Origin of the sequence: Pseudomonas sp. Leaf48, assembly GCF_001421885.1 — a bacterium.
Classification (GTDB): Bacteria; Pseudomonadota; Gammaproteobacteria; order Pseudomonadales; family Pseudomonadaceae; genus Aquipseudomonas.
The window spans coordinates 287,229-402,571 of the sequence record NZ_LMLH01000001.1 but is presented as its reverse complement, the minus strand read 5'-3'; the positions used below and the strand labels follow the sequence as shown (position 1 = coordinate 402,571).

The following is a 115,343-nucleotide window of genomic DNA, read 5'->3' as shown; positions in this document are numbered from 1 at the left end:
GCGCAGGAGATTAATCCTACAACGGTAACTACATTGGCATCACGGGTAAAGCAGTACAGAGAAGCGGTTCTGCTGCGGAGATTGGAAGCATTCGACCACTACTCATCAAGCAGAAGCTCCATGGGCGAACTCCACGGGGGACTCCGGCGACGGATTTAGCTCATGGTCCATATCCACCAACGCCATCGCGAGCAGACTCGCTCCCCGCAAGCCAGCCACATAGACACGACGATGAAGACTCGGTGATATCCAAGAGATCTCTTTGTAGCTATTGCTTCGAATGCGCCACCACTGGAAGCTGGTCACCTAAAGAAACTGGAACCCACCATGAAATTCGACCTCGCCTACTGCCTCAGCCTCGACGAAAAACTGTCGATCTATGACGTACGCGATCTCAATTTCGACGAAACCATGGCGTTCGATTCCGCAAAGGAACATTTCCAGTGCCCCAACGATGCCTGCCGCCTGGTCTTCGACGTCGCGAACGAGCTGGGAACCTTCAACGCCAAGAACGTGAATTACGTGCGCACTCCGCACTTCAAGAACCTGCCGAGCACGCGGCATGTCGAGGGCTGTCCTTATGTCAGTCTGAGGGCACCAGCATCGGGCAAAGAGGCGGACGATGCGGAAACGGCTGACAGTCGCGAGGAACATTTTCCGTCGGAGTTGTTACTGACTCGGCGTGCCTATGTGCGTAAGCCGTCACAACCGGCGGCGGCAGCAGATATGCAAAGGGATGAGCCTGCAATACCTTCAGCGAACAGCGACACTGGGCATCCCGCCCACCCTTCGGCGCCGGACAAAACCAGCATCTTCGCCCACCCGGTGGAGTGCTTCGTCTCCAACTTCGAAGACAAAGACCTGCTCAAGCGCATGCCGCTGAAGGTCGGTGAGCACACGGCGCCCTACGCTTCCTTCTTCAAAAAGATCGAATACCTGCAAGACAACAAGGGCCTGATTTACTGGGGCAAGATCAAGCAGATCAAGGACTACACCCAAAGCTTTCGCATCGATTTCGAGAAGAAGGTCTGGTTCGAGAAGAAGCCTTACTCGGTCAATGTTTACCTGAACAAGAAGCTGATCGACACCTACCGCAAGCGCAAGGCGTTCCTGGAGGAGATCAAGCACGCCGTCGACAGTGGGCGGGAGTTGTATTGTTTCTTTTATGGGGTGACGCCGGAGTTGAAGCAGGTGCCGAGCAAGAAAAACCCCGAGCAGACGTTCGGGGTGTTCAGTGCCAACATCGAGAACCTGGATCACTTTATTGTGCGCGAGGCTCCAGGGCTTACGGGCTGACGACCGCTACGATTCATGCGTTTGTCGTAGCTGGTCTTCAAGCGCCCGGATTTCCCTTTTCACTTCCTTGCGTCGCTCAAGAGCGGCTTGAACACGGGACTCATCAAGGCCTGCGTATCGACCCAGCCAATGATCGACCAAACGCATCACCGAATTTAGGAAGTAACGGATACTGGAGTTTCGAAACCTTGCCACCCATGAAGCTGTTTCGAGACGATCAGCAACCGGTTCCCCACGCCGTCCGTGGACGCAACGCATCGACCCTGCTCATTCCAAAACGCGCTCTGCCCAGCAGCAGCCCACCCACCGGTCGGGCCACCATGATTCGCCATGAGCACGGCCATTCCATGACGCTTTGAGCAGTTCTGCAATAGCGAGCTATCGCGTGAATAACCAGTTTCACCGATGAGCACACTAGCGGCATACAACTGCGCGCCTTGTTTTGCAGCGTGTGATGAATGTTCCGGGTGACTGAAATCAGCACACACCGATAGGGCTATGGGTAAGTCGGCGATAAGCATCAAATCGCCCCCATTACCCGCACTAAAGAATTGCTCTTCGCCAGGGTGTAAATGCTGCTTGGTATAGACACCAATCGAGCCATCTTGGTGGAGTATGAAAGCTGCAATTAGCGGTTTGTCATAACCGGGTAGACGCAACGGTAAACCCACTACCGTGGTCATGGAGGCTTCCCGCGCAAGGTGTCGCAAGGGGGAGAGAAGTGGGCTATCTATATCCTGCGCCAAGGCTTCAGCCAAGGTAGGTTCATATCCTGTGAGCGATAACTCGGGAAAGAGTAATAGCCCCACCCCCTGCTCGCGGGCGTGCTGCATGAAATCCATGTGCAGCGTCAGGTTGGCACTGATATCGCCAGCACGAACGGCGCATTGGGCTGCAGCAAAAATTGGTGCCGACATGAGCGTCTCCAAAAAGAGCACAATCCTAACGTGGCCCCGATTTCCACGCCACAGCGCGCTCCCTGGGGTAAAGCGCATGGTCGCGTTTGTAGAAGACATATTACGATCTCGTCGACCCACTCAAGCTCATAAGGTTGGCGAACGGCTTCCGAGATGTAATCCCGCGCTTCTTCACTGAGAACGGATAGCTCCGCCTCGGAGAGCAAGTCATGCTTAACCATCAAGCTCAAGCCTCTGAGCGCACTGGAACGGGATTGGCTGTTCGCGTCGAAGGCGCGGTACATGTCCTTGTTACGGTCCTGAATCAAACCGTAGAGCATGCCATATCGAGCATGAGCTGAAAGCGCCCCATGCTGGGCGATTGCCTTGGCATCGGCGAGAACCCCCTGACAAAAGCGATCGAGGGCAATCTGGCGAAGCGCCTTGAATTTTCTCCAGTCACTTTCAGCAATCGACATGACGTCCTCCTTCAAAGATTTGGACATCGGCACGCTGATTGTTGCGAAAAAAACATGATGAACCAACCCTCATTTTCACTTCGGGTCCGCATGCTCCATGTCGCCATCAGGGCGACATGACCGCTCGTCAGGAGCAAAGACGCGAAACCGTAGAAAACAAAAATCCATTTGATTCCGCCTCAAAACAACTGTACAAAAACACAGTATATTTTGAATCAGCACTCTCGAGCCCGGAGAACACCATGGCCTCTCAAGCGATGAAAATCACCCTGGAACGTATCGCCCTCTTCCAATTCACCCCTGCCCACTGCGCCCAGGCCCGAGCGATGCTGGGCTGGAGTGTGGAGGAGTTGTCCCGTGAATCCGGGGTTTCGGTGGAGGCCATTGAGCGCTTTGAGGCGCGCAAGGAGGTGCTGGATGTCACGCGGTTGGCGTTGGCGTATCGGTTCGAGTCTGAAGGGCTGGCGTTCTTCCCGGGATTTGCGCCGGGGCGTGGGATGAATGTGAGAGGGACCACTCCGAACCCGGTGGGGCGAGCGGATTTTGCGATGGTTGAGTGAGGCCAAGATGATGGAGTGCCTGTTACTCCTCGGGCGCGATGTGCAAATCGTTGTCAAATCGGCCCCCCGCACTCGCAAAGAGGGTCGTATTGAAGTGGTGTTTGCCTAATGCATGATCAGGGTTTGAAAGCCGGTGCTTGTCGTGCGTGTGAGGCTTGTTCGTAACCGTAGGCCATCGCCAATAGCTTGGCTTCGCTCCAGCGGGTGCCGTAGAAAAACACTGAGGTTGGCAGGCCATCGGCGTCGATGCCCGACGGCATCATGATGCCGGGGTAGCCTGCAAGCGGTATGACGTTCAAGCCGGGGGAGCCTACGTCCAGCACCAAGGCGTCCAGTTGATGGGTTTTCAATAAAGCATCGATGACCGTCGCGTTTTCGTTCTGGATTTTCTGCCACAGGTCGTTGTAGGTGTTCTCGTCAAAATCAACGGCGCTGGCCGCGATCAGGGTGGTTTGTCCGTAGTTCATGGTGCCAGGCGTGTCCTCGTTGAACTGCACGATAGCTTCCAGCGTGGGTGCAGCCAGTGCGGTGCGTGTCGCCAGATACCGAGGCAGATCACGCTTGATGCCCATCCACATCGCCTCTTCGACCCGCTCTGATATTGGATCAACGAGTTCTACAGGAATCAATTTGGCGCCGGCAGCCTGTATGACTTCCAGCGCCTGGGAAAACTGCGGATCACTTTCGAGCCCTTCGGGGCTATTGTCGAACTTCATCGGGAAACCGATACGGCGCCCCACCAAAGCATCAGCGCGTAGCAGAGCCGTATAGTCCGTTGTATCGACGCCTGGAGGTCTTCTGATCGGGTCAGCCGGGTCGATGCCAGTCATGGCGTTCAGAAGCAATGCGGCATCGCGAACCGTGCGGGTTATAGGGCCTGGTGTATCGAGTTTATGCGTCACTGGAACGATGCCACTACGGCTCAGTAAACCCACGGTAGGCTTGAGACCTACCACACCGTTGAGCGACGCAGGGCAGATGATCGAGCCGGCCGTTTCTGTGCCGACCGTCAATGGCGCAAAACCGGCCGCGACAGCTGCGGCGGAGCCGGAACTTGAGCCGCACGGCGTCTCACTCAGCAGGTGCGGATTTTTGGTTTGCCCGCCTCGCCCGCTCCAGCCATCGGGGATGGCGGGGTCGCGAAAGTTGGCCCACTCGCTGAGGTTGGTTTTCCCCAGGATTATTGCCCCGGCAGCTCTCAGTCGCTGCACGATGAAGGCATCCTGTGCGGCGGGTTGCCCAACCAGTGCCAACGAACCTGCGCTGGTCTGCATTTCGTCAGAGGTGTCGATGTTGTCCTTGAGCAGCACCGGGATGCCATGCAGTGGACTGCGTACATGCCCGGCTTTTCGCTCCTTGTCCAGGGACTCGGCGATGGCCAGTGCATCGGGGTTGAGTTCGATGATCGAGTTGATCGCCGGCCCGCTTTTATCCAGCGCCTCGATGCGCTGTTGCAGATGGCGTACAAGCGCCACAGCTGTGAGCTGACCTTGCTCCATGTTGGAGCCGAGTTCATCGACCGTTAAATATTCCAGCCCTGATGTTTGAGCGTGGGTTACGCTCGCGATCGACAGCAAAACAACCTGAGCCAGCCGCGTCATGCAGCCTTTAATTGTTACTTCCATGTAGTAGAGATCCCTGTAGACGACCGTTAGTGAATGAATGAGCTCATTCGCTTTCCAGCCTACAGAAGCGTCTGGAAATGTCCGTCATCACTCGGCTTCGGATCTCGTCGGAATACTCGTCCGGCTCTGTAATTGTTTTACCCGATGCTCTCTTTAATCCTCATAAACCTGCTGCTCAACTTCCGTCCCTCAGGCACCTGCCCTCAGTGGCTGAGATCGAACGTGCAGCTGTGGATTGGCAACAGCCAGCTCGCACGACGGTTATAGTTAAGCCCAGCCCCAGCACGATCAGAGAACGCCATGACCAGCAAGCCTACTGACACCGCAACTGCAGCGCCGGTGGATCACCTGCGCTTCCACCGCCACCACGCCCATCTGGCGCCGACCTTTGGCAATGACAAGTTTGCGCTGCGCGCCGAGGCCTTTGCGCGGTTCTTCGGCACACCAACCTTTCTCGGTGCGCAAACGCTGATTGTGCTGGTCTGGATTTGCCTCAATCTGACTGGCGTGACGCACTTCGATGTCTATCCGTTCATCCTGCTGAACCTGGCGTTCAGCCTGCAAGCGGCCTACGCCGCGCCCTTGATTCTGTTGGCCCAGACCCGTCAGGCGGCGCGGGACAAAGCCCTGTCTGAAGCCGATGCGCAACACCGCGAAGCGCTGGCGGTCGCCAACAGTGAGCGTCAGGCACAGGCGGCACAGAACACCGCGCAACTACTGGAGCTGCTTGAGCAAAACACTCGTCTCACGGAAATGACCAAGGTCCTGACCGAGCGCATCGAGAGCCTGACGTCGGAAATGCATCAACACTTCGTGCGCAAGGACGCGCCGAAAACCTGATCGTTTTTACGCCGGTTTCAACGCCCGCCCCAACTCGTCAAAGGCCGAGGCGGCTGCGCGGATGCTGGAGCGGTAAGGGTTTAGCCTGTAGACGATGTGGTGTGCTTGAGGCCGCCATCGCGAGCAGGCTCGCTCCCACAGGTTCAGTGGCGTCCACGGCTTTTGTGTTCGACACGGACATTGTGGGAGCGAGCCTGCTCGCGATGGGGCCAGCCCCGTCAGCACAACAGCATCAACCCCGCACCACCCTGCGCACCGCCGCTATCTCCGGCACTTCCCGCCGATTCATGTACACCCGCAACGGCTCGGTGATGTTGATCCGCTCGTCGATGTTCTGGTCCAGCAACAGCTGGATCAACTCGCGCTTGAGGGTCATGGTCTGTTCGGGGCCGGGGGCCCAGACGAATTCACTGGCAGGAATGATGCCGTCGTCCGCCACGTCCATGCCGAACGAGTCTTCGCTGAAGCGCACGATGTAATGGCCAGTCTTGCGGTTGAGGCCGACGAAGCCATTGAGTTGATCGGCGGCCTGACAGATGAGCTGGGAAGTGATGCGCATGGTAAACCCCAAAAAAGTCATAAAGGTTTACACGCGAGGCAGGCAGACAGGATTTCCCTCTGCGGGGAAATGGCCTGGCCAAGAGTACTGCAAATAACCGCACAAAAGCGCTGAAAAATTCTGCTTTGCACAGGTTTGTGTCGGTCCTGCGATAGCGCCCTTTGCGCTCAGTTGTTAAAAGAGACCTTCTTGAAAAGCCACTGCGAAAGGAACTCGAACATGCCCCTTACCTTCAACAAAAGTGCCCTGCTGCTGGGTCTGCTGCTCGCCCTCGGCCAGGCACAGGCGGCCAGCGAGCCAAGCCCCAAGGCCCTGGCCAGCCACCTGGGTATCCCGCACCCGGCGGTGATCGCTCACCGGGGCGCGTCGTTCGATGCCCCGGAATCCACTGCCGCCGCTTACAAAGCCGCCCGCGACCTGGGCGCCGACTATCTGGAACTGGACCTGCAACGCAGCAAGGATGGCGTGCTGTTCGCCCTGCACGACAACAACCTGCAACGCACCACTGACGTCGCCAGCAAATTCCCCGAGCGCAAGGACAGCCCGGCCAACGCGTTCACCATGGCCGAACTGAAAACCCTCGACGCCGGCAGCTGGTTCAATACTGCTTACCCGGAGCGCGCACGCCCGGCCTTCGCCGGCCTGAAAATCCTGACCTTGGACGAAATCATCGATATCGCCCAGGGCAGCCCGCGGCACAAACCGGGGCTGTACATCGAGACCAAGGAGCCCAAGCAGTTCCCCGGCATCGAGCGTGATCTCAAGGACAAACTCCAGGACCGTGGCTGGCTGAGCCCGAACGGTTCGACCCTGGGCAAAAGTGCCCTGGCGGTCGGCCAGGGCAAAGGCAAGGTGGTGCTGCAAACTTTCGAAAAAAGCAGCCTGGAACTGCTGCAACAGGAAATGCCGAACGTGCCGAAAATCCTGCTGCTGTGGGTTGGCGAAGGCAGTATCGAGCCCAAGTCGAAGGTGACCTTTGCCGAGTCCGGCGATAAGGACAAAGCGGCTTACTACGCGAAGCAGGAACCGAAAGACAAAGCCGAATTCCAGCGCTGGGTCGACTACGCCAAGGCCCAGGGCGCGATCGGTACCGGTCCGTCCGCCGCGCTGACCCAGGGTGGCGATCAGAGTTATTCGGATTTGGTGCAGCCGTGGATGAATGAGTACACCCACAACCAAGGTCTGCTGGTGCACGTCTACACCGTCGATGATGTGGTGGATTATCAGAAGGTCATGGAAGCCGGGGTGGATGGCATCTTTACCAATCGGGCCGGTGAGTTGTTGAAGTTCTATAAACGCCCGGCAGTAGTCGGTGTGGAGCAGGTGCTGCTCAATAATGGGTATTGATGCTGGACCGAGGTGAGCCCATCGCGAGCAGGCTCACTCCCACAGGTTTTGCGTTGCCCGGGGATTGATTCAGGACATGCCGGGCATTTTAAGGGTGGATTAAGTTACACAGGCTAACCTGATCTCACTTAAACAGTTCAACCAAGGAAAGAATCCCATGAAGACCCTGACTGCTTTGTTCACTGCCGCCGCCCTGACCCTCACCGCCGGCCTGGCCCAAGCCGATGTTCCTGTCGATCAGATTCCTCAGTTGGTCAAGGACGGGAAGATCAAGCCGCTGGAAGAACTGAACCAGATCGTGATGAAGCTGCACCCGGGTGCGACGATCACCGACAGCGATCTGGACAACCACTTCAACAGCTACGAGTACGAAGTTGAATTGCGTGACGCCAAAGGCGTTGAGTGGGACGTGGACGTGAATGCCGCCACTGGCGAAGTCCTGAAAAACAAGCAAGACAACTGATTCAGCCACACCCCGAAAGCCGCGCGATCTCATGATCGTGCGGCTTTTTTTTGGTCACTGGTTTGCGGGTCAGCATTTTCGACTCGTATGCGCGTTCCTGCGAGAGCTGCGGTGCGGTGATCCGACTTGCCGGCGAACGCGTGCAAACCGGAAATACGCGGCGTGATTGAGTCCATCGCCAGCAAGCCGGCTACTGCAGGTTTTGTGCTATCTGTATTGGGTGGAGAGCCTTTTTGACGGTGTCAGCCGTTTCCCGATTCCCAGAAGATACGACCGTTTGCAATTATTTTCTGTCACAAAACAGTCATCCGCCGTTGTCATGATGCCGCTCAAGTGAACCTGTAACACCCGCGACAGGCGCCTCTCTTGCGAGCCTTCATGAACCACAGCATCGATCAAAGCCATCGCGACCCGGATCTGTTCGGCCTGCTGTACGGATTCATTTTTAGCCCTGGCGAACGCGGTCGGGAGATCGACTCGGCGCAGGCGCTGCGCTGCCTGCAACAACCGCCGGACGACGAGCAGTTTCTGTGGCTGCACCTGAACCTCGCCCACGCCGCGTGCGAGCGCTGGATGAAGAGCCATCTGCAATTGCCCCAGGAGTTTTTCGAGGCCCTGCACGAAGGCTCGCAGTCGACGCGTATCGAGCATGTCGATTCGACGTTGCTGGCTGTGGTCAACGATGTGGTGTTCAACCTCAGCAGCATGGCGTCTTCGGATGTTTCGACGCTGTGGGTCTGCGCCCGCAGTCGGCTGATCATCAGCGCCCGTCTGCAACCGCTGCACTCGGTGGACAAGTTGCGCTCGTCGGTGAAGGCCGGCGAGTGTTTCCGTTCACCTCTGGAGTTGCTGGTGCATTTGCTGCGCGATCAGGGCGAAGTGCTGACTCAGATTGTGCGCAGGACCAGCCTGAGCGTCGACCAGATCGAAGACGAGTTGCTGTCCTCGCGCCTGTCGACCAACCGAGCCGAACTGGGCGCCAACCGCCGGGTGCTGGTGCGCCTGCAACGGCTGCTGGCGCTGGAGCCCGGCTCGTTGCTGCGCCTGCTCAATCGACCGCCGCAATGGCTGCAAAAGGAAGACGTCAAGGAGCTGCGCAAATCCACCGAAGAGTTCGCGCTGATCATCAACGACCTCACCGCGCTGGGCGAGCGGATCAAGCTGCTGCAGGAAGAAATCGCCGCCAACCTCACCGAACAGAGCAACCGCACGCTGTTCACCTTGACCGTGGTGACAGTACTGGCGCTGCCGATCAACATCATCGCTGGTTTCTTTGGCATGAACGTTGGCGGCGTGCCGCTTTCCCAGGATCCGCAAGGGTTCTGGATCCTGGTGGCGCTGGTGGCGACCTTTACCGTGATCGCCGGGCGCTGGGCGTTTCGCAAGCGCCAGGATTATTAAGAGCAAGAGCAAAAGATCGCAGCCTGCGGCAGTTCCTACAGGGGGTTACGCCGGGTTTGATCAATCCCGGCCTTTGCGAGCCGGGATTTTTTCTCTCGCGAAGGCATTTCGTCGCAAATTCAGGGGATTAGCCCTTAATTAATCCGCCACCCGCCAGATTGCCCTTCAGTTTGCTAACGTGTTGCCGATTCTTTAGAGACTCGATGTATTCAGGAGAGGAATCGTGAATCTGTACATCAATCAGCTGCAACACAAAGCTGACTTCAAAGAAGCCATTTATGCCGGTGATATTTTCCTGAACACGCAGTTGCGCGCCGCCAAAGAGCTGTGTGCGTTCGCTCAGGACAGCATTACCGCCGCCTTCGACGGCGAGACCAACCACCAGGCCCTGCACACGCTGATGCCGGTGGAAGAGTTCGTGGTTCTGGTCACCCGCCTCAAGGGCCAGTTCACCAATAGCCAACGGGCCAAGGACTTGATCCTGTCGTTCATCGACGAAATCGGTGTCGACCCTCGTGAATACATTTTCGACGTGCCACGCATCCGCGTAGTACCCAACTATGAATACCTGCACGCCGGTGTCAGCTACGCCTACAAGCCACACCGCGACACCTGGTACGGCAGCGTCGATTGCCAGATCAACACCTGGATGCCGGTGCACACCATCAGCCCCGACCAGACCATGATGATCAACGCCGGTTACTTCGACGTACCGGTGAAGAACACCTCCAGCGAATGGAGCCTCAACGACTGGATCAACAACCAGCGGCACAAAGCCAAGGAAAACCTCAAAGAGGAAGTCCGTGTGCACCCGGTGCCGCTGGAAGCGATCAACACTGCATCGGAAATGCGCATTGCCGGCAACACCGGCGAGATGCTGATCTTTTCCGGATCGCACCTGCACGGCACGGTTGCCAACCACACCAATCAGACCCGCTTCAGCGTGGACTTCCGCCTGATGCACCTGGACGACCTCAAGCACAACCGCGGCGCCATCAACGTCGATAGCGCGTGCCCGGACGTCGGCGCAGGCTTCAAAGACTATTTCCACGCACACGACTTTTCGAATTTCCAAGGAATCGAGCAATGACCAAGCGTCGCATCACGCCCGCCGAGGCCCAGTACAACGAAACCCGCGCCAACGTCCTCAAGCGTGTTGACGCCGAGTACGTGGCCGACGCGCCTTTCGTCTTTGCCAACCGCATCGGCGTCACCGCTGCACTGTCGCGCATGGAGTTGTTCAAGAAAGTCGCCGAAGTACCGGGCGCGATCATCGAGTGCGGCGTGTACAAGGGCAACTCGCTGATGCTGTACATGCACTTGTCGATGATCCTGGAACCGTATGCGATCAACCGTTCGATCGTCGGCTTCGACACCTTCGAAGGTTTCCAGAGCATCGACAAGAAAGAAGACCCGGCCGACGTCAACGAAACCATGTTCTCCGACACCGACCAGTCGCTGATCCAGGACATGATCGACGCCAACGACCTGCTGCGCCCGGTCAACCGCATCCCGCGTTGCGAGCTGGTCAAGGGTGACATCGTCAAGACCGTGCCGGAGTGGGTCAAGACCCGTCCTGACCTGGTGGTGGCGATGCTGATTCTCGACACCGACCTGTACGAGTCGACCAAAGTCGCGCTGGAAACCTTCCTGCCGTACATGCCAAAAGGCGCCATCGTGGTGCTGGACGAAGTGGCCTACCGCAACTTCCCGGGCGAAACCAAGGCCCTGCGCGAAGTGCTGGACCTTAACAAGATCGAACTCAAGCGCTTGCCGTTTGACTCATGCGTGGGCTATTTCCACGTCTGACGCGACCCTGCTCTTGCCCAAGGCAGGAGCAGATCCCGAAGAAAAAAACATCCCCTGTGGGAGCGGGCTTGCTCGCGAAGGTGTGTCAGTCGACGCATGTTTTGACTGATACACCGCCTTCGCGAGCAAGCCCGCTCCCACAAGGGTTACCTGCTCGGTTGCCAAAGGTTACTGGCATACTTCCCGCCCCATCACCACCCGCTCCCGCACCACGTCATACACCCAGTGATAAACATAGGTGTACGGCAGGAAGAACAGCAGCACCCCGATATCCAGCAAAAACGCCTGCCACAGACTGACATTCAGCCACCAGGCAATCAGCGGAACACCCAGGGCAACCAGCCCCCCTTCGAACAGCAGCGCATGCACCACCCGCACCCAGGCGTTGTGGGCGATGGAAAGGCGTTTAAGTGCACGATCGAACAGACCGTTGAATACCACGTTCCAGGCCAGTGCCAGGGCGGCGATGATGACGGTGACCACGCCCATCTCCAGCATCGGCTTGGCCATGATCCAGGCCAGTAACGGGGTACAGATCAGGATCGCCAGCAGTTCGAAACCGATGGCCTGGAGAATACGTTCTGTAATGGATTTGCTGGCGCTCATGGCCGAACTCCTTGAGTGACGATGGTTGCCATGATCTGCCACCACACCGATACTTCATAACCAATAACCATCGATCAAGGCGATAGTTCATGGCTTCCCACGAAGTGTTGCTGGCGTTTGTCCAGGCGGCGACCCAAGGCTCCTTTTCCGCAGCAGCGCGCAAGCTGGGCCGCAGCCAGTCGACCATCAGTGCGGCGGTGGCCAGCCTGGAAATCGACTTGAACCTGACCCTGTTTGACCGCAGCAGCCGCAAACCCGGCCTCACCGCCGCCGGGCACGTCATGCTGCGCCGGGCAGAGGAAATCCTGGACGCCACCAGCCGTCTGGAAATGACCGCCAGCCAATTGTCCCAAGGGGTGGAAGCGAAGCTGACCGTGGCGCTGTCCGATACCTACCAGTCCAACCGTTTCGAAGCGGCGTTGAGTGCGTTCGAACAACGTTACCCGGACCTGGAACTCGAATGCCTGATTGCCGAATGCGATGACCTGATTAGCCTGGTGCAAAGCGGCCGGGCGCATGTGGCCTTCGCCGAAATGCAGGACAGTTATCCGCTGGATCTGGTCAGTTCGACGGTGGACGAACGCACGGAAATCGCCCTGTTCGTTTCCCCCCAACACCCGTTGGCGGCACTGGAAAGCGTCGACCAGGACCTGCTGCGCCAGCACCGCGAGTTGCGTCTGGCAACCATCGTCAATCCCTATGTAAACCGCGCCAAGGGACGCGTGTGGTCAGCGCCCAGTTACTTGATGCTGCTGGAAATGGCCCAGGGCGGATTCGGCTGGGCGCCGTTGCCACGTTGGCTGGTGGAGCGGTTCGGCCCGGGGACATTGCAGGAACTGGTCGTGCGCGGCTGGCCGAAAACGGTGTCGGTGGATGCCTTATGGTCACGGCTGCAGCCGCCGGGGCCGGCGGGGAGTTGGCTATTGAGCCAGATGCTGGAGTGAAGGTCCTGCGGCCCTTATCGCGGGCCACGCTCCCACAGGGGGTGGTCGCAACCTCAAAACTTGTGTATCCCCCCCGCCACCGCCAGCGCCGGCGGGGAGCTAAAGGGAGGGGTAGCCGATCTTCAGGTTTTCGAAACCTGAGTTCAACTCGCAATCTCAGGTCGATGTATAGCTTAAGACACCTCGGTCGGTCCCCTCGCCCCCTGGGAGAGGGCTAGGGTGAGGGCCGCCGATCCAAACCCCGCAACCGCTCCTCGATAAACCGCCGCTCCGGCTCCAACCGCGTCAACTCCAACGCCCGCTCCCACGCCACACGCGCCTCGTCCACCCTGCCCAACTGCCGACAAAACTCCGCCCGCGCCGAATGCGCCAGGTGGTAATCCCCAAGCTCACCACGATCCAGAATTCCCTCGACCAGCCTGAGCCCCGCCAACGGCCCATCCCGCTGGGAGATCGCCGCCGCTCGATTCAACTCGATCACCGGTGAAGGCACCGCCCGCAACAACACGTCATACAAACCGACTATCTGCGGCCAGTCGGTGTCAGCGGCCGTCGCCGCCTCGGCATGCACCGCCGCAATCGCCGCCTGCAGGCAATAAGGTCCAAAGCGCCCCATCGTCAGTGCGCGCTCAATCAACCCGCAACCTTCGGCAATCAGCCCGGCGTCCCACAGCGAGCGGTCTTGCTCATCCAGCACAATCAACTCACCGCCCGCGGAGGTCCTGGCCGGCCGCCGCGACTCATGCAACAACATTAACGCCAGCAAGCCCATCACCTCGGGCTCGGGCAGTAACTCCATCAGCAAACGCCCCAGTCGAATCGCCTCTCGGGTCATATCCTCGCGGGTCAGTTGCGCCCCGAGGGACGCCGAATACCCCTCGTTGAACACCAGGTAAATCACCCGCAACACACTGTCCAGACGCTCGGGCAGTTCCGCCAGGGTCGGCACTTGATAGGGGATTTTCGCGTCACGGATTTTCGCCTTGGCGCGCACGATACGCTGGGCGATGGTGGCCGGCGCCGAGAGGAACGCCCGGGCGATTTCTTCAGTGGTCAGGTCGCAGACTTCGCGCAGGGTCAGCGGCACTTGCGCGTCCGCCGAAAGGGCCGGGTGGCAGCAGGTGAAGATCAGCCGCAGGCGATCGTCTTCCACGTCTTCATCATTCCAGTCGGTCTGCTCCAGCGCCTCCAGTTGCGCGATCAACATCGGCTGCGAAGCGGCAAAACGAGCGCGCCGACGCAAGGCATCAATGGCCTTGAAACGCCCGGTGGACACCAGCCAGGCGCGCGGATTGTCCGGCACACCGTCACGCTGCCAGCTCTCGACCGCGATAAAAAACGCCTCATGCAAGGCTTCTTCGGCGAGGTCGAAGTCCCCCAGCAAGCGGATCAGGGTCGCCAGAATCCGCCGCGAGTCCTCGCGGTAAACCTGCTCGACCCGAGCCGCTACCGACACGCCCGGCATCAGTCGGGCGTGCCTGCGATCATCAACGCCATCGGTCGTTTAAAGCTCATGCAAAGGCTCCTGTTGGTCACTGCTTTTCAGGGATTGAGTTGGCGAACCGGCCGCACCTCGACACTGCCGACACGGGCGGCCGGAATCTTGCCGGCCACCTGTATCGCTTCATTGAGGTCCTTGGCATCGATCAGGTAGAAGCCGGCCAGTTGCTCCTTGGTTTCGGCGAACGGGCCGTCGGTGATCGATAGCTTGCCGCCACGCATGCGTACCGTGGTGGCAGTCTGCACCGACTCCAGCGCCTCGGCGGCGATCATCCGGCCGCTGCCCTGGATCGCCTCGGCATAGGCCAGGCACTCTTCGTCTTTCGGGCTTTGCGGCTGCGAATGCAGCAGGTGCTCATCGCTGTAAACCAGGCATAGGTACTTCATGGACGTCTCCGCAATCGAAGGATCAACTATGGTCGCTGCTGGGCACTTTGGCGAAAAAAGCGACGATCAGGGCTTGAGGTCGAACAGGGCCGCGCCGCTCTGCATATCGAACGGCGCCGACCAGTGCTCGTGGACGATGTACCACTGCCCTGCTTGCTGGCGATAGCAGGCGGTACCGCGCATCCAGCAGGCCTGTGTTTCGCCCTTGTCGTTGGTGCCACCGCAATGGGTCAGCCAGTGGGCAAAAGCGACTTCCTGGCCCGACTCGATCCTGATGTCGTGGAATTCGAAAATATGCGGGCCCTGGCACATCTTCATGCAGTCCAGCCAATGCGCGCGATAGGCTTCTTTACCCTTGAATTGCAGGGCCTTGACCGCGTCGAAGGAGACGATGTCGTCGGCGTAAAACGCCATGATTTTATCCACATCCTTGGACTCGACAGCCTGGCGGTAGGTTTCAATCAGTTGCTGGATCTGGGCTTGAGCGCTCATGGTGATTCTCCGTGTTTTTTGTTTGAAGACACCCTTAGTCGTCTGCCGTAACCACAAATCGACAGCGCAAATAAAAATAACCCACCCAGGCAAACTCGCTAGAATCCGAGACACAATTTGTGTTGAAAAAGGATGCACCCGTGGCCGCCCGACTCGTGCCCTATGAAAGCCTGAATGCGCTGCAGCGCCAGCAGGTCGAGGCCATCGAAGTGCATAAGGAACAGGTCAGGTTCAGCGGCGATATCCATGGTGCATTGCACACCCTGCTGTCCCGGCCCGGCCCTGGCGTCAAGGGTTTCGCCCTGCTCGCCGAAGACATACCCGTCGCCTTTCTGCTGCTCAAGCGCCCGCCGGTGCTGCCGGCCTGGGCAGACGAACATAGCGCCACCCTGCATGCCCTGCAGGTCGACCAAAGCGCCCAAGGCAAGGGTTATGGCAAGGCATGCCTGCAAGCGCTGCCCGAAGTGGCGCGCCAGGCCTGGCCGGAAATCAGGGGGCTGGAATTGTCGGTGGATGCCGAAAACGAGGCGGCGATTGCCCTGTATGCCAGGTTCGGGTTCGTCGACAGCGGTGAGGCGTACCGGGGGCGGATTGGCTATGAGCGGCGGATGGGATTGGTGTTTTGAACGAGTAATGCCCTCAACAAATATTACTGACCCAACACAGCACCACTGTGGGAGCAAGCCCCCTCCCACAAGAAATCGGCGTCAGGTTTAGAGGCTCAGCACCATCTCATGCCACGCCATGCCGCCATGGTCTGAGGCCGAAGGTTTGATGTAGGCAAAGCCGAACCCGGCATACAACGGAATATGCCGTTCCTTGCACATCAGGTTGATGCTGACCTTGCCCAGCGCACGCATGCGCTCGATGAATTCGCCCATCAGGCGCTTGGCCAGCCCTTGGCCCTGGTAATCCGGGTGTACCACCACCGACATGATCACCACGTGCGGTCCGTCCGGGTCGTGACCGACCATTTCCTTGAACTCTTCATCCGACATTTCCACCTGAAACGCCGCGCCCGAATTGATGAATCCGGCAACCACCCCGTCCACTTCAGCCACGATAAACCCCTCGGGCCAGGTGGCGATGCGAGTGGCTATTTTCTCCCGGGTCGCCGCTTCGTCGCCTTCGTAGGCAACGGTTTCGATGGCAAAGCAGCGGTCCAGATCGGCGGGCGTGACGTTGTGGATGACGGTGTGCATGGCAGCTCGGATTCAGCGGGGACAAGGCCTGCGATGATAAATCAGCAGCACCCCGACATCGAGAGACGAATCGCCACCCCGTCTCTCGATGCGGGTTCAGCCCTTGATCGGCAGCCAGATCTCCAGCTTGCCGGTGTTGAGCCTGGGGTTGAAGTCTTCGCTGTAGCGTTCGAACTCCGGGGCGTCCACCGTCTGATGCCCCGACTGCGGCAGCCAGGTGTCGAAGATGTAGCGAAAGGTCAGCGGCAAGGTACTCAAAGGCCCCTTGTGTTCGAACACCGCGTAATACTGGGGCTGAACCTCTACCCAGCGGTACTGTTCGGGCAAATCGTCGAGCTTGCTGATCTCGACCCCGGCGACATAGTCAAAGCCACCCTTGCCGTCGAAATTGCAACAGACGCCGTAGGTCACTTCACCTGACTGACCAGGGACCTGACCGATGTGCGGAATGAATTTTTCCCAGAGCGCGGGAATGCCTGCGGTGGTCTGCTGGGTAAACCGTTCGCCCAGCCCTGCGATCAACAGGAAGTGACCATGTTCGAAGCGTGGTTCAGACACTTCGACGCTTTTTTGCTCATCCATGATTCGACTCCTGGCGTTTAAAAGTGGGTTCGGCTGGGAGTATAGAAGCCCAAGCCGATTCGCCCAGTTACAGGGCGTGCAGCTGCTCGACGGCGCCGGCACCGACGAACTCGTTATAGCCAGAAAGGATCACGTAGACCGCGAAATAACAGAAGATCGCCGCCGATGCCATGTAGGAGTAACGCAGCAGCTTATCGCCCAGCAGCTTGCCGCCGTGGCTGGCGGCGAAGCAAAGTCCCGCCGACCACAACAACCCGGCGCACAGGAAACCACCGAGAAACAGCGCAGAACTCAGGGCACCACCACCGCCGGAACGGGCGATCAACGTACCGCCCACCGCCGCAAACCAGAGAATCGCGCTCGGCGATGACATGGCAAGGAAAATCCCGCGCAGGAACTCCTTGCGATGGGAGTTGTGCCCCACCTGCGCCGATTGCGCCAGCACCGCCTCGTGATGAATGGCCGAATAAATCATCTTCGCCGCGAAGTACACCAGCAACGCCGAGCCACCGATCCACAACACCCAGCGTACGGATTCGTATTGCAGCAACACCGTCATGCCGGCCAGCGCCAGCACCGCGTAGATCAAGTCGCCGACGCAGGTCCCCAGCCCCAGGGCAAAGCCTTGAAAATAGCCGCGCTGCATCGCCAAAGTGATCATCGCGATGTTGGCCACACCGATGTCCAGGCACAGCGAAAGGCTCAGCAAGAAGCCGCTGGTAAATTCCATCGAACCCTATCCTTCGGAAAAATTTGTTTACGTGGAGGCTGGACAGTCTGCCACAGCTGACCGTACATTCCGCCACAGGTCACCACAGTGACCAGCGTCGCTCGGACGGTTCCGGGCGCTTACGTTATCCGAGGCAACAATGGCCGAACAAGGTTCGCCGCGCCGCTTTGCGCGCATAGATCGACTCCCCCCCTACGTTTTCAACATCACTGCCGAGCTGAAGATGGCCGCCCGTCGTCGTGGCGAAGACATCATCGACTTGAGCATGGGCAACCCCGACGGCGCCACGCCGCCGCACATCGTTGAAAAACTGGTAACCGTCGCCCAGCGCGAAGACACCCACGGCTACTCCACGTCCAAGGGCATTCCGCGCCTGCGCCGGGCAATTTCCAATTGGTACAAGCAACGCTACGAGGTCGACATCGACCCGGAAACCGAAGCCATTGTCACCATCGGTTCCAAGGAAGGCCTGGCGCACCTGATGCTGGCGACCCTGGACCAAGGCGACACCGTGCTGGTGCCCAACCCGAGCTACCCGATTCACATCTACGGTGCCGTGATTGCCGGCGCCCAGGTGCGTTCGGTGCCGCTGGTGCCCGGGGTGGACTTCTTCGCTGAACTGGAACGGGCGATTCGCGGCTCGATTCCGAAGCCGAAAATGATGATCCTCGGCTTCCCGTCCAACCCTACCGCGCAATGTGTGGAACTGGACTTCTTCGAACGCGTGATCGCCCTCGCCAAGCAGTACGACGTTCTGGTGGTGCACGACCTGGCCTACGCCGACATCGTCTACGACGGCTGGAAGGCCCCGTCGATCATGCAGGTACCGGGCGCGAAGGACATCGCCGTGGAGTTTTTCACCCTGTCCAAGAGCTACAACATGGCCGGCTGGCGCATCGGTTTCATGGTCGGCAACCCGGAGCTGGTCAACGCCCTGGCACGGATCAAGAGCTACCACGACTACGGCACCTTCACCCCCTTGCAAGTGGCGGCGATTGCCGCGCTGGAAGGCGATCAACAATGCGTGCGCGACATCGCCGAGCAGTACCGGCAACGGCGCAACGTGCTGGTCAAGGGCCTGCATGAACTGGGCTGGATGGTCGAGAACCCGAAGGCGTCGATGTACGTCTGGGCCAAGATTCCCGAGGCTTACGCGCACCTGGGTTCGCTGGAATTTGCCAAGAAACTGCTGGCCGAGGCCAAGGTCTGCGTCTCGCCGGGTGTCGGTTTCGGTGAGTATGGCGATGATCACGTGCGCTTCGCGCTGATCGAAAACCAGGACCGCATTCGCCAGGCCGTACGCGGGATTCGCGGCATGTTCCGGGCTGATGGGCTAGTCGCCAAATCCAACGCCTGACACATAACAACTGTGGGAGCGGGCTTGCTCGCGAATGCGGTATGTCAAACAACATCTATGCTGACTGATACACCGCATTCGCGAGCAAGCCCGCTCCCACATTGGTTTTATGTTCAGCCTTGACATGAATTGCCCACAAAAAAACCGCATCGCTGCGGTTTTTTTGTGTCTGCCAATCGGCTTAAACGAACAACGACAACAGCAGGATAAAGCCCAGGCCAACCACCGACAGGATGGTTTCCATCGCCGTCCAGGTCTTGAAGGTTTCTGCCACGGTCATGTTGAAATACTGCTTCACCAGCCAGAATCCGGCATCGTTCACATGGGACAGGATCAACGAACCCGCACCGGTCGCCAGTACCAGCAGTTCACGGTTCACGCCAGGAATCATCCCGACCACAGGCACCACGATACCGGCACCGGTAATGGTCGCCACGGTCGCTGAACCTGTAGCAATACGAATCACCGCCGCCACCAGCCAGGCCAGCAGGATCGGCGAAATCTGTGCGTTCACTGCCATGTGGCCGATCACGTCACCCACGCCGCTGGTGACCAGCATCTGCTTGAAGCCACCACCGGCACCGATGATCAGGATGATCGCGGCGGTCGGCGCGAGGCTCGCATCCAGCCATTTCATCATCTGCGTCGAACCGATGCCCTGCTTGTAGCCGAAGGTGTACAGCGACAGCAGCAATGCCAGCAGCAACGCCGAAATCGGGTGACCGATCAGGTCCATGAAAGCGCGGAAGATGTTGCCATCGGGCAGCACCACGTCGGCAAAGGTCTTGAGCAGCATCAGGAACACCGGCAGCAGCACGGTCACCAGAGTGATGCCGAAGCTCGGCAGATCGGCCGAATCCGACTCGCGCGCCAGTTGATCCACCAGTTCCTGATTAGGATGACCTGGGATGTGCTTGGCAATGAACGTACCGAAGATCGGGCCGGCGATGATGGCGGTTGGCAGCGCAACGATCAGACCATAAAGAATGGTTTTACCGATGTCGGCACCGAACACGCCGATGGCCAGCAGTGGGCCCGGGTGCGGTGGCACCAGGCCGTGTACGGCGGACAGACCGGCCAGCAGCGGGATACCGATCTTGATGATCGACACACCGGTGCGGCGAGCAACGATGAACACCAGCGGAATCAGCAGTACAAAGCCGATTTCGAAGAACAGCGGAATGCCGACCAGGAAGGCGGCGAACATCATCGCCCACTGCACCTTGTCTTTACCGAAGGCGCGGATCAACGTCTGCGCAATCTGATCCGCACCACCGGATTCGGCCATCATTTTGCCGAGCATCGTGCCCAGCGCCAGGATGATACCGACGAAACCAAGCACGCCACCGAAGCCGTCCTGGAACGCCTTGATGATGGTGCCGATCGGCATGCCGGAGGTCAGCCCGAGGAAGGCTGCGGCAATGATCAGTGCGAGGAATGGGTGCAACTTGAACTTGGTGATCAGGACGATAAGCCCGATGACCGTGACCACTGCATCTAGCAGCAGGAACGTCTCGTGGGACATGCCAAACATTAGGGGTGTCTCCTGGTTGTTGTTGTTATTAAAGCGGGTTAATCAGAAGTCGTGAGGACAGCGCTGTCTTTGCAAGCACAGTCATACTGCCTGCTTCAGGCCGTTTGCCAGCCACCAGCGGTGCGCTTGCAGGGCCAGTTCGTCGACGCTGCAGGTCGAGGCATCCAGCGCCAGGGTCATCGGCTCGCCAATGGGCGACTCCAGCGTGGCGAACTGACTGTCGATCAGGGTCGACGGCATGAAATGGCCGGGGCGGTGTGAAACACGGTCGGCGGCGACTTCAGGAGTGAGTTCGAGGAACACGAAGCCCAGACCCGGCAGGGCACTGCGCAGGCGCTCACGATAAATGAGTTTGAGCGCCGAACAGGTCAGCACCGGGCGTTCGCCCTTGGCGTCGATACGACGCAGCTCATCGCACAGGCTGTCGAGCCAGCCGGCACGGTCTTCATCGTTCAGGGGGGTCCCCGCGCTCATCTTTTCGATGTTGGCGGCAGGGTGGAAAGTGTCGCCTTCAATGGCAGTGGCGCCGCTCAAGTGGCACAAGGCCTCGCTGACGCACGTCTTGCCGCAACCGGCAACGCCCATGATGACCAGGGCGGTGATGGGATGATTCATGTAACACCTCAGCGCGCAGACAGCGCTACCTTTGCCAGTTATGACACTAGTTCAAAAGCAGAAGTTGCCGACGCCTTCTTGTCATTTTTTATGGGTTGCAGCAGGTTCGTTTCCCAACACCAAAAAGCGAGAATCAGGCAACCCTCGCCCACGCATTGCAGCTGCATCGAGACAGCGCTACCTTAGTGCCTTGAATATTGTTTGGCAAGCCGTCGATGACTCCAACTAAAAACGATAAAAATACCCGCACCACTGGCCGCCCTACCCTCAACGAGGTCGCGCGCCTGGCTGGCGTCAGCCCGATTACCGCTTCGCGCGCCTTGCGCGGCGTCAGCACGGTAGCCCCTGAGCTGGTGGAAAAAGTGCAGAAAGCGGCACTGCAACTCAACTACGTGGTCAACCCCGCCGCCCGCGCCCTGGCCTCGGCCCAGAGCCATTCGGTGGTGGTATTGGTGCCGTCGCTGTCCAACCTGCTGTTCATCGACACCCTGGAAGCCATTCATCAGGTATTGCGCCCCAAGGGCTTTGAAGTGCTGATCGGCAACTTCCATTACTCGCGCGACGAAGAAGAAAACCTGCTGCGCAATTACATGGCCTACCAGCCGCGCGGTTTGCTGCTGACCGGGTTCGACCGCACCGAAAGTTCGCGACGGATGATCGAAGCCAGCAACATTCCCTGCGTGTACATGATGGAACTCGACAGTGCGGCGGGCCTCAATTGCGTCGGCTTCTCGCAACTCGCAGCCGGCGAAACGGCGGCCGAGCATCTGCTGTCTCGCGGGCGCAAGCGCCTGGCCTACATCGGCGCGCAACTGGATCAACGTACCCTGCTGCGCGGCGAAGGCTTCCGCCGCGCCCTGCAAAAGGCCGGGCGCTACGACCCGGATCTGGAAGTACTGACACCGCGCCCCTCGTCCGTGGGCCTGGGCGGTGAATTGTTCCTGCAGATGATCAACAGCCGCCCCGACGTGGATGCGATTTTCTTCGGCAACGACGACCTGGCCCAGGGCGCCTTGCTCGAAGCCATGCGCTGCGGGATCAAGATTCCCGAACAAGTGGCGATCCTGGGCTTCAACGACTTGCCCATGTCCGAACATATGGTCCCGCGTCTGAGCAGCATCAGCACCCCGCGCGAAGCCATCGGCCGGCGCGCGGCGGAGCAGATGCTGACATTGATGGCCGGCAATACGGTGGCCAGGCCGGTGCAGGACATGGGGTTTGAGCTGAAGGTACGCGAGAGCACCTGAGTGGTTTTCCCGTGGTGGTCCGCAACGGCGCAAGCAGGCTTGATGTCGTCCGTTTGCAGGCACACTATTAAGCTCCTGAAGCCCTGATTCGCTAACGGAGTAGCTCCATGGAACCTGTACTGAAAATCCTGGGTAAAGCCTCGTCGATCAACGTCAGAAAAGTCCTGTGGACTTGCGAGGAACTAGGCCTTTGCTACGAACGTGAGGACTGGGGCAGCGGTTTTGCCTCGACCCACAGTCCCGAGTTTCTCAGACTCAACCCCAACGCACAGGTGCCGGTGATCATCGACGAAGCCGGCGTGCTGTGGGAATCCAACACCATCTGCCGATACCTGACCGGTAAGCACCATCACCATCACGGCGATCTGTTGCCGACCGAACCAGTGGCGCGCGCGCGGGTGGAGCAGTGGATGGACTGGCAGGCCACCGAGCTCAACCCGTCGTGGAGTTATGCGTTCATGTCCCTGGTGCGCAAGGACCCGGAGTTTCAGGACGCGCATCGCCTTGAAGTGGGCATCCGTGGCTGGAATCAGAAGATGGGCATCCTCGAACACCAGCTCGCGACCACCAAGGCCTATGTCGCCGGGGCACGGTTTACCCTGGCCGACATTGTGATCGGATTGTCGGTCAACCGTTGGCTGATGACACCGATAGAGCGTCCCGACTACCCGGCGGTCGATGAGTATTTCCAGCGTCTGGCGCAGCGTCCGGGCTTTCTCAAACATGGCTGCAACGGCCTGCCTTGATCAGCCGCAAAATACCACGCTATTTACTGTAGGAGCGAGCCCGCTCGCGATGGTCGTTAACGATAACGCGGGAAGCCTGATTCCCCGCGGTGATATTGAGTCCATCGCGAGCATGCTCGCTCCTACAGTAGTCGACCGCATTCCCCTGTAGGAGCGAGCMCGCTCGCGATGGTCGTTAACGATAACGCGGGGCGTCTGGTGCCCCCGCGGTGTATCTGAGTCAATCGCGAGCGTGCTCGCTCCTACAGTGGTTACCGGGCTAGTTCAGTTGCAACGTCGAGTTGAACTGGCTGATTGCATCGACCACATGTCGCGAGCCCTGCTGGATTTCCAGGATCACTTCCCCCGCCTCGTTCGCCAGTTCAACACCAAGCCCGGTTCGACTCAGGCTCGATTGCATGCTCGACACCGCGCTCATCGACAGGTCATGGTTCTTGCGCACCACATCGACAATCTCCAGGGTCGCCTGACTGGTGCGCGCCGCTAGGCTGCGGACTTCATCGGCCACTACCGCGAACCCCCGCCCATGCTCGCCCGCGCGGGCTGCTTCGATGGCGGCGTTGAGCGCCAGCAGGTTGGTCTGGTCGGCAATGCCGCGGATGGTCTGCACGATGGTGCCGATGATGTCGGACTGTTTGCTCACGGCATCGATGCTCACCGCCGCTTCGTTAAGATCCTTGGAAATATCCTGGATGATCTGCACTGTTTGCTGAACCACCTGGGAGCCCTTCTGCGCGCAGGCGTCATTTTGCACCGAGGTGCTGTGGGCCGAATCGGCGGCGTTTTGCAGGGTGGTCATCTGGTTGGTGATGTCGCTGGCAAACTTGACCACTTTGTACAGCCGACCCTTGGCGTCGAACAGTGGGTTGTAGGACGCTTCGAGGAAGACGGTCTGACCCTGCTTGTTTTTTCGCTCGAAACGATGGGAGTGGTATTCGCCACGATTGAGCGAAGCCCAGAAATTCCTGTAGGACTGGGACTCGGCTTCGGCACGATGACAGAACAGACTGTGGTGTTGGCCCATGACTTCGCTGAGCGAGTAATGCATGGTGTTGAGGAAGTTTTCGTTGGCGGTGATGACTTTGCCTTCCGGGGTAAATTCAATCACGGCCATGGATCGCCCGAGCGCCGAGAGCGTGCTTTCGTTTTCGTGTTCCGTGTTGACCCTGGTGGTGATGTCGGTGGCGACCTTGATCACGCTCCTGACCTGGCGATCGGCACCGAACACCGGCATGTAACTGGCTTCCAGCCAGATTTCCTTGCCGCTCTTGTTCAAGCGCAGAAAGGTCCCGCTGACCGGTTCGCCACGCGCCAGGTCACGCCACAACTTGGCGTAGTCCTCGCTGCGGTAGAACGTTTCTTCGCAAAAAACACGGTGATGCTTGCCGCGTACTTCTTCAGCGCCGTAACCCATCACACTGCAAAAATTTTCATTGGCATCGATGACGATGCCCTCCGGGGTGAACTCGACCATCGCCATTGAACGGCTGATTGCGGCCAACTTGGCATTGGCCTCGCTCAGTGCACCGCTGAAGCGTTCGATTTCCAGCAGGTCAGCCTTGTGATGTAGGTTGAACATTGTCGTATCACCTTAAGCGCGATCTTTTGATTAATGAAAGTTGCTGGTCTTTCACATCCACCACTACGTTCCACGGAACAGGTACACGCGTCCCTTCAAAAAGAAGGATTGGTCAGGTGATAAATGATGATCAATCGGAGGGTGCCTGGAACGGCACTCTGATCAAGACATCCTTCTCTTGATAGCCCGCACGCGGGCCAGCCCTAACATATCTACAAAAAAATCCATCTAACGCACGACTCCTTGGCATCAAATGACGGTGCCTTCAATTGCGCACTCTGTCGGCATGGTTTACGACCAACACACCCGCGCGCAGAAACGGCCGACATAGTTAGTTACAGTGATCATAGACAGTAAAGTCAGGCTTGCAAGGCCACTAATCGGCCATCACAAGGACAAAATCGATTCAGCGGAGTTTTTTATATCTATGGGAAGGCGCTGCCGGCGATGGCTACAGAGTTGTAGCCTGGGAGGTATAACGAAGGCGCTGTTTCAGCTCACAGGGATGTTGAATGCGTGCGATGGCCTTGGCAAATCCTGCAGATATTTTTCAGGAGAATCGCTCCCACAAACGATGGGAGCGATCAGTCAGTGCGCAATCAGTGCCCGAACACGCCCACTTTCTTGGCTTTCTTGTCCGCGCGCTTTTCAATGGCGGTTTTCACCGGTTTTTTCTTCGCCGACTTCTTTGAATCCAGGCCTTTGGACATGATGCGTACTCCACTCATAGGGATGTGAGATCAGGTATACACCTATCCTCGGGCCTGCGTTCTTTTATAATCACCCGCTTTATGTACCGACTGTCCAAGACCATGCCCAATACCCAGTACACCCGGCTCGATGAGCCTTTATGGCCGTTGATGAACAAGTTTTATCGCGCCCACCAATCGTCGATGAAAGCGGTCCGCGATGCTCAACTGTGGGTGGCGCGCCGGGATGAAATCGTTGCCGCGCTGTGTTTGCGACCGGTGGCGGGCGGGCATTGGTTGACCGGGTTGTTCGTCGACCCGGCCTGTCGTGAACAGGGCGTTGCCGCTGCGTTGATTACCGCGGCGGTGAAGGATGTTGAACAGCCGGTATGGCTGTTCTGTCATCCGGATTTGCGTGGGTTCTATGAGCGTCGTGGCTTCAGTTTCGATCCGCAGATGCCCTACGCGATGGTTGAGCGGTTGAGCCGCTATGCGCGCAGCAAGCCGATGATTGCGATGGGGCTGGAGCCCTGCGCCACTGTGGGAGCAGGCTCGCTCGCGAATGGGGTGGCGCAGTCAATATGAATGGTGACTGGCACACCGTCATTCGCGAGCAAGCCCGCTCCCACAGGTTTTTGTGTCGGGCTTGGGAACTGTGTCAGTCGTCGGCGTTGGGATCCATATCCGGAAACATTACTTCGGTAAAGCCGAACTTGCTGAAATCTGTGATGCGCGACGGGTACAGGCGGCCGATCAGGTGATCGCATTCATGCTGCACCACCCGCGCATGAAATCCGCTGGCAACGCGCACCACAGGCTCGCCCTTGGGGTCGAAACCTTCATAACGGATGTGCTGATAACGATCCACCGCGCCACGCAGCCCGGGCACTGACAGGCAGCCTTCGAAGCCCTCTTCCAGCATCGGGTTCAGCGGTGTGATCAACGGATTGATCAGGATCGTCTGCGGCACTGCTTCGGCGTCCGGGTAACGCTCGCTGTGCTCGAAACCGAAGATCACCAATTGCAGGTCGACGCCGATTTGCGGCGCGGCAAGTCCTACCCCGCCAACGCTTTCCATGGTCTGGAACATGTCATCGATCAGTTGCCACAGTTGCGGGCTGTCGAACATTTCGGCCGGTACCGGCGGGGCGATGCGCAGAAGGCGCTCATCACCCATTTTCAGGATTTCACGAATCATGCTCAGGCTTCGTCTGTGGTGGTCGGCTTGAGCGAGTGATCGCGGCCCAATCCCGACACGTGGTGTTTAGGCTCATGGCCCGGACCGTGTTCGCCGGGGACTTTCTCCCCTGGCTCCTTGCCTTCGTTGGACATGTGCTCGATCACTGCATTCATCTCGGCGCCGAGCAGCAGTACGGCGGCGGAAATGTAGAAGTACAGCAATAGCACAATGATCGCCCCGATACTGCCATACATGGCGTTGTAGTTGGCGAACTCCTTAACGTACAGCCCGAAGCCCAGGGAGGCGATGATCCACACCACCACCGCCAGTACAGAGCCTGGAGTGATGAAACGAAATTCCTGCTTCACATCGGGCATGACGTAATAGATCAATGCCACCGCGACCATGAGCAAGATCACGATCACCGGCCAACGGGCGATGGTCCACAGGGTTACGATGAAATCCTCGAGGCCGACTTGCGAGGCGATCCAGCCCATTACCTGTGGCCCCAGCACCATCAGCGCAGCGGCGATCAGCAGCATGCCGGCAATGCCCACGGTGTAGATGATCGACAACGGAAAGCGCTTCCATATCGGGCGGCCTTCGACCACGTCGTAGGCGGCGTTCATCGCGCTCATCATCAGCCGCACGCCGGCCGAGGCCGTCCACAGGGCAATCACGATACCCACCGAAAGCAGGCCGCCCTTGGACTGCTGCAACTGGTCGATCACCGGGTTGACCTGTTCCAGCGCTTGGGGTGGCAGCACCAGCTCCGATTGCAGGCGCAGCCAGGAAAAGAAGTCCGGCAGGTGCAGAAAACCGATCAGGGCGATCAGGAACAGAATGAACGGAAACAGCGAAAACAGCATTTGATAGGCCAGCGCCGAGGCATAGGTCGACATTTCGTCGTCAACGAACTCGGTGACCGTGCGCAGCATCACACGATGCAAGGGCAGGTTTTTCATGTCCGGAAAAATCATTAGCGTCTCCTTTCGCCGCAATCGGGTGGAAGTCGTGGCGACTCAAGGGCCGTTTTCTACATCAAAGTAGCCCAATTGGCGACTTTGAAACAATTTCCGGTCGCAAGTTCAGGCTGACACAAAAACGGCCATCCGCAGATGGCCGTTTCTGACTGCTCAAAGGCTGGATCAAGCCTCGTCGACACCCTTCTTCAGAGCATCCTTGGCTTTACCGACCGCTTGCTGGGCTTCGCCTTTCTTTTCCTGTACGACGCCTTCGGCGCGCAGCTTGTCATTACCGGTGGCCTTGCCGACGCCTTGCTTGACGTTACCGGCTGCTTCGTTGGCCATGCCTTTTACCTTATCGCCTGTGCTGCTCATGGTATTTCTCCTGCAAACATTCAATGGAGGAAAAGTGGTTACACAGGGTTGACCGAAGGCGATTGCGGGGAGTTTCATTTATTTTCACTGCGACATTTCATCGATCCGCTCAGGTTGGGCTTTATGTTTTTCGGCCAACCCCTGAGAATGCGCAACGTATTCAGGCCATGGCGCTGAAGATCCAATCCCGTAGGAATGTTATGAAACTCGATAAAAAGCAGGCCATTGCCCGCAGAAACCAGGAACTTGGCGGTGCTGTGCTTGGCGTCAACAACTGCCACTTCACCGAATTGAACCGCAACCGCAACATCTGGTGGTTCGATATCCCGGTCGCGCGCCTGGCCATTGGTCAGTACGAGTGGATTCACCTGCTGATGCACACGCCCGACACCGACGAGCTGCTGCACCTGAAAGTGCCGACGGTGTTCTTGCGCGAGAAGCTCGAGGGCCTGGTGGTGCGTAACGAGGGCAAGCGCAAGGCTGCTTTGAGCCTGGAGTTGAGTGCGGACAAGGACTCTTATCTGCAGGACATGCGTCCGGCGGGGACCAATGTGAATTTCGCGCCGTTCAAGCAGTGATGACGAGTTGAGGGTTGCCCTGGCACAGTATTTCAACTTTAGATCCAGCCCTCACCCTAGCCCTCTCCCAGAGGTAGAGGGGACCGACCGGGTTGTTTGCGCAAGTTGCTTCGACCTGAAAGTCCGAGTCGAACGCTAGTGATGAAGTGCATTGCTTGGCAGAGATGCTTCAGCCTGAAATCTCGAGTCCAACTCAAGTGTTGAAGTGCATGGGGATCGGCTCCCTTTCCCCCTTGGGGCGCCCGACGTTTCGGGAGGGTTGGGGTGAGCCGAGCACCAACAAAAAAGCCCCGCTTCTGCGGTAATGCTGTTCACTTAAGCTGGGGCAATACACCTTGTGGCGAGGGGGCTTGCCCCCGTTGGGCCGCGAAGCGCCCCCAAAACCTGCCACCGAGGCGTACCAGATACACCGTGTGCAATGGTTTTACGACTGCTTCGCAGCCGAACGGGGGCAAGCCCCCTCGCCACATGCGTGTGCCCCAGCTTAAGTGAACAGCATTACGCTTCTGCGGGGCTTTTTGTTTTACGCGGTGGCTTTCTTCGCGTTGATCTTCTTCAACTCTTCATCGCGCAACTCACGACGCAGAATCTTGCCAACGTTGGTCGTCGGCAACGCATCGCGGAACTCCACGGCGCGCGGGACCTTGTAGCCGGTGACGTTGGCGCGCATGTGCTCCATCACTTGCTCCTTGGTCAGGGTCACACCCGGTTTGGCGACGATGAAAATCTTGATCGCCTCACCCGACTTCTCATCCGGTATGCCGACGGCCGCGCATTGCAGCACGCCAGGCAGGGTTGCCAGCACGTCTTCCAGCTCGTTCGGGTAAACGTTGAAACCGGAGACCAGGATCATGTCTTTCTTGCGATCGACAATGCGCAAATAACCATCGGCCTGGATCAACGCGATGTCACCGGTCTTCAGCCAGCCTTCGCTGTCGAGCATTTCATCGGTGGCGTCCTGGCGCTGCCAGTAGCCCTTCATCACCTGCGGACCTTTCACGCACAGTTCACCGATTTCACCCATCGGCTGTTCGACGCCGGAATCGTCGATGATTTTGCACAGGGTCGATGGAACCGGGATACCGATGGTGCCGATCTGGATGTTCTGGATTGGATTCACTGTCGCCACCGGGCTGGTTTCGGTCATGCCGTAACCTTCACAGATGGCGCAACCGGTGACCGCTTTCCAGCGCTCGGCCGCCGCCAGTTGCAGGGCCATGCCGCCGGACAGGGTGACTTTCAGTGCCGAGAAATCCAGCTTGCGGAAGCCTTCGTTGTTGCACAGGGCCACGAACAAGGTGTTCAGACCGACAAAGCCGCTGAACTTCCACTTCGACAGTTCCTTGACCATCGCCGGCAGGTCGCGCGGGTTGCTGATCAGGATGTTGTGGTTGCCGATCAGCATCATTGCCATGCAATGAAAGGTGAACGCATAGATGTGATACAGCGGCAGTGGCGTGATCAGGATCTCGCAACCTTCATTGAGGTTGGAGCCCATCAGCGCCTTGCACTGCAACATGTTTGCCACCAGGTTACGGTGGGTCAGCATCGCGCCCTTGGCAACGCCGGTGGTGCCGCCGGTGTATTGCAGTACCGCGACGTCACCGCTGGCCGGATTGGCTTCAGTCACCGGCTGGCCCATGCCTTTGCTCAGCACGTCGTTGAACTTGACGGCTTTTGGCAAGTGATAGGCCGGCACCATCTTCTTCACGTACTTGATGACGCTATTGATCAGCAGGCGCTTGAGCGGCGGCAACAAGTCAGCCACTTCGGTGACGATCACGTGCTTGACGCCGGTTTTCGGCACTACGGTTTCTGCCAGGTGCGCCATGTTGGCCAGGCAGACCAGGGCTTTGGCACCGGAGTCGTTGAATTGGTGTTCCATTTCCCGCGCGGTGTACAGCGGGTTGGTGTTGACCACGATCAGCCCGGCGCGGATAGCACCGAAGACGGCAACCGGGTACTGCAACACGTTAGGCAGTTGCACGGCGATTCGATCGCCAGGCTGCAAGTCGGTATGCTGTTGCAGGTAAGCGGCAAAGGCACCGGACAATTCGTACAGTTCACCGTAGGTGATTGTCTTGCCCAGGTTGCTGAATGCCGGTTTGTTGGCGAAGCGTTGGCAGGATTGCTTCAACACTGCCTGAATATTCGGATACTCGTCTGGATTGATGTCGGCAGCAACCCCAGCTGGGTACTTATCCTTCCAAAAGTCTTCGTTCATGGAAGCCCACTCCTCAGCAACGCGAATTCAGCACCGCATTTGATGCGATTATTATTGGTGTTTGGTCATTGGTAAATCTGGCTTTTATCCAGGCCGAGAAGTCACAAAGCGCGCCGAGAGTAGCAGCTTTGCCAAGGGTCGACTAGAGCCAAAAGCGGCCTCTACGGTCACATTTGTGACTCAAGAATAACAAGCAGTCATTTTAGAGCAAAAATTCTATAAAGCTCTGGAAGCCCAGTAAATAGCGGCTTATCCCGCCTCAAAAGCATCGCGGGCAAGCCACGCTGCCAAAGGTTCTGCGTGCTCACAATGCAGTGAACGACACGAAACCTGTGGGAGCGTGGCTTGCCCGCGATCCGCGCAAAGCGCGGCCATTCACCGATCAGGCGATATCACGCAACTCCCGCCGCAGAATCTTGCCCACCGGCGTCATCGGCAGCGACTCGCGCAATACGATGTGCTTGGGGACTTTATACGCCGTGAAGTTTTCCTGGCAGTAAGCCTTCAGCTCCTCAAGGCTGACCCCGGCCTCACGGGCGACCACGAACAGCTTCACCGCCTCCCCCGAGCGCTCGTCGGGCACGCCGATGACCGCACAGTTGGCGACATTGGGATGCGCCATGACCACATCCTCGATCTCGTTCGGGTACACGTTGAAACCCGAGACGATGATCATGTCCTTCTTGCGATCGACGATGCGCACGAAACCGTCCGGGTCGATCACCGCAATGTCACCGGACTTGAACCAGCCCTCGGCATCCAGCACCTCGGCGGTGGCTTCGGGTTTGTGCCAATAGCCCTTCATGATTTGCGGGCCCTTGATGCACAACTCGCCGCGCTCACCCAAAGCTTGCTCGACGCCCTCATCATTGATGACTTTCAGCGTGGTGCCCGGTACCGGCAGGCCGACCGTGCCGAGCCGCGATTGACCACCGTAGGGGTTGGTGCAGGCCACCGGCGACGTTTCGGTCAGGCCGTAGCCTTCGGTGATGCGGCAACCGGTCAACTGCTCCCAGCGCTCAGCCGTCGCCTTGACCAGCGCAGTGCCACCGGAGTTGGTGAGTTTGAGCGTGGAGAAGTCCAGGGTCTTGAAATCCGGATGCTCCATCAGCGCGACGAACAGCGTGTTGAGCCCCAACAGCGCCGAGAACCGCCAGTTTTTCAGTTCCTTGATGAAGCCACCAATGTCCCGCGGATTGGTGATCAGCACGTTGTGATTGCCCGACACCATCATGCACATGCAATTGGCCGTGAACGCATAGATGTGGTACAGCGGCAGCGGCGCGATCATCACCTCCTGCCCTTCGCGCAACAGCGGCTGGCCGTCCGGGCCGAACTGCTCCAGGCACGCCCGCACCTGCTGCATGTTGGCCACCAGGTTGCCGTGGGTGAGCATCGCTCCCTTGGCCAGGCCGGTGGTGCCGCCGGTGTATTGCAGTACGGCGATGTCGTCGAGGCTGACTTTCAGCGGCTTGATGCCCAGGCCTCGGCCCGAGCGCAGCGCGCTTTTGAAGGAAATGGCCTGGGGCAAGGAATACTCCGGGACCATTTTCTTCACTTTGCTGACCAGGGTGTTGACCAGCCAACCCTTGGCAGCGGGCATCAGGTCACCCATTTTCGCTTCGATCAGGTACTGGATATCGGTGTCGGGCAGCACCTCCTGGACTTTCTGCCCGAACATGTTCAGGTACACCAGCGCCCGGGCCCCGGAGTCCTTGAACTGATGACGCATTTCCCGTGGGGTGTACAACGGGTTGGTGTTGACCACGACCAGCCCGGCACGCAAGGCGCCGAACACCGCGATCGGATAATGCAGGACGTTAGGCATCTGTACCGCAATGCGATCGCCCGGCACCAGGTCGGTATGGGCTTGCAGGTAACCGGCGAAGGCGGCGCTGTAGCGTTCCAGTTCGGCGTAAGTCAGGGTGACGCCCATGTTGCTGAACGCAGGGCGGTCAGCAAACTTTTTGCAGGAACGCTCGAACACCTCGATCACCGACTTGTAGGCGCCCAGGTCAATGTCCAGGGGCACGCCGGCCGGGCGTTTGTCATTCCAGAAATCAGGTTGCATTGTTCTTGTCCTCTTTACCTGAATCTATCCGGGGCCGCTTTTCTGTCATTTCTCTGTGATCCCTCAAAAAGCAGAAAGCGAAAAGCGGAGCTCCACGGACACTAGCAGTTATGACGATTCAGGCAAATATGCCCACAGTCGTCATTGATCGTGTGAATCTTCCCGCCGTGGGGTAGCCTGATCAGACGCCCCGTGAAGGATGGGCTATATAAAGCAACCAGGCTGTTTCCCAGTCGCAGCCCATGCAAAGGAATCGCGATGATCCACGACACTTTCTGGCTGACCATCAGTGACCACTGCCGTCTGTACGTCAACCAGTGGCTGCCCGAAGGCGGTCTCAAGGCAGTGATTCTGCTGGCCCACGGCATGGCCGAGCACAGTGGTCGCTATAGGCGACTGGCGGAAAAACTCTGCGCACACGGCTATGGCGTATGCGCGCCGGACCTGCGCGGACATGGCAAAACTGCCGAAACGGGAACGCTGGGGCATTTCGCCGACGATGATGGCTGGTGCAAGGTGGTCAGCGACCTGGCGAGCCTCAACCAGCACCTGGGCCAACAACATCGCGGTGTGCCGATCGTGCTGCTGGGACACAGCATGGGCAGCTACATTGCTCAAGCCTACCTGTTGCACCACAGCGCCAGCCTGCATGGGGCGATTCTCAGTGGCTCGAATTTCCAGCCCGTGGCGCTGTATCGCGCGGCGCGGCAAATCGCCCGTTTAGAACGCCTGCGCCAGGGGCCAAAGGGGCGCAGCGCATTGATCGAATGGCTGTCATTCGGCTCGTTCAACAAAAAATTCAAACCTGCTCGCACCGCGTTCGACTGGCTCAGCCGCGATCCGGCAGAAGTCGACCTGTACGCCAACGATCCGCTCTGCGGCTTTCGCTGCACCAATCAGCTGTGGATAGATTTGCTCGGTGGGTTGCAGCAAATCAGCAAAGCGTCCAATCTCGCGCAGATCGATCCGGGGCTGCCGTTGCTGGTGATCGGCGGCGAATGTGATCCGGTGAGCGATGGCAAACGTCTGACTGATCTGGCCAATGCATTGCGTGCAGCCGGCAGCCAGCACCTGCAGTTGACCATTTACCCCCAGGCACGCCACGAACTGTTCAACGAAACCAACCGCGATGAGATCGTCGCCGATGTGCTGAACTGGATCGAGCAGGCCTTGAGTACGCCGCGACCACACCGCTGCGAATAGTTTTTTGTGGATTTTTTTGTTCGTCACAGGAATTGAGACAGATGACCCAGGTTACCAACACCCCCTACGAAGCCCTCGAAGTGGGCCAGACCGCCAGCTTCAGCAAGACCGTTGAAGAGCGCGACATTCAATTGTTCGCAGCGATGTCCGGCGACCACAACCCGGTACATCTGGATGCCGAGTATGCCGCTGGCACCATGTTCAAGGAGCGCATCGCCCACGGCATGTTCAGCGGTGCGCTGATCAGTGCTGCGGTAGCCTGCGAACTGCCTGGGCCAGGCACCATTTACATCGGCCAGACCATGAGTTTTCAGAAGCCGGTGAAAATTGGCGACACCCTGACCGTACGCCTGGAAATCCTCGAAAAACTGCCGAAGTTTCGAGTACGCATCGCCACCCGCGTGTTCAACCAACGCGATGAGCTGGTGGTGGACGGCGAGGCGGAAATCCTCGCCCCGCGCAAACAGCAGAGCGTGACGCTGACGACGCTGCCGGCAATCAGTATTGGTTGACCAGTGGATGGGCGTTGCCAGGGGGCTCTGTGGATAAGGGGCAAGCCCCCTCGCCACAGTTGCCGTCGCATTGGCTGCCCACCCAATAAAAAACGCCAGGCTAGCTGGCGTTTTTTTTACAAGCGGTGAACGCTTACGAGCGTGCACGAGCCTGGTTACGCAGGGCTTTCACCTGGTCGTGATTGCGCTGCACGCCGTGATACTGACGTTCAACCAGGTCACGAATACCTACCAGGTTGTGCTTGTTGATTTTTTCCATGGCGTCGCGATATGCCTTCAGCGCGTGGTCTTCGCCGCGTTCGGCTTCGTTCAACACGGCTTCTTCATCCTTGCCGGTAAACATCGCCTTCACGTCGACCCAGCGACGGTGCAAGTCGCCACTGACGCTGGTGGAAGTTTCCGGATCACCGCCCATCGAACGCACGGCCGCTTGCAACTCGCTTGCTGCGGTGGCGCAATCGGCGGAACGTTGAACAAACAGGCTTTTGAGATCAGGCTGCTTGATGTCTTCGGCGCAAGTCTTGAACCCTTCCTGACCGTCCTTGCTGGTTTCAATCAGGTCGTTGAGTACAGAGATGGCTTCTTTATTCATGTCGGTCATTTTTCAATTCCTTGCGGTTGATGAAAGATGCAATGAGTAGTGCACCCTGCATGCCAGCTTGGATTCTTTTATATATTACTTATTTATCAACAAGTTATGCTTCAATGAAAATTCTGTATCCGTTTTTTTTGCATGAACTGTCAATTGGCCTGCATGCAGAATGCCTGTATTTTCCAGACTGACCGAATCAAGATGACCACGCGATGAACCCTGAAAAACTCGAACTGCTGATAACCCGGCAAATGCCCTTCGGCAAATACAAGGGTCGAATCATCGCAGACCTGCCTGGCCCCTACCTGAACTGGTTCGCCCGTGAGGGTTTTCCCCATGGAGAATTGGGAGGCCTGCTGGCCTTGATGCAAGAAATAGATCACAACGGCTTGTCGGACTTGCTGGAACCGCTGCGCGCCAAACATGGCAAGCCTGCCCCGCGCCACTGATGCACTGCCCCGCCCCCCTCATCGAGTAGCCCCATGCCTGATAACACCCGCCGTGCCCGTGATGAAGCCTTCTGGCGGACCTTTGCCGACCGCTACGATGTCGAACGCGGCCCGATCAACCTGGAGAACGGTTACTTCGGGCGCATGTCGCGCACGGTGGTCGAGGAATATCTGCACAACATCGAGCTGATCAACCGAGGTAATTCGGTGCATGTTCGTCAGCGATTCGAACAGGGCGATAGTCTGAGAATACAGGCGTTGGTGGCCAACTTGATCGGTATGCCCGGCGAGGCCGTCGCCCTGACCCGCAACGCCTCGGACGGCCTGCAGGCGCTGATCCGCAACTACAATCGACTGCAACCGGGCGACCAGGTGCTGATTTGCGATCTGGAATACGACACGGTCAAGAGCGCCATGCGCTGGCTGGCGAAACATCGCGGTGTCGAGGTGATCGAGATCGAACACCAGCACCCTGCCAGTTTCGACACCCTCCTCACCACTTACCGGGAAACATTCGCCCGTTATCCACGCCTCAAGTTAATGGCGCTGACCCACGTCACCCACCGCACCGGCCTGGTGATGCCGGTGCAGGCCATTGCCGGCGCCGCGAAAGAACAAGGTATCGATGTGATCCTCGACGGCGCCCATGCGCTGGGCCAGTTCGAATTCGATTTCGAGGAACTGGGCATCGCGTTCGCCGCCTACAACCTGCACAAATGGATCGGCGCGCCGCTGACCCTGGGCTTTCTCTATATCGCTCCCGAGCGCCTGGCGGATATCGACCCGGACATGGGCGAAATGCATTTCCCGGCCACCGACATCCGCGCCCGTACCCCGTACAGCACACCCAACATTCCAGCGTTGCTGACGTTGCCGCTGGTGCTCGAAGAGCATCACGCCATGGGTGGCGCGGCTGCCAAGGGCGCGCGCCTCAAGTACTTGCGCAATCTGTGGGTGCGCGAAGTGCGCGAGCTGCCGGGTATCGAGGTGCTGACGCCGGCTGATCCACGGTTGTATTGCGGCATTACCTCAATGCGTTTTACCGCACAGGCCGATCAACAGGTGATGGTCGAACGGATGCTCAGTGATTACAACCTGTTCACCGTGGTGCGCAGTGGCGCGGCGTGCGGGCCGTGCATCCGCATTACCCCAGGACTGACCACCACTGCCGAGCACATGACGCAGTTGGTCACGGCACTCAAAGAACTACGCTGATCCCCCCACTGCAAGAGCGAGCCGGCTCCGGGTGGCGTTCCGACGATGGTTGTGAACGGTGACGCGTAAACCAGATGCGCAGCAGCGCCCTTGATTTTTTCGCGAGCATGCTCGCTCCTACAATGATCGCGGCTAGCATTACAAACCTGTGGGAGCGGGCTTGCCCGCGATGGCGGCGGGTCAGGCGAAATAAAATTTCCTGCAGGTTATTTACGGGCAAAAAAAACGGTGCGCCGACCAAGCGCACCGTAAAGCCGTAGTACACACAACGAAGTGTCGGGTGAAGCACTCAGTCCAGCAGCGCCAAGGCCTCGGCGGTGCATTCCTGAATGCGGGCCCAGTCGCCGTTCCTGATCCACTCCGGATCAAGCATCCAGCTACCGCCCACGCACATGACGTTTTTCAACGACATGTAGCTCTTGATATTGCCAGGCCCCACACCACCGGTCGGGCAGAATTTCACTTCGCCAAACGGTCCGCCCAGGGCCTTGATGGCCGCTACACCGCCACTGACTTCAGCCGGGAACAGCTTGAAGCGGCGATAACCCAGACCGTAGCCTTCCATGATGCCCGATGCGTTGCTGATGCCAGGCAACAGCGGGATCGGGCTGGCGACGCTGGCTTCCAGCAGATCGCGGGTAATGCCCGGGGTGACGATGAATTGCGAGCCAGCCGCTTCGGCTGCAGCCAGCATCTGGCGATCGAGCACGGTGCCGGCACCGGTCACCAGTTCCGGACGCTGCTCGCGCAGAATCTGGATGGCCTTGAGGCCGAACTGCGAACGCAGGGTCACTTCCAGGGCGGTCAGGCCGCCGGCCGCCAAGGCATCGGCCAGCGGCAGAACGTCCTGCTCGCGAGCGATGGTAATCACCGGCAGGATCCGCGCCTTGGCGCAGAGGCTGTCGATCAGGGCAACTTTATCCGCCATGGAAACGGTCGGGGATGGGATTGTCATAGCGGCTGTTCCTTGGCTCATGGGCACCAGTAAATCTCTAACGTAGGTTGCAGAAACGCGCGAATCGGCATTGCGGCGACATCGTCACCGGCCAGTGCGGTATTGAGGGTGGACAGTTTGGACTGCCCGCTAATCGACAGAATCTTGTGCCTGGCCGATGTCAGCAGCGCACGGCTCATGGTCAGGCGCTGATGCGGCACGGTCGGCGCCAGCATTGGCCAGCAGCGACGCACGCCGTCTTCTTTCAAAGCCTCAACAAGATTCGGGCTGTCGGGAAACAGCGACGCGGTGTGCCCGTCATCGCCCATGCCCAGCACCAGCACGTCGATAACCGGCAACTCAGAGAGCAAACGGTCGGCCTGCTCGGCCGCCTGTTCAAGGTTGGCGCTGGCGCTGTACAGGCTCAGAAACCGGGCCTTAGCCGCCGGTCCCTGCAGCAGGTAACGCTTGATCAGGCCAGCGTTACTGTCGGCGTGCTCGACCGGTACCCAGCGCTCGTCCGCCAGGCTGATCACCACGTTCGACCAGTCCAGCGCCTGCTTGGCCAGGTGCTGGAAAAACGCCACCGGGCTGCGTCCACCGGACACCACCAGGGTTGCAGTCCCCTTGGCGTCGATCGCCTCGCTCAGTTGTCGAGCCACGTTAAGTGCCAGGCCTTCGGCCAGCAGCTGTGGGCTTTTGTAGCCGTGGGCACTGACACCCTGCGGCAGTTGCAAATCAGATATCGCCATACCACGACCTCCCGTCCCGCGTGATCAGAGCAATGGAGCTCATTGGCCCCCAGGACCCGGCCGCGTACGGCTTGGGCGCATCACCGGATTTTTTCCACCCGGCGATCAACTGGTCGCACCACTTCCACGCGGCTTCGATTTCATCTTTACGGACAAACAGGTTCTGATTGCCACGCATCACTTCCAGCAACAACCGCTCGTAGGCATCGGGAATCCGTGCGCTGCGCCAGGTGTCGGAAAAATTCAGCTGCAACGGACCGCTGCGCAGCTGCATGCCCTTGTCCAGGCCTTGGTCTTTAGTCATCACGCGCAAGGAAATGCCTTCGTCCGGTTGCAGGCGAATGATCAGTTTGTTGCTGATCTGCAGGCGCTGTTCGGGGGCGAAGATGTAGTGCGACGGTTCCTTGAAGTGAATGACGATCTGCGACAGCTTCTGCGGCATGCGCTTGCCGGTACGCAGGTAAAACGGCACGCCGGCCCAACGCCAGTTGCGGATATCGGCCCGCAGGGCGACGAAGGTTTCGGTGTCGCTCTGGGTGTTGGAATTGGGCTCTTCCAGGTAACCCGGCACTGGCTTGCCTTCGCTGTAGCCGGCGATGTACTGGCCACGAACCACTTGTGTGCTCAGGCCTTCCGGGGTGATCGGTGCCAGTGCCTTGAGGACCTTGACCTTCTCGTCGCGGATACTGTCGGCGGACAGGTCCGCCGGCGGGTCCATGGCGATCAGGCAGAGCAGTTGCAGCAGGTGATTCTGGATCATGTCCCGCAGCTGACCGGCCTTGTCGAAGTAACCCCAGCGACCTTCGATGCCGACCTTTTCCGCCACGGTGATTTCCACGTGGGAAATGTAATTCTGGTTCCACTGGGTTTCGAACAGGCTGTTGGCAAAACGCAGGGCGATCAGGTTCTGTACCGTTTCCTTGCCCAGGTAGTGATCGATGCGGTAGGTGCGGTTCTCCGGGAAGAACTGCGCTACGGCGTCGTTGACCTTGCGCGAGGATTCCAGGTCCGAACCGATAGGTTTTTCCAGGACCACCCGGGTGTTTTCCGAAAGGCCAACCTTGGCCAGGTTTTCGCAGATCGCGCCGTACACCGCTGCTGGCGTGGCGAAATAAGCGATGACCCGTTGCGCACTGCCGGCCGCTTCGGCCAGGGCCACGTAGTCGCGGGCCTCGAGAAAATCGACGTGCAGATAGCTCAGGCGCGCCAGAAAACGCTCGACCACGGCTTCGTCCAGGTCCTTGGCGCCGACGTAGCGACGCAGCTCGCTGGCGATGAACGCCAGGTGCTCCTGCTCGGTGCCTGGCTCACGGGCCAGGGCGATGATTCGCGTGTCCTCGTGCAACAGGCCTGCGCCATCAAGTTGATAGAGGGCCGGAAACAGCTTGCGCAGCGCCAGATCGCCGAGGGCACCGAACAAGGCAAAGGTACACGGTTCAACCGTAATCGAGAGCATGATGTTTGTTCTTTTATCAAGTTAAGCTACAAATACCTTTTTTCAAGGCATCACTCAAGGGAAAATGTAGTAATAACCACAACATTTTCGCAAAATACAGATTCCGAGTGGTGGTCAGTCGGAGCCAACAGTAGGATAGGCCACCGTTACGGGCCTCACCAAAGGCCCTTTTTGCATTAGCCGCGCGCTTTATCCACGCCGGTGAATCAAGGAAACTCATATGGACCGCGTGCGAAATTTACTGGAACAAATCCAGAATCGCCTTGAAGAGCTGAACAAGGCCGAACGCAAAGTCGCCGAGGTGATCCTGCTCAACCCGCAGCAGGCCACCCGGTTCAGTATTGCCGCCCTCGCCCAGGCAGCTTCAGTCAGCGAACCGACGGTCAACCGCTTCTGCCGTTCGTTCGGCGTCAGCGGCTATCCCGAGCTCAAGTTGCAACTGGCCCAGAGCCTGGCCAGCGGCGCGGCGTACGTCAGCCGGGCCGTGGAAGCCGATGACAACCCTGAGGCCTACACCCGGAAAATCTTCGGCAGCGCCATTGCCTCGCTGGACAGCGCCTGCCAGGCGCTGGACCCGAACCTGATCAGCCGCGCCGTCGACCTGCTGATCCAGGCCCGGCAAATCCACTTCTTCGGCCTCGGCGCCTCGGCCCCGGTGGCGCTGGATGCGCAACACAAATTCTTCCGCTTCAACCTCGCCGTCACCGCCCATGCCGATGTGTTGATGCAGCGCATGATTGCCTCGGTGGCGCATACCGGCGAGTTGTTCGTGATCATTTCCTACACCGGGCGCACCCGCGAACTGGTGGAAGTGGCGCGCATCGCCCGGGAAAACGGCGCGTCGGTGCTGGGCCTGACCGCCGAGAATTCACCACTGGCCAAGGCCAGTACCCTGAGCCTGAACATTCCGCTGCCGGAAGACACCGACATCTACATGCCGATGACCTCGCGGATCATTCAGCTGACGGTGCTCGATGTGCTCGCTACTGGTATGACCTTGCGTCGTGGAGTGGATTTCCAGCCGCATCTGCGCAAGATCAAGGAGAGTTTGAATGCCAGCCGGTATCCGGTAGGGGATGAGTTCAACTGAGGTTTCAAAAGCTGCCCTCACCCCAGCCCTCCCGAAACGTCGGACCGCCCGGAGGGAGAGGCAGCCGATATCATGCTTTTCAAAACCTGAGTTCGACCGGGCATTCAGGTCAATGTGGAGCGAGCTGGTCAAATGCCTTTCAGAACCTGAGTTCAACTCGAGCTTTCAGGTCGATGTATAACGCAAGACACCTCGGTCAGTTCCCTCTCCCACTGGGAGAGGGCTAGGGTGAGGGCCGCACCTCACTGACACACCTACACCCCCACCCGCGCCTGCAAACTCAAATGCGCCCGTTCTCCCGGCGCCAGGCTCAGGCTGTCAGTGCCACCACTCGCCGCCTCCACGCAAACAAACTCGGATATCTCGTTCCAGCTCACCCCCAGCAACGGCCGCGAGCCGGGATGCCACACCACCGTGTCTGCCGTATCCCCGGTATCAATGCACAACGCCCGGTCCCAGGCATGGTCGTTTAACTGCAATTCACCGTCATGCTGGAACACCCGCTGACAACCCCCATCGACCCGCAACTCGCCTTCCTGATGACAAACCTGCCGGCTCAACTGGTCATAACCCTGCGCACCTTCGAGCCCAGACAGCGCTACCTCACCGACATCACCAATACGCCAATAGGCGTGCAAAGCCTGGCTCAGCTGGCACGGCATGTCGTCCTGATGCTCAGTGCTCAGGCGCAGATCCATGCGCTCACCCAGATGCGCGTGCAGGTCAACCTGCCAGTCGCACAGCTTCAATTGCCAGTGCAGGCGCACGCCATCGTCGTCGCTATTGCTGTCGAGCAACTTCCAGTCGAGCAACCGCGCCCAGCCATGGGACGGCCAGGCGTTTTCGCTCGGATGCCGGCCATACCATGGCCAGCACACCGGCACACCACCACGAATGGCACCGACCTGCGGCCACTTCGCCGCGCACCACAGCCAGGGTTTCTGCCCCTTGGGCTGAAAGTGCAGCAACTGCGCGCCCTGCCGACTGAACACCGCCTGACACAGCGGATGATCGATCACCAGCACGTCGCGCATTTGATAGCGCTCCCACGCAAACACCGGTCGTTCACGCAGGGTTTTGAAGAAGCGTTGTAGCGGATGCTCAAGCATGTGCCACTGTCCTGAAAAACATCGTCACCGGGGTGCGCTCCCCGCAAAAAAAAACGGACAGCCTGGGCTGCCCGCAAAAATGCGCACATAGAGGGGGAGCTTATCGCAACAGCGTTAGAACACCGACTGAATTTTCAGGCCGGCCACCAGCGCGTCATCAACTTCTTCCACACCGCCTGGATGGGTGATGTATTGCAAGTTAGGACGCACGGTCAGCCAGTTGGTTACATGGAAACCGTAGTTGAGCTCGTAGTTGTACTCGGTGTCACGCAGTGGTGCGAACAGTGGGTTCTCGTAGTCCGTGACACCGTTGCCAGCGTTGACCAGCTCGGAGTTTTTCTTCACGTCTTCGTTAACGTGAATACGCGAGAAACCGATACCCATGTCATCTTTCGGACGGGCGTCGAACGGCCCTTTGTACACAAACATCAGCGACTGGTAGTTGTCGACGAAGTTGGTGTCCTTGTCGTGGAAAGTGGCGTTGGCCGCAATGTTCAGACCGCGAGACTTGTCACCGTTATGGCTGGTGAGTTGCTGTTGGGCAACGAACCAGTAACCGTGCTTGCTGCTGTGGCTGCGATAGGCGTTGCCGCTGGTTGCCGCATCATTGCCGTTGTCGTCTTTAAGGACGTCATCGGCGCTGGCGGTGCTTTTGTAGTAACCGACACGGTATTCACCCGGCAGGCTGTTCGGGTTCGGCAACCAGACCAGTTCGACCGGCAACACCGTGCCTTCCGTACCGCTGCCGCTGAGCTTGAAGCCGTTACCGTGCTCCAGTTGCGACGGGTTCTGGTTGTACGCGCCGATCTGCGCATACCACTCAGGCGAGAAGTTGTACTTCACCCGGACAGCGGCCTGCATGACCGGCCAGTTGTACCAGATGTTGGTGGCCCAGTTACCCACCTGGGAGCCGCAGAACGCCAGGTTCTGGAACTCGCAAGGGAAGGTGTTGAAGTCTTCGCCTTCGCCGAAGTAACCGGCCTTGACGTCCAGTTTGCCGTCGAGGAACTGGTGTTTGATCCACAACTGGGTCAGACGAACCATATGACCACGGCCGTAGACTTCCTGGGAGGAACTCAAGGTGCCGGCACGCGGGTCGCCGATGCGGTCGTTGGAGATGTTCTCACCGTTACGGTTGGTGAGCTGGATCTTGGCCTGGGTGTTGTCCCAGCCGAACAGTTTTTCCAGGTCCAGTGCCGCGCCCAGGCCGAACTGGTCGGCGTAACGCGCGGTCTTGTCGTCGTTGAAGCCGCCATGGAGGTTGCCGCCGACTTCGCCGACATAGTCCATCTTGATGTCGATACCCTGCTCGATCAGCTTGGTCCGCTCGCCACCCCAATCACCGGTCATCCATTCGGAGTCGGCACTGAACGCATCAGCTGCGTGCACGCTGCCGGCCAGCATCATTGCCGCTACCGCTGACAACTGGCAGATAAGCTGAGCGTTGTTCTTCTTCGTCATCCCTAAATCCTCGTTTTTTTGTTATTAACTTTTCTTTTTCTAACGCGGTTACATCAGTTGCGATGCGCGACAGGCCGCGCACCGCATATCCCCCTGCAGGAACCGGCCTTTGTGGGAGCTGGCCTGCCGGCGATAGCATCAACTCGGTTCGACGTTGAACCGAGTCGTCTGCATCGCTGGCAGGCCAGCTCCCACACAACCGCATTCCCACACTTGTTCTTCAGCGGCCTTTGAATTGCGCTACGTTGGCAGCGTGCGGCTCGGCTTTCGGTACACCGGCCACCCCCAGGCGCTCCCCGGTCTTGGCATCGAACAGCAGCACTTTCGCCGGATCGAATTGCAGGGTCAGGGTCTCGCCAACGGCTGGCGCAACATCCGGTGCCAGGCGGCAGCAGACCTTGGTGTCATTGAGGTTGACGAAGACCAGGGTGTCCGGCCCGGTCGGTTCGGTGACCTGGACTTCGGCGCGAATGGTCGGCAGACCGTTCGCTTCGCCATTGGCCAGCACGATCTGCTCCGGGCGCATGCCGAGGATCACTTCGCGGTCTTCGAGACCGGCGTCCTGCATGCCCAGCGGCAACTCGCAACGGGCCTGGCCGCTGTCGAGCAGCGCCAGCAGACGACCGTCCTTGCGCTGCAAGCGCAGGGGGATGAAGTTCATCGGCGGCGAGCCGATGAAGCTCGCCACGAACAGGTTGGCCGGGTTGTTGTAGATATCCTTCGGCGTGCCGAACTGCTGGATGATCCCGTCCTTCATCACCGCCACTTTGTCGCCCAGGGTCATGGCTTCGATCTGGTCGTGGGTCACGTAGACCGTGGTGGTTTTGAGGCGCTGGTGCATCAGTTTCATTTCGGTGCGCATCTCGACCCGCAGCTTGGCGTCGAGGTTGGACAGCGGTTCGTCGAACAGATAAATCTTCGGCCGCCGCGCCAACGCACGGCCCATCGCCACGCGCTGTTGCTGGCCACCGGAGAGCTGGCCGGGCTTGCGGCTGAGCAGGTGTTCGATCTGCAGCAGTTTGGATACCCGAGCGACTTCTTCGTCGATTTCCGCGATCGGCATTTTTCGAATCTTCAGGCCGAAGGCGATGTTGTCGCGCACGCTCATGGTCGGGTACAGCGCGTAGGACTGGAACACCATGGCGATGTCGCGGTCTTTCGGGCTCATGCCGCTGATGTCGGCGTCGTCCACCAGGATCGCGCCGCCGCTGATGGTTTCCAGGCCGGCGATGCAGTTCATCAATGTGGACTTACCGCAACCGGACGGGCCGACCAGAATCAGGAACTCACCGTCATCGATCTTCAGTTCGATGTTCTTCAGGGTGTCCGGCAAACCCGGCCCGTAAGTCTTGTTGACGTTGCGTAATTCGAGAGTTGCCATCTTCTACCCCTTGACCGCGCCGGACGTCAGCCCACGCAGGAAATACTTGCCAGCGAATATGTAGACCAGCAGTGTCGGCAGCCCGGCGATCATCGCGGCGGCCATATCAACGTTGTATTCCTTGGCCCCGGTGCTGGTGTTGACCAGGTTGTTCAGGGCCACGGTAATTGGCTGGGCATCGCCACTGGCGAAGACCACGCCGAACAGGAAGTCATTCCAGATCTGGGTGAACTGCCAAATCAGGCAGACCATCACGATCGGAATCGACATCGGCAGCAGGATCTTCCAGAAGATCGTGAAGAAGCCCGCGCCATCGAGCCTTGCGGCCTTGACCAGCGCATCCGGAATGCTCACGTAGTAGTTGCGGAAGAACAGCGTCGTGAACGCCAGGCCGTAGACCACGTGCACCAGCACAAGGCCCGTGGTGGTGTTGGCCAGGCCGAGCTTGCCGAGGGTGAACGAGGCCGGCAGCAGCACCGTCTGAAACGGCAGGAAGCAACCGAACAGCAACAGGCCGAAGAACAGCTGCGAACCACGGAAGCGCCACATCGACAGCACGTAGCCGTTCATGGCACCGACGAAGGTCGAGATCAAAACTGCCGGCACGGTGATTTTCACCGAGTTCCAGAAGTAGCCGCCGACCACGTCCCAGGCCTTGATCCAGCCGATGCCGTCGATCACGGTCGGCCAGCTCAGCAGGTTGCCGGTGCGGATGTCTTCCGGGGATTTGAAGCTGGTCAGCAGCATAACGATCAGCGGGATCAGGTACACCGCAGCGGCCAGCAACAGGGTTGCGTAGATGGCGATGCGGCTCAGGCTCAGGGCTGGTTTGCCGAGTTGATTAGTCATGGCGTTTGCCTCGCAGCTCGGAGTACAGGTACGGCACGAGGATGGTCAGCACGGCGCCGAGCATCAACATGGCGCTGGCCGAACCGATGCCCATCTGGCCACGGCTGAAGGTGAAGGAATACATGAACATCGCCGGCAGGTCGGACGAGTAGCCAGGGCCACCGGCGGTCATCGCCGCGACCAGGTCGAAGCTCTTGATCGCGATGTGCGCAAGGATCATGAAGGCGCTGAAGAACACCGGGCGCAGGCTCGGCAGCACGATCTTCAGGTAGATGGTCGGCAGGTTCGCACCGTCGACTTGCGCGGCACGGATGATCGACTGATCGACACCACGCAGGCCGGCGAGGAACATCGCCATGACGAAGCCTGAGGCTTGCCAGACGGCGGCGATCACCAGGCAATAAACCACGCGATCCTGATCCACCAGCCAGTCGAGACGAAAGCCTTCCCAGCCCCAGTCACGCAGCATCTTGTCCAGGCCCAGGCCTGGGTTGAGCAGCCATTTCCACGCGGTACCGGTGACGATCATCGACAGCGCCATCGGGTACAGGTACACGGTGCGGATGAAGCCTTCCTTGCGAATGCGCTGGTCCAGCAGCACCGCGAGGAACACGCCCAGCACCAGGCTGATACCGATGAACATGCCGCCGAACAGCGCCAGGTTCTTGCTCGCGACCCACCAGCGGTCGTTGTCCATCAGGCGCATGTATTGCTGCAGGCCGACCCACTTGTAGCTCGGCATGAAGCTGGAATTGGTGAAGGACAGAATGAACGTCCAGATGATGTAACCGTAGAAACCAACCAACACGATCAGCATGCTCGGCGCGAGTACCAACTTGGGTAACCAGCGTTGCAGCGCATCGAACGGTGAGGCTTTGCTGAAAACCGCCACAGAGCTCATCGGGATAATCCAGGTGAAGGGAATGAACCGACACAGTGATCCCCTGTGGGAGCGGCGGTTCGGCGCTCCGACTTGCTCGCGAAAGCGGTGTGGCAATCGACATCAATGTTGAATGTCAGTGCGCATTCGCGAGCAAGCCCGCTCCCACATTGGGTCAGGCTGTGTCAGGAATTACTGGGCAGCTTTGACAGCCGACGCCAGTTGGGCGCTGGCCTTGGCCGGGTCTGCGTCCTTGTCGTTCATGAAGTTGGTGACCACGTCGAAGATCGCGCCTTGCACAGCCAGGGTGGTGGCCATGTTGTGCGCCATGCTCGGTTGCAGGCCGCCGTTTTTGTCGTCCGCCAGGAAGTCCTTGGCAGAGGTTTGCGCGCAGGAGTCGAAACCGAGCTTGTCCATTTCATTGAGCATGTCGGTGCGAACCGGGATCGAGCCTTTGTTGATGCTGAAGACTTTCTGGAAGTCGGTGCCCAACGCGACCTTGGCCAGGTCCTGCTGTGCGGCGATGTCGCCCTTGCGATCAGCTTTCAACTTGAACACCGCCAGGGAGTCGATGTTATAGGTGAAGGCTTTTTCGGTGCCCGGGAAGGCCACGCACTGATAGTCCTTGCCCGCTACTTTCTTCGCGGCAGTCCACTCGCTCTTCGCCCAGTCGCCCATCATCTGCATGCCGGCCTTGCCGTTGATCACTTCGGCGGCAGCGATGTTCCAGTCACGACCGGCACGGTTCGGGTCCATGTAGGTGGTGATCTTTTTCAGCTCGGTGAAAGCCTTGGTCATCTCGGCGCCCGAGAGGGTTTTCTGATCCAGGTCGACCAGGGCTTTCTTGTAGCCATCGGCACCCATCACCGACAACACAATGTCTTCAAATACGGTGCTGTCCTGCCAAGGCTGACCGCCGTGGGCAAGCGCGATGAAGCCGGCGGCCTTGAGCTTGTCACCGGCGGCATAGAATTCTTCGAGGGTAGTCGGGGCCTTGTCGATCCCGGCTTTCTTGAACACCTCAGGGTTGATCCACAGCCAGTTGACGCGGTGAATATTCACCGGCACGGCGACGTAATCACCTTCGTACTTCACGGTATCGGAGACTTTCTTCGACAGCAGGCCGTCCCAGTTTTCCGCCTTGGAAACGTCTTTCAGCGCGTCGGTGCTGAGCAGGCCAGTGCTGCCCCACTCCTGGATATCCGGACCCTTGATTTGTGCAACACCCGGCGGATTGCCTGCTACGGCGCGGCTCTTGAGTACGGTCATGGCCGTGGAACCACCACCGCCAGCGACTGCGCCGTCCTTCCAGGCGAACCCGTCTTTTTCGACTTGGGCCTTGAGCACATCGACCGCTGCCTTTTCACCACCCGAGGTCCACCAGTGAACGACTTCCACGGAACCTTTGGATTCGGCGGCAAGCACAATGAGAGGGAGCGCAGACAGGGAGACGAGAGAAATGACAGTAGCAAGGCGAGAAATCGCATTCATCTAGAAGTACCTTTCTTGTTGTTATGCATGCAAGTCTGGTGCTTGCGCTGCATAGGATTTTAAACAGGAGTCATCCCCGCGCAGGTAACGAAGGGACGTGTGAATGTCACAGCATGGTTACATAGAACCGCTCTGGGACAACTGCGCCAAGGCGCTGGCCATGCTTGGCGCGAGAGGCAGACGCGGAATCAGCAGCGCTTGCCAGGCGTGATAAAGGTCGGGTTTGCCGGGCCAGATATCGGCACTGGGACGGTTTTGCGGGTCGAGTTCGTGGTGCCAGCTGCCATCGCAACGGTCGATGAAATGACTGTCACAGAACTCCCAGAACTGTCGATACCACTGCTCGTACTGCTCATCGCCGGTGCGCTTGAGCAGGGCACTGGCGGCAGCGCTGGCTTCGCAATGGGTCCAGTGCAGACGATGGCGGACCACCGCGCGATTGTCCCAGTCGAGGGTGTAGACAATCCCTGGGGCGCCATCGACATTCCAGCCGTGCAGGCAGTTGTTCTCGAAAAGTTTTTGCGCGTCCGTGGCGAGCCAGCCCGGAGTGAGCATGCCGGCGCGTACCCGTGCCGCTTCGAGGTGCAGCAATAGCCGCGCCCACTCGAAGCCGTGACCCGGTGTAGTGCCGTAGGGACGGAAACCGTCGGCAGGGTTGTCGTGGTTGTAGTCGCGCAGTGGCTGCCAGTCGCGATCGAAATGCTCGACCACCAGGTAGTCGTTGGCCGCCGCCTGCTCGTGAATCACCCGCTCGACGATGCGCTGGGCGCGGCACAGCCAGCGGTTGTCGTCGGTGACATCGGCCAGGGCGAGGAAGGCTTCGGTGGCGTGCATGTTGCTGTTGGCGCCTCGGTACGCCTCCTCTTCACTCCAGTCGCGATTGAAAGACTCGCGCATCGCGCCCTCTTCTTCGCTCCAGAAATAAGTGTCGATGATATCGATGGCATCATCGAGCAAGGCTTGCGCACCGGGGAGTTGCGCGACCACCGCAGAACTGGCGGCCAGCGCCACGAAGGCATGCAGGTAGGCGTTCTTGCCGGTGTTGCCGTCTCGATGTTCGGCAACGGCAAACCAGCCGCCATGCACCGCGTCGCGTAACGGCCCGCGAAGCGCGTTGATACCGTGATCCACCAGCTCGGCAAACCCTGGCAGGCCCTGGATGTGGGCCATGGCAAAGCTGTGGGTCATGCGCGCGGTGTTCATGGTCTGGGCTTGCGCGTCAGGCGCGAGACGACCCTTCTCGTCGAGGTTGCCGAAGCCTTCAGGGAGCCTTGATGCCTTGGCGAAAGCCAGCAGGCGCAGGCCTTCGGTGGCAAGCCATTGCTGGTGGGCCGGGGCGTTCAGCCACGTGCTGAAAGCGGGTTGGAAGGTGTCCATGGGGTGCCTTTTTTGTTGTTATGACTGGAGGGCAGTCTAAACAACGGGGGGTGGCGGGCTTGTAACGAAGGGGGCATGGATTGTCACCATGCAGTGACAAATCGCTTTTTAAAAGCACCCTCACCCCAACCCTCTCCCGGAGGGAGAGGGAGCCGACCGAGGTGTCTGATGCTCTCCATCGACCTGAAAGATCGAGTCGATTATGGATTCGCTACAAAAATTTCAGGTCGATGGATTTTGGAGCATCCCCCAATCGGTCCCCTCTCCCTCCGGGAGAGGGCTAGGGTGAGGGCAGCGATTTCGGATTAAACACAAACTTCGAAAACTCAATCCACCGATCGAGGCAACTGCAACGTCACCCGCAACCCCCCCTCGCGCAAATTCTGCAAACTCACCTCACCCCCATGGCTATGGGCAATGTTGCGCGCAATGCCCAGCCCCAACCCATACCCCTGCTGTTGCCCGGCCAGGCGGAAGTGCGGTTCGAAGACCTGCTCCAGTCGCTGCTCCGGCACACCCGGACCTTCATCATCGACATGCAGGATGAACGCACTGTCATCGTCATCAATGTGCAGGTGCGCGTTCTGCCCGTACTTCAAGGCGTTGTCGATCAGGTTGCCGATACAGCGCTTGAGCGCCAGGGGTTTGCCTGGATACGCCGCCAGCGCCCGCCCTTGCTGGGTGACGCGGCCATTACCGTTGGGTGCAAGATACGGCTCCACCAGACAATCGAGCACGTGATTGAGATCCACCGGCTCGATGTTTTCGTGGATATCGGTGTCTTTCACACATTGCAGCGCGCCCTTGACCAACAGTTCCAGCTCATCCAGGTCACGGCCGAACTTGGCTTGCAGCTTTTCATCTTCGAGCAATTCGACTCGCAGGCGCAGGCGGGTAATCGGTGTGCGCAGGTCGTGGGAAATCGCGCTGAACAACTGGCTGCGCTCGGTCAGATAACGGCTGATCCGCTCGCGCATGGTGTTGAAGGCACGCCCGACCTCGACCACTTCACTGCCGCCGCCCTCGGCCACCGGTTCAACGTCAGCCCCCAGTGACAAATCCCGCGCCGCCCGCGCCAGGCGCTTGAGCGGCCGGCTCTGCCAATGCACCAGCAAGCCAATGAACAACAGCAGAAAGCCGCTGGTGAGGAAGATGAACCATACCTGCTGCGCTGGCAGGCCCTGTTCTTCAAGGCTGGTGTAGGGCTCGGGCATCAGCGAGGCGATGTACAGCCATTCCCCCGGCGCCATCTGGATCTGCGTGACCAGCACTGGCGGGTTCACCGGCTCCAGGGTCAGCGCGTAATGCGCCCAGGAGCGCGGCAGTTCGTCGAGCTTCAGGCCGCCATTGAAAATCCGCAGGTCTTCGGGGCTGACGAAGGCCACCGAAATGTCCGTGTCCTGGCCGAGGGACTGGCGCAATACCTGGTCCACTGCGTTGATCACCGCCTCTTTGCGCGGGGTGATCGGGAGCAATTCCATGCCCAGCGGTTTGTCGTTGAGCGTCACCACGAACCGGGTGCCGCCCATGCTGCGCAATTGGTCGAGCACCAAGGGCCGAAACGCCACCGGCAACGAACGGAAGTAACTGACGCTGGCGGTCATCGAGTGCGCCAGGCTGCGCGCACTGGTGACCAGGCCTTCAAGCTGCGTGGCGCGCAATTGCGAGACCCAGATCACGCTCGACAACGTCTGGGCAAACAACACCGCCAGCAAGGTCAACAGCAACATGCGCCCGAGCAGCGAACGTGGCATCGGTACCTTGGCCGCGAGTGTGCGCAGAAACTCAGTGGCCATTGCTGGCAACCACATTGGCTGCCAGTTGGTAGCCGCTGCCACGCACGGTGCGGATCAGCCGTGGCGGTTTTTCGGTGTCGCGCAGACGCTGGCGCAGGCGACTGACCGCCATGTCGACGATACGGTCCAGGGGCATCAGGTCCCGGCCGCGGGTAGCGTTGCCGATGGTGTCGCGATCGAGGATTTCCTGGGGGTGATCGAGGAATAGTTTCAGCAGGGCAAAATCGGCGCCGGAGAGAATCACTTCTTCGCCATCGACGTGGAACAGACGATGGCTGACCATGTCCAGGCGCCAGTCATCGAAGGCCAGCACCTCACCGCCGTTACGCTCCTGGCCGAACTGGGCGCGGCGCAGCAATGCCTTGATCCTTGCCTGCAGCTCTCGTGGGCTGAACGGTTTGCCGAGGTAGTCGTCGGCGCCCAGTTCAAGGCCGATCACGCGATCGGCTTCGTCGGAACTGGCGGTGAGCATGATGATCGGTACCTGGGCCTGGCGCGGGTGCTGACGAACCCAGCGACACAGGCTGAAGCCGTCTTCGTCCGGCAGCATCACATCAAGGATCACCAGATCGCTCGGCGCCTCGTTCAGCGCCTGGCGAAAACCGGCGCCATCGGGCGTAGTGCGTACCTGGAACCCGGCGCGAGTCAGGTAGGTGTCCAGCAACTCGCGTATCTCTTGATCGTCATCGACCAACAAAATCGACTTGTTGACTGAGCTCACGGAGGCGTCCTTGTTGTTTGAATTGGGCGGATTATGCCTTAAGCATCGATTTCACAGACACCACAGAAACAACTGTGGGAGCGGGCTTGCTCGCGAAGGCGGCGTGCCAGGCGATATTGATATCACTGACACGACGCCTTCGCGAGCAAGCCCGCTCCCACATTTTGATCGTGTTTCAGGCCGGGATTGATTGCTCCAACGCTACCCCTGCGCCCATCAAGCCGGAATACGGTGCTGTCACCAGCCACACCGGAATGCCCTTGAAGTAATCGCTCATGCAACCCTTGTCGGCAAAGCAGCGGGCGAAACCGCTTTCGAGGAAGAAATCGGCGAACCGCGGAATCACTCCGCCAACGATGTACACGCCGCCGCGCGCACCGGTGGTCAGTACGTTGTTGCCGGCCACGCGGCCGAGCCAGCAGCAGAACTGCTCAAGCACTTCCAGGGCAATCGGGTCGCCAGCCAGCCCGGCAGCGGTGATCGCCTCCGGGGTTTCGAGAACGGGTTCATGGCCGTCCACCGCACAGATGGCCCGATACACACGCGGCAAGCCACCACCGCTCAAGGCAGTCTCCGCACTGACATGGCCGATCTCGTTGAAGATGTGCTGCCACAACTGGGTTTCCCGTGGGCTGCTCAAAGGCAGATCGACGTGACCACCCTCCCCCGGCAACGCCGCGAAGCGCCCTTCGCCAAGGTCAAGCAACGTACCCACGCCCAGGCCAGTGCCCGGACCGATCACCACCGCCGGGCGCAATGGCTCCGGCGTACCTTCGCAAACCACGCGAAACTCACCCGGCTGCAAGCGGGTCATGCCCAATGCCATGGCCGAGAAATCGTTGACCAGCAACAGTTGCTCAACCTGCAAGGTCTGGCAAAAACCCTTGCGGCTCAAGCGCCAGTGATTGTTGGTGAACTTGAATTCATCGCCGCTCACCGGGCCTGCCACCGACAGACACACCGAGCCGATCGACCCCGGCGCCAGGCCCAGCCCGCTCAGGTAGAGGCTGATCGCCTGCTCCGGGCTGGCGAAATCTGCCGTCGCCAACACCTGGACCGATTCCAGTTGCTGATTTTTCCACAACGCAAAACGAGCGTTGGTGCCACCGATGTCACCAACCAAAGCCAGTTTCAATTAAGCGTCTCCAGGGCAGAAGTAAAGGCGCTGGCGCCCTGCTCCGCCGAGCTGAAGGCCATGCGCATGAAACCAAACAGTTCGCGTCCGCTGCCGATGTTGTTGGCCAACAGGCCCTTGGCTGGCGTACGCGCTGCAAATTCTTCGGCGTCCACCTTGAGTTCAAGAGTGCCTTTGACGCCATCGACGCGGATGATATCGCCCTCTTGCACCCGTGCCAAAGCGCCGCCCACATAAGCTTCGGGACTGACATGAATGGCCGCCGGGATTTTCCCCGAAGCGCCGGACATGCGGCCGTCGGTCACCAACGCCACCTTGAAGCCTCGATCCTGCAGCACGCCAAGGAACGGCGTCATCTTGTGCAGCTCCGGCATGCCGTTGGAACGCGGGCCCTGGAAGCGCATCACGGCGACAAAGTCCTTCTCCAGCAAGCCGGCCTTGAAGGCATCGGCCAGGTCCTGTTGATCCTGGAACACCATGGCCGGTGCTTCGACGATCTGGTTTTCCAGGGCAACGGCGGACACCTTCATCACGCCACGACCGAGATTGCCTTCCATCACCCGCAGGCCACCTTCGGGCGAGAACGCGCGAGCGACCGGACGCAGAATGCTTTCGTCGAGGCTTTCGGTCGGGCCTTCGCGCCAGACCAGTTCGCCGTTATCGAGGAACGGCTCCTTGGTGTAGCGGCTCAGGCCATGACCCAGCACGGTGTTGACGTTTTCGTGGAGCAACCCGGCTTCCAGCAGTTCGCGGATCAGGAACGACATGCCGCCGGCGGCCTGGAAATGGTTGATGTCGGCTTTGCCGTTCGGGTAGACGTGGCTCAGGGTCGGCACCACCTCGGAGAGGTCGGCCATGTCCTGCCAGGTCAGTTGAATGCCCGCCGCCATGGCGATCGCCGGCATGTGCAGGGTGTGGTTGGTCGAGCCACCGGTGGCATGCAGGGCGACGATCGAGTTGACCAGCGAGCGCTCGTCGACGATTTCGCCGATGGGCATGAAATCGCCGCTCTGCTTGGTCAGGCGCGTGACCTGATGCGCCGCTTCGCGAGTCAGGGCATCGCGCAATGGCGTGTTCGGGTTGACGAAGGACGCGCCCGGCAAGTGCAGGCCCATGACCTCCATCAGCAACTGGTTGGTGTTGGCAGTGCCGTAGAAGGTACAGGTGCCGGGGCTGTGGTAGGACTTCATTTCCGACTCCAGCAGCTCTTCGCGACTGGCCTTGCCTTCGGCGTAGCGCTGGCGCACATCGGCTTTCTGCTTGTTGGAAATGCCCGAGACCATCGGCCCGCCCGGCACGAAAATCGTCGGCAGATGACCAAAGCGCAAAGCGCCCATCATCAGGCCCGGCACGATTTTGTCGCAGATGCCGAGCATCAGTGCGCCGTCAAACATGTTGTGGGACAAGGCCACGGCAGTAGACAGCGCGATCACTTCGCGGCTCGGCAGGCTCAGCTCCATGCCCGGCTCGCCCTGGGTCACGCCATCGCACATGGCTGGGGTGCCACCGGCGAACTGACCGACCGAGCCGATTTCGCGCAGGGCTTTTTTGATCTGCTCAGGGAACACTTCGTACGGCTGGTGCGCCGAGAGCATGTCGTTATATGACGAAACAATCGCAATGTTCGCGGAGTTCATCATCCGCAGGCTGTTCTTGTCTTCGGTGCCGCAACCGGCCACGCCATGGGCGAAGTTGGCGCATTGCAGCTTGCCGCGCATCGGACCGTCGCTGGCCGCACCGCGAATGAGCGCAAGGTAAGCCTCACGCGTGGCGCGGCTACGGGCGATAAGCCGTTCGGTGACCTCAAGGACGCGGGGATGCATGTGTAGAACTCCAGGCTAACGGATGTGGCGACCTGATTGTCTATGCTGATCAAAGCCGGGTGTCGATGCAATGACAGACGGTTTTCTTGATCGGTCGGACCAGTTTATTCAGGTCACTCGTTGTAGATTGAATAAAATATTGCCATTAAAAACGCTTGTTTTCTATTTTTTTGCGAATAATCTTGTAATTCCAACAACAAAATTACGGCGGCGCTGATCAATGACTCTTCGAATCGCAATCAATGGCTTTGGCCGCATCGGTCGTAACGTCCTGCGAGCACTCTATACCCAAGGCTATCGTCAGGACCTGCAGATCGTCGCCATCAACGACTTGGGCGACAGCGCGATCAACGCGCATCTTCTGAAATACGATACCGTTCACGGCACGTTCGAAGCCGATGTTCAGCACGACCAGGAGAGCCTGACAGTCAACGGCGACCGCATCGCCGTCAGCGCGATTCGCAACCCGGCCGACCTGCCTTGGGCCGCGGAAAAGATAGATGTCGTATTCGAATGCACCGGTCTGTTCACTGACCGGGCCAAAGCCGCCGCGCATATTACGGCCGGCGCGCGCAAAGTGATCATCTCGGCCCCGGCCAAGGGCGCCGACGCCACCGTGGTTTACGGGGTCAACCACGACATTCTGCGCCAGTCGCACCAGATTATTTCCAATGCTTCGTGCACCACCAACTGTCTGGCCCCGGTGGCGCAGGTGCTGCATCGGGAACTGGGCATCGAAAGCGGCTTGATGACCACTATTCACGCCTACACCAACGACCAGAACCTGACCGACGTTTACCACAGCGACCCGTACCGCGCCCGCTCCGCCACCCAGAACATGATCCCGAGCAAGACCGGCGCCGCTGAAGCGGTCGGCCTGGTGCTGCCGGAACTGGCAGGCAAGCTGACCGGCATGGCGGTGCGCGTACCAGTGATCAATGTGTCGCTGGTGGATCTGACTGTACAGCTCAAGCGCGACGCAACGGCTGAGGAGGTCAATGCGCTGATGAAAGAAGCCAGCCGGCACTCCAAGATCCTGGGTTACAACACCCTGCCGCTGGTCTCCAGCGACTTCAATCACAACCCGCTGTCGTCGATTTTCGACGCCAACCACACCAAGGTCAGCGGCAAGCTGCTCAAGGTACTGGCCTGGTACGACAACGAATGGGGCTTCTCCAACCGCATGCTCGATAACTGCCTGGCGCTGTGTAACGCGCAATGACTTTACCTGTCGCGAGCAGGCTCGCTCCCACAAAAATCCTGTAGGAGCGAGCAAGCTCGCGATGGTCGCTAACGATTACACGTGCTGCCTGGAGGCACGCGGTGCCTTCGCACTCATCGCGAGCAGGCTCGCTCCTACAGGGGTGCGTAGTCTTTCACAAATCTGTGCTTGACCACCGAAGCGGATGATAAGCATTATCATTCAAATCGAAATGGATCAGGTTCCCCCGTGAGTCAATCGCGCTTCAACCACGTTTTCCTCGCCCAGCGCACGACCCTGCTGCGCACGCTGGAACGGATGGTCAACAATCACAGCACCGCCGAGGACCTGTTGCAGGAAACCTACCTGCGGGTCACCCGGGCGCTCAGCGAACGGGCGATCGATCATCTCGAGCCCTTCGTCTTCCAGACGGCGCGCAACCTGGCGCTGGACCATCTGCGCGCCCGCCGCATCCATTCGCGCACCATGGTCGAAGACGTTCCCCAGGAAGTGATGCACAGCGTCGCCGCCCCTGCCAGCTGCGCCGAAGACGCCGCCCATGCCGAGCAACTGCTGGAGCGCCTGAACCTGAGCCTCAGTGAACTCAGCGTCCGCCAGCAGCAGATATTCATCCTCAGCCGCTTGCACGGGCACAGTTATCAGCAAATCGCCGACGAGTTGAACGTGTCGCTGAGCACCGTGCAAAAAGAGCTGAAACTGATCATGTCGATTTGCATCGGCGTTGCCGAACGTTTGAATGGCGACTGATTCTGTAGGTCTTTTCGCTATCTGCCGGGATCGCCTGCGCTGATAATCGGGCTTTGCTACCCTTACGCCTCACTAAAAACAGCCGTGCACAGACACTGCCGAGGAAACACCGTGACGGACAACCACCGCTCCCCTGCGCCCGCCCAGGCACAGGACGCCGCAACTGCGATGGATCAGGCCCTGGACTGGCTCATCGTGCTCGGCAAACCCGACGAGGAGCAGACCCGCCAGTTCCAGGCATGGCTGGACGCCGATCCGTTGAATGCACAGGCGTTCGCCAAGGCCCAGGCGCTCTGGGATGGCCCGCAAGTGGCGCAGTGCGCGCAAAACCTGGCGGTGCTCCCAGCGAAAGTCACCCTGCTCAGGCGCCTGCATCCGCACTGGAAACCGCTGGCCACTGCCGCCGTGTTGATACTCGGACTGTTCAGTTTCAGCAACCTGCCGGTGCGCCTGCAGGCCGATCACCTGACCGTGGTCGGCGAGCGCCAGCGCCTGCAGCTGGAAGACGGCTCGAAGGTCCTGCTCAATACCAGCACGGCGTTTTCCAGCACCATCAACGATCAACAACGGATTGCCCGCCTGTATCAGGGCGAAGCGTTTTTCGAAGTGCAGGCCAACCGAAGCCAGCCTCTGGAAATCGACGCCGGGCCGGTCAAGGCCAGTGTTCACGACACTGCGTTCGCCGTGCGTTACCTCGACGGCGTGGCGCAGGTCAGGGTGCAACGTGGCGATGTCGACTTGCGTGCCACCCGTGACAATGCGCGGCTGCGCTTGAGCGCCGGGGAAAGTATCCGCATCGGCCCCAACGGCTTTGACCGGCCGACCAAACTCGATGCCGCCACCGAACTGGCCTGGGTCCAGGGTCGACTGGTGTTTGAAAACTGCCCGTTGAACCAGGTGCTGGCCGAACTTGGTCGCTATTACCCCGGCTGGATCATCAACAACAACGAACAGTTGGCCAATGTCGCCGTGACCGGCAACTACCGCCTCGACCAACCGCTGGACGTGGTTCGCTCGCTGGCCCACATCACCTCGGCAAAACTCCAGGAATACCCGGCCCTGGTCATTCTTAACTGAATGAGAATTATTTTTACTCGATAGCCAAACGCCGTACGTCTCGTTATAGCCAATGCAATTGATTCGCATCTCAGCATGCCAATCAGCACCTATAAAGATTCGTGCGACACGGAGCGCTATCGATGTCCTCTCGCCTTACCCGCCCAGCCTCTTCACCTTCGCGCGTGCTGTCGCTGTTGACCGCGGCCATCCTGATGGCCGGTGCCCCGTCGCTGATGGCCGCCACCACCGCCGAACAGCAGACCCGCAAAATGGGCGACTACGCGTTCGCCATTCCCCAGCAATCACTGGTGTCGGCACTCAATGCATTTACTGCGGTAACAGGCTGGCAGGTCGGATTTTCCGCCGAGCTGGCGCAAGGTGTGGCCTCACCGGGTGTGCGCGGCTCCCTGTCACCGGACAAGGCCCTGGAGCGCCTGTTGGTGGGAACCGACCTGAGTTATCGCAAACTGGGCAGTAACAGCATTGTCCTGGAAAAGCGCAGCGGTGGCAGCACGCTCAATCTGCAACAGGTGACCATCAGTGCCACCCGTAATGAGCAAGATGTGAACAGCGTGCCGAGTACGGTCTCCGTCTACACCCGCGAAGATCTCGACCGCAACAACGTCAATACCATCAAGGAACTGGTGCGCTACGAACCTGGTGTGTCGGTGGGCGGCACAGGCCAGCGCGCCGGTATCAGCGGTTACAACATTCGCGGCATCGATGGCGACCGCGTCTTGACCCAGATCGACGGGGTACAAGTACCCGACAGTTTCTTCAACGGCCCCTACGCCCAGACCAACCGCAACTATGTCGACCCGGAAATCGTCAAGCGCGTGGAGATCCTTCGCGGCCCTGCGTCCGTGTTGTATGGCAGCAATGCCATTGGCGGTGCGGTCAGCTACTACACACTGGATCCGGACGACATCATCAAACCGGGCAAGGATGTCGGCGCGCGTTTGAAAACCGGCTATAGCTCGGCCGACGACAGCTGGCTGACCTCCGGCACAGTGGCTGGCCGCACCGGTGAGTTCGATGGCTTGTTACACCTCAGTCAGCGCAACGGCCATGAAACAGAGTCCTACGGCGAAACCGGCGGTACGGGCCTGAACCGCACCGAAGCCAACCCCCAGGACGTACGCACAACCAACGTACTGGCCAAGTTGGGCTGGAATTACGCAGACGACGCACGCTTCGGCCTGACGTACGAGAAGTACAAGGATGACCGCGATACCAATCAGTTGAGCGCTGTGGGCGGCCCGTTCAACGCCGGACGCGGTTTCGGCTTCTATAAAGCTCGCACCGGCAACGACACCATCACCCGCGAACGCTTTGGCCTGCAGCACAGCTTCGGTCTGGACAGCGCACTGGCCGACAACATCAAGTGGTCGCTGAACTACCAGATCGCCAAGACCGACCAGAGCACCGAAGAAATCTACGCGCCATCTCGAACAGTGCTGCGTAACCGCGATACCAATTACAAGGATCGCCAATGGGTATTCGATGCCCAGGCTGACAAGTCGTTTGCCATCGCCGACACCGACCATCTCGTCACTTACGGCACCACCATCAAGCAGGACAAAGTCACCGGCTTGCGTACCGGTACCGGCACCTGCCTGACCGTAGCGGGAGCCTGCCGACTCATCGGTGCACCCAGCGCTGCCGACACGCTGACACCCGCCAGCGACTTCCCGGACCCGACCATCAATAGCTATAGCCTGTTTGCCCAGGATCAGATCAGTTGGGGCAACTGGACCTTCCTGCCCGGCGCCCGCTACGACTACACCGAACTCAAGCCGCATATTACCGACGAGTTCCTGGCCACCGCCGACCAGAGCCGTAACGGCGAAGTGAGCGACAAAACCAAAACCTGGCATCGACTGTCGCCGAAATTCGGCACCACCTACAGCTTCGACGATCACTACACCTGGTACGGCCAATACGCAGAAGGCTTCCGTACACCAACCGCCAAGGCGTTGTATGGACGGTTCGAAAACCTCGCCGGCGGCTATCAGGTCGCACCGAATCCGGATCTGGAACCGGAAAAGAGCAAGAGTTATGAAACCGGCCTGCGTGGCCAGTTCGAAGCGGGCACCTTCGATGTGGCGGTGTTCTACAACAAATACCGCGACTTCATTGACGAGAACGCCATCACTCCCGGCTACACCGAGATGACTTTCCAGAGCAACAACATCAAACACGCCACCATCAAGGGCGCTGAAATCAAGGGCCGCCTGAACCTCGATGCCTTCGGCGCACCCCAGGGTCTGTATACCCAGGGCTCGGTGGCCTATGCCTACGGTCGCAATGACGACAACGGTGAGCCGCTTAACAGCGTCAACCCGCTGACCGGCGTGTTCGGCCTCGGCTACGACCAGGACAACTATGGCGGCCTGCTCAGCTGGACCCTGGTGAAGAAAAAAGATCGCGTCGACAGCAGCAGCTTCAAGACCCCGGACGGCACCAGCACCCAGTTCAAGACCCCGGGCTTCGGCATTGTGGACCTGAGCGCCTTCTACAAGGTGACCGACGATGTGACCGTCAGCGGCGGCGTCTACAACCTGACCGACAAGAAGTACTGGCTGTGGGATGACGTGCGCGGCTACGACAGTGTCGGCGAAGCCTCGGTGACGCAACCGGCCAACCTGGATCGCTTGACCCAGCCGGGTCGCAACTTCGCGATCAACCTGATCTGGGATATCTGATCCGGTCGCGCCCGGCGGCGGTTGAGGAAACCGCCCGCCGGGGATTTTTTACTGTCAGGCGCCAGCTTATTCGTCTCGTTACCAAGCGCCTCTTCTTTCCCAAGGATTTGCCATGACCACCCAGGACACCGCTCAACGCTCCAACCTGCGTTCGCTACGTTTGAACCAGATCACCCACGAACCGCACAGCAAACTCGACGCCCTGGTCAAAGCCCACTCGCCGTTCGAAACCCAGGCCAACTTCGCCCGCTTCGTGGTGGCGCAGTATCTGTTCCAGTCGGAGCTGGTGTCGCTGTACAACGATGCTGAACTCACCGCGATAGTCCCGGACCTGCCGGCCCGTTGCCGCGCCGATGAGGCCAAGGCTGACCTCGCGGACCTGGAAACCGAAGTGCCGGACCCCGTCGCCGGTGCATTGCACAACCCGAGCAGAGCCCGGGCACTGGGCTGGATCTTTGTATCGGAGGGCTCGAAGCTGGGCGCCGCGTTCCTGATCAAGCGTGCCGTGAGCCTTGGCCTGAGCGACACCTTCGGCGCCCGACACCTCGGCGAACCGGCCGGCGGTCGTGCTGAAGGCTGGAAGCGCTTTATCAAGACCCTTGATGGCCTCCAGTTCAGCGCCGAGGAAGAAGCTGAAGTGGAACAAGGTGCGATCGACGCGTTCAACCGCTTTACCGTGTTGCTCGAGCAGGCGTACACCACCGAAGCCGCCTGACCCGACACCTTCCCCTTGTGGGAGCGGGCTTGCTCGCGAAAGCGGCGTGTCAGCCAGTGAAGATGTTGACTGATACACCGCTTTCGCGCGCAAGCCCGCTCCCACAGGGGCTGGTTCAAGTCTGTAGCATTCCGATCAAGCCCGACTCCTCTGAGCCCATGCCCGCCACCTCAAAACTCACCCGCCTGCTCTTCGGTTTGCTGGCTTACGTCAGCCTCGGCATCGGCTTGATCGCCATCGTCATTCCCGGCCTGCCGACCACCGAGTTCATCCTGCTGGCCGCCTGGGCCGCTACCCGAAGTTCGCCGCGCCTGAGCGCCTGGCTGGAAAACCATCGTCTGTTCGGCCCCATCCTCATTAACTGGCGCAACGGCAAGATCATCACGCGCCGGGCAAAGATCAGCGCCACGGTCAGCATGCTGCTGTGCGCCACGGTGATGTTGGTGATGCTCGATCACGGCTGGCCGGTTTACTTGGCCATCGCCGGCATGAGCCTGGGCAATCTGTGGATCTGGTCACGTCCGGAATCGCTGCCGCAACCCTCCTGAACCCCACCGCGATTTTTACTCGTTTTCTATCCTCATTTCGGCACATTTTTCCGCGCAAACGATCAACTGTTACCGTTCATCGGGACGCGACTCATGCAACCTCACTGTCAAGCCGATGAGCATTGAATGGCGCTAAATGGATTTAGCGTGTGGAGCCGCAACGGCTCACGGCCAACCCTTCATTCATTCGCGAGTTCGCCCTATGTTCGACTCACTGTCCATCCGCCTGAAAATCGTCTTGCTGTCCGGTCTGTGCCTGCTGGGTGTAGTCGCATTGATAGTGGGCATGAACATCTACCAGACCGATCAGAACGACAAACTGGTCAGTGATTCCAGCAGCACAATGCTCACCGCCAGCGTGCAGGATCTGCTCCAGGCCAAGGCTGCCGGACAAGCGGTGCGGGTGCAGAAAGCCTTTGGTGAAACCCTGACCGTGGTGACCGCACTGGCCGATCAGATCCAGGACCTGCGCGCTCTGGCCACCAAGCGCGCCCTTGAGCCCGGCGCCCTGCGTGAAGAGTTGAACCAGAGCCTCAAAAGCGCTTTCGAGCGCAACGGCAAAGTGCTGGGGATCTGGCTGGCGTTCGAACCCAATGGCCTGGACGGCAAGGACAGTGAATTCGTCGACGACGCAGCCCGTCAATCCAACGAGGCGGGTCGTTTCGCCACTTACTGGAGCCGTGCCGGGGGGAACGCGCTGAACACAATCATGGTCGAGGAGGACCTGACCAAAACCACCCTGAATCTCAGCGGTACACCGTACAACGTCTGGTACACCTGCCCGCGGGACAGCAAACGAACCTGCCTGCTCGACCCTTATGCCGATACCGTTGGTGACAAGGAAGTGTTGATGACCAGCATTTCCGTGCCGCTGCTGGTGGATGGCAAGGCGATCGGTGTGGTCGGCATCGACATCGCCCTCGATGTCCTGCAAGCAGCTGTCGTCAATTCTCAGCGGGAACTGTTCAACGGCGCGGGGCACATGCTCATCGTCTCCGGCACTGGCGTTTTGGCTGCCTACAGCGTCGACGCCGGGAAAGTAGGCAAGAGCATCGGCGATACCCTCGGTGCTCAAGGGCAGGACATTCTGCAATCACTCGGTCACGGTACGCCGAAGATTCTGCATCAGGAAGACCTGATCCGCGCGGTATACCCGGTCAGCCCGATTCCTGACGCCAAACCCTGGGCCGTGGTGATCGACCTGCCCAAGCAGATGCTGCTGGCCGACTCGCAGAAGCTGCAAGCGCTGCTCGATGACGCTCAGCAAAGCGGAACGATCAAAGCGTTGACGGTGGCGATCACTGCCGGTCTGGTCGGCCTGCTGCTGATCTGGCTCACCGCGTCCGGCGTCACCCGGCCAATTGATAGCGTGGCGCAAATGCTCAAGGCGATTGCCAGCGGCGACGGCGACCTGACCCAGCGCCTGCACTACAGCAAGAAAGACGAACTGGGCGAACTGGTCAGTTGGTTCAACCGCTTCCTCGACAAGCTGCAACCGACCATCGCGCAGATCAAGCAGAGCATCACCGACGCCCGCGGCACAGCCGACCAATCTTCGGAAATCGCCCGCAAGACCAGCGAAGGCATGCAGGTACAGTTCCGCGAAATCGACCAGGTGGCCACCGCGTCCAACGAAATGAGCGCCACGGCCCATGATGTTGCCAACAGTGCATCGAACGCCGCCAATGCCGCCAGGGGTGCCGATCAGTCGGCGCGCGACGGCATGTCGATCATCGAGCGCAGCACCCATGACATCAATCAACTGGCCAACGAAGTCAGCAAGGCGGTGACGGAGGTCGAAGCGCTGGCGGTCAACAGCGAACAGATCGGCTCGGTCCTGGAAGTGATTCGCAGCATCGCCGAACAAACCAATCTGCTGGCACTCAACGCGGCGATCGAAGCTGCCCGCGCCGGTGAAAGCGGTCGCGGTTTTGCGGTGGTCGCCGACGAAGTGCGTAACCTCGCCAAGCGTACCCAGGATTCGGTCGAAGAAATTCGGCTGGTGATCGAACGCATCCAGAGCGGCACCCGCGGTGTCGTCGCTACCATGCATTCGAGCCAGAGCCAGGCCCACAGCAATGCCGGACAGATCCAGCAGGCGGTTCAGGCTCTGGGCAAAATCAGTGACGCCGTTACTGTGATCAGCGACATGAACCTGCAGATCGCCAGTGCCGCTGAACAGCAAAGCGCCGTGGCCGAAGAGGTCAACCGCAACGTCTCGGCGATCCGCACCGTCACCGAAACCCTGACCGGCCAGGCCACCGAATCGGCGCAGATCAGCGGCCAGCTAAACGCCTTGACCACGCACCAGATGAAACTGATGGATCAGTTCCGGGTTTAACGGCTGCTTGCCAGGAGCAAGCTTGCTCCGGGGGGCGCTCCGACAATGAACGCTCGCACCTGAATCCATCGCGAGCGAGCCAGCCCCCACAGCAATTAGCGTCGTTCATCAATCGCATTAACGAGGCACATGTGGGAGCTGGCTTGTGTGGCGAGGGGGCTTGTCGGAACGCCGCATCGCCCCGTTGGGTCGCGAAGCGGCCCCATAACAGTAATCCGGGACTACTGCGTAGTCCAACGGGGCAATGCGGCGGTCCGACCTTCAACGAAAAAAACCGCCGGCCTATCCCGGGCCGGCTGGCAGGCCAGCCGCAACCTCATAAACTCAACAAGCCGCTATATAAGCCGTAGGCCGCCAGGCCCGCGCCGCTGATCACACAGGTAAATATGCCTTTCTCCACGAGGGTGAACAGGGGCTTGCCCTGCTCGTGTCGAGCCTTGGCAAACAGGATCACCCCGGGGGCATACAGCAACGCCGAGAGCAGCAGATACTTCAATCCGCCGGCATACAGCAACCACACGGCGTAGGCCAGGGCGATGGCGGAAATCACCAGGTCCTTGCTGCGCTCGACCGCAGCCTGTTCGTAGGTTTCACCGCGCCCGCTGAGCAAAAACGCGTAGGCCGCCGACCACAGATACGGCACCAGAATCATCGAAGATGCCAGGTAGATCAGGCTGGTGTAGGTACCGGCGGAAAACAGCGTAATCAGCAGGAACAGCTGGATCATCCCATTGGTCAGCCACAATGCATTGACCGGTACATGGTTGGCGTTTTCCCGGGTCAGGAACGCCGGCATGGTCTTGTCTTTCGCCGTGGCGAAGAGAATTTCGGCGCACAGCAGCGCCCAGGACAACAGGGCACCCAACAGTGAAATCGCCAGACCGACACTGATCAGCAGTGCACCCCACGGGCCGACGATATGCTCCAGCACGGCGGCCAGCGACGGGTTTTGCAGCTTCGCCAGCTCCGGCTGGCTCATGATCCCCAGTGACAGCACGTTCACCAGCACCAGCAGCGCCAGTACTCCGATAAATCCGATGACCGTCGCCCGCCCCACGTCCGAACGTTTCTCTGCCCGGGCTGAATAGACGCTGGCGCCTTCGATCCCGATGAATACAAACACGGTGACCAGCATCATGTGCCGCACCTGGTCCATCACGCTGCCAAACTCCGGATTGCTGTGGCCCCAAATGTCCCGGGTAAAAATGTCCGCCTTGAACGCCACGGCGGCAATGACGATGAACATGATCAGCGGCACGATCTTGGCCACCGTGGTCACTTGATTGATGAACGTCGCCTCCTTGATTCCGCGCATCACCACAAAATGCACGGTCCACAGCAATAACGAAGCGCAGGCGATGGCGATTGGTGTGTTGCCTTCGCCAAACACCGGAAAAAAATAACCGAGGGTGCTGAACAGCAGCACGAAGTAGCCCACGTTACCCAGCCAGGCGCTGATCCAGTAGCCCCAGGCCGAGGAAAACCCCAGGTAGTCGCCGAACCCGGCCTTGGCGTAGGCATACACCCCGGAGTCCAGTTCGGGCTTGCGATTGGCCAGGGTCTGGAACACGAAGGCCAGGGTCAGCATGCCAACGGCTGTGATCGCCCAGCCGATCAGGATCGCACCGGCATCGGCGCGGGCCGCCATGTTCTGTGGCAGAGAAAAGATCCCGCCGCCAATCATCGACCCCACTACCAGCGCGATCAATGCGTTCAGGCGAAGTTTTTGCGTCGGTTGCGACATGCGGTCTCCAGATCCCGGGGAGCGGCAAGGCGCCGCAAAATCGTCATATAACGGGCGTTAACTATGTAGGAAAGCGTAATAACCTTTATCGAATAACGCCAACCAAAGCTCTTTATATAAAAACAATCTCATAAAAAACACTCTTATAATTTTTTCTTCAAACATTTTCTGCAGGCATGCCGAATTTGTACTAGAGATCCGGGAAAATTTGCGGATTAACCAAAAAGAACTAGCTTCATTAATCGCGGTAACTATAAAAAGTTTATCAAACACTACAGAGGCCTCTGGAACAGGCATTTCAGCGAGTCGCTCCAGCGCGTGGCAACGTCTCGGAGTTAGCAACGGAATGTGAACAAGCACTGATCTGAATCAGTTGTTTGAATGGCTAACAGACCTAGTCTGCTGCCTCTTTTCTCCCGCATGGAGTCATGCAATGTCGGAAGCTCCCGGAAAACTGAAACTCGGCGCGTTGGTGGCGCTGGTCGTTGGTTCGATGATTGGTGGCGGGATCTTTTCTCTGCCACAGAACATGGCCGCCAGTGCTGATGTCGGCGCGATTTTGATTGGCTGGGCGATCACCGCCGTCGGCATGCTGACTCTCGCGTTTGTCTTTCAGACGCTGGCCAACCGCAAACCTGATCTGGACGGCGGGGTCTACGCCTACGCCAAGGCCGGCTTCGGCGACTACATGGGTTTCTCGTCCGCCTGGGGATACTGGATCAGTGCCTGGCTGGGCAACGTGGGCTACTTCGTGCTGCTGTTCAGCACCCTGGGTTATTTCTTCCCGATTTTCGGCGAAGGCAACACCGTAGCAGCTGTGATTGGTGCGTCGGTGTTGCTCTGGGCCGTGCACTTCCTCGTGCTGCGGGGGATCAAGGAAGCGGCGTTCATCAACCTGGTGACCACCGTCGCCAAGATCGTACCGCTGCTGTTGTTCATGCTGATTGCCCTGTTCGCGTTCAAGCTGGATATCTTCACTGCTGACATCTGGGGCTTGAAAAACCCGGACCTGGGCAGCGTGATGGATCAGGTGCGCAAGATGATGCTGGTCACCGTGTGGGTGTTCATCGGCATTGAAGGCGCAAGCATCTTTTCCGCCCGCGCGGAAAAACGCAGCGACGTGGGTAAAGCCACGGTAATAGGCTTCGTTACCGTGCTGCTGTTTCTGGTGCTGGTGAACGTGCTGTCGCTGGGCATCATGACTCAGCCGGAACTGGCCAAACTGCAGAACCCGTCCATGGCCGCCGTGCTGGAACATATCGTCGGTCCCTGGGGCGCGATACTGATCAGCGTCGGCCTGATCATCTCGCTGCTGGGTGCACTGTTGTCCTGGGTACTGCTGTGCGCGGAGATCATGTTCGCCGCAGCCAAGGACCACACCATGCCGGAGTTCCTGCGCAAGGAAAACGCCAACCACGTACCGGTCAACGCCCTGTGGCTGACCAATGCCATGGTCCAGGTGTTTTTGGTCATCACCCTGTTCTCCGCCAGTACCTACCTGTCGCTGATCTACCTCGCCACCTCGATGATTCTGGTGCCTTACCTGTGGTCTGCGGCCTATGCCCTGCTGCTGGCAGTGCGTGGCGAAACCTATGAAGGCGCCGCGGGCCAGCGGCGCAAGGACCTGATCATTGGCGCCGTAGCCCTGATCTATGCGGTCTGGCTGCTGTATGCCGGCGGTATCAAGTACTTGCTGCTCTCCGCCTTGCTCTATGCCCCCGGCGTGATCCTGTTCGCCAAGGCCAAGCTGGAACTCAACAAACCGGTTTTCACCAACGTCGAGAAGCTTATGTTCGCCGCAGTCGTCGTGGGCGCCTTGGTGGCGGCCTACGGACTCTATGACGGCTTCCTGACCCTGTAATGCAACTGTTTTGTCATCTGGAGGATCACTGAAATGACCACGGAAAAAGTTAAGTACGGCGTCCATTCCGAAGCCGGCAAACTGCGCAAAGTCATGGTTTGCTCCCCAGGACTTGCCCATCAGCGGCTGACCCCGAACAACTGCGACGAACTGCTGTTTGACGATGTGCTGTGGGTGGCACAAGCCAAGCGCGACCACTTTGACTTCGTCACCAAAATGCGTGAACGCAATATCGACGTGCTGGAAATGCACAACCTGCTGACCGATATCGTCGCCATCCCCGAGGCCCTGGACTGGATTCTGCAACGCAAGGTCACCCCGGATTCGGTGGGCCTTGGCCTGATCAATGAAACCAACTCGTGGTTGCGCAGCCTGGAGCCGCGCCATATCGCCGAGTTCCTGATCGGCGGCGTCTCCGGTGACGATCTGCCGGACAGCTTCGGTGGCAAGGCCATCGAGATGTTCCGCAACTTCCTCGGCCACACCAGCTTCATTCTGCCACCGCTGCCCAACACCCAGTTCACCCGCGATACCACCTGCTGGATCTATGGTGGCGTTACCCTCAACCCGATGTATTGGCCGGCACGCCGTCAGGAAACCCTGCTGACCACCGCCATCTACAAATTCCACCCCGAGTTCACCAAAGCCGATTTCGAGATCTGGTACGGCGACCCGGACCAGGATCATGGCAACTCCACCCTGGAGGGTGGCGACGTGATGCCTATCGGCAACGGCGTGGTGTTGATCGGAATGGGCGAACGCTCTTCGCGCCAGGCCATCGCCCAACTGGCGGTGAATCTGTTCCAGAAAAAAGCCGTAGAGAAAGTGATAGTCGCCGGCCTGCCGAAATCCCGCGCGGCAATGCACCTGGACACCGTCTTCAGCTTCTGCGACCGCGACCTGGTAACCGTTTTCCCGGAAGTGGTGAACCAGATCGTCGCCTTCACCCTGCGTCCCGACGAAAGCAAGCCGGGCGGTATCGACATTCGTCGCGAGGAAACCAACTTCCTCGACACCGTGGCCAAGGCACTCAACCTCAAGGAGCTGCGTGTGGTTGAAACCGGCGGTAACAGCTTCGCCGCCGAACGCGAGCAATGGGACGACGGCAACAACGTGGTGGCGGTGGAACCGGGCGTGGTCATCGGCTACGACCGCAACACCTACACCAACACCCTGCTGCGCAAGGCAGGTGTGGAAGTGATCACCATCAGCGCCGGAGAACTCGGCCGCGGCCGTGGCGGCGGTCACTGCATGACCTGCCCGATCATCCGCGACCCGATCGACTACTAACCTGACAACCTTGGCCCGCGCTGCCCCAAAGCAAGCGCGGCCAGGGGGACAACCGATACTTTTTAGGAGAAGCAAAATGGCGTTCAATATTCATAACCGCAATCTGCTGAGCCTGGAACACCACACCCCTCGCGAATTGCGCTACCTGCTCGACCTGTCTCGCGACCTCAAACGCGCCAAGTACACCGGCACCGAGCAGCAACACCTCAAAGGCAACAATATCGCGCTGATCTTCGAGAAAACCTCGACCCGCACCCGCTGTGCGTTCGAAGTTGCAGCCTACGACCAGGGCGCCAACGTCACCTACATCGACCCGAACTCCTCGCAGATCGGTCACAAGGAAAGCATGAAGGACACCGCCCGCGTGCTGGGGCGCATGTACGATGCCATCGAGTACCGTGGCTTCAAGCAGGAAATCGTCGAGGAGCTGGCCAAGTTCGCCGGCGTGCCGGTGTTCAACGGCCTGACCGATGAATACCACCCGACCCAGATGATCGCCGACGTGTTGACCATGCGTGAAAACGCCGACAAGCCCATCCATGAGATCAGCTACGTGTACCTGGGCGACGCGCGCAACAACATGGGCAACTCGCTGCTGCTGATCGGCGCCAAGCTCGGCATGGACGTGCGCATCTGCGCGCCGAAAGCCCTGTGGCCGCTGGACGACCTGGTAGCCCGCTGCAAAAAGTACGGTGAAGAAAGCGGCGCCCGCATCACCCTCACCGAAGACCCGAAAGCCGCGGTCAAGGGCGTGGACTTCATTCACACCGACGTCTGGGTATCCATGGGCGAACCGGTCGAAGCCTGGGCCGAGCGCATCCAGCAACTGCTGCCGTATCAGGTCAACGCCGAACTGATGAAGGCCACCGGCAACCCGCGCACCAAGTTCATGCACTGCCTGCCGGCGTTCCACAACAGCGACACCAAGATCGGCAAACAGATTGCCGAGCAGTACCCGAACCTGAAAAACGGCATCGAAGTGACCGATGACGTGTTCGAGTCGCCGGCCTGCATCGCCTTCGAGCAAGCGGAAAACCGCATGCACACCATCAAGGCGATTCTGGTGTCGACCCTGGCTGACCTCTAACGGCTGATTCGGCTCCCACTGAAGTAAAAGGGTCAAATGTGGGAGCGGGCTTGCTCGCGAATGCGCAGTGTCAGTCAACATCATTGTTTTCTGATACATCGCATTCGCGAGCAAGCCCGCTCCCACACTGGCCCGATTTCAACCGGGAGACCGCGTTACTTGCAAACTCTTTGCTTAGAAGGACATGCACCATGCGTATCGTCGTTGCTCTGGGCGGTAACGCCCTGCTCCGCCGGGGCGAGCCCATGACCGCTGACAACCAGCGCGCCAACATCCGCATCGCCACCGAGCAGATCGCCAAGATCCATCCCGGCAACCAACTGGTCATTGCCCACGGCAATGGTCCGCAAGTAGGCCTGCTGTCACTGCAAGCGGCGGCCTATACCCCGGTTTCACCCTATCCGCTGGACGTGCTCGGCGCTGAAACCGAAGGCATGATCGGCTACATCATCGAACAGGAACTGGGCAACCTGCTGGACTTCGAAGTGCCCTTCGCGACCCTGCTGACCCAGGTCGAAGTCGATGCCGACGACCCGGCGTTCAAGAATCCCACCAAGCCCATCGGCCCGGTGTATGCCAAGGACGAAGCAGAACAACTGGCCGCCGAAAAAGGTTGGGCCATCGCCCCGGACGGTGATAAATATCGCCGAGTGGTCGCCAGCCCGAAACCGAAACGAATTTTCGAAATCCGCCCGATCAAGTGGCTGCTGGAAAAAGGCAGCATCGTGATCTGCGCCGGCGGTGGCGGCATCCCGACCATGTATACCAGCCCCGGTAAGCTCGAGGGCGTGGAAGCGGTGATCGACAAGGACCTGTGCTCGGCGCTGTTGGCCGAACAGCTTGAAGGTGATTTGCTGGTAATTGCCACCGACGTCAACGCTGCATTTGTCGACTTTGGCAAACCGACGCAGAAATCCATCGTCCAGGCTCACCCGGATGAAATGGAAAAACTCGGCTTCGCCGCCGGCTCCATGGGGCCGAAGGTGCAGGCAGCCTGCGAATTTGCGCGCCATACTGGAAAAGTCGCGGTCATCGGCTCACTCTCGGACATTGAAGCCATCGTCCAGGGCACCGCCGGCACCCGAATCAGCACAGCGACACCTGGCATTACTTACTCATAAGGAGAGACGTCTATGGCACAGTTTGAGCCAGGTCATTTACACATCGAGCGTCACGCACTGACCCCGGATGATGTCAGCTACAACCTGCACATCGACTACGAAGTCAGTAAGGGCCCCAAAGGGGACAAAGGCATCCAGTTCACCATGCATGGCAACATTCAGGGCAAGGACATGAGCGAGCCGTTCTTCCTGCCCAAGGAGGAAGCGTACAACTTCGCCAACAACGTGACAAAAATCGCCGAGAAGTACGGCATTCCCAAGGAGAAGAGCACCATTGCGTCGGTACACAAGCATTACGACATGATGTTTGAAGACATCCGGGAGCAGCTGAACATGAAATCCGGCGACCCGGTAAACCCCGAGCACTTCGAATAACCCCCGACCTTGTGGGAGCGGGCTTGCTCGCGAAGGCGGTGTGCCAGTCGATTCAGATAGTGACTGACACACCGCCTTCGCGAGCAAGCCCGCTCCCACATGGGTCGTATCACCCCCCCCCCAAGTCCTGCGCTGAATTTCACCTTCCCTGCGCACCAAGGCATAATTGCCACCCTCCGCACCTCAGAACCAAAAACGCCCCATGCGTATCCACGTCAGCTTCATCGACCGCGTCGGTATCACCCAGGAAGTCCTGGCCCTGCTCGGCGGGCGCAATCTCAATCTGGATGCGGTGGAGATGGTTCCGCCCAATGTCTACATCGACGCCCCGACCCTGAGCCCGCAAGTCCTCGAAGAGCTGCGCGATGCCCTGTTCAGCGTGCGCGGCGTACAAGCGGTGACGGTGGTGGATATCCTGCCCGGCCAGCGTCGGCATTTGCAGCTCGATGCCTTGCTGGCGGCCATGACCGACCCGGTGCTGGCGCTGGACAGTGCCGGCAAGGTGTTGCTGGCCAACCCGGCATTGATCGCCCTGTACGGCCGTGAACCGGCCGGGGAAAGCATCGCTGAATTGTTCAACGACCCGGCCTTGCTTGATGCGTTGCTCGAACAGGGCTTCCGCCTGCCTTTGCGGGAAATCACCGTCAACGGCCAGACCTTGCTGCTCGACGCCACGCCAATCACCGATGCCGGTGCCCTGCTGACCCTGTATCAACCGAACCGCATCGGCGAGCGCCTGTCGGCGTTGCACCATGATCATGCCGAAGGGTTTGACGCGCTGCTCGGCGAATCCCCGGTGATCCGCACCCTCAAGGCCCGCGCCCAGCGCGTAGCGGCCCTCGATGCACCGCTGCTGATTCAGGGCGAAACCGGCACCGGCAAAGAGCTGGTGGCCCGCGCTTGCCACGCCATCAGCGCACGCCACAGTTCACCATTCCTGGCGTTGAACTGTGCGGCGTTGCCGGAGAACCTCGCCGAGAGCGAGCTGTTTGGTTATGCCCCGGGCGCCTTCACCGGCGCGCAACGGGGAGGCAAGCCGGGGCTGATGGAACTGGCCAACCAAGGCACGGTGTTTCTCGACGAGATCGGCGAGATGTCGCCGTATTTGCAGGCGAAACTGCTGCGTTTTCTCAACGACGGCAGTTTTCGCCGGGTCGGCGGTGATCGCGAGGTCAAGGTCAACGTGCGGATCCTCAGCGCAACCCACCGCGATCTGGAAAAAATGGTCAGCGAAGGCCAGTTCCGCGAAGACCTGTTCTATCGCCTCAATGTGCTCAATGTCGAGGTTCCGCCACTGCGTGAACGCGGCCAGGACATTCTGCTGCTGGCCCGCCATTTCATGCAGCAGGCCTGCGCACAGATCCAGCGCCCGGTCTGCCGCCTGGCACCGGGCACCTATCCGGCGTTGTTGGGTAATCGCTGGCCGGGCAATGTGCGGCAGTTGCAGAACGTGATCTTCCGCGCCGCGGCCATTTGCGAAAGCACTCTGGTGGACATCGGCGACCTCGACATCGCCGGCACCTCGGTGGCCCGCCAGAACGACCAGCAAGTCGACAGCCTGGAACAGGCCATGGAGGAGTTCGAGAAAACCCTGCTGGAAAAACTCTACGCCAGCTACCCCTCGACCCGCCAACTGGCCAACCGCCTGCAAACCTCCCACACCGCTATCGCCCATCGGCTGCGCAAGTACGGGATTCCCAACAAGGCCTGAAACCGTTCATCTCTGATTCACGCGAACCCTGTGGGAGCGGGCTTGCTCGCGAAGGCGGTGTATCAGTCGACGAATATGTTGACTGGCACACAGCCTTCGCGAGCAAGCCCGCTCCCACAAGTTCTGTGTCCCGTCGGAAAATCTCTCCAAAAGCGACCTCCACCTGTACTGAAAGCGCTACAGTGGAACGATATCGCTACACCTCTCCCCGATCACGGCTGTGCAAGGCTTTGATCCGCCTCAGCTTTTTTCTCGTGCCCGCGCCGTATCGATTTCGCTACAGTGATTGAATTTTTCCGCCCGACACATACTTACAAGTCATTGATTAATAACGAATTTATCAATTCTGGCCGCATTCTTGCTAAGTACTCCTGCATAACCGGGCACCGCCCCAGCATTCAATAGCATCCACCAGACCAGTCTGGCCCCCAGGAGTTTCCATGAGCGAGTTGCGTTTTACTGAAGATCACGAATGGCTGCGCACCGAAGCTGACGGCAGCGTAACTGTCGGCATCACCGCGTTTGCACAGAACGCCCTGGGCGACGTGGTTTTCGTTCAACTGCCCGAGCTGCAGTCCTACGACAAAGGCGCCGAAGCCGCCACCGTGGAATCGGTCAAAGCAGCCAGTGGCGTATACATGCCCCTGGACGGCGAAGTGCTGGAAGTGAACCCGGCGCTGGACGCCAACCCTGAGCTGGTCAACGAAGATCCGCTGGGCGAAGGCTGGTTCTTCCGCTTCCAGCCAAGCGACGCCTCGGCTGTCGCTCAACTGCTCGATCAGGACGCCTACGACCGCCTGATCAAAGCCCAAGCCGAAGCCTGAGGAGCACTGACATGACTCAAGTCAACCTGACAACCGCCAACGAATTCATCGCCCGTCACATCGGCCCTCGCGCCGGTGACGAACAAGCGATGCTCAACAGCCTCGGCTTCGACTCCCTGGAAGCCTTGAGCGCCAGCGTCATTCCCGACAGCATCAAGGGCACCAGCGTGCTCGGCCTGGAAGACGGCTTGAGCGAAGCCGACGCGCTGGCTTCGATCAAGGCCATCGCCGGCAAGAACCAACTGTTCAAGACCTACATCGGCCAGGGCTACTACGGTACCCACACGCCTTCGCCGATCCTGCGCAACCTCCTGGAAAACCCGGCCTGGTACACCGCCTACACCCCATACCAGCCAGAAATTTCCCAGGGCCGTCTCGAAGCGCTACTGAACTTCCAGACCCTGATCAGCGACCTCACCGGCCTGCCGATCGCCAACGCCTCCCTGCTCGACGAAGCCACTGCCGCTGCCGAAGCCATGACCTTCTGCAAGCGCCTGAGCAAGAACAAGGGCAGCCACCAGTTCTTCGCCTCCGTGCATTGCCACCCGCAAACCCTCGACGTACTGCGCACCCGCGCCGAGCCGCTGGGCATCGACGTGGTTGTCGGCGACGAGCACGAACTGACTGATGTCAGCGCCTTCTTCGGCGCCCTGTTGCAATACCCGGCCAGCAACGGTGACGTGTTCGACTACCGCGAACTGACCGAGCGCTTCCACGCCGCCAACGCGCTGGTGGCCGTGGCGGCTGACCTGCTGGCCCTGACCCTGCTGACCCCGCCGGGCGAATTCGGTGCCGACGTGTCTATCGGCAGTGCACAACGCTTCGGCGTGCCGCTGGGCTTCGGTGGCCCGCACGCGGCGTACTTTTCCACCAAAGATGCGTTCAAGCGCGACATGCCGGGCCGTCTGGTCGGTGTTTCCGTGGACCGTTTCGGCAAGCCGGCCCTGCGCCTGGCCATGCAGACCCGCGAACAACACATCCGTCGTGAAAAAGCGACCAGCAACATCTGCACCGCGCAAGTACTGCTGGCCAACATCGCCAGCATGTACGCCGTGTACCACGGTCCCAAAGGCCTGACCCAAATCGCCAATCGCGTGCATCACTTGACCGCGATCCTGGCCAAAGGCTTTACCGCCCTGGGCCTGAACGTCGAGCAGCAAAGCTTCTTCGACACCCTGACCCTCGCCACCGCTGCCAACACTGCAGCCCTGCACGACCAGGCTCGCGCCCAGCGCATCAACCTGCGTGTGGTCGATGGCGAACGCCTGGGTCTGTCGGTGGACGAAACCACCACCCAGTCCGACATCGAAACCCTGTGGGCAATCTTCGCCGACGGTAAGGCACTGCCGGACTTCGCCGCCCTCGCCGGCTCGGTCGCCAGCACTCTGCCGGCCGCCCTGGTGCGTCAGTCGCCAATCCTCAGCCACCCGGTGTTCAACCGCTATCACTCGGAAACCGAGCTGATGCGCTACCTGCGCAAACTGGCGGACAAGGACCTGGCACTGGATCGCACCATGATCCCGCTGGGTTCGTGCACCATGAAACTCAACGCCGCCAGCGAAATGATCCCGGTGACCTGGGCCGAATTCGGTGCCCTGCACCCATTCGCCCCAGCCGAGCAAAGTGCTGGGTACCAGCAGTTGACCGATGAACTGGAAGCGATGCTCTGCGCCGCCACCGGTTACGACTCGATCTCGTTGCAACCTAACGCCGGTTCCCAAGGCGAATACGCAGGTCTGCTGGCGATTCGCGCCTATCACCAGAGCCGTGGCGAAGACCGCCGCGACATCTGCCTGATCCCGTCGTCAGCCCACGGCACCAACCCTGCCACCGCCCAAATGGCCGGCATGCGCGTTGTCGTGACCGCCTGCGATGCCCGAGGCAACGTCGACATCGAAGACCTGCGCGCCAAGGCCATCGAGCACCGCGAACACCTCGCCGCGCTGATGATCACCTACCCGTCGACCCACGGCGTGTTCGAAGAAGGCATCCGCGAAATCTGCGGCATCATTCATGACAACGGCGGCCAGGTGTACATCGACGGCGCCAACATGAACGCAATGGTCGGCCTCTGTGCACCAGGCAAGTTCGGCGGCGACGTGTCGCACCTGAACCTGCACAAGACGTTCTGCATTCCACACGGTGGTGGCGGCCCGGGCGTCGGCCCGATCGGCGTCAAGTCGCACCTGGCTCCGTTCCTGCCGGGCCACGCCCACATGGCACGCAAGGAAGGCGCTGTATGCGCGGCACCGTTCGGCAGCGCGAGCATTCTGCCGATCACCTGGATGTACATTCGTATGATGGGTGGCGCCGGCCTCAAGCGCGCTTCGCAGCTGGCGATCCTCAATGCCAACTACATTTCCCGTCGCCTCGAAGAGCATTACCCAGTGCTGTACACCGGCAGCAATGGCCTGGTGGCGCACGAATGCATCCTGGATCTGCGTCCGTTGAAAGACAGCAGCGGCATCAGTGTTGATGACGTCGCCAAGCGCCTGATCGATTTCGGCTTCCACGCCCCGACCATGTCGTTCCCGGTGGCCGGCACACTGATGATCGAGCCGACCGAAAGCGAGTCCAAGGAAGAACTGGATCGTTTCTGCGACGCCATGATCCGCATTCGCGAAGAAATCCGCGCGGTGGAAAACGGCACCCTGGACAAGGACGACAACCCGCTGAAGAACGCCCCGCACACCGCAGCGGAAATCGTTGGCGAGTGGACGCATCCGTACAGCCGCGAGCAAGCGGTTTACCCGGTAGCGTCGTTGATCGAAGGCAAGTACTGGCCGCCGGTCGGTCGCGTCGACAACGTGTTTGGCGATCGCAACCTGGTTTGCGCCTGCCCGTCGATCGAAAGCTACGCTTAAACGAATGAGGGGGTGGGTTTACTCGCCCCCACTGTTCAAGAACACCGCCTTCCCCTTGTGGGAGCGGGCTTGCTCGCGAAGGCGGTGTGTCAGGCGCCAGATGTGCTGCCTGTTACGCCGCCTTCGCGAGCAAGCCCGCTCCCACAGGGTCCAGTCTCATCACAAGATTTGCGTCGATATCCAATAACAAGAAACCGGAGAACAACCATGTCGTTAAGCGTGTTCGACCTGTTCAAGATTGGCATCGGCCCCTCCAGTTCCCACACCGTCGGCCCGATGCGCGCGGCTGCGCGGTTTGCCGAAGGCTTGCGTCGCGAGAACCTGCTGACCTCAACCGCCTGCGTCAAAGTCGAGCTGTACGGCTCGCTCGGCGCCACCGGCAAGGGCCACGGCAGTGACAAGGCCGTGCTGCTGGGCCTGGAAGGCGAACACCCGGATACCGTGGACACGGAAACCGTCGCTGCGCGCCTGCAAGAGATTCGCAGCAACGCACGCTTGAACCTGCTCGGTGAACACAGCATTGCGTTCAACGAGAAAGAACACCTGGCGATGATTCGCAAACCCCTGCCTTATCACCCTAACGGCATGATTTTCCGCGCGTTCGACGCTGCAGGCCTGCAAATCCGCAGCCGCGAGTATTACTCAGTGGGCGGTGGTTTTGTCGTCGATGAAGACGCCGCCGGCGCCGACCGTATCGTCGAAGACGCCACGCCCCTGACCTTCCCGTTCAAGAGCGCCAAGGATCTTCTCGGTCATTGCGTCAAATACGGACTGTCGATCAGCCAGGTGATGCTGACCAACGAAAGCGCCTGGCGCCCGGAAGCGCAAACCCGTGCCGGCCTGCTGAACATCTGGCAAGTCATGCAAGACTGCGTCGCGGCCGGATGCCGTAACGAAGGCATCCTGCCCGGTGGCCTGAAGGTCAAGCGTCGGGCCGCCGCGCTGCACCGACAATTGTGCAAGAACCCCGAATCGTCCTTGCGCGATCCGCTGTCGGTGCTGGACTGGGTCAACCTCTACGCCCTGGCGGTCAACGAAGAAAACGCCAATGGCGGGCGCGTGGTGACGGCACCGACCAACGGCGCGGCCGGGATCATTCCGGCGGTACTGCATTACTACATGCGCTTCATCCCCGGCGCGACTGACGACGGCGTGGTGCGGTTCCTGTTGACCGCTGCGGCCATCGGCATTCTGTACAAGGAAAACGCCTCGATCTCCGGCGCCGAAGTCGGCTGTCAGGGTGAAGTCGGCGTTGCCTGTTCCATGGCCGCCGGTGCCTTGTGCGAGGTGCTCGGCGGCACCGTGCAACAAGTGGAGAACGCCGCGGAAATCGGCATGGAACACAACCTCGGCCTGACTTGCGACCCGATCGGCGGACTGGTGCAGGTGCCCTGCATCGAGCGCAACGCCATGGGTTCGGTCAAGGCCATCAATGCCGTGCGCATGGCCTTGCGCGGCGACGGGCAACACTTCGTCTCCCTCGACAAGGTCATTCGCACCATGCGCCAGACCGGCGCCGACATGAAAAGCAAATACAAGGAAACCGCCCGTGGCGGTTTGGCGGTCAACATTATCGAGTGCTGATGTGCTCACCACGTCTGCACACTTTTTCAGGAGCTGAATATGTCCACCGAACAACTGTTGAAAACCCCGCTGCACGCTCTGCACATCGAACTCGGTGCGCGCATGGTGCCGTTCGCCGGCTATGACATGCCCGTGCAATACCCGTTGGGCGTGATGAAGGAACACCAGCACACCCGTGATCAAGCCGGGCTGTTCGATGTCTCGCACATGGGCCAGATCCGCCTGACCGGTGCCAACGCTGCCAAGGCCCTGGAGACCCTGGTGCCGGTGGACATCATCGACCTGCCGGTGGGCATGCAGCGCTACGCCATGTTCACCAACCAGACCGGTGGCATCCTTGACGACCTGATGGTCGCCAACCTGGGCAACGACGAGCTGTTCCTGGTGGTCAACGCCGCTTGCAAGGATCAGGACCTGGCGCACCTGCGCCAACACATCGGCGACCAGTGCACCATTGAGCCGCTGTTCGAAGAACGTGCGCTGCTCGCCTTGCAAGGTCCGGCGGCGGTCACCGTGCTGGCGCGCCTGGCACCAGAAGCTGCAAAAATGACCTTCATGCAGTTCGCCCGGGTAAAACTGCTGGGCGTGGACTGCTTCGTCAGCCGCTCGGGTTATACCGGTGAAGACGGTTTCGAAATCTCCGTGCCGACCGCCAACGCCGAAGCGCTGGCTCGCGCGCTGCTGGCTGAACCGGAAGTGGCTGCCATTGGCCTGGGCGCACGCGACTCCCTGCGTCTGGAAGCGGGCCTGTGCCTGTACGGCCACGACATGAACACCGAAACGTCGCCAATCGAAGCCAGCCTGCTGTGGGCGATCTCGAAACCTCGCCGTGCCGATGGTGCGCGGGCCGGTGGCTTCCCTGGCGCCGAAAACGTGTTCGCTCAGCAACAATCAGGTGTCAGCCGCAAGCGTGTCGGCCTGTTACCGCAGGAGCGCACCCCGGTGCGTGAGGGCGCCGAGATCGTCAATGAAGCGGGCGAGATCATCGGCAGCGTCTGCAGCGGTGGTTTCGGACCGACCTTGGGTGCGCCGCTGGCCATGGGTTACGTCGACAGCGCCTACACTGCGCTGGACACTCCCGTGTGGGCGATCGTACGTGGGAAAAAGGTGCCTTTGGTTGTAAGCAAAATGCCATTTGTTCCACAACGCTACTACCGTGGCTGATTAATTGTTCCTATAAGTAACGCGATTGCGTTAACAGCGCACTAATGTGTAACGCAATCGCCATAAAATAGTGCATGGTTTTAGCTCTAAGCTTCGATTATGAACTTTGCTTATAACGATCGAAAACAATTGAACAACGTTAGTGAATAAGGCTCCACTAGTGAACTGACTAAATGCCATCAACCTGAGCAAATACGGGCCCTCGCGGGGGCTTGTTTTTACTCCCGTAGTTGGCGTAGAGTTTGTTCACTGTGTTTGCATGGGTCGCTTGGAATCGTGACCTGGGCAGTAGCCTACAAGTTAGCTACATCCCGTTCGACGTCTTCTTACTCTCCTGCAACCAGCCCCAGTACTCTTTCATGAGAAAGAGACTGTCATCAATTTTTGCGTCAAAGGAAATAAGAAATGTCCCAACGTCAGAGCGGTACCGTCAAGTGGTTTAACGACGAGAAAGGTTTTGGTTTTATCACTCCTGAAAGCGGTCCGGATCTGTTCGTCCACTTCCGCGCCATCCAGGGCAACGGCTTCAAGAGCCTGAAAGAAGGCCAGAAAGTGACTTTCATCGCTGTGCAGGGCCAGAAAGGCATGCAGGCTGACGAAGTACAAGCAGAAGCCTAATCTTCTGTAACGAAAAAGCCCCTGATGCTGACATCAGGGGCTTTTTTGTGCGCGTAAATCCGTAAAATGGCTTCTTTTTTCGCCGAGAGTCCGCCATGTCGAAACACCTGCTTACTCCCCAGGGCGACTTTCCCGCCGCTGGCCTGGGTCGTCGTCTGGCTGCGATGTTCTATGACTTCCTGTTGTGCACGGCCCTGTTGATCGTTACCAGCGGCGTTTACAAGATGGTGCAGATGGCGATCATCGGCGAAGAGCGGATGCGCACCCTGACCGAAGCTGGCGCGCTGGACGGTGACCCGTTGCTCTCGACGATCCTGCTGTTCGCGCTGTTCGGTTTCTTCGCCAAGTTCTGGACGTATACCGGCCAGACGCTGGGCATGCAGGTCTGGTGCATCCGCGTACAGAATGCCGATGGCTCATCCATCAGCCTGTGGCAGGCGCTGCTGCGCTTTGTGGTGTCGATCGCGTCGTTGCTGTGCGTGGGCCTGGGATTCTTCTGGCCGCTGCTCGACAAGCAAAAACGCAGCTGGCATGACATGTACTCCAATACCCAGCTGGTGCGCATTCCCAAGAAGACCAAGTAATTTCCAGCAAGCACAAACCAATGTGGGAGCGGACTTGCTCGCGAAGGGGGCGTGTCAGACAACATCGAAGTCGACTGATACGCCCCCTTCGCGGGCAAGCCCGCTCCCACAGTTTTATGCGACCTGCCTGGTAGATCTCAGGCGTTCCCCGCCAGTTTCATCCGCGCAGCCTGAGTGAAATCAAGCATGCGTTTCAACGGCCGAATCGCCTGCGGAATCAGCGCCGGATCAACAAAGATCTCATTCGCCCCTTCCTTCAAGCTCTTCAGCGTGCGCTCAAGGGTGTTCATCGCCATCCACGGGCAATGCGCGCAACTGCGGCACGCCGCGCCGTTACCCGCCGTTGGAGCTTCGATAAACACCTTGTCCGGGCAAAGCTGCTGCATCTTGTAGAAGATGCCGCGATCAGTGGCGACGATCAGCGTCTTGTTCGGCAGGCTCTGTGCCGCTGCAATCAGCTGACTGGTGGAGCCGACGGCATCCGCCAGCTCGATCACCGAAGTGGGCGACTCCGGGTGCACCAGAATGGCAGCATCGGGGTACAGCGCCTTCATGTCTTCGAGCTGCTTGGATTTGAACTCTTCGTGGACGATGCAGGCACCGTCCCACAGCAGCATGTCGGCACCGGTCTTGCGCTGGATGTAAGTACCCAGGTGCTTGTCCGGGCCCCAGATGATGGTTTCGCCGTTATCCATCAGGCTCTCGACGATCTCCAGCGCACAGCTTGAAGTCACCACCCAGTCCGCCCGCGCCTTGACCGCCGCCGAAGTGTTGGCGTAGACCACCACCGTACGTTCCGGGTGCTGATCGCAGAACGCCGAAAACTCGTCCACAGGGCAACCCAGGTCCAGCGAGCAGGTCGCCTCCAGGGTCGGCATCAGGATGCGTTTTTCAGGGTTGAGGATCTTGGCCGTCTCGCCCATGAATTTCACACCGGCGACGACCACGGTCTTGGCCGGGTGAGCATTACCGAAGCGAGCCATTTCCAGCGAGTCGGAAACGCAACCACCGGTTTCTTCGGCCAGAGCCTGAATCACCGGATCGCAATAGAAGTGTGCGACCAGCACCGCGTCCTGAGCCTTGAGCTCGGCAGCGATGGCGGCGCGGTAGTAAGCCTCTTCGTCAGCGGTCAGCGGCTTGGGCTGCTTGGCGTCGAGGTGGGCTTGAACCAGAAGGCGTTCGGAAATCTGCGTCATGTTCGCAAGACCTGCAGGCGCTTAAGCGCGAAAGTCGAGTATACACCCCGGCTCCAGACCCTTGAGGGTACCGCCGGGAGAGTGAGTAATCATCAGAGCTTTGAAGATGCGCAAGGCTACAGAATAACCGCAGGATGCAAAAGATGATTCTGGCCTGAGCGGCGCAGCGCTGGCCGGGAGCGGCGAAAGCGCAAATCGCAGGCAAAAAAAAACCCGGAAATCCTCACTTTCGTGGGCCTTCCGGATTTTCTAAACCGCCAAATATGGTGGGTCGTGTGGGATTCGAACCTACGACCAATTGGTTAAAAGCCAACTGCTCTACCAACTGAGCTAACGACCCGCTGTGTGGTGGCGCGTATAATACTGATTTTTAAGGACTATTCAACACCTATTTTAAAATAATTCAAAAATAAGGGGTTGGATCGCTGATTCCGGCCGCCACGAAGCCTTCAGCGCGCAGGCGGCAGCTGTCGCATTTGCCGCAAGCGCGGCCATTGTCGTCAGCCTGATAGCAGGAAACGGTGAGGCTGTAATCCACACCCAGCTTCACGCCAGCCTGAACAATTTGCGCCTTGCTGAGGTTTTGCAGCGGCGCCTGAATGCGGAAGCCATTGCCTTCTACACCGGCCTTGGTCGCCAGATTGGCCATTCGCTCGAACGACTCGATGAACTCGGGACGACAGTCCGGGTAACCGGAGTAATCCACCGCATTAACACCAATGAAGATGTCCCGTGCGCCGAGCACTTCAGCCCAGCCCAGGGCCAGGGACAGGAACACCGTGTTACGCGCTGGCACGTAAGTCACCGGAATGCCCTCGCCCAACTCTTCCGGAATGTCGATGCTGCTGTCAGTCAGCGCTGAGCCACCCATGCCGTTCAGGTTGAGACCGATCACCTTGTGCTCGACCACACCGAGATCCCGCGCAACGCGCTCGGCGGCGTACAACTCAGCGTGAGAGCGCTGACCGTAGTCGAAGCTCATGGTGTAGCAGCTATAGCCTTCGGCACGCGCCATCGCGACGACCGTTGCCGAGTCCAGGCCACCGGACAGCAAGATGACCGCACGCTTTTCATTAGTGTTCAGTTGCTCAGTCATATCAGCGCCCCGGCTCGTCATTCCAAAGATATTTATGCAACTGCAATTGCAGACGCACTGGCAGGTTGTCCGCTACCACCCAGTCCGCCAGGTCCCGAGCATTCAGGTCATGATGGCTTGGCGAGAACAGGACTTCGCCGGCACGCTGGTCGAGACCGTACTGGATCAGCTTGGACACCGACCAGTCGTAGTCTTCACGCGAGCAGATGACAAACTTCACCTGATCGTTAGGCGTGAGCAGTTCGATGTTCTCGTAACGGTTGCGGTGTGCTTCCTTCGAACCCGGGGTTTTCAGGTCGACAACGCGACTGACCCGGGAATCTACCGCCGAGATATCGATAGAGCCACTGGTTTCCAGTGACACTTCGTAACCGGCGTCGCACAAACGCTTGAGCAATGGGATGGCATTGGGTTGCGCCAGTGGCTCGCCACCGGTGACGCAGACATAACGCGGGCGGAAACCGGCAACCTGCTCGAGGATATCGTCGAGGGTGCGCAGAGTCCCACCTGTAAAGGCATAGGCGCTGTCGCAGTATTGGCAACGCAATGGGCAACCGGTCAGGCGCACAAAAACTGTGGGCAGGCCGGCAGTCCGCGTTTCACCCTGCAACGAGTAGAAAACTTCGGTAATTCTCAATGTGTCTTGCATAGTCGCCACGGGCGTAACAGCTAAACAGGCTGTCCGCCTCCGTCAGGCACTTCAAGAGACCCCGCCAACGCGCAGGCCGCAAAAAGCGTGTTTCATAAAAAGGGCGTGAATTCTAACGAAAAAACCCGCGACAAGCGCGGGTTTCTTCAAAACGGCTCAAGCAGCCCTTACATTTTCTGCAGATCACGCTGGGCCAACTGAGCAGCCGAAGTGCCCGGATACTGGGACACGACCTGCTGCAGAATGCCTTTGACCTTGTCGGTATGACCCAGGCGGCGCTCTACATCAGCGAGCTTGTACAGCGAATCAGGCACTTTGGCGTGTTTTGGATACAGCTGCGAAACCTTGGCAAACGCCTGACCTGCACCTTGCAGATCGCCTTTGGCCAGGTTCACTTCGCCCAACCAGTACTGGGCATTGCCCGCGTATTGGCTGTTCGGGTATTTGCGCAGGAAAGCGGCAAAAGCCTGGCTGGCCTTGTCGAAATCCTTGGCCTTGATCAGGTCGAAGGCAGCATCGTAATAGAGCTTTTCCTTCGCCGGATCCGCCGGTTCGCCACCCGCGGCAGGTGCTTGAGCGGCAGCTGCGCCTACCCCTGCACCAGCTGCTGCACCGGGTGCGTTCAAATCGCCACCGGTGGAAGAATTTTCAGGAGTCGCGGCTGGTGCAACGCCGGTTCCTATGCGCCGATCAAGATCCTGATATCGCTCCAGGCTTTCTTGCTTCATGCGCGATACATCATTTTGCAGTTCTTCAATCACACCCTGCTGGCGCGAAATCTGATCCTGCATTTGTTGCAGTTGGTTGAACAGCTGGCCCTGTGCCGAGACAGGGGTCGAAACCCCTCCCCCGGCATAGGCGCCGTTCGTACCGTAACCTGCAGGCGGATAACTGCTCCCGCTATTGTTATAGCCGGAGTTGTCCTCGACTACAGGAACCGCAGCCCACACCGCAAGCGGTGCGAGGCTGAGAGCCAGAACAGTTACAGCACGACGGCACGTTCGCATATCGAATTACTTACGCAGTTCGACGCGACGGTTTTGAGCCCAGGACTGCTCGTCGTTGCCGGTAGCAACTGGACGCTCTTCGCCGTAGGAAACCAGTTCCAGCTGAGCTGGGGAAACGCCTTGCAGTACCAGGTAGCGCTGAACGGCTTTCGCACGACGCTCGCCCAGTGCCATGTTGTACTCACGAGTACCACGTTCGTCGGTGTTGCCTTCCAGAACAACGCGAGCGCCGTTTGCTTTCAGGTCTTTGGCGTGAACGTCCAGAGCGCGCATGGCTTCTGGCTTCAGGTCCGAACTGTCGTATTCGAAGTAGAAAGTGGTGATAGCGCGCAGAGCAGCTTCTTCGCTCAGGGAGCCGTCAACTGCACCAGTGTTTGCGCCGTAACCAGCGTTTGGATCTACTGCGCCTTCACCGGCATTGTCGCCGCCTTTGGACGAGCAACCTACAGCTACAGCCATGGCGAGAGCCAGCGCAGCAAATTTACCAAACTTCAGCATTTCCATCGTGAAACTCCTAATGAACCCCAGTGTGTTAAGTAAAACGTATAGCGCCGCGTCAGTTCAGGTAAGGGGACCAGGACGGTTCTCTGACTTCGCCTTGTGCGGTAGGAAGCGGGAGCCTCACGCGTCCATTTATGGACACGAGCATCAAGACTCCCCGGCCCTGCTGGCGGGTGGCGTAGATTACCATGGTGCCGTTGGGCGCGACAGTAGGCGACTCGTCCAGAGTGCTATCAGTGAGGATTTTTACACTACCGCGCTGCAAATCCTGGGCCGCCACCTTGAAATTGGTGAAACCATCTTGCCGGTGAATCATTACAAGAGTTTTTTCGTCAGCCGAAAGCTTCGGGTTGGCGTTGTAGTTGCCGACGAAAGTCACACGCTCGGCACCGCCACCACCGGCGCTGGTTTTGTAGATCTGTGGCTTGCCGCCACGGTCTGAGGTGAAGTAGATGGTCGAACCATCCTTGCCCCAGAACGGTTCGGTGTTGATGCCCGGGCCGTTGGTGACACGAGTGATCTGGCGCGAACCCAGGTTCATCACGTAGATGTCCGGGTTGCCGTCCTTGGACAGCACGAACGCCAGGCGATTGCCATCCGGCGACCAGGCAGGTGCACCATTGAGGCCTTCGAAGTTGGTGATCTGCTCGCGGCGACCGGTATCGATGTTCTGCATGAAGATACGCGGGCGTTTCTGCTCGAACGAGACATAGGCGATGCGCTTGCCATCGGGAGCGAAACGCGGCGAGAGAATTGGCTCGCGCGATTGCAGCAGGGTCACGGCGCGGGCACCGTCATAGTCCGAGCGCTGCAAGGTGTAGCGAGTGTTTTTCTCGGAAAAACGCTCGGCCGTCACGTACAGCAGACGAGTCGAGAACGCCCCCTTGATACCGGTGAGCTTTTCGAACGACTGGTCGGAGATGTAGTGCGACATGTCGCGCAGTTGATCGACACCGCCCGAGACGCTACCGGTCAGCACTTGCTGCTCGGTCGCGACGTTGAACAGCGCGTATTGCACCTGCAGGCGACCGCCGGCTGGAACAATGCTGCCGACCATGACGTACTGGGCACCCAGTGCCTTGAAGTCACGGAAGATGATTTCGCTGGCCTGGCTCGGCTGGCTGATCATGTTCTGTTTTGGAATCGGCGAGTAATAACCCGAGTTGCGCAGGTCGTTACCGATGATTTCCGCCATGTCGTCCGGCAGCACGCTGCCGCCCTGGAAACCGAACGGCACGACCGCGATCGGAGTAGCCCGATCACTGCCGCTGGTGACCAGAATGTTTTTCTCATCTGCCATCGCCATCCCTGCCATGCAGCAGATAGCGACTAGCATTCCTCGTAGAAGGTTTCTCACGGAGCTAAATCCTCAGGCGTGAATGTCATCTTGAATGAACGATACTGAGCGAAATCACTCGGCTTCATTCCCTGCATTTCTGTCAAACGTCCAATATTCTTCACCGCTGCTACAGCCGAAGCGTCAAACGGACCGTCGCCACTGGACTTGGCCACGCTGACCGACGTCACCGTACCATCAGGCAACATGCCAATCTGCAATACGACCGTCATGCCTTTGCGGGCCGAAGGTGGACGAGCCCAGCCTTCCGCTGCACGCATACGAATCAGGTCGTCGAAATCACCGGCGACTTCGTCGCCCTGCTCATCAGCCAGGGCCTGCTGACGCTGCGGCGTGTCGGAAAGCAAATCTGCCAGGGCCTGGGCCTTTTTGTCTTCGGCGGATTTACGTGCCGCTTCCTGCGATTTCTTCTTCGCAGCATCGGCAGCAGCTTTCTTCTTCGCGTCTTCGGCGACTTTCTTCTTCGCCTCTTCAGCTTCAGCTTTCTTCTTGGCGTCTTCCGCGGCTTTCTTCTTCGCGTCTTCGACGATCTTTTTCTTCGCTTCTTCAGCGGCCGCTTTCTTGGCCTCTTCTTCCGCAGCCTTCTTGGCTTCTTCTTCCGATTTCTTCTTGGCTATATCAGCCAATTGTTTCTCTTCTGCCTTCTTGGCTTCGGCGGTCTTCTTCGCTTCGTCGGCTTTCTTGGCTTCATCAGCCTTTTTCGCCTCGTCCGCTTTCTTCGACTCGTCGGCCTTCTTGGCTTCCTCGGCCTTTTGAGCCGCCTCTTCTTTCTTTTGTTCCGCAGCCTTCACCGCTTCCTGCTCAACCTTTTTCTGCTCCAGCTGCTCGACTTCGGTCTGGCGCGCGGCGGATTTCTTCGCCTCACCCGCAATCTTCTGATTGGTCTGGGTGGTTGCCTGACTTTTCGATTTCAGCTGGTACAAGGTCGCCTGGACAATCGGTTTGGCCGGCGGCAGCTCAGGGGTAAAGGCAAAACTGACGAACAGCATGCCGAACACCAGCACGTGCAAGCCAATCGCCCAGACACTAGGCCAGAAGTAGCTTTCCGAGGCGGAGGGCTCTCGCTGTTGCTGCATCAGGGCGCCTCGGTAATCAAGCCGACATTACCGACACCGGCTTTCTGCAATCCGCCCATGGCGCCCATGACAGAGCCATAATCGACACTCTTGTCGCCGCGAATGAAGACCTGGGTACGCTTGCCGCCTTCGTTGCCGACGCGAATGATCTTGGTCACGGCGTCAGTCATCTGCGGCAGGGTCATGGCACGATCCTGCTGCTTTTCGGTGTCGACTTCGCTGCCAAGGTTCCAGTAGTAGGTCTTGTCAGACTTGATCGAAATGGTCAGGACCTGGGTGTTGTTGTCCTGCGGCAAGGCTTCGCTGGAAACCTTGGGCAGATCAACTTTCACGCCCTGATTGAGCATCGGCGCGGTCACCATGAAGATGACCAGCAGCACCAGCATCACGTCGATGTAAGGCACCACGTTCATCTCGGCAACCGGCTTGCGCTTGTGTCGAGCTCGAGCGATTAAAGCCATTGGAAATTACCTGCTTATTCTTCGCTGGTGTGCACTTTGCGGTGCAGGATCGCCTGGAATTCATCGGCGAAGGTGTAGTAACGGCTCAGCAGGGTTTCGCTGCGAGCAGAGAAGCGGTTGTAAGCGATAACGGCAGGAATCGCGGCGAACAGACCGATCGCGGTGGCAATCAGGGCTTCGGCGATACCCGGGGCCACAGTGGCCAGGGTCGCTTGCTGGGCGGTCGCCAGACCACGGAAGGAGTTCATGATGCCCCACACGGTGCCGAACAGACCGATGTACGGGCTGACGGAACCGACGGTGGCCAGAAATGGCAGGCTCTGCTCGAGCTTTTCTTCTTCGCGGGAAATGGCTACGCGCATGGCACGAGCCACGCCTTCCATGACAGCTTCCGGATCTACGCCTGGCTGCTGACGCAGACGGGAGAACTCCTTGAAGCCGGCGCGGAAGATCTGCTCGACACCCGAATCAGGGTCCGGGTTGCTGCCGGCCTGGCGGTACAGTTTGGACAGGTCGATACCCGACCAGAAACGCTCTTCAAAGCTTTCCAGGGCACGTCGACCGGCGCGTATCAGATTGCTGCGCTGAAAGATCATGATCCATGAGGTCACCGATGCGGCTACCAGGGTCAGCATTACCAGTTGCACCACAATACTGGCATTGCTGACCAGGCTCCACATGGAGGAATGGTCGACGACGTTAGCTTCCACGCTTTATCTCCTGCTTTGAGTGTGTACCCGCGCCGCTCACGTCGGCAAAGGCCGCTCGTAGAGCTTCGGGAATGGCCCGGGGTTTTAAACTTTCAGTGCGCACACAGGCCACCAGAAACTGCCCTTCACAGAGCAGCACATTATCCGTAGCCCGCCTGACCTGCTGCTTGAAGCGCAGGCTGGCACGGTTCAATTCGATTACTTCAGCGCTTACCAGCAGTTCGTCATCCAGTCGCGCCGGCGCGTGGTAGCGCGCTTCGCTGGAGTGCACGACGAACAACAGGTCCTCCCCGGCAAGCTGCGATTGGGCAAAGCCCAGTTCTCGTAGCCGCTCGGTTCGAGCCCGTTCCATAAACTTGAGGTAATTGACGTAATACACGATGCCGCCCGCATCGGTGTCCTCGTAATAAACGCGACAACGATGTGCGAAAAGGTCAAGCCCGTTTTGCGCGCGCATACTCTAGTGCTTACTCCTCAGGTTGCCAATCCGGACAGGCAACTGTTTTTCAATGTTCTGCGGCTTTCTCGCGAAAGTACGGTCCTGGGACCCTACATTGCCCGAAAAAATCAGCGCGCAAAGTTAATTAATCATCCGCGGCATCAAGAAACTCGTCTACCACGGGCATTTCGCCCAATCGTGACGGAATATTTAAGCCGAAATGCAGATAGGCATGCCGCGTCACTACTCGACCCCGAGGCGTGCGCATGATGTAGCCCTGCTGAATCAGGTAAGGCTCCAGCACGTCTTCGATGGTGTGACGCTCTTCACTGATGGCGGCAGCCAGGCTATCGACTCCGACAGGACCACCGTCGAACTTCTCGATCATGGTCAACAACAGACGCCGGTCCTGGTGATCGAAACCACGCTCGTCGACATCCAGCAGGTTCAGCGCCAGATCGGCAATCGGCTTGGTGATGTGGCCCTTGGCACGAACCTCGGCAAAATCGCGGACCCGGCGCAACAAACGGTTGGCGATCCGCGGCGTACCACGGGCCCGCCGGGCGATTTCGAAGGCGCCCTCAGGATCCAGCGGCAAACCGAGGATGCTTGCCGAACGGCTGACAATGGTCGACAGATCGGCGTTGCTGTAGAACTCCAGACGCTGAACAATGCCGAATCGGTCCCGCAACGGATTGGTCAGCATGCCCGCGCGCGTGGTCGCGCCGACCAGGGTGAATGGCGGCAGATCAAGCTTGATGGACCGCGCCGCCGGGCCTTCACCGATCATGATGTCGAGCTGGAAATCTTCCATGGCCGGGTATAGCACTTCTTCGACAATCGGCGACAGCCGATGGATTTCGTCGATGAACAGCACGTCATGAGGCTCGAGATTGGTCAGCAGCGCCGCCAGATCGCCCGGGCGCTCCAGCACCGGCCCCGAGGTACTCTTGATCGACACGCCCATTTCCTGGGCGATGATGTTGGCCAGGGTGGTCTTGCCCAGACCCGGCGGGCCGAAAATCAGCGTGTGGTCCAGGGACTCGTTACGCCCACGGGCAGCCTGGATGAACAACTCCATCTGCTCGCGAACGGTCGGCTGGCCAATGTATTCGGCCAGGCTGACAGGACGAATCGCCCGGTCCTGGACTTCCTCGCGATCACGCGGGCCCGGTGTGGCGGCGATCAGACGATCTGCTTCAATCACTTAGATCATTCCCTTCAAGGCTCGGCGAATCATGTCTTCACTGCTCAAACCTTTCTCCTTGATTGCAGAAACCGCCTTGCTGGCTTCCTGCGGCTTGTAACCCAAGGAGATCAGCGCGCTGACTGCATCGTTTTCCGCGGTGTTCACCGGGGCAGGACCATCCGGCTGGTTCGGCACCAGGGCGAACATGGCCGGCACGGTTTCCCAGGCCTTGAAGCGATCCTTGAGCTCAACCAGCAGGCGTTCGGCGGTTTTCTTGCCCACACCCGGTACCTTGGTCAGCGCCGAAGTGTCCTGGGACTGCACGCAGCGCACCAGTTCATCGACCTCCAGACTGGACATCAAGGCCAGGGCCAGTTTCGGCCCTACGCCATTGAGGCGGATCAACTCGCGAAAGAAGTCTCGCTCACGCTTGCCGACAAAACCATAGAGTAATTGCGCATCTTCGCGTACGACCAAGTGGGTGTGCAGGGTCAGCGGTTCACCGACCGACGGCAGTCGATAAAGCGTCGTCATGGGCACTTCAAGTTCATAGCCCAGACCGTTCACATCCAGAATCAGATGCGGAGGCTGCTTTTCAGCCAGGGTGCCGCGCAAACGTCCAATCACGTTACAAATCCTTGAGCGTTGGCCAGCTCTGGGCCAGCGACTGAAAGAGCGAGGAAATGACGCCGACAGATCAGGCGCAAATCCCTCGCTCGATAAAAATGATTGCTGATGCTATCAGAGACGCAGGCGCCCGCCACGACTGCGTGCAGCTCCCAGGCCATGAGGTAGCAGGCTGGAGCGGGTGTGAGCGTGGCAAATGGCAATGGCCAGGGCGTCGGAAGCATCGATTTGCGGCTTGCTGGTGAGCTTCAGCATGTGCATGACCATCATTTGCACCTGCTCCTTGTTGGCCGCACCAGTACCAACGACCGCCTGTTTGACCTGGGTTGCAGTGTACTCGGCGATCTCCAGGCTTTCCTCCGCACCCGCCACGATGGCCGCGCCACGGGCCTGCCCCAGCTTCAGGGCGGAATCGGCATTGCGCGCCATGAACACCTTTTCGATGCCCATGGTCACGGGGTGGTATGTCTGAATGATCTCGCGCACTCCGCGATAGACAATTTGCAGACGCTCGTGCAGTTCGCCGGCGCCAGTGCGGATGCAGCCCGAAGCCACGTATTCGCAGCCACGGCCGGTGTCACGCACCACACCATACCCGGTGATGCGCGAACCGGGGTCGATACCAAGAATTAAAGTCATAACGCCTGCGGGTTAAGTAAAACCACGATACTTAATACACGAATAATAGATGTGGGAGCGAGCCTGATTAGTGAGGGGCTTTGTGTAGTGAGGGGCTGTAGATAGGGGCTGTAGTGAGGGGCTTGTGTGGCGAGGGGGCTTGCCCCCGTTGGGTCGCGCAGCGGCCCCAGAAACCTGGGCCTGCTACGCAGTCCAACGGGGGCAAGCCCCCTCGCCACAAAAGCCCCCTCACCTCATGAGTTACCTCACCTCATGAGTTACCTCACCTCATGAGTTACCTCACCACGCAGGTTCGCTTCCTCGCCGGACTTCGTTAGCATTAGCCGAGCTGTGCGGCCACCGATTCCGGGATATCCGCATTGGAGTAGACGTTTTGTACGTCATCCAGATCCTCGAGCATGTCGATCAGCTTGAGGACTTTCTCGGCACCTTCCAGATCCAGTTCGGCACTGGTGGTCGGCAGCATGACGATTTCGGCGTCATCACCTTTGAACCCGGCCGCTTCCAGCGCGTTACGCACGGAATAGAACCCGGCAAACGAGGTGAACACGTCAATCGAGCCGTCTTCGTTGGTGACCACGTCATCGGCATCGGCTTCCATGGCCGCTTCCATCAGCGCATCTTCATCCACGCCGGCGGCGAAGGAAATCTGCCCCTTGCGCTCGAACAGGTAGGCCACCGAGCCATCGGTACCGAGGTTGCCGCCGCATTTGCTGAATGCGTGGCGAACGGCTGCCGCTGTACGGTTGCGGTTGTCGGTCATGCACTCGACCATTACCGCCACGCCGCCCGGGCCGTAACCTTCGTAGGTCAGTTCGACCATATCATCGGTATCGGCTGCGCCGGCACCGCGGGCCACCGCGCGATCGATGATATCGCGACTCATGTTCGCACCCAGGGCCTTGTCCAGGGCCAGGCGCAAACGTGGGTTGGAACCTGGATCACCACCGCCCTGACGGGCAGCGACGGTCAGCTCACGAATCCACTTGGTGAAAATCTTGCCCTTCTTGGCATCCTGACGTTCTTTGCGGTGCTTGATGTTCGCCCACTTGGAATGACCTGCCATAACTCGCTCCGTATTCTCTTTGAAACATTGCCCGCCGCGCCATGACGCGCCAGCCGGCAAACAAAAATCCCGATCTGTTTTCGACCATTACAGATAGAAAAAAGGCGCATCCGAAGATGCGCCTTCAGGTCAGCCTTACTCAGCCTTAGGCGTTTCGCGCAGACGAATGTGCAGCTCGCGCAGTGCCTTGGCATCCACCACACCCGGTGCTTGCGTCATTACGTCCGCAGCACTCTGGGTTTTCGGGAAGGCGATCACTTCACGGATCGACTGGGCGCCGGTCATCAGCATCACCAGACGGTCCAGACCGAAGGCCAGACCACCGTGTGGCGGCGCGCCGTACTTGAGGGCGTCAAGCAGGAAGCCGAATTTCTCTTCCTGTTCGTCTTCATTGATACCCAGCAGACGGAACACCGACTGTTGCATTTCCTTGCGGTGGATACGGATCGAACCGCCACCCAGCTCGGTGCCGTTCAGAACCATGTCGTAGGCACGGGACAGAGCGCCAGCCGGGTTGGCTTCGAGCTCTTGCGGGGTGCACTTGGGCGCGGTGAACGGGTGGTGCAAGGCGCTGAAGCTGCCGTCGTCGTTTTCTTCGAACATCGGGAAGTCGACAACCCACATTGGCGCCCACTTGCAGGTCAGCAGGTCGAGGTCATGGCCGAGCTTGATGCGCAGCGCGCCCAGGGCTTCGCTGACGATCTTGGCTTTGTCGGCACCGAAGAACACGATGTCGCCATCGACCGCACCGACGCGATCGAGGATCACATTCAGGTTGGCCTCAGGGATGTTCTTCACGATTGGCGATTGCAGGCCTTCAACACCGGCGGCGCGCTCGTTGACCTTGATGTAAGCCAGGCCCTTGGCACCGTAGATGCCGACGAACTTGGTGTAATCGTCGATCTGCTTGCGTGGCATGCTCGCCCCGCCTGGAACGCGCAAGGCGGCGATACGGCATTTAGGGTCGTTGGCCGGGCCGCTGAACACTTTGAAATCAACTTCTTTCAGTTGATCGGCAACGTCCACCAGTTCCAGCGGGTTACGCAGGTCCGGCTTGTCGGAACCATAACGACGCATGGCCTCTTCGAAGGTCATGTGCGGGAATTCGCCGAATTCCAGACCCAGCACTTCCTTGAACAGGTTGCGGATCATTTCTTCGGTCAGGCCCATGATCTCTTTTTCATCGAGGAAGCTGGTCTCGATGTCGATCTGGGTGAATTCCGGCTGGCGGTCGGCACGCAGGTCTTCGTCACGGAAGCACTTGGCGATCTGGTAGTAACGATCGAAGCCGGCGACCATCAGCAGTTGCTTGAACAGCTGCGGCGATTGCGGCAAGGCGAAGAAGCTACCGGCGTGGGTACGGCTCGGTACCAGATAGTCACGCGCACCTTCAGGGGTGGCGCGGGTCAGGATTGGCGTTTCGACGTCCAGGAAGCCGTTCTCGTCAAGGAAACGACGGATGCTGGTGGTCATGCGCGAACGCAGACGCAGCTTCTCGGCCATTTCCGGACGACGCAGGTCGAGGAAGCGATAGCGCAGGCGGGTTTCTTCGCCGACGTCGGAGAACTCGTTCAGCGGGAACGGCGGGGTTTCCGACTCGTTCAACACTTCCAGCTCGTAGCCGAGCACTTCGATCATGCCCGACGCCATGTTGGCGTTGGTGGCACCCGCCGGACGCAGGCGGACCTTGCCGGTGATCTTCACGACGTACTCGCTGCGCACGCGGTCGGCGGCGGCGAAGGTTTCAGCGCGGTCCGGATCGAACACTACCTGCGCCAGACCATCACGATCACGGATATCGAGGAAAATCACCCCACCGTGGTCACGGCGACGGTGGACCCATCCGCAAAGGGTAATTTCCTGGCCGTCCAGGCTTTCGTTCAGTTGGCCGCAATAATGGCTGCGCATCATGGTAGTGGTTTCACTTCTCGTAATTCGAAATTCGGTGGAGATCCTGCAGCAGCCTCGCCTTTGATCAAGACGCCGGGTGATGCAAAAGCTCACGTGTCGTTCAACTCAGGTTCCAGACCTTAGTCAGCTTTATCGCCGCCGGCCAGGTTCTTCTTGGAACCGGTCTTGAAATCGGTTTCGTACCAGCCGCTGCCGCTCAGGCGAAAGCCCGGCATGGACAGCATCTTTTTCAGCTCTGGCGCCTGGCAGGCAGGGCAGTCGACCAGCGGTGCGTCGCTGATCTTTTGAATGGCTTCCAACTGATGACCACAGGAAGCACATTGATAATCGTACATCGGCATGGAGGTTGTCTCGGCGATCAGATTGCTACCGCACACGCAGGGTTTCGCGGCAAAGAGCGGGATTATATCCATTAAATGCTGCCTGTGCAGCCGTAAGACTGCACAGACCGACACTCTGCCGCTTTAACTACGCCGCTAGGCCATTGCCATGCATCGCCCTTCCCTGAGGCTGTGTACAACACAGACAACCCGCACCAGACCGCTGAAGTTCTTCACCCCGCCATGACGCAAGTGAACTTCGCGGTCCACGTGGGACAACAGGGTACTGATGGTGCAACGATTGAGCCGGGCCATTTCCGCCAGAATATCCCAGTAAACCTGCTCAAGGCGCAAACAGGTCGCGAAGCCATTCAAACGTACCGATCGGGACAGGGGCCGGACCAGCCCCATATCGAACTCACGGACAAACGGATCAATCCTTATATCCTCGTCCTTTCTGCCATAAACCATATCGCTGACACTCCTTTGCCATCACTGCATCTTTACAAGAGCAACTGTCTGTCGACCTATAAAAACGCAGGGACAAAGGTATATCCAGATGACTTTATGACCCTCCACGTAGGAGAAGCCGACAACAAGAGAGCGATCATGGAGCACGTCCTACTCCAGGACATTTCCCACACATCGCGGCGCTCACTCCTTCAACAAGCAAGGTATTGGCAGGGTAGGAAGGCAGGTCAGCCGTGGGTTCGTCACTGACCTTGTCGAGCAACGGAAGAGTCCCCGCGCCGCACGAGTTACAGCCTCCTGGCCCATGACCAGTTGCCGGCTCACGTCCTCGGCGGCGGGCACGCCCACTTCTTCCTTTATAGAGCAGAGCCGCGCATAAACAGAGTAGGCACCGGGAGCAGGAAACCCGAGGGCGCGAATGCGCTCGGCAATCGAATCGACCGCCAGGGCGAATGCGCTCGGCAATCGAATCGACCGCCAGGGCCAATTCGTTGTATTGCTCTTCGAACACCAAAGATGACCGGCAAGCTGCGACAAATCGCCCCCCATACACCGCCGGACGCCTTGATTTGAGTAGCTTGCAGCTTTGCTGTTAAATAGGCAGCGTGTCGTCAGTGCCCTTTTTTTCGGGCGTGGCGCATAGGCTGATACCGGGTACGTGTCCAACGCCTCTTATTGTTCTGAAGCGAACCGTGCGCCATCAGCTCTTCCTTGTGAGCTGTCTTAACGTGAGTTAATCAAAATGTTGAAAATCGTCCACCTGCTGATAGGTGCAGCGGCCTTGCTGCTGTCCTTTATCCCGAGCCTGCAATCCGAAGGCTTGCCTTACCTGCAACAACCCGATGCTCTGTACCTGGCCTTTTTTGGCTTGCTCAACCTCACTCTTGCTCCGGTTATCCCTTACTGGAACAAAGGTCCGCGCCATCAACTGCAAAATCTGGTCAGCGCCCTGCTGATTCTCGCCGTGGTCCTGCAAACCCTGACATTGATCGCGCCAATGCCGGAAATCGCCGGTCAACCTGCCGTCCTGTTCAGTCTGGTCGCAGCCCTGATCGCCGTAACCCTGCACCTGGCCATCAGTTTCTACAAATCGTCACCGGCAGCCGCGTCATCCAGCTACGACATGAGCAACCGTGATACCGGCACCGTCAAGTGGTTCAACACCTCCAAAGGCTTCGGCTTTATTTCCCGCGATTCCGGCGACGATATCTTCGTGCACTTCCGGGCCATTCGTGGTGAAGGCCACCGCGTCCTGGTCGAAGGCCAGCGCGTGGAGTTCTCGGTCATGAATCGAGACAAGGGCCTGCAAGCCGAGGACGTGATCGCCGCTCTGCCGCGACGCTGATCCAGGGCTGAAAAAAACCGCGAACAGCCAGGCTGTTCGCGGTTTTTTATTACCCGGGTTTCAGTAATGCGGTGGAGGCGCCTCTTGCTCGAACGAGTCGAACTGCCCGACCATTTCCTCTTGCCGCTTGAGCAGCGCGGCCATCTGCAGTTGCAGGCGCTCGACCACCCGTTGTTGCGCCACCAGTACATCATTCAATGCCTGGATGGTGTCATCCTGAAAAGCCAGGCGGCTTTCCAGATCGGTAACGCGTTCTTCCAGGCTCATGGCTCAAACCTCCAGAAACGTAAAGTCATTGGTCAACACCAGACGCAAACGTTCGCGAATAGCCGCAATTTGCTCGCCAGCGTAGGGCTTGGCCGGGTGTTTGCCCCAAACCGGAGCCGGCCAGGCGGCATCCCCTTGAGTGCGTACGATGACGTGCATGTGTAACTGACTGACCATATTGCCCAGGGTCGCAACGTTCATCTTGTCCGCGTCGAACAAGCTTTTGAGTATTTGCGCCAGAGCGCTGGTTTCCTGCCAAAGCAGCTGCTGGTCTGCGACATCCAACTGAAATATTTCGCTGATAGCCTCACGACGAGGCACCAGGATGAACCAGGGATAGTTCGAGTCATTGGACAGCAGCAGCCGGCACAAGGGGAAATCCCCGATCGGCAATGTGTCTTGTTGAAGTCGTGGATCTAGGGCGAACACTGTGCGCACTCCGGTCGGATCATCATTTTCAGCTTAGCGCCCCTCCCGAAGGATCGCGCACCAAGCGACTGGACGGCAGCATACCTGCGAACGCAGCCGGCTTCACGACGAACCCTGCAAAGGTCTAACCGGAACCCACAACCGCGCCCCGACTTGAAACACTTTTTGCCAGGACGCACCACATCAGAACCATCTTGTGAAAAAAAGTGTGCAAATGACTGAACAATAAGGAAGTGTTCGCTTCACACCCATGGGTATTCTGGGTAAATTCACCACGAGCGTTGAAATTTTTTGCACCAAAATCGCACAGACGGTCTACGCTGGATGCTTCGACATCCGCCGAATACCCACTGGCGGTGTGAACCGGTAACATTTTTGCGTGTCAGGTTTCGACCCGACTGCGCAACATGATGCAAAGTTCGACGTCAAGCCATAACGACGCCCCCTTGATCCCCCCGGTTTCATGAGGTCTTTACGGCATTTGGCGGAGCATCAGAAAAAATTGGCAACAGATTCATGATTTGTGCACGTTTGTTGCATTCACACCCACATCGCCTGCGATGCATCCGCTGGAAGTGGATTCATTGAAGGCAAATAACACAGTGGCAGGGTAGCCCAAGGGAGATTCAGCGTTTCACCAGGGACTCTTTTTGGCACTCAGATTCAGAAAAAAAGTATTGACGTTGTCAACCCGGATGCGTCGGGGTTGTAGATTTGCGACATCTACCAAGCTCTTTGCGACAGGGTCGTAAAGAAGCCGAAAGGATGGATGCGCAAGTATCGCCAACATTGTCGGCGTGATATAAGTTTGCGCCGACACAAAAAGAAAGAGCCGCCCAGATAATAAAACAGGTGGGACGGCAGTACTCTTCTAAAACCAAAGGAGCAAATCACGATGCGCGTGATGAAGTGGAGCATGATCGCACTGGCAGTTGCAGCAGCAGCCAGTACTCAGTTGGCTACGGCCGCACCTTTCGTAAGTGACCAGGCTGAAGCCAAAGGTTTTGTTGAAGACAGCACGCTGAACTTGCTGGTTCGCAACTACTACTTCAACCGTGATAACAAAGATGGCGGCAACGACCAGAAAGACTGGACCCAGGGCATCTGGGGCAACTACAGCTCCGGTTACACCCAGGGCCTGATCGGCGTTGGCGTTGATGCATTCGGTTACCTGGCAATCAAACTGGACGGTAGCGACGGCACCGGCGGCACCGGCAACATGAGCCGTGACGCTGATGGCGAAGTTAACGACAGCCAGGGCAAAGCCGGCGGCGCAGTTAAATTCCGCGTATCGAAAACCGAGCTGAAAGTCGGCGAAATGCAGCCAAGCACTGCTCCAGTGTTCGCTGTGGGCGGTTCCCGTATCCTGCCGCAAACTGCAACCGGTATCCAACTGCAAAGCAGCGAGATCAAAGACCTTGACCTCGAAGCCGGTCACTTCTACTCGGCGAGCAGCCAGGACAAAAACGCCAGTGACGGTGGCCTGTGGGCAACCTACGCTGGTGAAGAAGCCAACAAAATCGATTACTTCGGTGGCAAATACGGCTTCACCGACAACCTGAGCGCATCGCTGTACGGCGCCAAGCTGGAAGACATCTGGAACCAGTACTACGCCAACCTGAACTACACCATTCCATTCACCGACAGTGAGTCGTTGAACCTGGACGGTAACATCTACAACACCAAAGACACTGGTGATGCCAAAGCCGGCGACATCAGCAACACCACGTTCTCCCTGGCTGCTGCTTTCTCGTTCCTGAAAGCACACACCATTACCCTGGGCTTCCAGAAGGTCAACGGCGACACTCCGTTCGACTACATCGGTGTGGGCAAGAACAACCGCGGTGGCGACTCGATCTTCCTCGCCAACTCCATCCAGTACTCTGACTTCAACGCACCAAACGAGAAGTCTGCCCAGGTTCGTTACGACCTGAAAATGGCTGAGTACGGCGTTCCAGGTCTGAGCTTCATGACCCGTTACGTGAAAGGCTGGGACATCGACGGTACCAACACTCCGGCCAACAGCGCTTACGCTGGCCTGTACGGTGCAGATGGCAAGCACAACGAAACCAACTTCGAAGCCAAGTACGTTGTACAGACTGGCCCGGCAAAAGACCTGTCCTTCCGTATTCGTCAGGCATGGCACTTCGCTAACGCCGACCAGGGCGAAGGCGACGTGAAAGAGTTCCGTTTCATCGTCGACTACCCGCTGTCGGTTTTGTAATCGCATCCAGTTAGTTTGCGGTAACAAACAAAAAGGCCCATCTTCGGATGGGCCTTTTTTTATTGCTTGCCTGACCACAAAGTCAGGCAGTGACGACTACCCGTATTACTGCACGGCAGATTCCTGAACCACACGAATAACGCGCTGTGGAAATGGAATATCGATGCCGGCATCTCTGAGGCGATCACGGGATTGCTCATTGAACATGAACAACACATCCCAGTAATCGGCAGTTTTAACCCAAACACGCAGCGATACAGTGATCGAGCTGTCACCCAGGGTCGAAATCACCGCCTGAGGTTCCGGATCAGTCAGCACACGTGGGTCCTTGGCCAGATCCAGCAACACTTGACGGGCCTTTTGCAGGTCCGCTTCGTAATCGACACCCACATCAAATACGACTTTGCGGGTCGGTTGACGGTTCGTGTTGGTAATGATGCCATTGGACAGATTGCCGTTGGGCACAATGATGGTCTTGTTGTCGCCAGTGCGCAGTACCGTGTGGAAAATCTGGATGCTGTCGACGGTGCCTGCAACACCTTGGGCCTCGATCCAGTCACCGATACGAAACGGACGGAACAACAGAATCAGCACGCCACCGGCGAAGTTCGCCAGGCTGCCCTGCAGCGCCAGACCAATGGCCAGGCCCGCGGCACCGATTGCCGCCACGAACGATGTGGTTTCCACACCGATCATCGACGCCACGCTGACGATCAGCAAAACCTTGAGAATGATGTTGGCCAGGCTGCTGATAAAACCCTGCAACGCCAGATCGGCGTTGCGTAGCGCCAACAGGCCTCCGAGTTTTTGCGTGACCTTGTTGATCAGCCACCAGCCAATGGCCAGGGTGAGCACGGCCAGCAGCACACGACTGCTGTACTCCATGATCATCGGGATCCAGGTCTGGGACACCTTGACCAGATTGTCTACTTCGGCATTTAAGTCCATCTGCTTACTCCTGTTTCCGGCTACTGTTTGCGGCTATCCGGCACGCGAAAAATAAAGCGGCAGAAAGATCGAACCGCTACGGGCTCAATCGTTTCTGCCGTTGCTTGGGCCTCCGACGCCAAAAACGCCGAGAGGTTCCCACCCCGAAGGTCAGTCGCGGAAGTTGTTGAACTGCAGCGGCATCCCGAACTCCTTGGCGCGCAGCGCTGCAATGGCCTCCTGCAGATCGTCACGCTTCTTGCCGGTAATGCGCACTTGCTCACCCTGAATGGCGGCCTGGACCTTGAGCTTGGCGTCTTTGACGTGAGCGACGATTTTCTTCGCCATCTCCTTGTCGATGCCTTCCTTGAGGACGGCTTCCTGCTTCATCAGCTTGCCCGAGGCAAAAGCATCCTTGACCTCAAGGCACTGCACATCGATCTTGCGCTTGACCAGCGCCAGCTTGAGGATCTCAATCATCGCCTCAAGCTGGAAATCCGCTTCAGCGGTGAGGTTGACGGTCAGGTCTTTTTCCTTGAACTCGAAGCTGCCCTTGCCTTTCAGGTCATAACGACGATCGAGTTCCTTGACGGCGTTCTCGACCGCGTTGGTGACTTCGTGTTTGTCCAGTTCGGATACCACGTCGAACGACGGCATGTAATCTCTCCAAATATTAAGGCGCGTCGGTGGAACACGCCTGGCTTGCGGTTAAAATCCGCGCTGATTATAACGGGTCTTTCCCATCATTCACTGCGAGCCTCGGATGCGCGCCTTAAACAGAGCAAAAAGCTGATGTCCACTACCTGGCATGTCCTGGGCGCCGGCAGCCTCGGCACGTTATGGGCGACTCGTCTGGCCCGGGCCGCAGCCCCGGTCCGCCTTATACTGCGCGACGCCGCGCGGTTGCGGTCCTATGAGGCGGCCGGCGGGCTGACGCTGGTAGAAAACGGTGAAGCCCGACGCTACGCCGTGCCCGCCGAGACACCCGACAGCAGCGAACCGATCCACCGCCTGCTGGTGGCCTGTAAAGCCTACGATGCGCAAAGCGCGGTGGCCCGTCTGGCTCCACGCCTGGCACCCGGCGCCGAGCTGATCCTGTTGCAAAACGGTCTTGGCAGTCAGGACGCCGTGGCGGCGCAGGTCCCACAGGCGCGCTGTGTTTACGCGTCGAGTACCGAAGGCGCATTTCGCGACGGCGACTGGCGAGTGGTGTTCGCCGGGCACGGCTTTACCTGGTTGGGAGACGTCAGCCATCCAGTGGCGCCCATCTGGCTGGACGATCTGAACGCCGCCGGCATCCCGCACGAGTGGAGCACCGAAATTCTCACGCGACTGTGGAGAAAGCTCGCCCTCAACTGCGCGATCAATCCACTGACAGTGCTTCACGATTGTCGCAATGGCGGTTTGCAAGATCATCACTGTGAGGTCGCCACCCTGTGCGGCGAACTGACAGAGTTGCTTGAGCGTTGCGGCCAGCCGGCCGCGGCAGAGAATCTGCAACAGGAAGTTGAACGGGTGATACAGGCAACCGCCGCCAATTTCTCATCGATGCACCAGGACGTGGCGAGTCAGCGCCGTACCGAGATCAACTACCTGCTGGGCTACGCCTGCAAAGTTGCAACCCGTCACCAGTTGAATCTGCCCCACCTCAATGGGCTTGAAGCAAGGTTGATCGATCATCTGCACCGCCTTGGATTGCCCAGCGACTGAGCAGCGGCTACGCTGGCCACTTGTTCCTTTGCAGCGATCAACCTGATGCCATTGCGCCAGCGCCTCGAAAACCTGCCTGTCGGTCAGAAACTGCTGGCCGCCCTGCTGGTGCTATTGACCACTGTTCTGCTGGTCGCCAACCTGACGTTTATCAGCGCCGCCTACTACATCTCCCAGGCGAGCATGGCGCCCCAGGCCCTGCAGACCATCGGCCGACTGGTTTCCAACCCGAGCCTGGCATCAGAGGCTGTAGAGTCACCGCAAAGCGCCGAACGCCTGCTCAATGAACTCAATAGCTATTCTCCGCTACGCGCGGCAGCGATATACGACGGCAAAGGTGAACGCCTTGCGCAGCTGCAGCACGGCGACAAACTCGAACTGCCGAAACATTCCCGGCACATCGAAGCCTGGCAGACCACCGAGTTTCGCAGCAATCAAGTCATCACCCTGCCCCGCCCCGGCGCCGCGCCCGGCCACCTGTTGCTGGTGGCCAGCAGTGAGCTGCCGATGGCGTTCTACACCGGAACCCTGACCGCCAGCCTCGGCATCCTGATCTTCAGTGTGCTGTTGTGGCTGGTGATTGCCCGCCAGATCAAGCGTCTGATTACCCGGCCGATCCATCAACTCGAAGAGTTGTCCCGACAGGTGACCCGCGAAGAGAACTACGCCCTGCGCGCGTCCCGTGGCAACCACGACGAAATCGGCAGCCTCGCCGAAGCCTTCAACACCATGCTCTCGCGAATCGAGGCAAGGGAGCAGCAGCTCAAACGGGCCCGGGACGACTCACAGCAAGCCTATGACCAGGCCCAGGGGCTCGCCGAGGAAACCCGCCATACCAACCGCAAGCTGGAACTCGAAGTCCAGGTGCGCAGCAAGATCGAGAAGAAGCTCACCGGTTTCCAGAACTACCTCAATAGCATCATCGACTCCATGCCGTCGGCGCTGATTGCCCTCGACGAGCAGCTCTACGTGACCCAATGGAACCAGGAGGCCAGCGCCCTGTCCGGGACCCGCCTGGATGAAGCCTTGAATCAGCCGATCTACCTCGCTTTCGAACCGCTCAAGCCGTTTTTACCCCAGCTCAAGCAAACCGTCGAACAACATACAGTGGCGAAAATCGAACGTGTTACCTGGGTCAAGGACGACGAGCCCCGCCACTACGCCCTGACGTTCTACCCGTTAATGGGCGGCGCCGGGCGTGGCGTGGTCATTCGGATCGACGACATTACCCAGCGCCTGTCGCTGGAAGAAATGATGGTGCAGTCGGAGAAAATGCTATCGGTGGGCGGCCTGGCCGCCGGCATGGCCCACGAAATCAACAACCCCTTGGGGGCGATCCTGCACAACGTACAGAACATCCGTCGCCGCCTGTCACCGGAACTGCCGAAGAATCTCGAAATGGCCGAGCAGGCAGGCATCGATCTGGCGACGGTCAACCAGTATCTGCAAGTGCGCGAAGTGCCACAGTTGCTCGACGGCATCCAGCAGGCCGGGGCCCGGGCGGCAAAGATCGTCACCCACATGCTCAGCTTCAGCCGTCGCAGCACCCGGCAAATGGCCCCCTGTGATCTGCCGGCGCTGATCGACCAGGCCGTTGAAATCGCCGGTAACGACTTCGACCTGGCCATCGGTTTTGACTTCAAGGGCCAGGCAATCATTCGTCAGTTCGATCCCGCGCTGGGCCCGGTGCCCGGCACCGCCAACGAACTGGAGCAAGTGCTGCTCAATCTGCTGAAAAACGCAGCCCAGGCCATCCACCAGCGTGAAGACGACAGTGAGCCGGGGCGGATCATTCTGCGCACACGGCTCAACCCGCCCTGGGCGGAAATCCAGGTCGAGGACAACGGCATCGGCATGACCGAAAACGTACGTAAACGCACCTTCGAGCCTTTCTTCACCACCAAGGAAATCGGCCAGGGCACTGGCCTTGGCCTGTCGGTGTCATACTTCATCATCACCAACAACCACAAGGGCCAGATGGAAGTGCAATCGTCCGTGGGCCAGGGCACTTGTTTCACCTTGCGCCTGCCCTTGGCGAGCGGCACCCCGCTTGTCTCCCAGGAAATCAAACAGCTTTCGAGGTAACCATGGGCTTTCGCCTGTCGAAAATTTACACCCGCACCGGCGACAAAGGCGAGACCGGCCTGGGCGACGGCCGTCGCGTGCCCAAGGACCACCCTCGGATCGAGGCCATTGGCGAAGTCGATTCGCTGAACAGTCAGGTTGGCGTACTGCTTGCCGGGTTGGCGGCGCAACGTGCCGAGTATCCCGGCTTGAATGAAGTGATCGAGGTGCTGGCGCCGTGTCAGCATCGATTGTTCGACCTCGGTGGTGAACTGGCGATGCCGGTGTATCAGGCGCTCAATGGGCTGGAAATCGAACGGCTGGAAGCGGCGATCGATGTGTGGAACGAAGAGTTGGGGCCGCTGGAAAATTTCATTCTGCCAGGAGGCTCTGCGCTGATTGCCCAGGCCCATGTCTGCCGTAGCCTGGCGCGCAGTGCCGAGCGGCGGTGTCAGCAATTGAATGCGATCGAGCCGCTGACCGGGGTTGGCTTGGCGTATATCAATCGGTTGTCGGATCTGTTGTTTGTGGTGGCGCGGTTGATTGCCAAGCGTCAGGGGATTGCGGAGATTCTCTGGCAAGCGGCGGCGAAGCCTGGGGTTTAGGCGATGCCTGTCAGGCCGTCTTCGCGAGCAAGCCCGCTCCCACAGTGGATCGTATTTCTCCAATAAGAACTCGATCTAATGTGGGAGCGGGCTTGCTCGCGAAGAGGCCGGCTGCATGGGCACAGAATCAGCTTTCAGGCCAAAACGCCCGAATCCCCGCCACACCTTGTGCACCTGCTTGCCAAGCCTTCTGTTGCTCCGCCGGGCCAACACCGCCCAACAGAAACACCGGCTTGCTGAAGCCATCGATCAAGCCCGAAGCCCGCTCCCACCCCAACGGCTCAGCCCCCGGATGAGTCAAGGTCGGCTGCACCGGTGACAGCGTCACAAAATCCACCCCCATCTGCTCCGCCAGTGCCAGCTCTTCAGCGTCATGGCATGAAGCCGCCAGCCAGCGCGATGCGGGCAACGGCCGGCCGGCAGCGGCGTACTTGCGCAGCTGAGCAGAAGTAATGTGCCAACCGGCAGCCGGAAAGTCCCCCAGCCATTCGAACGGCCCCTTGATCATCAACTGCGCCTTGCCGGCACACAGGCCCACGGCATCCACCGCCAGGTCGCGATACTTGGGATCGTAGCCGTTCGGTGCCCGCAGCTGAATCAGCTTGATGCCGCTGGCAATGGCTTTCTGGATACCGCGCAACAAGGCCGGGGTTTCCAGATCCTCGGGAGTGATCAGGTACTGTGCCGGTAACCGCGCTGCGGCGACAATTGGCTGATTCGCTGCCGGGAACTCATAGCTCGACAGGTCGCGAGGCGCAACCCAGGCCAGCGGCTGCCCTTCGGCGCCGTGGGGTTCGCCGGTGAACGCCGAGACTTCCCAGACATCAAGCAACACCTGCTTGTCCGGGTAATCATGGCGGACCTTGATCAGCGGACGCGCCGCACCGACCACAATTCCCAGTTCTTCATGGAGCTCACGGGCCAGCGCGGTTTCTACCGATTCATCGGCCTCGACCTTGCCGCCCGGAAACTCCCACAGACCACCTTGGTGCTGAGTATCGGCACGGCGGGCAATCAGGATCTGGCCACTGCTGTCACGGATGACGGCGGCGGCGACGTGTACAGGTTTCACTGTTGCATCTCCTCCAGTCCTGCCTTCTGCCAGGCCTTGAAGGCCGGCCATTGGTAGAGGGTTTCGACATAAGCTTCGTCGGCAGCCGGCAGCGATACCTGATAGGTACGCAGGCGCACGGCGATCGGGGCGAAGAACGCATCGGCCAGGCTCACGCGACCAAACAGGTACGGCCCGGCTTCGGTGGCAACGGCACGGCATTCAGCCCATAACGCCAACATACGCTCGATATCGGCGCTCACTTCAGGCGGCACCGGGTTCAGCGGTGCGTCGTGGCTCAGATCGAACGGCATATGGTTGCGCATGGCGAAAAAGCCGCTGTGCATTTGCGCACAGGCGGATCGGGCCTGAGCACGGGCGACGATGTCGGTCGGCCAGAGTTGTTCGCCAGGAAACTGCTCCGCCAGGTATTCGGCAATCGCCAATGAGTCGGCGATGGTGACGCGAGCCGTTTGCAGCAGCGGTACCTTGCCGGTCGGCGAATGCTTGAGCAAGCGCTCACGGGTGTCGGGTTGGTTCAGCTTGATCAGCTCTTCGGTGTAGGGGGCGCCAGTCAGATCCAGGGCCAGGGCGCCGCGCAGGGACCAGGAGGAAAGCAGTTTGTCGCCGATGATCAGGTGCAGGCTCATGTTCGGGACCTTTTGATGAAAGGAACGATTCAGTCCAGGTAGAGACTGGCCGTCCGCCTTCGCGAGCAAGCCCGCTCCCACAGTAGATTTTCACTGAACACTGTATTTGTGTACGGCTGGGTCCAATGTGGGAGCGGGCTTGCTCGCGAACGGGCCGACTCGGTCTCTAGCCGGATTAAGTACGGTATTCGGCGTTGATCTTCACGTACTCATGGGACAGGTCGGTGGTCCAGATGGTTTCGCTGCAGTCCCCGCGACCCAGCTCGATGCGGATGGTGATCTCTTCCTGCTGCATCACCGCCGCGCCCTGGGCTTCGGTATAGGTCGCAGCACGCGCGCCACGGCTGGCGATGCACACCTCACCGAGGAACACATCGATCTTGCTCACGTCCAGGTCCGGTACGCCGGCACGGCCGACGGCGGCGAGGATACGGCCCCAGTTCGGGTCGGAGGCGAACAACGCAGTCTTGATCAGCGGCGAGTGGGCCACGGTGTAACCAACGTCCAGGCATTCCTGATGATTGCCGCCGCCGTTGACTTCAACGGTGACAAATTTAGTCGCGCCTTCGCCGTCACGAACGATGGCCTGGGCCACGTCCATGCACACTTCGAACACCGCCTGCTTCAACTTGGCGAACAGCTCACCTTCGGCGCGGGTGATTTCCGGCAGCGCCGCCTGACCGGTGGCGATCAGCATGCAGCAGTCGTTGGTCGAGGTGTCGCCATCGATGGTGATGCGGTTGAACGACTTGTTGGCGCCGTCCAGCATCAGGTTTTGCAGCACATCGCGCGAAACTTTGGCGTCGGTGGCGATGTAGCCGAGCATGGTCGCCATGTTCGGACGAATCATCCCGGCGCCTTTGCTGATGCCGGTGACGGTGATGGTCACGCCGTCATGCTGGAACTGGCGGCTGGCCCCCTTGGGCAGGGTATCGGTGGTCATGATGCCGGTGGCGGCAGCTTCCCAGTTATTGATCGACAGGTCGTCGAGGGCGGCCTGCAGCGCGCCTTCGATTTTCTCGACCGGCAGTGGCTCGCCGATCACACCCGTGGAGTACGGCAGCACCAGGCTGGCATCCACACCGGTCAGCTCGGCCAGCTTCGCGCAAGTGCGCTCGGCAGCCGCCAGGCCTGGCTCGCCGGTACCGGCGTTGGCATTGCCGGTGTTGGTCAGCAGATAACGGACAGGGCCTTGCACACGCTGCTTGGCCAGGATCACCGGAGCTGCGCAAAAGGCGTTCAGGGTGAACACGCCGGCAACGGTCGAGCCTTCGGCACAGCGCATGACCACAACATCCTTGCGTCCCGGACGCTTGATGCCGGCCGAGGCAATACCGAGTTCAAAACCGGCAACCGGGTGCAACGTTGGCAAAGGACCAAGACCAACAGCCATGAATGCGCTCCTCAATGAGTAAAGTCAGCACCGCTTCAGGAAAACGGTGATTGAAATGGTAAAACGCCGCGACGGCATAAGCCGGTCGCGGCGCGGGTATTTCAGCGATTGAAACGGGTTTACTGGATCTGCCCGTGGCAATGCTTGTATTTCTTGCCCGAACCGCAGTAGCACAATTCGTTACGGCCCAGCTTCTGCTCGTTGCGTACCGGTGCGGCGGCGAGGGCCACATCGACCTCTTCGCCCAACACTTCCGGCTGCTCCAGGCCTGGAGCTTCTTCATGCAGGAACTGCATGCGTGCCGCCAGTGCTTCGGCCTCCTGACGCAGGCGCGCCTCTTCTTCGACCGGATCTTCGCGACGAACCTGCACGTGCGACAGCACACGAATCGAGTCGCGCTTGATCGAATCCAGCAGCTCGGAGAACAGCGTGAACGACTCGCGCTTGTATTCCTGCTTCGGGTTCTTCTGGGCATAACCACGCAGGTGGATGCCGTGACGCAGGTGGTCCATGGTCGACAGGTGGTCTTTCCACAGGTCGTCCAGTACGCGCAGAACGATTTGCTTCTCGAAGGTGCGCAGCGCCTCGGCGCCCGCCTGGTCTTCTTTCTCGTTGTACGCAGCGATCAGTTCCTGCATCAGCTTCTCGCGCAGGGTTTCTTCGTACAGGTGATCGTCTTCGTCAAGCCACTGCTGGATCGGCAATGCCACGCCGAAATCGCTCTGCAATGCAGCTTCCAGACCGGCCACGTCCCACTGCTCAGGCAGCGATTGCGGCGGAATGTGTGCGCTGACGGTAGCGTTGAGCACGTCTTGACGGAAGTCGGCGATGGTTTCACCGATGTTGTCCGCGGCCAGCAACGTGTTACGCATGTGATAGATCACTTTACGCTGTTCGTTGTTGACGTCGTCGAACTCGAGCAGTTGCTTACGAATGTCGAAGTTGCGGCCTTCAACCTTGCGCTGGGCCTTTTCGATGGCGTTGGTCACCATGCGGTGCTCGATCGCCTCGCCTGGCTGCATGCCCAGGGCCTTCATGAAGTTCTTCACCCGGTCAGAGGCGAAGATGCGCATCAGGCTGTCTTCCAGCGACAGGTAGAAGCGGCTGGAACCGGCGTCACCCTGACGGCCGGCACGACCACGCAGCTGGTTGTCGATACGACGCGATTCGTGACGCTCGGAGGCGATCACCTGCAAACCACCCGACTCGAGCACTTGCTGGTGACGCTTCTGCCAGTCGGCCTTGATCTGGGCGATCTGCTCAGGGGTCGGGTCTTCGAGGGAGGCAACCTCCACTTCCCAGTTGCCGCCCAACAGGATGTCAGTACCACGACCGGCCATGTTGGTGGCGATGGTCAGTGCACCCGGGCGACCGGCCTGGGCGATGATCTCGGCTTCCTTTTCGTGGAACTTGGCGTTCAGAACCTTGTGTTCGATGCCTTCCTTCACGAGCAGGCTGGACATGTGCTCGGAGGTTTCGATGGTCGCAGTACCCACCAGCACCGGACGACCGGCCGCCATGCTTTCCTTGATGTCGGCGACGATTGCCGCGTATTTCTCTTCGGCGGTCAGGAACACCAGGTCGTTGTAGTCCTTACGGGCCAACGGCTTGTTCGGCGGAATGACCATGACCTGCAGGCCGTAGATCTGATGGAACTCGAACGCTTCGGTGTCTGCGGTACCGGTCATGCCGGACAGCTTGTTGTACAGACGGAAGTAGTTCTGGAAGGTGGTCGACGCCAGGGTCTGGCTTTCGGCCTGGATGTTCAGGTTTTCCTTGGCTTCGATGGCCTGGTGCAGGCCTTCGGACAAGCGACGGCCCGGCATGGTGCGACCGGTGTGCTCGTCGACCAGGACAACCTGACCATCCTGCACGATGTATTCGACGTTGCGGTGGAACAGTTTGTGCGCGCGCAGACCGGCATAAACGTGTGTCAACAGACTCAGGTTATGCGCCGAGTACAGGCTTTCGCCTTCAGCCAACAGGCCGATGCTGGTCAATGTTTCTTCGACGTACTGGTGACCGGCTTCGTTGAGTTCGACCTGACGGCTCTTCTCGTCGATGGTGTAGTGACCGGCCTGGGTCACTTCGCCTTCCACCTCTTCGACGTGCAGCTTGAGCTGCGGAATAAGCTTGTTGACCTCGATGTACAGCTTGGAACTGTCCTCTGCCTGACCGGAAATGATCAGCGGGGTACGGGCTTCGTCGATGAGGATGGAGTCGACTTCGTCGATCACGGCAAAATTGAGTTCGCGCTGGAATTTTTCTTCCATGCTGAACGCCATGTTGTCGCGCAGGTAATCGAATCCGAATTCGTTGTTGGTGCCGTAGGTGATGTCGGCAGCGTAGGCAGCACGCTTCTCTTCCGGCGGCTGGAACGGCGTGACCACGCCGACCGTCAGGCCGAGGAATTCGTAGAGCGGGCGCATCCAGTTGGCGTCACGACGGGCCAGGTAGTCGTTCACCGTCACAACGTGCACGCCCTTGCCGGACAGCGCGTTGAGGTAAACGCCCAGCGTTGCCACCAGGGTCTTGCCTTCACCGGTACGCATTTCCGCGATCATGCCTTCATGCAAGGTCATGCCGCCGATCAGCTGGACATCGAAGTGGCGCATGCCCATGACGCGCTTGCCGGCTTCGCGGGCGACCGCAAAGGCTTCTGGCAGCAGCTTGTCGAGGGTTTCCCCTTTGGCGAAGCGGGCCTTGAACTCATCTGTCTTGGCACGCAATTGATCGTCCGAAAGGGCCACCATTTGCTCTTCGAAGGCATTGACGAATTGCACCGTCTTGAGCATGCGTTTGACTTCACGCTCGTTCTTGCTTCCAAAAAGTTTCTTTAACAAAGGCGCAAACATATCGGCAGGATCTTCCACACTAAAGGGATGGAGGGCGGCCCCGTGAGTCGCCCGTGCAGCCCTCATGGCCGCATGCGAACGAGCATTCTACCCGGAAACGGTGGTGAGGAAAGTGGCGTTATTCCACGATGCTGGCACAGCGCTGTGACGGGGCTCACTTAAAATAGGGGCGTTTTGCTGAACTTCAACCCACTCATGGCAGAAGTTACTTGTTGATTTAATGGGTAAAGCGCGCGCAAAGCAATGGGGCAGGTGCATTCCCTGCTTTCTGCTACCATGGCGCCTCTGTTACTTCAGGTGTCTGATCATGGCATTTCGCCCTCTTACGGCCAGAGCACCCGCCGTTCTGCTTCGCGAAGCCAAGCCGCTCAAAGCCATTCTCGGTCACGCACAACGCCTGGGGCATTTACAACGCCTGCTGGAAAGCCAGTTGCAGCCTGCTGCCCGTGAGCATTGTCATGTCGCGTCCTGGCGCGAAGGCAGTTTGTTGCTGATTGTCACCGACGGTCATTGGGCCACCCGCCTGCGTTACCAGCAAAAACGCCTGCAACGGCAACTGCAGATGTTCGACGAGTTCGCCAATCTGACGCGCATCCTGTTCAAGGTGCAGCCGCCTACCGTTCAGCGAGGCGCGACCGGGCATACGATGGATTTGTCCGTTGATGCGGCCGCGACCATTCAGGCCACGGCCGATGGTATCAGTGACCCCAATCTGCGGGCGGCGCTGGAGCGTTTGGCGGCGCATGCCAGACCCAGGACCTGATACAAATCCAATGTGGGAGCGGGCTTGCTCGCGAAGGCAGTGGGTCAGCCGACATCAATGTTGAATGACACACCGCCTTCGCGAACAAGCCCGCTCCCACAGTTAGATTGTTTCCACTCGCTACCTGCGTTTTTTGCTGCCTAGCAACGACCCCATCAAGCCGCGCACCAACTGTCGGCCAAGCGAATTGGCCGCCTGTTGCATCGCCGATTTCAGCGCCTTCCCTGCCGCCGTACCGAGAAACTCCCCGGCCTGTTCGGTGAAGCTCGGCTCTGCAGCCGCCGGTTTTTCGGGCGCGGCTTGGGCCTCAGGCGCCAGCCCCTTGCGCCCGATCAGCACTTCATAGGCTGACTCGCGATCGATCGGCTTGTCATAACGCCCCTGCAATGGCGAACCGGCGATCAGCGCGGTGCGTTCTGCGGCGCTCAGCGGCCCGATGCGCGATTGCGGCGGTGCCACCAGCACCTGCTGGACCATTGCCGGTGTGCCTTTTTCCTGCAGAGTGCCGACCAGGGCTTCACCAATCCCCATCTCGGTGAGGACCGACAGGCTGTCGAACGCCGGGTTCGGCCGGAAACCTTCAGCCACCGCGCGCAGGGATTTCTGTTCCTTGGCGGTGAACGCGCGCAACCCGTGCTGGATACGCAAGCCCAACTGCGCCAGCACATCATCCGGCAAGTCACCCGGGGACTGGGTCACGAAATACACGCCCACACCTTTGGAACGAATCAAGCGCACGACCTGTTCCAGGCGATCACGCAACGCCTGGGGCGTGCCGTTGAACAGCAGGTGCGCTTCGTCGAAAAACAGCGCCAGCAACGGTTTGTCGGCATCACCGCGCTCCGGCAGTTGCTCGAACAGTTCGGCCAGCAGCCACAACAGAAAGGTCGCGTAGACCTTTGGTGCCTCGTGCACCAGGCGACTGGCATCCAACAGGTGAATTCGCCCGCGACCGTCGGCGGTTGGCTGCAGAATGTCTTCGAGCTGCAACGCCGGTTCGCCAAACAAGGCTTCGGCGCCCTGTTGCTCCAGGGTCGCCAGGCGCCGCAGCAGCGCCTGGCTGGAGCCTGTTGTCATCAGCGCGGCGTCGTCACCTAGCAACAGCGGGTTGTCGCGCAGGTGATTGAGCAACGCCTTCAGATCCTTGAGATCCAGCAGCAACAAGCCTTCGCGGTCGGCGACTTTGAATGCGGCATACAACGCCGACTGCTGACTGTCCGTCAGCTCCAGCAGACTTCCCAGCAGTAGCGGCCCCATTTCACTCAGGGTGGTGCGCAATGGATGACCTGACTGACCGTGAACATCCCATAAGGTCACCGGGTATGCCTGAGGCTTGTGGTTCAGCCATGGCATCCCGGCGATGCGCTCGGCAATTTTGCCCTGGGGGGTGCCGGCAGCGCCCAGACCGCAAAGGTCACCCTTGATGTCGGCGGCGAACACCGCCACTCCGGCATCGCTGAAGGCTTCGGCCAAGCGTTGCAACGTGACGGTTTTGCCCGTGCCGGTGGCACCCGCAATCAAACCGTGGCGGTTCGCCAGGCGCATTGCCTGGGCAATCGGCTGACCGGCGAGGTCGGCACCGATAACGAGTTGCAATGAATCAGGCATTTGGTCACCCATGGTTAATCTTTAATCCTGCACGGCCGATAGAGGTAACGACAGACCAGTCTGAAAATCGAGTAGGACATTTCCCCTAAGGAAAGACGGAAATATCAGCTTGTTTCAACACTGCCCAATCCGCGCGCTTTTATAAAAAGCACGCACTGGACATTAAGACCTTAGCGGAACCTCAAGCCATGAACAAAAATCTGCGCTTCAGCCATAAGATCCTGCTAGCTGCGGCTCTTATCGTGATTGCCGCCTTCGCCTCATTTACGCTGTACAACGACTATTTGCAGCGCAATGCCATTCGCCAGGACCTGGATAATTATCTCAACGAGATGGGCGATGTGACCGCCAACAATATCCAGACCTGGTTGACCGGCCGCATTCTGCTGATCGACAACCTCTCGCAAAATATTGCGATCAATCCAGAGCAGGCCAACGTATCGGCGCTGCTGGAACAGAAAGCCCTGACGTCGACGTTCATGGCGACCTATCTGGGTGACGCCACCGGGCACTTCACCATTCGTCCGGATGCGAAGATGCCTGATGGCTTCGATCCGCGGGTTCGCCCCTGGTACAAAGGTGCAGAAAGCAGCAGCACGCCTACCCTGACCGAACCCTACATCGACGCGGCGACCGGGCAGCTGATCATTTCCATGGCCACGGCCTCGAGGAAAGCCGGACAAAGTGTCGGAGTGGTGGGCGGTGACCTGAGCTTGCAAACCTTGATCGACACCCTCAGCGCCCGTGACTTCGACGGCATGGGTTATGCGTTTCTGGTCAGTGCCGACGGCAAGATCCTGGTTCACCCGGACAAAGCGCTGGTCATGAAATCCCTGAGCGAGGCCTATCCGAAAGATACCCCGCGCATCGGCAGCGGCTTTGCCGAGGTAGAGGTCGACGGCAAGACACGCATTGTCTCCTTCACCCCGATCAAAGGTCTGCCTTCGGTCAACTGGTACATCGGTCTGTCGGTCGACAAGGAAAAAGCCTTCTCGATGCTCAGCGAATTCCGTACTTCGGCGGTCGTTGCCACCGTTATCGCAGTGGCCATCATCATTGCCCTGCTGGGCATGTTGATCCGCATCCTGATCCAGCCGCTGCACGTGATGACCCGCGCCATGGCCGACATTGCCGACGGCGAAGGCGACCTGACCAAACGCCTGACCATCGAGAACAACGATGAATTCGGCAGCCTTGCTACCGCATTCAACCGTTTCGTGGAGCGTATCCACACCTCGATCCGCGAAGTGTCCTCGGCGACCGGGCAAGTGAACGAAGTGGCGTTGCGCGTAGTGGCCGCTTCCAACTCGTCGATGTTCAACTCCGACCAGCAAGCCTCGCGCACCAGCAGCGTGGCGGCAGCGATCAACCAGCTCGGCGCCGCCACCCAGGAAATCGCGCGCAACGCCGCGCAGGCATCGACACAGGCCAGCGACGCCCGCAGCCTGGCTGAAGACGGCCAGCAAGTC

105 protein-coding genes, 1 tRNA gene and 6 pseudogenes (1 of these 112 only partly in view) are annotated in these 115,343 nt (G+C 59.2%); 48 read left to right on the top strand and 64 right to left on the bottom strand.

The window, feature by feature from the left end; all coding sequences use genetic code 11:
* The first annotated feature begins 327 nt into the window (after positions 1–327).
* Positions 328–1,296, top strand: coding sequence for a hypothetical protein (locus ASE98_RS01865; RefSeq protein WP_060539723.1), 969 nt, complete (start codon positions 328–330; stop codon positions 1,294–1,296).
* Between the two features lie 155 nt (positions 1,297–1,451).
* Here the strand turns inward: ASE98_RS01865 and ASE98_RS01860 are convergent, their stop codons facing one another.
* Together ASE98_RS01860 and ASE98_RS01855 are read right to left on the bottom strand one after the other, a co-directional pair.
* On the bottom strand, positions 1,452–2,213 hold the full coding sequence (locus tag ASE98_RS01860; protein WP_060539722.1) for a carbon-nitrogen hydrolase family protein: 762 nt from the start codon (positions 2,211–2,213) through the stop codon (positions 1,452–1,454).
* Between the two features lie 101 nt (positions 2,214–2,314).
* Positions 2,315–2,671, bottom strand: a pseudogene (locus ASE98_RS01855) (hypothetical protein); the annotation flags it as partial.
* A gap of 242 nt (positions 2,672–2,913) precedes the next feature.
* On the opposite strand from ASE98_RS01855, the gene ASE98_RS01850 reads away from it, so the two are divergent.
* The gene (locus ASE98_RS01850; protein ID WP_060539721.1) at positions 2,914–3,231 is read left to right on the top strand and encodes a helix-turn-helix transcriptional regulator; all 318 of its coding nucleotides are present in this window, start codon (positions 2,914–2,916) and stop codon (positions 3,229–3,231) included.
* Positions 3,218–3,340: pseudogene (locus tag ASE98_RS27030) on the top strand (transcriptional regulator); the annotation flags it as partial. The gene ASE98_RS01850 and the pseudogene ASE98_RS27030, both read left to right, overlap by 14 nt.
* A 7-nt stretch (positions 3,341–3,347) precedes the next feature.
* Here the strand turns inward: ASE98_RS27030 and ASE98_RS01840 are convergent.
* A complete protein-coding gene (locus ASE98_RS01840; RefSeq protein ID WP_060539720.1) occupies positions 3,348–4,856 on the bottom strand; it encodes an amidase family protein in 1,509 nt (502 codons plus the stop codon).
* 300 nt (positions 4,857–5,156) lie between these two features.
* Between ASE98_RS01840 and ASE98_RS01835 the strand changes: the two genes are divergently transcribed.
* Positions 5,157–5,696, top strand: a complete 540-nt coding sequence (locus ASE98_RS01835; RefSeq protein ID WP_060539719.1) for a DUF1003 domain-containing protein — start codon at positions 5,157–5,159, stop codon at positions 5,694–5,696.
* 232 nt (positions 5,697–5,928) lie between these two features.
* On the opposite strand, the gene ASE98_RS01830 is transcribed toward ASE98_RS01835, so the two are convergent.
* Positions 5,929–6,255, bottom strand: coding sequence for a DUF2025 family protein (locus ASE98_RS01830; protein WP_060539759.1), 327 nt, complete (start codon positions 6,253–6,255; stop codon positions 5,929–5,931).
* A gap of 219 nt (positions 6,256–6,474) precedes the next feature.
* Between ASE98_RS01830 and ASE98_RS01825 the strand changes: the two genes are divergently transcribed.
* The 5 genes from ASE98_RS01825 to ASE98_RS01805 all read left to right on the top strand — a co-directional run bounded on the left by ASE98_RS01825 (position 6,475) and on the right by ASE98_RS01805 (position 11,275).
* On the top strand, positions 6,475–7,602 hold the full coding sequence (locus ASE98_RS01825) for a glycerophosphodiester phosphodiesterase (RefSeq protein ID WP_060539718.1): 1,128 nt from the start codon (positions 6,475–6,477) through the stop codon (positions 7,600–7,602).
* A 157-nt stretch (positions 7,603–7,759) separates the two neighbouring features.
* Complete coding sequence (locus ASE98_RS01820; protein ID WP_060539717.1) at positions 7,760–8,065, top strand: PepSY domain-containing protein; 306 nt, start codon at positions 7,760–7,762, stop codon at positions 8,063–8,065.
* A 378-nt stretch (positions 8,066–8,443) separates the two neighbouring features.
* Positions 8,444–9,466, top strand: coding sequence for a transporter (locus ASE98_RS01815; protein ID WP_060539716.1), 1,023 nt, complete (start codon positions 8,444–8,446; stop codon positions 9,464–9,466).
* A 223-nt stretch (positions 9,467–9,689) separates the two neighbouring features.
* Positions 9,690–10,556 (top strand): hypothetical protein, encoded by an 867-nt coding sequence (locus ASE98_RS01810; RefSeq protein ID WP_060539715.1) that lies wholly within the window; start codon positions 9,690–9,692, stop codon positions 10,554–10,556.
* Positions 10,553–11,275 carry a TylF/MycF/NovP-related O-methyltransferase gene (locus ASE98_RS01805; RefSeq protein WP_046031989.1) on the top strand — a complete coding sequence of 241 codons (723 nt, stop codon included), beginning with the start codon at positions 10,553–10,555 and terminating at the stop codon, positions 11,273–11,275. Before ASE98_RS01810 ends, ASE98_RS01805 begins: the two co-directional genes overlap by 4 nt.
* A 168-nt stretch (positions 11,276–11,443) precedes the next feature.
* Here the strand turns inward: ASE98_RS01805 and ASE98_RS01800 are convergent, their stop codons facing one another.
* Positions 11,444–11,881 (bottom strand): multidrug/biocide efflux PACE transporter, encoded by a 438-nt coding sequence (locus tag ASE98_RS01800; protein ID WP_060539714.1) that lies wholly within the window; start codon positions 11,879–11,881, stop codon positions 11,444–11,446.
* 89 nt (positions 11,882–11,970) lie between these two features.
* Here ASE98_RS01800 and ASE98_RS01795 point away from each other — a divergent pair, with 89 nt between their 5' ends.
* Positions 11,971–12,825 carry a LysR family transcriptional regulator gene (locus tag ASE98_RS01795; protein ID WP_060539713.1) on the top strand — a complete coding sequence of 285 codons (855 nt, stop codon included), beginning with the start codon at positions 11,971–11,973 and terminating at the stop codon, positions 12,823–12,825.
* 214 nt (positions 12,826–13,039) lie between these two features.
* Here the strand turns inward: ASE98_RS01795 and ASE98_RS01790 are convergent, their stop codons facing one another.
* From ASE98_RS01790 to ASE98_RS01780, 3 genes are all read right to left on the bottom strand, one after another.
* Positions 13,040–14,290, bottom strand: coding sequence for an RNA polymerase sigma factor (locus tag ASE98_RS01790; RefSeq protein WP_060539712.1), 1,251 nt, complete (start codon positions 14,288–14,290; stop codon positions 13,040–13,042).
* 77 nt (positions 14,291–14,367) lie between these two features.
* Positions 14,368–14,712, bottom strand: coding sequence for a YciI family protein (locus ASE98_RS01785; RefSeq protein ID WP_060539711.1), 345 nt, complete (start codon positions 14,710–14,712; stop codon positions 14,368–14,370).
* Between the two features lie 66 nt (positions 14,713–14,778).
* Positions 14,779–15,204, bottom strand: coding sequence for a YybH family protein (locus ASE98_RS01780; protein WP_060539710.1), 426 nt, complete (start codon positions 15,202–15,204; stop codon positions 14,779–14,781).
* Between the two features lie 140 nt (positions 15,205–15,344).
* On the opposite strand from ASE98_RS01780, the gene ASE98_RS01775 reads away from it, so the two are divergent.
* Positions 15,345–15,830: a GNAT family N-acetyltransferase gene (locus ASE98_RS01775; protein WP_060539709.1), complete on the top strand. Its 486-nt coding sequence runs from the start codon at positions 15,345–15,347 to the stop codon at positions 15,828–15,830.
* Between the two features lie 87 nt (positions 15,831–15,917).
* Here ASE98_RS01775 and ASE98_RS01770 read toward each other — a convergent pair whose 3' ends face one another.
* The 3 genes from ASE98_RS01770 to ASE98_RS01760 form a co-directional block, all read right to left on the bottom strand.
* Positions 15,918–16,406 (bottom strand): GNAT family N-acetyltransferase, encoded by a 489-nt coding sequence (locus ASE98_RS01770; protein WP_060539708.1) that lies wholly within the window; start codon positions 16,404–16,406, stop codon positions 15,918–15,920.
* A 96-nt stretch (positions 16,407–16,502) separates the two neighbouring features.
* Positions 16,503–16,988, bottom strand: coding sequence for a GyrI-like domain-containing protein (locus ASE98_RS01765; protein ID WP_060539707.1), 486 nt, complete (start codon positions 16,986–16,988; stop codon positions 16,503–16,505).
* A 67-nt stretch (positions 16,989–17,055) separates the two neighbouring features.
* Complete coding sequence (locus tag ASE98_RS01760; RefSeq protein ID WP_060539706.1) at positions 17,056–17,718, bottom strand: LysE family translocator; 663 nt, start codon at positions 17,716–17,718, stop codon at positions 17,056–17,058.
* Between the two features lie 139 nt (positions 17,719–17,857).
* Between ASE98_RS01760 and alaC the strand changes: the two genes are divergently transcribed.
* Positions 17,858–19,075, top strand: a complete 1,218-nt coding sequence (gene alaC / locus ASE98_RS01755; RefSeq protein ID WP_060539705.1) for an alanine transaminase — start codon at positions 17,858–17,860, stop codon at positions 19,073–19,075.
* 181 nt (positions 19,076–19,256) lie between these two features.
* Here alaC and ASE98_RS01750 read toward each other — a convergent pair whose 3' ends face one another.
* Together ASE98_RS01750 and ASE98_RS01745 are read right to left on the bottom strand one after the other, a co-directional pair.
* Positions 19,257–20,609: a GntP family permease gene (locus ASE98_RS01750; protein WP_060539704.1), complete on the bottom strand. Its 1,353-nt coding sequence runs from the start codon at positions 20,607–20,609 to the stop codon at positions 19,257–19,259.
* A gap of 81 nt (positions 20,610–20,690) precedes the next feature.
* Positions 20,691–21,224, bottom strand: coding sequence for a gluconokinase (locus tag ASE98_RS01745; RefSeq protein ID WP_060539703.1), 534 nt, complete (start codon positions 21,222–21,224; stop codon positions 20,691–20,693).
* Between the two features lie 215 nt (positions 21,225–21,439).
* Between ASE98_RS01745 and ASE98_RS01740 the strand changes: the two genes are divergently transcribed.
* Entirely contained in the window at positions 21,440–22,471 is a 1,032-nt protein-coding gene (locus ASE98_RS01740) for a LacI family DNA-binding transcriptional regulator (RefSeq protein ID WP_060539702.1), read from the top strand.
* A 107-nt stretch (positions 22,472–22,578) separates the two neighbouring features.
* The gene (locus tag ASE98_RS01735; RefSeq protein ID WP_060539701.1) at positions 22,579–23,217 is read left to right on the top strand and encodes a glutathione S-transferase family protein; all 639 of its coding nucleotides are present in this window, start codon (positions 22,579–22,581) and stop codon (positions 23,215–23,217) included.
* Between the two features lie 259 nt (positions 23,218–23,476).
* Here the strand turns inward: ASE98_RS01735 and ASE98_RS27620 are convergent.
* Both ASE98_RS27620 and ASE98_RS27615 read right to left on the bottom strand, forming a co-directional pair.
* Positions 23,477–23,908 (bottom strand): annotated as a pseudogene (locus tag ASE98_RS27620) (methyl-accepting chemotaxis protein); the annotation flags it as partial.
* Between the two features lie 111 nt (positions 23,909–24,019).
* A pseudogene (locus ASE98_RS27615) lies at positions 24,020–24,796 on the bottom strand (PAS domain-containing protein); the annotation flags it as partial.
* Positions 24,797–25,608: 812 nt separating this feature from the next.
* Here ASE98_RS27615 and ASE98_RS01725 point away from each other — a divergent pair.
* Complete coding sequence (locus ASE98_RS01725) at positions 25,609–26,070, top strand: GNAT family N-acetyltransferase (protein WP_060539758.1); 462 nt, start codon at positions 25,609–25,611, stop codon at positions 26,068–26,070.
* 73 nt (positions 26,071–26,143) lie between these two features.
* Here the strand turns inward: ASE98_RS01725 and def are convergent, their stop codons facing one another.
* The 3 genes from def to ASE98_RS01710 form a co-directional block, all read right to left on the bottom strand.
* Complete coding sequence (gene def / locus ASE98_RS01720) at positions 26,144–26,683, bottom strand: peptide deformylase (protein ID WP_060539699.1); 540 nt, start codon at positions 26,681–26,683, stop codon at positions 26,144–26,146.
* 2 nt (positions 26,684–26,685) lie between these two features.
* On the bottom strand, positions 26,686–27,645 hold the full coding sequence (locus tag ASE98_RS01715) for a YihY/virulence factor BrkB family protein (protein ID WP_060539698.1): 960 nt from the start codon (positions 27,643–27,645) through the stop codon (positions 26,686–26,688).
* A 168-nt stretch (positions 27,646–27,813) separates the two neighbouring features.
* Complete coding sequence (locus tag ASE98_RS01710) at positions 27,814–28,005, bottom strand: CsbD family protein (protein ID WP_060539697.1); 192 nt, start codon at positions 28,003–28,005, stop codon at positions 27,814–27,816.
* Positions 28,006–28,205: 200 nt separating this feature from the next.
* Here ASE98_RS01710 and ASE98_RS01705 point away from each other — a divergent pair, with 200 nt between their 5' ends.
* Entirely contained in the window at positions 28,206–28,583 is a 378-nt protein-coding gene (locus ASE98_RS01705; RefSeq protein WP_060539696.1) for a hypothetical protein, read from the top strand.
* Between the two features lie 523 nt (positions 28,584–29,106).
* On the opposite strand, the gene fadD1 is transcribed toward ASE98_RS01705, so the two are convergent.
* Together fadD1 and fadD2 are read right to left on the bottom strand one after the other, a co-directional pair.
* On the bottom strand, positions 29,107–30,807 hold the full coding sequence (fadD1, locus tag ASE98_RS01700; protein WP_060539695.1) for a long-chain-fatty-acid--CoA ligase FadD1: 1,701 nt from the start codon (positions 30,805–30,807) through the stop codon (positions 29,107–29,109).
* 382 nt (positions 30,808–31,189) lie between these two features.
* The gene (fadD2, locus tag ASE98_RS01695; protein ID WP_060539694.1) at positions 31,190–32,878 is read right to left on the bottom strand and encodes a long-chain-fatty-acid--CoA ligase FadD2; all 1,689 of its coding nucleotides are present in this window, start codon (positions 32,876–32,878) and stop codon (positions 31,190–31,192) included.
* Between the two features lie 258 nt (positions 32,879–33,136).
* On the opposite strand from fadD2, the gene ASE98_RS01690 reads away from it, so the two are divergent.
* Both ASE98_RS01690 and ASE98_RS01685 read left to right on the top strand, forming a co-directional pair.
* A complete protein-coding gene (locus tag ASE98_RS01690) occupies positions 33,137–34,081 on the top strand; it encodes an alpha/beta hydrolase (protein ID WP_060539693.1) in 945 nt (314 codons plus the stop codon).
* A 41-nt stretch (positions 34,082–34,122) separates the two neighbouring features.
* A complete protein-coding gene (locus tag ASE98_RS01685) occupies positions 34,123–34,593 on the top strand; it encodes a MaoC family dehydratase (protein WP_060539692.1) in 471 nt (156 codons plus the stop codon).
* A gap of 133 nt (positions 34,594–34,726) precedes the next feature.
* Here the strand turns inward: ASE98_RS01685 and ASE98_RS01680 are convergent, their stop codons facing one another.
* Positions 34,727–35,194 (bottom strand): ferritin-like domain-containing protein, encoded by a 468-nt coding sequence (locus tag ASE98_RS01680; RefSeq protein ID WP_060539691.1) that lies wholly within the window; start codon positions 35,192–35,194, stop codon positions 34,727–34,729.
* Between the two features lie 203 nt (positions 35,195–35,397).
* Here ASE98_RS01680 and ASE98_RS01675 point away from each other — a divergent pair, with 203 nt between their 5' ends.
* Together ASE98_RS01675 and ASE98_RS01670 are read left to right on the top strand one after the other, a co-directional pair.
* Positions 35,398–35,634: a DUF3820 family protein gene (locus ASE98_RS01675; protein ID WP_060539690.1), complete on the top strand. Its 237-nt coding sequence runs from the start codon at positions 35,398–35,400 to the stop codon at positions 35,632–35,634.
* A 33-nt stretch (positions 35,635–35,667) separates the two neighbouring features.
* Positions 35,668–36,849: an aminotransferase class V-fold PLP-dependent enzyme gene (locus ASE98_RS01670; protein ID WP_060539689.1), complete on the top strand. Its 1,182-nt coding sequence runs from the start codon at positions 35,668–35,670 to the stop codon at positions 36,847–36,849.
* 289 nt (positions 36,850–37,138) lie between these two features.
* Here ASE98_RS01670 and ASE98_RS01665 read toward each other — a convergent pair whose 3' ends face one another.
* From ASE98_RS01665 to zwf, 3 genes are read right to left on the bottom strand one after another with little or no spacing between them, the layout of a single operon-like run.
* Positions 37,139–37,804, bottom strand: a complete 666-nt coding sequence (locus tag ASE98_RS01665; RefSeq protein WP_060539688.1) for a bifunctional 4-hydroxy-2-oxoglutarate aldolase/2-dehydro-3-deoxy-phosphogluconate aldolase — start codon at positions 37,802–37,804, stop codon at positions 37,139–37,141.
* A gap of 17 nt (positions 37,805–37,821) precedes the next feature.
* Positions 37,822–38,535 (bottom strand): 6-phosphogluconolactonase, encoded by a 714-nt coding sequence (pgl, locus tag ASE98_RS01660; RefSeq protein ID WP_060539687.1) that lies wholly within the window; start codon positions 38,533–38,535, stop codon positions 37,822–37,824.
* The gene (gene zwf, locus ASE98_RS01655; protein ID WP_060539686.1) at positions 38,522–39,991 is read right to left on the bottom strand and encodes a glucose-6-phosphate dehydrogenase; all 1,470 of its coding nucleotides are present in this window, start codon (positions 39,989–39,991) and stop codon (positions 38,522–38,524) included. The genes pgl and zwf overlap by 14 nt, the downstream gene beginning before the upstream one ends.
* Before the next feature lie 229 nt (positions 39,992–40,220).
* Here zwf and ASE98_RS01650 point away from each other — a divergent pair, with 229 nt between their 5' ends.
* Positions 40,221–41,081, top strand: a complete 861-nt coding sequence (locus ASE98_RS01650; RefSeq protein ID WP_177336938.1) for a MurR/RpiR family transcriptional regulator — start codon at positions 40,221–40,223, stop codon at positions 41,079–41,081.
* A gap of 254 nt (positions 41,082–41,335) precedes the next feature.
* Here ASE98_RS01650 and ASE98_RS01645 read toward each other — a convergent pair whose 3' ends face one another.
* The 11 genes from ASE98_RS01645 to edd all read right to left on the bottom strand — a co-directional run bounded on the left by ASE98_RS01645 (position 41,336) and on the right by edd (position 55,104).
* On the bottom strand, positions 41,336–42,190 hold the full coding sequence (locus ASE98_RS01645) for a D-hexose-6-phosphate mutarotase (protein ID WP_060539684.1): 855 nt from the start codon (positions 42,188–42,190) through the stop codon (positions 41,336–41,338).
* A 114-nt stretch (positions 42,191–42,304) separates the two neighbouring features.
* On the bottom strand, positions 42,305–43,651 hold the full coding sequence (locus tag ASE98_RS01640; protein WP_060539683.1) for a carbohydrate porin: 1,347 nt from the start codon (positions 43,649–43,651) through the stop codon (positions 42,305–42,307).
* A 220-nt stretch (positions 43,652–43,871) separates the two neighbouring features.
* Positions 43,872–45,032 (bottom strand): ABC transporter ATP-binding protein, encoded by a 1,161-nt coding sequence (locus ASE98_RS01635; RefSeq protein ID WP_060539682.1) that lies wholly within the window; start codon positions 45,030–45,032, stop codon positions 43,872–43,874.
* A 3-nt stretch (positions 45,033–45,035) separates the two neighbouring features.
* The gene (locus tag ASE98_RS01630) at positions 45,036–45,881 is read right to left on the bottom strand and encodes a carbohydrate ABC transporter permease (protein WP_060539681.1); all 846 of its coding nucleotides are present in this window, start codon (positions 45,879–45,881) and stop codon (positions 45,036–45,038) included.
* Complete coding sequence (locus tag ASE98_RS01625; RefSeq protein WP_060539680.1) at positions 45,874–46,782, bottom strand: carbohydrate ABC transporter permease; 909 nt, start codon at positions 46,780–46,782, stop codon at positions 45,874–45,876. Before ASE98_RS01625 ends, ASE98_RS01630 begins: the two co-directional genes overlap by 8 nt.
* A 171-nt stretch (positions 46,783–46,953) precedes the next feature.
* Positions 46,954–48,252, bottom strand: coding sequence for an ABC transporter substrate-binding protein (locus tag ASE98_RS01620; RefSeq protein WP_060539679.1), 1,299 nt, complete (start codon positions 48,250–48,252; stop codon positions 46,954–46,956).
* Positions 48,253–48,369: 117 nt separating this feature from the next.
* Positions 48,370–49,629, bottom strand: a complete 1,260-nt coding sequence (locus ASE98_RS01615; RefSeq protein ID WP_060539678.1) for a D-mannose isomerase — start codon at positions 49,627–49,629, stop codon at positions 48,370–48,372.
* Between the two features lie 326 nt (positions 49,630–49,955).
* Positions 49,956–51,425 carry an ATP-binding protein gene (locus ASE98_RS01610; RefSeq protein ID WP_060539677.1) on the bottom strand — a complete coding sequence of 490 codons (1,470 nt, stop codon included), beginning with the start codon at positions 51,423–51,425 and terminating at the stop codon, positions 49,956–49,958.
* On the bottom strand, positions 51,415–52,146 hold the full coding sequence (locus ASE98_RS01605; protein WP_060539676.1) for a response regulator: 732 nt from the start codon (positions 52,144–52,146) through the stop codon (positions 51,415–51,417). The genes ASE98_RS01610 and ASE98_RS01605 overlap by 11 nt, the downstream gene beginning before the upstream one ends.
* 175 nt (positions 52,147–52,321) lie before the next feature.
* A complete protein-coding gene (locus ASE98_RS01600) occupies positions 52,322–53,281 on the bottom strand; it encodes a glucokinase (protein ID WP_060539675.1) in 960 nt (319 codons plus the stop codon).
* Complete coding sequence (gene edd / locus ASE98_RS01595; protein ID WP_060539674.1) at positions 53,278–55,104, bottom strand: phosphogluconate dehydratase; 1,827 nt, start codon at positions 55,102–55,104, stop codon at positions 53,278–53,280. The genes ASE98_RS01600 and edd overlap by 4 nt, the downstream gene beginning before the upstream one ends.
* A gap of 220 nt (positions 55,105–55,324) precedes the next feature.
* Between edd and gap the strand changes: the two genes are divergently transcribed.
* The 8 genes and pseudogenes from gap (at position 55,325) to ASE98_RS27605 (ending at position 64,441) form a co-directional block, all read left to right on the top strand.
* A complete protein-coding gene (gene gap / locus ASE98_RS01590; protein WP_060539673.1) occupies positions 55,325–56,326 on the top strand; it encodes a type I glyceraldehyde-3-phosphate dehydrogenase in 1,002 nt (333 codons plus the stop codon).
* A 228-nt stretch (positions 56,327–56,554) separates the two neighbouring features.
* Positions 56,555–57,073, top strand: a complete 519-nt coding sequence (locus tag ASE98_RS01585) for an RNA polymerase sigma factor (protein ID WP_060539672.1) — start codon at positions 56,555–56,557, stop codon at positions 57,071–57,073.
* A 111-nt stretch (positions 57,074–57,184) separates the two neighbouring features.
* Complete coding sequence (locus tag ASE98_RS01580; RefSeq protein ID WP_060539671.1) at positions 57,185–58,150, top strand: FecR family protein; 966 nt, start codon at positions 57,185–57,187, stop codon at positions 58,148–58,150.
* Positions 58,151–58,272: 122 nt separating this feature from the next.
* Positions 58,273–60,837, top strand: coding sequence for a TonB-dependent receptor (locus tag ASE98_RS01575; protein ID WP_060539670.1), 2,565 nt, complete (start codon positions 58,273–58,275; stop codon positions 60,835–60,837).
* 112 nt (positions 60,838–60,949) lie between these two features.
* Positions 60,950–61,552: a biliverdin-producing heme oxygenase gene (locus ASE98_RS01570; protein ID WP_060539669.1), complete on the top strand. Its 603-nt coding sequence runs from the start codon at positions 60,950–60,952 to the stop codon at positions 61,550–61,552.
* Positions 61,553–61,710: 158 nt separating this feature from the next.
* Positions 61,711–62,100: a YbaN family protein gene (locus tag ASE98_RS01565; protein WP_060539668.1), complete on the top strand. Its 390-nt coding sequence runs from the start codon at positions 61,711–61,713 to the stop codon at positions 62,098–62,100.
* A 136-nt stretch (positions 62,101–62,236) separates the two neighbouring features.
* Positions 62,237–63,583: pseudogene (locus ASE98_RS27610) on the top strand (PDC sensor domain-containing protein); the annotation flags it as partial.
* Between the two features lie 102 nt (positions 63,584–63,685).
* Entirely contained in the window at positions 63,686–64,441 is a 756-nt protein-coding gene (locus tag ASE98_RS27605; protein ID WP_442962688.1) for a methyl-accepting chemotaxis protein, read from the top strand.
* A 316-nt stretch (positions 64,442–64,757) separates the two neighbouring features.
* Here ASE98_RS27605 and arcD (ASE98_RS01555) read toward each other — a convergent pair whose 3' ends face one another.
* Positions 64,758–66,185, bottom strand: a complete 1,428-nt coding sequence (gene arcD / locus ASE98_RS01555; protein WP_060539666.1) for an arginine-ornithine antiporter — start codon at positions 66,183–66,185, stop codon at positions 64,758–64,760.
* Positions 66,186–66,618: 433 nt separating this feature from the next.
* Between arcD (ASE98_RS01555) and arcD (ASE98_RS01545) the strand changes: the two genes are divergently transcribed.
* The 12 genes from arcD (ASE98_RS01545) to ASE98_RS01490 all read left to right on the top strand — a co-directional run bounded on the left by arcD (ASE98_RS01545) (position 66,619) and on the right by ASE98_RS01490 (position 81,268).
* Positions 66,619–68,046 carry an arginine-ornithine antiporter gene (gene arcD / locus ASE98_RS01545; RefSeq protein WP_060539664.1) on the top strand — a complete coding sequence of 476 codons (1,428 nt, stop codon included), beginning with the start codon at positions 66,619–66,621 and terminating at the stop codon, positions 68,044–68,046.
* Between the two features lie 33 nt (positions 68,047–68,079).
* Positions 68,080–69,336, top strand: coding sequence for an arginine deiminase (arcA, locus tag ASE98_RS01540; RefSeq protein ID WP_060539663.1), 1,257 nt, complete (start codon positions 68,080–68,082; stop codon positions 69,334–69,336).
* A 76-nt stretch (positions 69,337–69,412) separates the two neighbouring features.
* Positions 69,413–70,423 carry an ornithine carbamoyltransferase gene (locus ASE98_RS01535; protein ID WP_060539662.1) on the top strand — a complete coding sequence of 337 codons (1,011 nt, stop codon included), beginning with the start codon at positions 69,413–69,415 and terminating at the stop codon, positions 70,421–70,423.
* 191 nt (positions 70,424–70,614) lie between these two features.
* Complete coding sequence (gene arcC, locus ASE98_RS01530; RefSeq protein ID WP_060539661.1) at positions 70,615–71,544, top strand: carbamate kinase; 930 nt, start codon at positions 70,615–70,617, stop codon at positions 71,542–71,544.
* 12 nt (positions 71,545–71,556) lie between these two features.
* Complete coding sequence (locus ASE98_RS01525) at positions 71,557–71,919, top strand: DUF5064 family protein (RefSeq protein WP_060539660.1); 363 nt, start codon at positions 71,557–71,559, stop codon at positions 71,917–71,919.
* A gap of 202 nt (positions 71,920–72,121) precedes the next feature.
* Positions 72,122–73,630 (top strand): sigma-54-dependent transcriptional regulator, encoded by a 1,509-nt coding sequence (locus ASE98_RS01520; protein ID WP_060539659.1) that lies wholly within the window; start codon positions 72,122–72,124, stop codon positions 73,628–73,630.
* A gap of 440 nt (positions 73,631–74,070) precedes the next feature.
* Entirely contained in the window at positions 74,071–74,454 is a 384-nt protein-coding gene (gene gcvH, locus ASE98_RS01515; protein ID WP_060539658.1) for a glycine cleavage system protein GcvH, read from the top strand.
* Positions 74,455–74,465: 11 nt separating this feature from the next.
* Positions 74,466–77,318, top strand: coding sequence for an aminomethyl-transferring glycine dehydrogenase (gene gcvP / locus ASE98_RS01510; RefSeq protein WP_060539657.1), 2,853 nt, complete (start codon positions 74,466–74,468; stop codon positions 77,316–77,318).
* 207 nt (positions 77,319–77,525) lie between these two features.
* Positions 77,526–78,902, top strand: a complete 1,377-nt coding sequence (locus tag ASE98_RS01505) for an L-serine ammonia-lyase (RefSeq protein ID WP_060539656.1) — start codon at positions 77,526–77,528, stop codon at positions 78,900–78,902.
* Between the two features lie 39 nt (positions 78,903–78,941).
* On the top strand, positions 78,942–80,066 hold the full coding sequence (gcvT, locus tag ASE98_RS01500; RefSeq protein ID WP_060539655.1) for a glycine cleavage system aminomethyltransferase GcvT: 1,125 nt from the start codon (positions 78,942–78,944) through the stop codon (positions 80,064–80,066).
* A 405-nt stretch (positions 80,067–80,471) separates the two neighbouring features.
* Positions 80,472–80,684, top strand: a complete 213-nt coding sequence (locus ASE98_RS01495; RefSeq protein WP_007977299.1) for a cold-shock protein — start codon at positions 80,472–80,474, stop codon at positions 80,682–80,684.
* A gap of 95 nt (positions 80,685–80,779) precedes the next feature.
* Positions 80,780–81,268 carry an RDD family protein gene (locus ASE98_RS01490; protein ID WP_060539654.1) on the top strand — a complete coding sequence of 163 codons (489 nt, stop codon included), beginning with the start codon at positions 80,780–80,782 and terminating at the stop codon, positions 81,266–81,268.
* A gap of 137 nt (positions 81,269–81,405) precedes the next feature.
* On the opposite strand, the gene nadA is transcribed toward ASE98_RS01490, so the two are convergent.
* The 19 genes and pseudogenes from nadA to ASE98_RS25440 all read right to left on the bottom strand — a co-directional run.
* Complete coding sequence (nadA, locus tag ASE98_RS01485) at positions 81,406–82,464, bottom strand: quinolinate synthase NadA (RefSeq protein ID WP_060539653.1); 1,059 nt, start codon at positions 82,462–82,464, stop codon at positions 81,406–81,408.
* 264 nt (positions 82,465–82,728) lie between these two features.
* Positions 82,729–82,804, bottom strand: a tRNA-Lys gene (locus ASE98_RS01480).
* A gap of 63 nt (positions 82,805–82,867) precedes the next feature.
* Positions 82,868–83,560, bottom strand: coding sequence for a 7-cyano-7-deazaguanine synthase QueC (gene queC / locus ASE98_RS01475; protein WP_060539652.1), 693 nt, complete (start codon positions 83,558–83,560; stop codon positions 82,868–82,870).
* A 1-nt stretch (position 83,561) separates the two neighbouring features.
* Positions 83,562–84,209, bottom strand: a complete 648-nt coding sequence (queE, locus tag ASE98_RS01470) for a 7-carboxy-7-deazaguanine synthase QueE (RefSeq protein ID WP_020798452.1) — start codon at positions 84,207–84,209, stop codon at positions 83,562–83,564.
* Between the two features lie 167 nt (positions 84,210–84,376).
* Positions 84,377–85,216 (bottom strand): tol-pal system protein YbgF, encoded by an 840-nt coding sequence (ybgF, locus tag ASE98_RS01465; protein WP_060539651.1) that lies wholly within the window; start codon positions 85,214–85,216, stop codon positions 84,377–84,379.
* Positions 85,217–85,222: 6 nt separating this feature from the next.
* A complete protein-coding gene (pal, locus tag ASE98_RS01460) occupies positions 85,223–85,720 on the bottom strand; it encodes a peptidoglycan-associated lipoprotein Pal (protein WP_003178634.1) in 498 nt (165 codons plus the stop codon).
* Between the two features lie 52 nt (positions 85,721–85,772).
* Positions 85,773–87,053 (bottom strand): Tol-Pal system beta propeller repeat protein TolB, encoded by a 1,281-nt coding sequence (gene tolB / locus ASE98_RS01455; protein ID WP_256352653.1) that lies wholly within the window; start codon positions 87,051–87,053, stop codon positions 85,773–85,775.
* A 17-nt stretch (positions 87,054–87,070) separates the two neighbouring features.
* Complete coding sequence (tolA, locus tag ASE98_RS01450; protein WP_060539649.1) at positions 87,071–88,150, bottom strand: cell envelope integrity protein TolA; 1,080 nt, start codon at positions 88,148–88,150, stop codon at positions 87,071–87,073.
* Positions 88,150–88,602: a protein TolR gene (tolR, locus tag ASE98_RS01445; RefSeq protein WP_162237374.1), complete on the bottom strand. Its 453-nt coding sequence runs from the start codon at positions 88,600–88,602 to the stop codon at positions 88,150–88,152. Before tolR ends, tolA begins: the two co-directional genes overlap by 1 nt.
* A gap of 23 nt (positions 88,603–88,625) precedes the next feature.
* Positions 88,626–89,321, bottom strand: a complete 696-nt coding sequence (gene tolQ, locus ASE98_RS01440; RefSeq protein ID WP_060539647.1) for a protein TolQ — start codon at positions 89,319–89,321, stop codon at positions 88,626–88,628.
* Positions 89,311–89,778: a tol-pal system-associated acyl-CoA thioesterase gene (gene ybgC / locus ASE98_RS01435; protein WP_060539646.1), complete on the bottom strand. Its 468-nt coding sequence runs from the start codon at positions 89,776–89,778 to the stop codon at positions 89,311–89,313. Before ybgC ends, tolQ begins: the two co-directional genes overlap by 11 nt.
* 127 nt (positions 89,779–89,905) lie before the next feature.
* On the bottom strand, positions 89,906–90,967 hold the full coding sequence (gene ruvB / locus ASE98_RS01430; RefSeq protein ID WP_060539645.1) for a Holliday junction branch migration DNA helicase RuvB: 1,062 nt from the start codon (positions 90,965–90,967) through the stop codon (positions 89,906–89,908).
* On the bottom strand, positions 90,968–91,576 hold the full coding sequence (gene ruvA / locus ASE98_RS01425) for a Holliday junction branch migration protein RuvA (protein WP_007995640.1): 609 nt from the start codon (positions 91,574–91,576) through the stop codon (positions 90,968–90,970).
* Between the two features lie 114 nt (positions 91,577–91,690).
* Entirely contained in the window at positions 91,691–92,215 is a 525-nt protein-coding gene (gene ruvC, locus ASE98_RS01420; protein ID WP_008015799.1) for a crossover junction endodeoxyribonuclease RuvC, read from the bottom strand.
* A gap of 319 nt (positions 92,216–92,534) precedes the next feature.
* Positions 92,535–93,281 (bottom strand): YebC/PmpR family DNA-binding transcriptional regulator, encoded by a 747-nt coding sequence (locus ASE98_RS01415; RefSeq protein ID WP_046042206.1) that lies wholly within the window; start codon positions 93,279–93,281, stop codon positions 92,535–92,537.
* Between the two features lie 135 nt (positions 93,282–93,416).
* Positions 93,417–95,192 (bottom strand): aspartate--tRNA ligase, encoded by a 1,776-nt coding sequence (aspS, locus tag ASE98_RS01410; RefSeq protein WP_060539644.1) that lies wholly within the window; start codon positions 95,190–95,192, stop codon positions 93,417–93,419.
* A 119-nt stretch (positions 95,193–95,311) separates the two neighbouring features.
* Positions 95,312–95,533 (bottom strand): FmdB family zinc ribbon protein, encoded by a 222-nt coding sequence (locus ASE98_RS01405; RefSeq protein ID WP_060539757.1) that lies wholly within the window; start codon positions 95,531–95,533, stop codon positions 95,312–95,314.
* Between the two features lie 135 nt (positions 95,534–95,668).
* Positions 95,669–95,983 carry a ribbon-helix-helix domain-containing protein gene (locus tag ASE98_RS01400; protein ID WP_060539643.1) on the bottom strand — a complete coding sequence of 105 codons (315 nt, stop codon included), beginning with the start codon at positions 95,981–95,983 and terminating at the stop codon, positions 95,669–95,671.
* Positions 95,984–96,206: 223 nt separating this feature from the next.
* Positions 96,207–96,433, bottom strand: a pseudogene (locus ASE98_RS25440) (Dps family protein); the annotation flags it as partial.
* Between the two features lie 292 nt (positions 96,434–96,725).
* On the opposite strand from ASE98_RS25440, the gene ASE98_RS27515 reads away from it, so the two are divergent.
* The gene (locus ASE98_RS27515) at positions 96,726–97,328 is read left to right on the top strand and encodes a cold-shock protein (protein WP_060539642.1); all 603 of its coding nucleotides are present in this window, start codon (positions 96,726–96,728) and stop codon (positions 97,326–97,328) included.
* Positions 97,329–97,388: 60 nt separating this feature from the next.
* Here the strand turns inward: ASE98_RS27515 and ASE98_RS01390 are convergent, their stop codons facing one another.
* Both ASE98_RS01390 and ASE98_RS01385 read right to left on the bottom strand, forming a co-directional pair.
* Entirely contained in the window at positions 97,389–97,595 is a 207-nt protein-coding gene (locus tag ASE98_RS01390; RefSeq protein WP_060539641.1) for a SlyX family protein, read from the bottom strand.
* 3 nt (positions 97,596–97,598) lie between these two features.
* A complete protein-coding gene (locus ASE98_RS01385) occupies positions 97,599–98,024 on the bottom strand; it encodes an HIT domain-containing protein (RefSeq protein WP_060539640.1) in 426 nt (141 codons plus the stop codon).
* An 895-nt stretch (positions 98,025–98,919) separates the two neighbouring features.
* Between ASE98_RS01385 and ASE98_RS01380 the strand changes: the two genes are divergently transcribed.
* Positions 98,920–100,248 carry an OprD family porin gene (locus tag ASE98_RS01380; RefSeq protein WP_060539639.1) on the top strand — a complete coding sequence of 443 codons (1,329 nt, stop codon included), beginning with the start codon at positions 98,920–98,922 and terminating at the stop codon, positions 100,246–100,248.
* A gap of 105 nt (positions 100,249–100,353) precedes the next feature.
* Here ASE98_RS01380 and ASE98_RS01375 read toward each other — a convergent pair whose 3' ends face one another.
* Complete coding sequence (locus tag ASE98_RS01375) at positions 100,354–101,196, bottom strand: mechanosensitive ion channel family protein (protein ID WP_060539638.1); 843 nt, start codon at positions 101,194–101,196, stop codon at positions 100,354–100,356.
* 150 nt (positions 101,197–101,346) lie between these two features.
* On the bottom strand, positions 101,347–101,832 hold the full coding sequence (locus tag ASE98_RS01370; RefSeq protein WP_060539637.1) for a YajQ family cyclic di-GMP-binding protein: 486 nt from the start codon (positions 101,830–101,832) through the stop codon (positions 101,347–101,349).
* A gap of 135 nt (positions 101,833–101,967) precedes the next feature.
* On the opposite strand from ASE98_RS01370, the gene ASE98_RS01365 reads away from it, so the two are divergent.
* The 3 genes from ASE98_RS01365 to ASE98_RS01355 are packed head-to-tail and all read left to right on the top strand — an operon-like array spanning position 101,968 to position 105,554.
* Positions 101,968–102,885 (top strand): putative 2-dehydropantoate 2-reductase, encoded by a 918-nt coding sequence (locus tag ASE98_RS01365; protein ID WP_060539636.1) that lies wholly within the window; start codon positions 101,968–101,970, stop codon positions 102,883–102,885.
* Positions 102,886–102,930: 45 nt separating this feature from the next.
* Positions 102,931–104,970, top strand: a complete 2,040-nt coding sequence (locus ASE98_RS01360; RefSeq protein ID WP_060539635.1) for a sensor histidine kinase — start codon at positions 102,931–102,933, stop codon at positions 104,968–104,970.
* 2 nt (positions 104,971–104,972) lie between these two features.
* On the top strand, positions 104,973–105,554 hold the full coding sequence (locus ASE98_RS01355) for a cob(I)yrinic acid a,c-diamide adenosyltransferase (protein WP_060539634.1): 582 nt from the start codon (positions 104,973–104,975) through the stop codon (positions 105,552–105,554).
* Positions 105,555–105,681: 127 nt separating this feature from the next.
* On the opposite strand, the gene ASE98_RS01350 is transcribed toward ASE98_RS01355, so the two are convergent.
* The 4 genes from ASE98_RS01350 to secA form a co-directional block, all read right to left on the bottom strand.
* The gene (locus tag ASE98_RS01350) at positions 105,682–106,626 is read right to left on the bottom strand and encodes a Nudix family hydrolase (protein WP_060539633.1); all 945 of its coding nucleotides are present in this window, start codon (positions 106,624–106,626) and stop codon (positions 105,682–105,684) included.
* Positions 106,623–107,255, bottom strand: a complete 633-nt coding sequence (locus ASE98_RS01345; protein WP_060539632.1) for a glutathione S-transferase family protein — start codon at positions 107,253–107,255, stop codon at positions 106,623–106,625. Before ASE98_RS01345 ends, ASE98_RS01350 begins: the two co-directional genes overlap by 4 nt.
* 175 nt (positions 107,256–107,430) lie before the next feature.
* On the bottom strand, positions 107,431–108,648 hold the full coding sequence (gene argJ, locus ASE98_RS01340; RefSeq protein WP_060539631.1) for a bifunctional glutamate N-acetyltransferase/amino-acid acetyltransferase ArgJ: 1,218 nt from the start codon (positions 108,646–108,648) through the stop codon (positions 107,431–107,433).
* A gap of 119 nt (positions 108,649–108,767) precedes the next feature.
* The gene (secA, locus tag ASE98_RS01335; protein WP_060539630.1) at positions 108,768–111,503 is read right to left on the bottom strand and encodes a preprotein translocase subunit SecA; all 2,736 of its coding nucleotides are present in this window, start codon (positions 111,501–111,503) and stop codon (positions 108,768–108,770) included.
* A gap of 307 nt (positions 111,504–111,810) precedes the next feature.
* Between secA and ASE98_RS01330 the strand changes: the two genes are divergently transcribed.
* A complete protein-coding gene (locus ASE98_RS01330; protein ID WP_060539629.1) occupies positions 111,811–112,266 on the top strand; it encodes a DUF721 domain-containing protein in 456 nt (151 codons plus the stop codon).
* A gap of 120 nt (positions 112,267–112,386) precedes the next feature.
* Here the strand turns inward: ASE98_RS01330 and ASE98_RS01325 are convergent, their stop codons facing one another.
* Positions 112,387–113,874 (bottom strand): helicase HerA-like domain-containing protein, encoded by a 1,488-nt coding sequence (locus ASE98_RS01325; protein WP_060539756.1) that lies wholly within the window; start codon positions 113,872–113,874, stop codon positions 112,387–112,389.
* 188 nt (positions 113,875–114,062) lie between these two features.
* Here ASE98_RS01325 and ASE98_RS01320 point away from each other — a divergent pair, with 188 nt between their 5' ends.
* A protein-coding gene (locus ASE98_RS01320) for a methyl-accepting chemotaxis protein (RefSeq protein WP_060539628.1) crosses the window boundary here: on the top strand, positions 114,063–115,343 show its 5' portion. 609 nt of this gene lie beyond the right edge of the window; the window shows 1,281 of its 1,890 coding nt (coding positions 1–1,281); it begins with the start codon at positions 114,063–114,065; the stop codon falls past the right edge of the window.

Bases quoted from the DNA above. Each gene is read 5' to 3' on its own strand.
- ASE98_RS01640 (WP_060539683.1), bottom strand. From the start codon at position 43,651: ATGACGAAGAAGAACAACGCTCAGCTTATCTGCCAGTTGTCAGCGGTA.
- ASE98_RS01355 (WP_060539634.1), top strand. From the start codon at position 104,973: ATGGGCTTTCGCCTGTCGAAAATTTACACCCGCACCGGCGACAAAGGC.
- ASE98_RS01610 (WP_060539677.1), bottom strand. From the start codon at position 51,425: ATGGCCACTGAGTTTCTGCGCACACTCGCGGCCAAGGTACCGATGCCA.
- ASE98_RS01400 (WP_060539643.1), bottom strand. From the start codon at position 95,983: ATGGTTTATGGCAGAAAGGACGAGGATATAAGGATTGATCCGTTTGTC.
- zwf (WP_060539686.1), bottom strand. From the start codon at position 39,991: ATGCTCTCGATTACGGTTGAACCGTGTACCTTTGCCTTGTTCGGTGCC.
- fadD1 (WP_060539695.1), bottom strand. From the start codon at position 30,807: ATGAACGAAGACTTTTGGAAGGATAAGTACCCAGCTGGGGTTGCTGCC.
- ASE98_RS01370 (WP_060539637.1), bottom strand. From the start codon at position 101,832: ATGCCGTCGTTCGACGTGGTATCCGAACTGGACAAACACGAAGTCACC.
- ASE98_RS01495 (WP_007977299.1), top strand. From the start codon at position 80,472: ATGTCCCAACGTCAGAGCGGTACCGTCAAGTGGTTTAACGACGAGAAA.
- arcC (WP_060539661.1), top strand. From the start codon at position 70,615: ATGCGTATCGTCGTTGCTCTGGGCGGTAACGCCCTGCTCCGCCGGGGC.
- queE (WP_020798452.1), bottom strand. From the start codon at position 84,209: ATGCAAGACACATTGAGAATTACCGAAGTTTTCTACTCGTTGCAGGGT.
- ASE98_RS01535 (WP_060539662.1), top strand. From the start codon at position 69,413: ATGGCGTTCAATATTCATAACCGCAATCTGCTGAGCCTGGAACACCAC.
- ASE98_RS01815 (WP_060539716.1), top strand. From the start codon at position 8,444: ATGAACCACAGCATCGATCAAAGCCATCGCGACCCGGATCTGTTCGGC.
- ASE98_RS01525 (WP_060539660.1), top strand. From the start codon at position 71,557: ATGGCACAGTTTGAGCCAGGTCATTTACACATCGAGCGTCACGCACTG.
- ASE98_RS01680 (WP_060539691.1), bottom strand. From the start codon at position 35,194: ATGACCGACATGAATAAAGAAGCCATCTCTGTACTCAACGACCTGATT.
- ybgC (WP_060539646.1), bottom strand. From the start codon at position 89,778: ATGCGCGCGCAAAACGGGCTTGACCTTTTCGCACATCGTTGTCGCGTT.
- ASE98_RS01770 (WP_060539708.1), bottom strand. From the start codon at position 16,406: ATGCACACCGTCATCCACAACGTCACGCCCGCCGATCTGGACCGCTGC.
- ASE98_RS27605 (WP_442962688.1), top strand. From the start codon at position 63,686: ATGCAGGTACAGTTCCGCGAAATCGACCAGGTGGCCACCGCGTCCAAC.
- argJ (WP_060539631.1), bottom strand. From the start codon at position 108,648: ATGGCTGTTGGTCTTGGTCCTTTGCCAACGTTGCACCCGGTTGCCGGT.
- arcD (WP_060539664.1), top strand. From the start codon at position 66,619: ATGTCGGAAGCTCCCGGAAAACTGAAACTCGGCGCGTTGGTGGCGCTG.
- ASE98_RS01715 (WP_060539698.1), bottom strand. From the start codon at position 27,645: ATGATTTTTCCGGACATGAAAAACCTGCCCTTGCATCGTGTGATGCTG.
- ASE98_RS01390 (WP_060539641.1), bottom strand. From the start codon at position 97,595: ATGAGCCTGGAAGAACGCGTTACCGATCTGGAAAGCCGCCTGGCTTTT.
- aspS (WP_060539644.1), bottom strand. From the start codon at position 95,192: ATGATGCGCAGCCATTATTGCGGCCAACTGAACGAAAGCCTGGACGGC.
- ASE98_RS01710 (WP_060539697.1), bottom strand. From the start codon at position 28,005: ATGAGCAGCACAGGCGATAAGGTAAAAGGCATGGCCAACGAAGCAGCC.
- ASE98_RS01675 (WP_060539690.1), top strand. From the start codon at position 35,398: ATGAACCCTGAAAAACTCGAACTGCTGATAACCCGGCAAATGCCCTTC.
- ASE98_RS01685 (WP_060539692.1), top strand. From the start codon at position 34,123: ATGACCCAGGTTACCAACACCCCCTACGAAGCCCTCGAAGTGGGCCAG.
- ASE98_RS01690 (WP_060539693.1), top strand. From the start codon at position 33,137: ATGATCCACGACACTTTCTGGCTGACCATCAGTGACCACTGCCGTCTG.
- ASE98_RS01615 (WP_060539678.1), bottom strand. From the start codon at position 49,629: ATGGACACCTTCCAACCCGCTTTCAGCACGTGGCTGAACGCCCCGGCC.
- ASE98_RS01630 (WP_060539681.1), bottom strand. From the start codon at position 45,881: ATGACTAATCAACTCGGCAAACCAGCCCTGAGCCTGAGCCGCATCGCC.
- ASE98_RS01575 (WP_060539670.1), top strand. From the start codon at position 58,273: ATGTCCTCTCGCCTTACCCGCCCAGCCTCTTCACCTTCGCGCGTGCTG.
- gcvP (WP_060539657.1), top strand. From the start codon at position 74,466: ATGACTCAAGTCAACCTGACAACCGCCAACGAATTCATCGCCCGTCAC.
- ASE98_RS01840 (WP_060539720.1), bottom strand. From the start codon at position 4,856: ATGGAAGTAACAATTAAAGGCTGCATGACGCGGCTGGCTCAGGTTGTT.
- ASE98_RS01745 (WP_060539703.1), bottom strand. From the start codon at position 21,224: ATGAATCATCCCATCACCGCCCTGGTCATCATGGGCGTTGCCGGTTGC.
- ASE98_RS01825 (WP_060539718.1), top strand. From the start codon at position 6,475: ATGCCCCTTACCTTCAACAAAAGTGCCCTGCTGCTGGGTCTGCTGCTC.
- ASE98_RS01365 (WP_060539636.1), top strand. From the start codon at position 101,968: ATGTCCACTACCTGGCATGTCCTGGGCGCCGGCAGCCTCGGCACGTTA.
- nadA (WP_060539653.1), bottom strand. From the start codon at position 82,464: ATGACGCAGATTTCCGAACGCCTTCTGGTTCAAGCCCACCTCGACGCC.
- alaC (WP_060539705.1), top strand. From the start codon at position 17,858: ATGGCCGAACAAGGTTCGCCGCGCCGCTTTGCGCGCATAGATCGACTC.
- fadD2 (WP_060539694.1), bottom strand. From the start codon at position 32,878: ATGCAACCTGATTTCTGGAATGACAAACGCCCGGCCGGCGTGCCCCTG.
- ASE98_RS01705 (WP_060539696.1), top strand. From the start codon at position 28,206: ATGAAACTCGATAAAAAGCAGGCCATTGCCCGCAGAAACCAGGAACTT.
- ASE98_RS27515 (WP_060539642.1), top strand. From the start codon at position 96,726: ATGTTGAAAATCGTCCACCTGCTGATAGGTGCAGCGGCCTTGCTGCTG.
- tolB (WP_256352653.1), bottom strand. From the start codon at position 87,053: ATGCTAGTCGCTATCTGCTGCATGGCAGGGATGGCGATGGCAGATGAG.
- ASE98_RS01795 (WP_060539713.1), top strand. From the start codon at position 11,971: ATGGCTTCCCACGAAGTGTTGCTGGCGTTTGTCCAGGCGGCGACCCAA.
- ASE98_RS01750 (WP_060539704.1), bottom strand. From the start codon at position 20,609: ATGTTTGGCATGTCCCACGAGACGTTCCTGCTGCTAGATGCAGTGGTC.
- ASE98_RS01380 (WP_060539639.1), top strand. From the start codon at position 98,920: ATGCGCGTGATGAAGTGGAGCATGATCGCACTGGCAGTTGCAGCAGCA.
- ybgF (WP_060539651.1), bottom strand. From the start codon at position 85,216: ATGCGAACGTGCCGTCGTGCTGTAACTGTTCTGGCTCTCAGCCTCGCA.
- tolA (WP_060539649.1), bottom strand. From the start codon at position 88,150: ATGCAGCAACAGCGAGAGCCCTCCGCCTCGGAAAGCTACTTCTGGCCT.
- ASE98_RS01360 (WP_060539635.1), top strand. From the start codon at position 102,931: ATGCCATTGCGCCAGCGCCTCGAAAACCTGCCTGTCGGTCAGAAACTG.
- ASE98_RS01780 (WP_060539710.1), bottom strand. From the start codon at position 15,204: ATGAGCGCTCAAGCCCAGATCCAGCAACTGATTGAAACCTACCGCCAG.
- gcvT (WP_060539655.1), top strand. From the start codon at position 78,942: ATGTCCACCGAACAACTGTTGAAAACCCCGCTGCACGCTCTGCACATC.
- ASE98_RS01345 (WP_060539632.1), bottom strand. From the start codon at position 107,255: ATGAGCCTGCACCTGATCATCGGCGACAAACTGCTTTCCTCCTGGTCC.
- ASE98_RS01330 (WP_060539629.1), top strand. From the start codon at position 111,811: ATGGCATTTCGCCCTCTTACGGCCAGAGCACCCGCCGTTCTGCTTCGC.
- ASE98_RS01415 (WP_046042206.1), bottom strand. From the start codon at position 93,281: ATGGCAGGTCATTCCAAGTGGGCGAACATCAAGCACCGCAAAGAACGT.
- ASE98_RS01850 (WP_060539721.1), top strand. From the start codon at position 2,914: ATGGCCTCTCAAGCGATGAAAATCACCCTGGAACGTATCGCCCTCTTC.
- pal (WP_003178634.1), bottom strand. From the start codon at position 85,720: ATGGAAATGCTGAAGTTTGGTAAATTTGCTGCGCTGGCTCTCGCCATG.
- secA (WP_060539630.1), bottom strand. From the start codon at position 111,503: ATGTTTGCGCCTTTGTTAAAGAAACTTTTTGGAAGCAAGAACGAGCGT.
- ASE98_RS01405 (WP_060539757.1), bottom strand. From the start codon at position 95,533: ATGCCGATGTACGATTATCAATGTGCTTCCTGTGGTCATCAGTTGGAA.
- def (WP_060539699.1), bottom strand. From the start codon at position 26,683: ATGATTCGTGAAATCCTGAAAATGGGTGATGAGCGCCTTCTGCGCATC.
- ASE98_RS01725 (WP_060539758.1), top strand. From the start codon at position 25,609: ATGCCCAATACCCAGTACACCCGGCTCGATGAGCCTTTATGGCCGTTG.
- ASE98_RS01565 (WP_060539668.1), top strand. From the start codon at position 61,711: ATGCCCGCCACCTCAAAACTCACCCGCCTGCTCTTCGGTTTGCTGGCT.
- ASE98_RS01790 (WP_060539712.1), bottom strand. From the start codon at position 14,290: ATGCCGGGCGTGTCGGTAGCGGCTCGGGTCGAGCAGGTTTACCGCGAG.
- ASE98_RS01490 (WP_060539654.1), top strand. From the start codon at position 80,780: ATGTCGAAACACCTGCTTACTCCCCAGGGCGACTTTCCCGCCGCTGGC.
- pgl (WP_060539687.1), bottom strand. From the start codon at position 38,535: ATGGCGATATCTGATTTGCAACTGCCGCAGGGTGTCAGTGCCCACGGC.
- ASE98_RS01625 (WP_060539680.1), bottom strand. From the start codon at position 46,782: ATGAGCTCTGTGGCGGTTTTCAGCAAAGCCTCACCGTTCGATGCGCTG.
- ASE98_RS01665 (WP_060539688.1), bottom strand. From the start codon at position 37,804: ATGACAATCCCATCCCCGACCGTTTCCATGGCGGATAAAGTTGCCCTG.
- ASE98_RS01645 (WP_060539684.1), bottom strand. From the start codon at position 42,190: ATGCTTGAGCATCCGCTACAACGCTTCTTCAAAACCCTGCGTGAACGA.
- ASE98_RS01735 (WP_060539701.1), top strand. From the start codon at position 22,579: ATGGAACCTGTACTGAAAATCCTGGGTAAAGCCTCGTCGATCAACGTC.
- ASE98_RS01670 (WP_060539689.1), top strand. From the start codon at position 35,668: ATGCCTGATAACACCCGCCGTGCCCGTGATGAAGCCTTCTGGCGGACC.
- ASE98_RS01520 (WP_060539659.1), top strand. From the start codon at position 72,122: ATGCGTATCCACGTCAGCTTCATCGACCGCGTCGGTATCACCCAGGAA.
- ASE98_RS01865 (WP_060539723.1), top strand. From the start codon at position 328: ATGAAATTCGACCTCGCCTACTGCCTCAGCCTCGACGAAAAACTGTCG.
- ASE98_RS01835 (WP_060539719.1), top strand. From the start codon at position 5,157: ATGACCAGCAAGCCTACTGACACCGCAACTGCAGCGCCGGTGGATCAC.
- arcD (WP_060539666.1), bottom strand. From the start codon at position 66,185: ATGTCGCAACCGACGCAAAAACTTCGCCTGAACGCATTGATCGCGCTG.
- ruvC (WP_008015799.1), bottom strand. From the start codon at position 92,215: ATGACTTTAATTCTTGGTATCGACCCCGGTTCGCGCATCACCGGGTAT.
- ASE98_RS01760 (WP_060539706.1), bottom strand. From the start codon at position 17,718: ATGGAATTTACCAGCGGCTTCTTGCTGAGCCTTTCGCTGTGCCTGGAC.
- ASE98_RS01740 (WP_060539702.1), top strand. From the start codon at position 21,440: ATGACTCCAACTAAAAACGATAAAAATACCCGCACCACTGGCCGCCCT.
- ASE98_RS01375 (WP_060539638.1), bottom strand. From the start codon at position 101,196: ATGGACTTAAATGCCGAAGTAGACAATCTGGTCAAGGTGTCCCAGACC.
- ASE98_RS01620 (WP_060539679.1), bottom strand. From the start codon at position 48,252: ATGAATGCGATTTCTCGCCTTGCTACTGTCATTTCTCTCGTCTCCCTG.
- gcvH (WP_060539658.1), top strand. From the start codon at position 74,071: ATGAGCGAGTTGCGTTTTACTGAAGATCACGAATGGCTGCGCACCGAA.
- queC (WP_060539652.1), bottom strand. From the start codon at position 83,560: ATGACTGAGCAACTGAACACTAATGAAAAGCGTGCGGTCATCTTGCTG.
- ASE98_RS01505 (WP_060539656.1), top strand. From the start codon at position 77,526: ATGTCGTTAAGCGTGTTCGACCTGTTCAAGATTGGCATCGGCCCCTCC.
- ASE98_RS01325 (WP_060539756.1), bottom strand. From the start codon at position 113,874: ATGCCTGATTCATTGCAACTCGTTATCGGTGCCGACCTCGCCGGTCAG.
- gap (WP_060539673.1), top strand. From the start codon at position 55,325: ATGACTCTTCGAATCGCAATCAATGGCTTTGGCCGCATCGGTCGTAAC.
- ASE98_RS01805 (WP_046031989.1), top strand. From the start codon at position 10,553: ATGACCAAGCGTCGCATCACGCCCGCCGAGGCCCAGTACAACGAAACC.
- arcA (WP_060539663.1), top strand. From the start codon at position 68,080: ATGACCACGGAAAAAGTTAAGTACGGCGTCCATTCCGAAGCCGGCAAA.
- ASE98_RS01830 (WP_060539759.1), bottom strand. From the start codon at position 6,255: ATGCGCATCACTTCCCAGCTCATCTGTCAGGCCGCCGATCAACTCAAT.
- ASE98_RS01765 (WP_060539707.1), bottom strand. From the start codon at position 16,988: ATGGATGAGCAAAAAAGCGTCGAAGTGTCTGAACCACGCTTCGAACAT.
- ASE98_RS01785 (WP_060539711.1), bottom strand. From the start codon at position 14,712: ATGAAGTACCTATGCCTGGTTTACAGCGATGAGCACCTGCTGCATTCG.
- ASE98_RS01635 (WP_060539682.1), bottom strand. From the start codon at position 45,032: ATGGCAACTCTCGAATTACGCAACGTCAACAAGACTTACGGGCCGGGT.
- ASE98_RS01820 (WP_060539717.1), top strand. From the start codon at position 7,760: ATGAAGACCCTGACTGCTTTGTTCACTGCCGCCGCCCTGACCCTCACC.
- ASE98_RS01800 (WP_060539714.1), bottom strand. From the start codon at position 11,881: ATGAGCGCCAGCAAATCCATTACAGAACGTATTCTCCAGGCCATCGGT.
- edd (WP_060539674.1), bottom strand. From the start codon at position 55,104: ATGCATCCCCGCGTCCTTGAGGTCACCGAACGGCTTATCGCCCGTAGC.
- ASE98_RS01570 (WP_060539669.1), top strand. From the start codon at position 60,950: ATGACCACCCAGGACACCGCTCAACGCTCCAACCTGCGTTCGCTACGT.
- ASE98_RS01860 (WP_060539722.1), bottom strand. From the start codon at position 2,213: ATGTCGGCACCAATTTTTGCTGCAGCCCAATGCGCCGTTCGTGCTGGC.